Source organism: Rhizobium sp. BR 249 (assembly GCF_047445895.1).
Taxonomy (GTDB): domain Bacteria; phylum Pseudomonadota; class Alphaproteobacteria; order Rhizobiales; family Rhizobiaceae; genus Rhizobium.
Window position 1 is genome coordinate 1 of sequence record NZ_JARWKX010000019.1, and the last position, 112232, is coordinate 112232.

Consider the following 112232-nt stretch of genomic DNA (forward strand, 5'->3'; position numbering starts at 1 on the left):
TGTCGGCCCCCTCCCTCAGCGCGTCAAACCTCATTTGAGGCCCTGAGCGTCCCAGCTGCGGGCGTGGGTCGGATCATTCCGCTGTCGCGGCTGCAGCTCATCGAGACTGCGCGCAAAACATAGGAAGGTCCTGCCTGCGAAGACCCATCATGCGGCGGCCGTGTGCCGACCGCGCAGACAACCCTGCTCCCGGCGCTGGACAGCTTTGAAGACAACATCGCCCAACCAATCGAATCCACCGCGCTACGCCGTCCCCAAAAGCGGCGCCGATGCCTAATGACAAAACAGCCTTGACTAAGGCAATGCGATTAGACAACCGCTGCACACTTTTGCGCGACATGCTCTAATCGCCGTCCAATCATTGCAAACCTCGCAGCGGCCGCCCCGGAAGGAGAGATCAACCGTGGCGGCCGCCGCTTGACGGAGGCATGTCGCCCTCACGTCAGTAATTGCATCCCGATCCGTTGGTCGGCGCAAAGCCGTAGTTGCAGGTGTTGCTCAGGCGCTGTGGCCGCTCGACCGAGCCGGTATAGCCGTCGAAGGCGCGTGGGGGATACCAATAGCCGTTAGAACTCTTGCGATAGCCGGCCCGGGCACTGCTGTAGCCGCGGTATCCGTTGAGAGACGGTATCTTGCTCTGCGCGACTTGTTGCAGCAGGCCTGGCGAGGCCATGACCGGCGGTATCGCCGGGTGGATGGGCGCGGCGCCGACGGAGTCGATCCATGCCAGCGATGCAAATGTAATCAGGCTGGCTCGCAGTAAACTCTGTACTATTTTCTGCCTCATGGCGATTTCCCCGATGGCGCGGTGTTCGCCGAACCTGAACGGTGTCTGTCGCGTATCGCGCCCCGATGTCGATGAGGCCACAGGCTTTTCAGGATGTCGATTGCCCGAAAGGATGAAATCCGCAGTGCGGGCCACGCAAAAACGGATTCACCCGCTGCCGAGCGCGACGCTATAGATGCCATGAAATGCGAAGCCGCCCGACGCGTTCCGGACGCATCGGGCGGCTTTTATTCTCATCCGTCGGACGGATCAGATCAGTTCCATTCGCGGATATCGACGAAGTGGCCGGCGATCGCCGCTGCGGCCGCCATGGCCGGCGAGACGAGGTGGGTGCGGCCCTTGAAGCCCTGACGGCCTTCGAAGTTGCGGTTCGAGGTCGAGGCGCAACGTTCGCCCGGCTTCAGGCGGTCGTCGTTCATGGCGAGACACATGGAGCAGCCCGGCTCGCGCCAGTCGAAACCGGCAGCCTTGAAGATCTTGTCGAGGCCTTCGGCTTCCGCCTGTTCCTTGACGAGGCCGGAGCCCGGAACGATCATGGCGTTGACGGTTGAGGCAACGGTCTTGCCTTCGACGACCTTGGCGACGGCGCGCAGGTCTTCGATGCGGCCGTTGGTGCAGGAACCGATGAAGACACGGTCGACGCTGATATCGGTCATCGGCGTGCCCGGCTTCAGGCCCATATAGTCAAGCGCACGCCACTTGGAGGCACGCTTCGTCTCGTCCTGGATTTCATCCGGGTTCGGAACGGTGCCCTGAACGGAGACGACGTCCTCCGGCGAAGATCCCCAGGAGACGATCGGCGGCAGTTCGGCGGCGTTCAACTTGACGATACGGTCGAAATGAGCGCCCTCGTCCGTTTTCAGCGTGCTCCAGTAGGCGATCGCCTGCTCCAGCGCCTCGCCCTTCGGTGCGCGCGGCTTGCCCTTGATATATTCGAAGGTGATCTCGTCGGGGGCGATCAGGCCGGCGCGGGCGCCGCCTTCGATCGACATGTTGCAGATCGTCATGCGGCCTTCCATCGACAGCGCGCGGATCGCTTCGCCGGCATATTCGATGACATAGCCGGTGCCGCCTGCGGTGCCGATCTCGCCGATGATGGCGAGAACGATGTCCTTGGCGGTGACGCCTGCCGGCAGCTGGCCATCGACCTGCACCAGCATGTTCTTGGCCTTTTTCTGGATCAGCGTCTGGGTGGCGAGAACGTGCTCGACCTCGGACGTGCCGATGCCGTGGGCGAGAGAGCCGAAGGCGCCATGCGTGGAGGTATGGCTGTCGCCGCAGACGATCGTCATGCCCGGCAGGGTGAAGCCCTGTTCCGGCCCGATGATATGGACGATGCCCTGGCGCTTATCGTTTTCCGAATAATATTCGACGTTGAACTCGGCGGCATTCTTGGCGAGCTGCTCGACCTGAATGCGGCTTTCCTCGTTCTTGATGCCGAGATGGCGGTCGGCCGAGGTCGGAACGTTGTGGTCGACGACGGCGAGCGTCTTTTCCGGCGCACGGACCTTGCGGCCGGACATGCGCAGGCCTTCGAAGGCCTGCGGCGAGGTGACTTCGTGGACCAGGTGGCGGTCGATGTAGAGAAGACAGGTTCCGTCTGCCTGTTCGTCGACCAGATGATCGTCCCAGATCTTGTCGTAGAGGGTACGCGGTGCGCTCATGGCGTTAAGTCCGTTTTTTGAAGCTTTGGAAAATCGGAAAAAGCGGATCAGGCTCCGCCGGCCGTCATTCGGTCAACGAAGTCGGCTGTTGAGCGCACCGGACACGCAGGCAAAGAACCGTGCCGGCAGGCGATAATGATCCTGCAGCACGAAAATATGCGCGCCAATGCAACTGAACTTGGATTCCATGGCGCTGGATATAGCGATTTTTGATCGAAACGGCAATTCGAATCGTGAGGCGGATTACCGCCGCGGCATCTGCTTCATCTTCTTCTCGATCCGCCGCAGCGCCAGCGACAGGCCGATCGTCAGGATCAGGTAGATATAGGTGACGATCGAATAGGTCTCGAAGAAGCGGAAGGAGCCGGAGGCATAGACCTTGCCCATCTGCGTGATGTCGGCGACTCCGAGGACGGAGACGAGGGACGAATCCTTCACCATCGAGACGAAGTCGTTGGAAAGCGGCGGGAAGATCACCCGGATCGCCTGCGGGAAGACGACGAGCCGGAAGCGACGGTAGCGTGAGAGACCGAGCGACTTGGCCGCCTCGATCTGGCCGATATCGACCGACTGGAAACCGGCGCGGAAGATTTCCGCAATGAAGGAGGAATAGCCGATCATCAGCGCGAAGATCGCACGCCACATCAGCGACAGGTCGCGCACGAGGATCGGCTCGGCAATACCTGATTTCACCAAGGGGGTGATCATGAAATTATAGGCCGCAACGAGACCAGGTGCGCCGACGAAGGCGATGTAGAAGAGCAGCACCAGGATCGGAATGCCGCGGATGATCTCGATGTAGAAGCGGGCGATCTGGCGCAGCACGATACTGTCCGCCAGGCCAAGCAGCGCGATACCGAGACCAAGCACCGTTGCCAGCACGAAGGCGACGAGTGTCACGAACACGGTAATGCCGGCGCCATTCACGACGGTCCGGAAGACCTGCGCGTAAATGTCGTTGGTGACGATCACGACGGCGAGAATGATGCCGATCAGAACGAGGACGGCCAGCCACCACGGGCGGTCGTCCTTCTCCTGTCGCGGGGATGGTGGTGGCGCCATCTGCGATCGCTCGGGGGATTATTCGCCCATCTTGTAGTCGAGGAACCACTTCTTGTTCAGCGCATCGAAGGTGCCGTCGGCCTTCAGCGCTGCGATGGCGGCATTGACCGGGGCGACGAGATCGGAACCCTTCGGGAAGATGAAGCCGAAGTCCTCGGTGCCGAGCGGCTCTCCGACCACCTTCAAGGCGCCGTTCGAGGAATCGACATAGCCCTTGGCGGCGACGCTGTCGGTGAGGACGAGATCGACGTCGCCTGTTTTCAGCGCCTGCACGGTTGCGCCGAAGGTTTCGAAGAGCTTGATGCGCGGGTTCTGTTCGTTGCCGTCGAGGATTTCATAGACGGCAGTGTAGAAAGGCGAGGTGCCGGGCTGGGCGCCGATCAGGCCGTCCTTGAATTCACCGAAGGACTTGGCGTCGGTGAAGCGCTTCTCGTCTCCGCGCACCAGCATGAACTGCTGCGAGCGCAGATAGGGATCGGAAAAGTCCACCTTCTGCTTGCGGTCTTCCTTGATGGTGATGCCGGTCATGCCGATGTTGTACTGGCCATCGGAAACCGCCTGGATCATCGCGTCCCAGCTGGTGTTCTGATATTCGACCTTGAAATTCAGCCGCTTGGCGATTTCGTTCATCGCATCATATTCCCAGCCGATCGCCTTGCCGGATTTCGGATCGACGAATTGCAGCGGCGGATAGGCGTTCTCGGTGACGACGACGACGCTCTTGCCGCCGAGATCGGGCAGTTCGGCAGCCGATGCGGCGAAGGGCAGAAGAGAAAGGGCGGCGAAACTTGCAAGAACGGTACGGCGAAACAGCATGGAACGGCTCCAGAATTGAACGGGAAAATTGTCACGGAAGATAGGTGTGAGGCAAGGCCGCCGGCTGCACGGACGCGCAAAAAATAGAAAAGGCGATCCGAAGACCGCCTTTCCACGAACAGAATTTTGCGCAGATCTTATTCTGCTGCGGCTTCCGCTGCGGCAGCTGCTTCAGCAGCGGCCTTGGCTTCGGCGGCTTCTGCTGCTGCCTTTTCGGCGGCGAGCGCCTGGGCGGCTGCAACCTTTTCAGCTTCGATGCGTGCCTTTTCCTCGGCGATGGCGGCGCGCTCGGCGTCGTTGAGCTTGCGGGCGCGAACGCCGGTGTCTTCAACGATACGGGCGGACTTGCCGCGGCGATCACGGAGGTAGTAGAGCTTGGCGCGACGGACCTTACCGCGGCGAACGACGTCGACGCTTTCGATCATCGGCGAGTAAACCGGGAATACGCGCTCGACGCCTTCGCCGTAGGAGATCTTGCGGACCGTGAAGTTTTCCTGCAGGCCGCCGCCGGAGCGGGCGATGCAGACGCCTTCATAGGCCTGAACGCGGGTACGGCTACCTTCCGTGACCTTCACGTTGACGCGGACGGTGTCGCCCGGGGAGAATTCGGGGAGGGTGCGCTTGGCTTCGATCTTGGCGGCCTGTTCGGCCTCGAGCTGCTGAATGATGTTCATCGTCTTAACCTTTGGTTCTTCTGAAACAGCCAGAGCGCTCGACACTGATCCTTTGGGTTAGCCTCGGGATTTTGCCCTTTCAGGGCGGGAGCGGATTCGCCATTCTTTGTTTGCTGGCAGACGGGGCTAACCCCATTTCCGCGTGCGCCAATACACCAAAGGCCGGGGCTTGTCATCCCTCGCACGACATTTTTGTGAAAAGGCCGGCGAAATCAGCCGTTTTTCTCGGTTTTCGCGCTATCGAGCAGGTCCGGCCGCCGTTCCCGCGTCAGCCGCACCGCTTCCTGGTGGCGCCATTTCTCGATGGCGCCATGGTTGCCTGATGTCAAGATGGAGGGGATTTCCCGGCCTTCCCACTCCTGCGGCCTGGTATAATGCGGATGTTCCAGCAGCCCGCCTTCGAAGCTTTCGTGCAGGCCGGAAAGATCGTTGCCCATGACGCCGGGCAGGATGCGGATGATCGCATCGAGCAGGGTCAGGGCCGCCGGCTCGCCGCCCGACAGCACGTAGTCGCCGATCGAGACCTCTTCCAGACCGCGCGCCTCGATCACCCGCTGGTCGACCCCCTCGAAGCGGCCGCAGACGATGATGACGCCTTCGCCCGCTGCAAGTTCGCGCACGCGCTCCTGCGTCAGCGGCCGGCCGCGCGGGCTCATCAGCAGGCGCGGCCGCGCGTCATTTTCGCAGGCGCTGTCGATCGCGCGGGCGAGAACGTCTGGTTTCAGCACCATGCCGGCGCCGCCGCCGGCCGGGGTGTCGTCGACCGTGCGGTGCCTGTCGGTGGCGAAGTCGCGGATCTGGACCGCATCCAGCGCCCATTGCCCGCGCTCCATCGCCTTGCCGGCGAGCGAGAAGCCCAGATGTCCCGGAAACATCTCCGGATAGAGTGTCAGTACGCTCGCCCGGAAAACCATGGCGTCACTTCTTCTTTTTCGGCTTGTCCGGCGTGAATTTCGGAACCTCGTCCGGGTCGTCGACCAGTCCCGCCGCCAGCGGATCGATCAGCAGCGTGCCGGCTTCGAGGTCGATCTCCAGCACCGAGGCTTCCGAGAAAGGGATCAGCACCGGGCGCTTGCCCGGACCCTTGAGTTCCAGGAGATCGCCGGCGCCGAAATCGAAGACGCCGGTGACGGTGCCGTAGCTGACGCCCTTGTCGTCCCGCGCCTCGAGCCCTTCGAGATCGGCATAGTAGAACTCGTCGTCCTCCAGTTCCTCGTCGGGCAGGTTGTCGCGCTCGATATAGAGTTCCAATCCGTTCAACGCCTCGGCTGCGTTGCGGTCGTTGACGCCGCGGAAGCGGACGACCACGACATTCTTCATCTCGCGGATTTCGAGGACTTCGAAGCTGCGTCCGTCCATGCTGTGCAGATGGCCGTAGTCGCCGAGTGCTGCCGGATCGGCCGTATAGGCCTTGGCGCGCACTTCGCCGCGCAGGCCCTGCGCGCCGCCGATCGTTGCCATCAGAACGGGGTTTTCAAGCTTTGTCATGGGTTCCTTCATGTGAAGCCGGAAAGACAGGCCTCTCATAAACGAAGTGCGGATAATTGGAAACGAAAACGGGCGGCATGTCGCCATGCCGCCCGTGGGATCAAGGGGATGTCCCGATTATTCCGCGGCGTCGGCAGCAGCGGCGGCGTCAGCGGCCTTCTGAGCCTTTTCGGCGGCGCGTTCCTGGGCGCGCTTGCCCGGCTTTGCCTTGATCGGGTTGTTCTTGGCTTCGCGCTTGGCAACGCCGGCTTCATTGAGGAAGCGCAGAACGCGGTCGGTCGGCTGGGCGCCGTTGTCGAGCCAGTGCTTGATGCGCTCGGCGTTCAGCTGAACGCGCTTCTCGTCGTCCTTGGCGAGCATCGGGTTCCAGGAACCGAGGTTTTCGAGGAAGCGGCCGTCACGCGGGCTGCGCGCATCGGCGAGAACGACGTGGTAATACGGACGCTTCTTGGAGCCACCGCGGGCGAGACGAATTTTCAGTGCCATGTTCTTTACTCCTTAGGCTTTTCTTGACCGCTTCGTAGGGCGGTAGGGTTATCGGGCCGCGGCGCTCTGTTCAGCGTGATCCGCAGCGATCTGCTCATGATGCCGGATGACTTCCTTGATGACGAAGTTCAGGAACTTCTCGGCGAAATCCGGGTCCAGATTGGCGGCTTTCGCCAGCTGGCGAAGGCGTTCGATCTGGTATTCCTCGCGCGCCGGGTCGGCCGGCGGCAGATTGTATTTGGCCTTCAGCACGCCGACCTCTTTGGTGCAGCGGAAGCGTTCGGCCAGCATGTGCACGAGAGCGGCGTCGATATTGTCGATCGACTGACGATAGCTCGCGAGCTGGGCTTTGACGTTTGGATCAATCATGGGGCAAGCGATCCTTTCACTTCTTCTTCGGCAAGCCGGGCAAACCCGGGAAACCACCGCCAAGACCCGGCAGCTTCGCGCCGCCGAGGCCCGGCAAACCACCCGGCAGACCGCCGAGACCGGGCATACCCCCACCCGGCTTTCCAAGCCCCGCCGCTTCCGCCTGCTTCTGCAGGGCTTCGAGCTGGCGAGGATCGATATTCGAGAGATCGGGCATGCCGCCCATGCCGCCGCCAAGCCCCATCTTGCCGGCAAGGCCGCTCATCATCTGCTTCATCATGCCGCCTTTGCCCTTGCCGCCCATCATCTTCATCATGTCCGCCATCTGGCGGTGCATCTTCAGAAGCTTGTTGATGGCGGCGGCATCGGTGCCGGAGCCGGCGGCGATGCGCTTCTTGCGCGAATGCTTGAGCAGGTCGGGATTGGCGCGCTCGGCCTTGGTCATCGACTGGATGATGGCGATCTGGCGGCCGAAAAGCTTGTCGTCGAGGCCGGCTGCGGCCATCTTGTCCTTCATACCGGCCATGCCGGGCATCATGCCCATGATGCCGCCCATGCCGCCCATCTTCTGCATCTGGCGCAGCTGATCGGCGAGGTCGTCGAGATCGAATTTGCCCTTGGCCATCTTGGCGGCCATGGCGGCCGCCTTCTCGGCGTCGATGTTTTCAGCCGCGCGCTCGACGAGCGAAACGATGTCGCCCATGCCGAGAATGCGGTCGGCGATGCGGCGGGGATGGAACTCCTCGAGTTCGCTCATCTTCTCGCCGACGCCGATCAGCTTGATCGGCTTGCCGGTGACGGCGCGCATCGAAAGGGCCGCGCCGCCGCGGCCGTCGCCGTCCATGCGGGTCAGCACGAGGCCGGTGATGCCGACGCGTTCGTCGAAGTTGCGGGCGAGATTGACGGCGTCCTGGCCGGTGAGGCTGTCGGCGACCAGCAGGATTTCATGCGGGTTCGACTTCTTCTTGATGTCGGCCATTTCGACCATCAAGGGCTCGTCGATATGGGTGCGGCCGGCGGTGTCGAGAATGACGACGTCATGGCCGCCGAGCTTGGCCGCCTGCACGGCGCGGGCGGCGATATCGGTCGGCGACTGGCCTGCGATAACAGGCAGTGTGTCGATATTGGCCTGGGCGCCGAGTTGGCGAAGCTGCTCTTGCGCGGCCGGACGGCGCGTGTCGAGCGATGCCATCAGCACCTTTTTCTTGTCGCGCGTCGACAGCCGATTGGCGATCTTGGCCGTCGTCGTCGTCTTGCCCGAGCCCTGCAGGCCGACCATCATGACGACGACGGGGGCCGGCGCATGCAGATCGATGCCCACACCTTCGCCGCCCAGCATCTCGATCAGTTCGTCATGCACGATCTTGACGACCATCTGGCCGGGCTTGATCGACTTCAGGATCTCGGCGCCGACAGCCTTTTCACGCACGCGGTCGGTGAAGGAACGTACGACGTCGAGCGCGACGTCGGCTTCCAGCAACGCGCGGCGAACCTCGCGCAGCGCTGCGGAAACATCGGCTTCCGAAAGCGCGCCACGGCCGGTCAGTCCATTCAGAATGGAGCCAAGACGGTCCTGGAGGTTTTCAAACATCGGCTCTTCCTTGATACGTTTCGGGCGGGTTCGATATGCCCGGAAACGTCGTGCTTTTCCTTGACGAAAACAAGACGCAAAGCCAAAAAGCACCCGAGGGCGCATCGCGCTGTCGGGTGTTGACCTCCGGGATCTCGAAGTCCCGGTCGGCGGCTCGGAGTCATGCGGCTCGTCGCGGATTGGGCGCGATAAACAGGAAAGCGGCGGGAAAGTCAAGGCGAATGCGCCGGGACGACCGCGTCGCGGGCTTTCGTTAGCCCATGTGACATGGATGTGCGCGGCTAAAATCCGGCTGGCAGTTCAAATTCGCCATAGCGGCCAGTTGCAAAATATTCTGCTTATGATTCTACTTTCTACTTAAGTGCATCCTGTAAAAATGATTCGTGAATATCCTTGATGCCGGATGATCCGGCGGAGATATCGAATGATCAATGCTGATATTGAAAGCTGGGCGCTGGCACGGGCCCACCATATTGTCCTCAACGAAGGCCTTAGTCTTGCTAAAGCGGCACAGGATCTGGACCGCAAACGGTCCCGCTCGCTGGTCTACGAGCTGAGAAAGGTCATCACCGCCGCTATCGTCGAGGCGCATGCCGCCTCCTTCGATCCTCAGGGTGCGCGCCCCGAAAGCTAAACACGACGATATGTGTTCAGCGCCCAAGTGTGGAGAGGCGCGAATGCCATCTCACGGGCAGGGTGTGGGCAGGCCCGCATTGCGCCGCAAGAACGGTGATGAGCCTGACGACGGATTTATTCGAAAGCGATTACTTCGGTCCGCTTCCGATCAGGACATTGCGGAGCATGTCTGTCATTGCGCCGGCTAGGTCTTCGGGTGCAGTGACGCGCAGGTTATGCTTGTAAAGACTGTCGGTCTCCCAATTGATCCCGATAGCTGCTAGCAGTATGCGATCATCTGCTTCTATGCGCGCAATAACGGTACGTAGATGATCGATCAAAAAATTGGGTCCGTTTTCATGCAGCGTGGAATCGTCGACGGGAGCGCCGTCCGAGAGGACTATCAGAATTTTGTGCTTCTCCGGCCTCTGATATAAGCGGCTTGCTGCCCACTCGAGCGCTTCACCATCGACATTTTCCTTTAACAAGTCCCTTCGCAGCATGTCCTTGAGGACGTAGCCCAGCGCGGGTGGCCCTCTCTTATCTGCCGACCGATAAACGATGTGGAGCAAGTCGCATAAACGGCCCGGGTATTGAGGACTTCCTCGCCTCTTCCACAATCTACGTGATTGGCCTCCTTTCCAGTCTAATGTTGTAAAGCCCAAAATCTCTACCCGGTAACCGAGACGAGACAGGAAATCGCAAGCAATCTCTACCGTAGCCGCCGCCAATAGTATCGATTGGCCACGCATAGAGCCTGAATGATCTACTAGAATGGAAACGACAGTATCTTGTCGCTCATGTTCCGATGTCGCGTCTCTTATAGATCCCGTTGTTTCCAATGCCTGTAGGTTGGCCGTTGTGCGCCATGAATTGAGCGACGTTTCAAATGTCGTCCAAGCATCATCAAGTGCGGTTGCATCATCAGGGCTCAGCGGGGCCAATACCTCCTTCAGACGTGTTGCATCGACAACGACGTCGAAATCGCGTGTGAAAACCGAGTAAGTATCCGCGGCTTTTGACCCGGCTCTTTTTAGGGCCCGGTTGAATAATGATTTAAACATGATTGAGATCGAATTTCATTGGCGACAAGTTTCAATCGCGAGCCTATCGAATTTTTACCAGGTTTCAATCTTCTCTAAGGTTTTGAAGGAAGCCATTTGGATTCCGGAAGTTGCGTGATGGCATGCCACGAGCCTTCCCCACTGGTAATTCCCTCGCGTTTCCGCCATATACAGCGGAAAGACGGACGGAATGATATCATGAGCGCAACGGTCGAATTCGCGAGGATGAACGGGCTTGGCAACAAGATCCTGGTCGTCGACATGCGTGGGCGGCCGGATAAGGTGACGCCTGCTGCGGCAATCGCGCTCAATTCCGATCCGCAGACCGAGTTCGACCAGATCATGGCGATCCATGATCCGAAGGCCGACGGCACCGACGCTTTCATCGATATTCTGAATTCCGACGGCTCGAAGGCGCAGGCCTGCGGCAACGGCACGCGCTGCGTCGTGCAGGCGCTTACCGCCGAAACCGGAAAGAAGGCCTTCACCTTCCAGACGGTCGCCGGCATCCTCAACGCCGTCGAGCACGAGGACGGGACGATCTCCGTCGATATGGGCCGGCCGGTCTTCGATTGGAACAGAATCCCGCTGGCGGAAGAATTCCACGATACGAGCCGCATCGAACTGCAGATCGGCCCGATCGACAACCCGGTGCTGCATTCGCCCTCGGCAATGTCGATGGGCAATCCGCACGCGATCTTCTGGGTGGACAGGGACGTGATGTCCTATGATCTCGCCCGCTTCGGGCCGTTGCTCGAAAATCATCCGATGTTTCCGGAGCGCGCCAATATCACGCTGGCGCAGGTGACGTCGCCGACATCGGTGACGACGCGCACATGGGAGCGTGGTGCGGGACTGACGCTTGCCTGCGGTTCGGCCGCCTGTTCGGCCGCCGTCAGCGCGGCGCGCACCGGCCGCACCGGCCGCAAGGTCACGATCAACGTGGCAAGCGCCAAGCCGCCGGCGACACTTTCCATCGAATGGCGCGAGCGTGACGATCACGTCATCATGACGGGACCGGCGGAATGGGAATGGTCGGGCCGGGTCGATCCTTCGACCGGCCTGTGGTCGCGCGACGGCACCCGAGAGGTCGAGGCGCAGTGAGCGGCATCGAGGTCATTACCTTCGGCTGCCGCCTCAACACATATGAATCCGAAGTGATGAAGGCGCAGGCCGAGAAGGCCGGGCTCAACAACGCCATCCTGGTCAATACCTGCGCCGTAACCGGCGAGGCCGTGCGCCAGGCCCGCCAGGCGATCCGCCGGGCGCGGCGCGACAATCCGCATGCCCGTATCATCGTCACCGGCTGCGCCGCGCAGACGGAAAAACAAACCTTCGCCGCCATGGCCGAGGTCGATGTGGTGCTCGGCAACGAGGAGAAGCTGACGAGCGCCTCTTATCGCAGCCTGCCGGATTTCGGCGTTTCGGCCGAAGAGAAGCTCCGCGTCAACGATATCATGAGCGTCAAGGCGACGGCGCCGCAGATGGTCAGGCACATCGACGGCCACGTGCGCGCCTTCATTCAGGTGCAGAACGGCTGCGACCATCGCTGCACCTTCTGCATCGTCCCCTATGGCCGCGGCAATTCCCGCTCCGTGCCGATGGGCGCGGTCGTCGATCAGGCGCGCAAACTCGCAGACAGCGGTTATCGCGAGATCGTGCTGACCGGGGTCGACGCCACCAGCTATGGCGCCGATCTGCCCGGCGCGCCGACGCTCGGCCTTCTGGCGAAGACGCTGCTGAAACAGCTCCCTGAAATCCGTCGTCTGCGGCTTTCCTCGATCGACAGCATCGAGGCCGACGCCCATCTGATGGACCTCATTGCCGACGAGGCGCGTTTCATGCCGCATCTGCATCTATCGCTGCAGCATGGCGACGACATGATCCTGAAGCGGATGAAGCGCCGGCATTCGCGCGCCGATGCGCTGCGTTTCATCGAGGAAGCGCGCCGCCTTCGCCCTGAAATGAGCTTCGGCGCCGATGTGATCGCCGGTTTCCCGACGGAAACGGAAGAGATGTTCGCCAATACAGTGCGGCTCGCCGAAGAGGCTGGCATCGCGCATCTGCACGTTTTCCCCTACAGCCCGCGTCCCGGCACGCCCGCCGCCCGCATGCCGCAGCTCGACCGGTCGCTCATCAAGGATCGCGCCGCACGGCTGCGCGCCACTGGACATAGGCTGCATCAATGCCATCTCGATGGCATGATCGGCACCCGGCAGTGGCTGCTTGTCGAAAACAACGGCCTGGCGCATACGGAAAACTTCACGTTGGTGGCAGCCGCCGGACTTCGTCCCGGCGAACTTGTGCCGGCCACGATCACCGGCCACAATGGCAAGCATCTCGACATGCAATTGACGGCCGCAGCGGCCTGACTTTCACGGAATCTCCATGGCGCTCAGTTTCATCAAAAAGGTCTTCACCTTCGGCAAGCCGGCTGAACAGCCCGTGCCTGAAGCCGTCGAAAGGGAGCTCGAGCCGCGCTCGCGCGATGAAGACCTGCCGATTGCGGATGATCCCGTTCTTCCCGAGGAAATGGAGACTGCGGGCGGCCCTGCTGCCGATATCGTGCAGGACGCTGGGGAAGAGCGTGACGATGCCGCGCCCGCGATCCTGCCGGCTTCGGACCAACTGAGCGACATGGGCGTCGTGCCGTTGTCGCTGCTGGAGGCCGAGGCGGAAGCGGAGGAAGATACCCCCCCTATCCTGCCGGGCGTCCCCCCCACAGGTGGGGGGACTGGGCACGCGGATGCCGATCGCCAGGCAATGGATGTGGAGAGTGAGTCCGCTGCTTCGGATGATGCAGCCAATGTGGCGGAAAACATCGCCGCGAGTTTCCCCCCACCTGTGGGGGGGATGCCCGGCAGGGTAGGGGGGGAGGCTGAGGACCGCGAGCTTTCGGTCGAAACACCCCTGCCGTCACCGGAGTCGATGGAAGCGGCGCCAGCTGTTGAGCCCATCCTCCCCAAAGGCTTCGCCACCGGCCCGAAAGTCGCCGAACCCGAACCCGTTCTCCCGCAGCCGAAGCTCAGCTGGTTCCAGCGCCTGCGCAACGGCCTCGCACGCACCTCCTCGCAGCTCACCGGCCAGATCGCAGCCCTTTTCACCAAGCGCAAGCTCGACGACGAGACGCTGCAGGATCTCGAAGACCTGCTGATCCAGGCCGACCTCGGCGTCGAGACGGCGCTGCGTGTCACCGATACGCTGGCTTCCGAGCGCTACGGCAAGGATGTGACCGGCGAGGATGTGAGCCGGATCATGGCGTCCGAAATCGCCAAGGTGCTGAAACCGGTCGCCAAGCCGCTGCAGCTCGACCTTTCGCACAAGCCGCATGTCATCCTCGTCGTCGGCGTCAACGGCACGGGCAAGACGACGACGATCGGTAAGCTCGCGGCCAAGCTCTCCGGCGCCGGGCTGAAGGTGATGCTGGCCGCCGGCGATACGTTCCGCGCGGCGGCGATCGAGCAGCTGAAGATCTGGGCCGAGCGGACCAATTCCGAATTCATCGGCACCAAGCTCGGCGCCGATGCCGCCGGCCTCGCCTACGACGCCTTCGAACAGGCGAAAGCCCGGAAATGCGACGTGCTGATCGTCGATACCGCCGGCCGCCTGCAGAACAAGGCCGAGCTGATGGCCGAGCTGGAGAAGATCGTGCGCGTGCTCGGCAAGCTCGATCCCGATGCGCCGCATACGGTGCTGCAGACGCTCGACGCCACGACGGGGCAGAATGCGCTGAGCCAGGTCGAGATCTTCCGCAACGTCGCCGGCGTCAACGGGCTGATCATGACCAAGCTCGACGGCACGGCGCGCGGCGGCATCCTCGTTGCGATCTCCGCCAAGCACAAGCTGCCGGTCTATTTCATCGGCGTCGGCGAGGGTGTCGACGATCTGGAGCCCTTCGAGGCCGAGGATTTCGCCCATGCCATTGCCGGGCTCGGGCAATGATGCCACAGATATGCCGCCGAAAGCCTGCAAGGGACGGTCGGGAAACAGGTTTTCAGGAATAGCAGGTTCGAAGAACGCATGACCACCGAAAGCGATATCACGCCGTCCGCGGCCGACCGCCATCATCCGATGCTGAAACTGGCGCTGGAACTCGGGCCGCTGCTGATCTTCTTCTTTGCCAATCTGCGCGGTCAGTGGCTGGTGGAAAAATTTCCCGCCCTTTCCGAACTGGGCGGCCCGCTGTTCGTCGCAACCGCGCTCTTCATGGGGGCGACGGTGATTTCGCTCGTGGTTTCGAAGATCGTGCTCGGCCACCTGCCGATCATGCCGTTCGTTTCCGGCATCGTCGTCGTCATCTTCGGCTCGCTGTCGATCTGGCTGCAGAACGAGACCTTCATCAAGATGAAGCCGACCATCGTCAACGCGCTGTTCGGGGTCGCGCTGCTCGGCGGGCTCGCCTTCGGCAAGTCGCTGCTCGGCTATGTCTTCAATGCCGCCTTCCAGCTCGACGCCGAGGGCTGGCGCAAGCTCACCATCCGCTGGGGCATCTTCTTCCTGTTTCTCGCCGTGCTGAACGAGGTCGTCTGGCGCAATTTTTCGGACGATACCTGGGTCGCCTTCAAGGTCTGGGGCACGATGCCGATCACCATCATCTTCACGCTGGCACAGATGCCGCTGGTGCTGAAGCACAGCCTCAACCCCGAAACGGATGGTGAAAAGTGAGTGCTGCAGACGCCGAATATCGGGTAAAGAACCAGACATTCTGGTTCGTCGCCTGCCTCGCGGTCCTGGTCGCCCAGATCGTCGCCGAACATCTGATGGGCCGCGTGCCGATCTGCGCCTGCGGTTATGTCAAGCTGTGGGAGGGCGGGGTCAATACCAGCGGCAATTCGCAGCATCTGTCGGACTGGTACACGCCGTCGCATATCATCCACGGCTTCCTGTTCTACGGGCTCGGCCATCTCGTCCTGCGCCGCAAGCCGCTGGCGGCAAAGCTGCTTCTGGCGCTGTTCATCGAATCCGGCTGGGAACTCTTGGAAAATTCACCTCTCATCATCGACCGCTACCGCACGGCGACGATCGCGCTCGACTATTACGGCGACAGCATCCTGAACTCGGCGATGGACACCGTCTTCATGTGCCTCGGCTTCTTCTTCGCCTGGCGCGCGCCGGTGGCGCTGACGGTGGCGATCGCCATGTTTTTCGAGATTTTCACGGGTTATGTGATCCGCGACAACCTCACGCTCAATGTGGTGATGCTGATCTGGCCGGTCGAGGCGATCAAGGTCTGGCAGGGCGGGGTTTAGACTTACGAAGCCGGCTTCCCCAGTGCCTTTTCCATCGCCGGAAACAGCCCTTCCTTCAGGCTGATATCGTCGAAGGGGCCGACGCGCTTGTAGAGGATGGTGCCGTCAGGGCCGACGAGGTAGCTTTCGGGAATGCCGTAGACACCCCAGTCGATCGCTGCCTTGCCGTTCGGATCGACGCCGATCGCCTGATAGGGGTTGCCGAGTTCGCCGAGGAAGCGCAGCGCGTTCTCGTTCTTGTCCTTGTAATTGATGGCGACGATGTTCAGCCGGCCGTCTTTCGCCAATTCCTTCAGAATGGGGTGCTCGTCGCGGCAGGGGACGCACCAGGAGGCGAAGACGTTGACGAGCGTCAGCTTGCCTTTGACCGCTGCATCGGTCAGCGCCGGCAGGTTCGCGCCGTCGAGCGGCGGCAGGTTCAGCGACGGCGCCTTGGTGCCGATCAGGGCGGAAGGGATTTCGGCGATGTTCTTGCCGTGGAAATCCTGGTCGTAGAGCATCTTCGCGGCCGTCGCGGCAATGCCGCCGAAAACGATCAGCGGCAGAAGCGCCAGCACGTAGCTGCCGCGCCCGCGCGGCTTGGCGGTGGTGGTCTCAGGCTTCTCGTTCATTCGCCGTCCTTTGCGCGCGCCGAGCGGCGGCGGATGCCGGCGGCTTCGAGCGCCGCGAGTTCGCGCCGGCGCGCCCGGCCGTCGGCCCAGGTCCATAGGATGACGGCAACGGTCACCAGGGCTGCGATGCCATAGGATGCGTAGACATAGAAGGCGTGCGTCACGGCCTATTCCTCCCGGCTGGCCATGCGGGCGGCGAGACGGCGCTGGGCGGCGATGCGGCGGCGCCAGATCTCGTTTCTCATCGCCATGATGTGCAGGGTGAAGAAGAGCAGCGTGAAGGCGATCGCCATGACAAAAAGCGGACGCAGGAATTCCGGATCGATCGCCGGGCCGTCGAGGCGCATCACGCTTGCCGGCTGATGCAGCGTGTTCCACCAGTCGACCGAGAACTTGATGATCGGGATGTTGACGAAGCCGACCAGGATCAGCACGGCGGAGACGCGAGCGGCCTTCGACGGATCGTCGATGGCGCGGCTGAGCGCAATCAGTCCAAGATACATCAGGAAGAGAATGAAGACGGAGGTCAGCCTGGCATCCCAGACCCACCAGGTACCCCACATCGGCTTGCCCCAGAGCGAGCCGGTGATGAGGGCAAGCAGGGTGAAGGCGGCGCCGAGCGGGGCTGCGGCCTTGGCGGAGACATCGGCGAGCGGATGGCGCCAGACCAGCGTGCCGATCGCCGAGACGCTCATGATCGTGTAGCACATCATCGAAAGCCAGGCCGCGGGCACGTGGATATACATGATGCGCACGGTCTCGCCCTGCTGATAATCGCCTTCGGTGGCGAAGCTCAGATAAAGGCCGGCCGCAAAACAGAGGGCGGTGATGCCGGCCATCCAGGGAATGATGCGCGCCGCCAGCGCCAGAAACCGCGTCGGGTTGGCGAGATCGCTGAATTTGCTGATGGCAAGGCTCGTTTGGCTCATGAGCGCTTCCTTACCTTGATCCGGCTTTTCCCGCAATCGAATGCCAATCAATCCGCCGTGTTTCGTAGTGCAAGGGCGGCGGCGGCCGGGCCGATGACCGCGAAGAAGAGTGTGAGCGCGATGAGGATCAGGAAGGGCGGCAGGAACGGCGCCGGCTCCTCGACCGCGGCATAGGTGGCGCTGACGCCGAAGATCAGCACGGGGATGGTCAGCGGCAGCACGAGGATCGAGACCAGAAGGCCGCCGCGGGGCAGGGCGACGGCGACGGCAGCGCCGACGGCGCCGATGAAGGTGATGGCAGGCGAGCCGACGAAGAGGGTCAGCATGGTGGCGCCGATCGCCGTCTCGTCCATGTTCATGAACAGGCCGAGCAGCGGCGAGGCGATGACCAGCGGCAGGCTGGTGGCCGTCCAATGGGCGAAGCATTTGACGAGCACGGTCAGGACGAGCGGCGCTTCCTGCATCAGCATCAGGTCGAGCGATCCGTCGTCGCGCTCGGCCTGGAACAGGCGATCGAGGCCGAGAAGGGCGGCCAGCAGCGCGCCGATCCAGACGATGGCCGGGCCGATGCGGGAGAGAAGCTTGAGGTCGGGGCCGACGCCGAAGGGGATGATGGCGACGACTGTCAGGAAGAACAGCACGCCGATCAACGCGCCGCCGCCGGCGCGGATCGAGAGTTTGAGATCGCGGAGGAAGAGGGCGGTCATGCGGGGTGGTTTTCCTTGGCAGGTGCAGAAGACCGCGCGTCGTGAGTGGCTGAAAACCCCTCCCCAACCCCTCCCCACAAGGGGGAGGGGCTCAACCGCGGCTCGCCGCGGCGGCCAAAAGCGAAGGTTTTGCAGGTTGCTGACGTTCTGTTTACCGTGGCGGCTGGATTTGAAAGAGACCGTGCGGCAAAGTAGCCCCTCCCCCTTGTGGGGAGGGGTTGGGGAGGGGTCTTCATTTCATGTCCTCGCAAATACCCGCAAACCATCAACCCCATACTCCGTGATCCACGCCAGCAAAGCCCGTCATCTTCATTTCCTGTACATTCTTCAGCCCCAGCGGCTGGTGCGTCGCGGCCAGTACGATGCCGCCCTTGGCCAGATGCGCCTCGATCAGTCCTGCAAACAGCCGGTCGGCGCTCGAATCCAGCGCCGCTGTGGGTTCGTCGAGAATCCATATCGGCCGGTGGGCGACGAGCAGTTTGGCGAAGGCGAAGCGGCGCTGCTGGCCGGCGGAGAGATAGCCGAAGGGAAGGTGGGTGATGCCTGCGAGGCCGACGGCTTCGGCGGCGTCTTCGAGAGGGAGGCCGGTGGTGCCTGGGCTGCCGAGGAAGGATCGCCAGAAGTCCAGATTCTCTGCAACCGTAAGTTCACTCTTCATCGCATTTCGATGGCCGAGGTAATGGCTGGCCTCGCCGGGATGGCGGCCTTGCGGGCTCTCTTCGTCGCGGAAGATCACAGTGCCTTTTTCCGGCCTGAGGAGACCGGCGACAACGCGCAGCAAAGTGGACTTTCCCGATCCATTTTTGCCGGTCAGGACGAGCGCCTCTCCTGCCGCCAAGCGAAAGGAAACGTTAACGAAAATCAAATCCTCACCGCGCCTTGCAGCCAGATTTTCGGCGGTGAGATGCATGCGTCTGCTCTTTCTTCGTTGCGGCTTGCGGCGGGGTCAAAAAATGTCAGATTTTGATCGTTCTCGGGTATGGCAAGTTTTTAGGAAATTATCTATAAGACCGGCAACCACGCCAGCGGTCGGCGTGAATTTCATCCTTGCGCCGAACTTGGAGCGTCTGCTCCACGTGCGGACAGCGGAAATGGCCGTACCCGCATCCTGATGTGCATTAAGTGCATAGGCGTTCGCACGACTGTGTTGGCTATCAGAACGGGGTCTCTCGTGTCTAAATCTCTTGACAGTTTCAATTGTCGTTCCACGCTTTCCGTTGGTGGAAAGGACTATGTCTATTACAGCCTGCCCAAGGCTGAGGCAAACGGTCTGGCCGGCGTATCGAAGCTTCCCTATTCGATGAAAGTGCTGCTCGAAAATCTGCTGCGCTTCGAAGATGGCCAGTCGGTCACCAAGGAGCACATCGTTGCGGTCGCCGAGTGGCTGAACAACAAGGGTGCTGTCGAAAACGAGATCGCCTATCGCCCGGCGCGCGTGCTGATGCAGGACTTCACCGGCGTTCCCGCCGTCGTCGATCTTGCCGCGATGCGCGACGCGATGGTGTCGCTCGGCGGTGATCCCGAGAAGATCAACCCGCTCGTTCCCGTCGACCTCGTCATCGACCACTCCGTCATCGTCGACGAATTCGGCACGCCGCAGGCCTTCGCCAAGAACGTCGAGCTGGAATATCAGCGCAATGGCGAGCGCTACCGCTTCCTGAAGTGGGGCCAGCAGGCATTCAAGAACTTCCGCGTCGTTCCCCCCGGCACCGGCATCTGTCACCAGGTCAACCTCGAATATCTCGGCCAGACCGTCTGGACCAAGGAAGAGGACGGCGAGACGATCGCTTATCCCGATACCTGCGTCGGCACCGACAGCCACACGACGATGATCAACGGCCTCGGCGTTCTCGGTTGGGGCGTGGGCGGTATCGAAGCGGAAGCGGCCATGCTCGGCCAGCCGGTTTCGATGCTCCTGCCCGAAGTCATCGGCTTCAAGCTGACCGGCAAGCTCAAGGAAGGCGTCACCGCGACCGACCTCGTTCTGACCGTCGTGCAGATGCTGCGCAAGAAGGGCGTCGTTTCCAAGTTCGTCGAATTCTTCGGCCCCGGCATGGACAACATGCCGCTCGCAGACCGCGCGACGATCGGCAACATGGGTCCGGAATACGGCGCGACCTGCGGCTTCTTCCCGGTCGACGGCGAAACCATCAACTACCTCACCATGTCCGGCCGTACGCATGACCGGATCGCACTCGTCGAAGCCTATTCGAAGGCCCAGGGCATGTGGCGCGAAGGCGATGGTTCCGATCTCGTCTTCACCGACACGCTGGAACTCGACCTCGGCGACGTCGTGCCGTCGATGGCCGGCCCCAAGCGTCCGGAAGGCCGCATCGCGCTTGAAAACATCGCTTCCGGCTTCGCCGGCTCGATGGATGCCGATTACAAGAAGCCCGGCCAGCTCGCCAACCGCTATGCGGTCGAAGGCACGGATTTCGATCTCGGCCATGGTGACGTCGCGATTGCCGCCATCACCTCCTGCACCAACACCTCCAACCCGTCGGTGCTGATCGCGGCCGGCCTTCTCGCCCGCAACGCCGTTGCCAAGGGCCTGAAGACCAAGCCGTGGGTCAAGACCTCGCTGGCGCCGGGATCGCAGGTCGTCGGCGAATATCTCGCCAAGTCGGGCCTGCAGGCCGACCTCGACAAACTCGGCTTCAACTTGGTCGGCTTCGGCTGCACCACCTGCATCGGCAATTCCGGTCCGCTGCCGGCGCCGATCTCGAAGACGATCAACGACAAGGGCCTGATCGTATCGGGCGTGCTCTCCGGCAACCGTAACTTCGAAGGCCGTATCTCGCCTGACGTCCAGGCGAATTACCTCGCTTCGCCGCCGCTCGTCGTCGCCTACGCTCTCGCCGGCACGGTGCAGAAGGACCTGACGAAGGAGCCGATCGGCGAAGACCAGAACGGCAACCCCGTCTATCTCAAGGATATCTGGCCGACCTCGCACGAAGTGCAGGAATTCATCCAGAAGTACGTCACCCGCGAGCTCTACGAAAGCAAATATGCCGACGTCTTCAAGGGCGACGTCAACTGGCAGGCCGTTCAGGTCCCGCCGGGCCAGACCTATGCCTGGGACGACAACTCGACCTATGTCCAGAACCCGCCCTACTTCGTCGGCATGGGCAAGAAGGGCACCGGCGTCGCAGACATCAAGGGCGCGCGCGTCCTCGGCCTGTTCGGCGACAAGATCACCACCGACCACATCTCCCCGGCCGGTTCGATCAAGGCGGCATCGCCTGCAGGCGCCTACCTCATCGGCCACGACGTTGCCGTTGCCGACTTCAACCAGTACGGCACGCGCCGCGGCAACCATGAAGTGATGATGCGCGGCACCTTCGCCAATATCCGCATCCGCAACCACATGCTCGGCCCGAACGGCAAGGAAGGTGGCTACACCATCCACTACCCGTCGAAGGAAGAGACCTCGATCTACGACGCCGCCATGCAGTACAAGGCCGAAGGCGTGCCGCTCGTCATCTTCGCCGGTGTCGAATACGGCAACGGCTCGTCGCGCGACTGGGCTGCCAAGGGCACCAACCTGCTCGGCGTCAAGGCTGTGGTCGCGCAGTCCTTCGAGCGTATCCATCGCTCGAACCTGGTCGGCATGGGCGTCATTCCCTTCGTCTTCGAAGAGGGCACGACCTGGCAGAGCCTCGGCCTGAAGGGCGATGAGCTCGTCACCATCGAGGGCCTCGACAAGATCAAGCCGCGCGAGCGGAAGATCGCCAAGATCACCTATGGCGACGGCTCCGTGAAGGAAGTTCCGCTGCTGTCGCGCGTCGATACGCTCGACGAGGTGATCTACCTCAACAATGGCGGCATTCTGCAGACGGTCCTGCGCGATCTCGCTGCCTGATTGTTAAGAGCTTCCCATTGATAATGGCCGCCGGAAAGCAATTTCCGGCGGCTTTTCTTTGCGGCGGCAGTATCTGATCGGGCTCACGATGATTTGTTTTCACCGCCTTCCCGTCGAGCTACGTCTCACCCGTTCGTGACTTTTCGTTTGGACCCGGAAGGATTATTCGTACGTTCATATGTCAGGGCCTCCGGTTCCAACATGCCGTCGGCGCTGAAAAAGAGGTGCAGGTGAATGTCCCCCCGTTTTTTGATTCCGCTGATCGCCGGCTTTGTTCTCGCAGGCTCGTTGCATGCCGAAGACGGCACGCCGAAAGGCGTCGTCGAACTTTTCACCTCGCAGGGCTGCTCCTCCTGTCCTCCCGCTGATGCGGCCTTCCGCAAGCTGGTGAACCAGGGCGACGTCATCGCGCTCGCCTACCACGTCGATTACTGGAATTATCTCGGCTGGGCCGATACGCTGAGCTCCAAGGAAAATACCGAGCGGCAATATGGTTATGCCAGGACGATGGGCCGCAGCAACGTCTATACGCCGCAGGCGGTGGTCAACGGACGCAGCCACCTCGCAGGCTCCGATCTCAACGGCATCAACAGCAAGATCGAGACCGACAGCAGCGAAGGCAATGGGCTGAACATTCCGATCAGCGCGGCGATGCGCGGCGACGAGTTGGAGATCAAGATCGGCGCGGGACAGGGCAAGGCCAATGTCGTGATGGTCTATTTCGATAAGGAAAAGACGATCGACGTCGAAAAGGGCGAGAACAGCGGCAAGAAGATCTCCTATCTGCACAGCGTCACCAATGTCGAAACGGTCGGCATGTGGGACGGCAAGGCGACCAGCCTGACGCTGCCGGCGAGCGTCTTGCAGCGGCCGCAGCTCGAGGGCTGCGCAATTCTGCTGCAGTCGGCGAACGCCGACGGCGATCCGGCTGCGATCCTTGGCGCGACCGTGGTGATGGCTGGAAAAAACATCTGAGACTTCATCCGGTAACGGATGAAGGGCCGGGCGGCCCGGCCGAGCGTATTCGGGGCTGGGGTTAAGGTCGATACGCTCCGCCGGGCCCTTTGGCGCGCTGGCGCCAAACCGGGATGCATAAATCCCCTGCAAATGAGGCGCTGTTTTGACTGAAATGCGGCGCTGGGGAGAAAGCAACCTTCGTCCCCAGCGAAGGTGCGGGGACGCGCGGCACTGCGGTGCGGCGGAATGTGACGGGCGGCGCTCTTGCAATTTATGACGGCTCGGGCAAACTGTCACTCTCCTGTCACAAGCGGAGGCCTCGGGAGACTGATGACAGATCAGCCGGATTTGCGACACGGCGAAAGCCGCTCCGTCGACAATAGTTCCTCAGTCGTCGTCGATCTCAGGGAATACAAACAAAGCAAGGACCCGCTTCCGGTCACTTTTCATCGGCGCGAACTGGACGCGATCCTCTGGATCTATGGCCGCATGGTCGGCGAGGGTGAATGGCGCGATTACGCCATCGATCACCTGAAGGACAGGGCGGTCTTTTCCGTCTTCAAGCGCTCCGGCGAAATGCCGCTCTTCCGTATCGAAAAGAACCCGAAGCTCGCCGCCAAGCAGGGCGCCTATTCCGTCATCAACGTCAACGGGATGATCCTGAAGCGCGGACACGAGCTGAACCAGGTCCTCAAAGTGTTCGACAAGGCCCTGAAGCTCGTTGAGAAATAGGGCGTATCAGCCGACAAACAGCGTGCCGGGGTAGGCTGATAAGTCCGGATCGGTCATCGTGCCATCGCCAAGGGTGCGCTGCATGAACATCGTGTCCAGCCAGCGGCCGTGCTTGTAGCCGGTGCCTCTCATCAGGCCGACTTCGACAAAGCCAGTCTTGAGATGAACGGCGATCGAAGCGGGGCTCGCGCCGCCGATGACGGCCACCATCTGACGAAAACCGAGAGCAGTGCAGCGGCCGATCAGTTCGTCGAGCAGCGCCTTGCCGATGCCCCGCCCGCGAGCTTCAGGCGCCAGATAGATCGAATCCTCCACCATCCAGCGATAGGCGGGACGGGCGCGGAAGGCCGAGGCGTAGGCGTAGCCGAGGAGGTTTTCGCCCGCATCCACTGCGGCGATATAGGGATATTGCTGGCCGACGATCGCCGAAAAACGCTGCATCATCTCGGCCTCGGAGGGTGGAGCAATCTCATAGCTTGCAACGCCGTTCAGGACGGAGTCGCGATAGATCTCCGTAATGGCGGGAATATCGGCTTGCGACGCATCGCGCAGGAGGAAGGACATTTCGGCGGCTGGTCCATCGGGAAGCAAGGCCCTCCTAAAACCATCCTCCGGAAACCGGCGCAACAAAAAAGGCGGCCGAAGCCGCCTTTTTCGATCTCAATGCGCCTGATTATCTGCGGTTGCCCATGAACTGCAACAGGAACATGAAGAGGTTGAGGAAGTCGAGATAGAGCGTCAGCGCGCCCATGATCGCCTTGCGGCCGGCGACGGCGACGTCATCGGCTTCGTAGTAGAGTTCCTTGATCCGCTGCGTATCGTAGGCAGTGAGGCCTGCGAAGATCAGAACGCCGATCACCGAGATCGCGAACTGCATGGCGGATGAGGCCAGGAAGATGTTGACGATCGAGGCGATGATCAGGCCGAAGAGACCCATCATCAGGAACGAGCCCATTGCCGACAGGTCACGCTTCGTCGTGTAGCCGTAAAGCGACAGCGCGCCGAAGGAAGCGGCGGTGACGAAGAAGGTCTGGACGACGCTCTGGCCCGTATAGACCAGGAAGATCGACGAGAGCGACAGACCCACCAGCGCGGCGTAGACCCAGAAGGTCGTCTGGGCGGCGGACACGCTCATCTGGTGAATGCGGAAGCTCAGGAAGAAGACGACCGCCAGCGGCGCAAGAATGACGACCCAGCGCAACGGCGACTGGAACAGAACCGCGCCGAACTGGGTGAGCTGGCCGTCCTGTACGGCGAAGTTGAATCCGAGATATGCGGCCACACCGGTGATCGCCAGACCCAGCGCCATCAGGTTGTAGACCTTGAGCATATATGCGCGCAGGCCTTGATCAATCATCTCGCCGGTCTGAGCGCGGCTTTGATAGTTACGAAGATCAGCCATAGTTTCCTCTTACAAGCTCCGATGGAGATACGGTGTCGGGTTTTCGACCCGGGCGCCGCTGCGGAGCTCCAGCATGCCTGCCGACAATATGAGGCTTTCGCCCATTGCAAACAAGAGGGTTGCCAAGGCGCAGCCGGTTAAATCGCCGTAAGGTGAAGGGCTTTTGTGCGTCGTAGCCTCATCAAAGCTCGCGCAGTACGGGCGCCGCCTTCTGCCCGAGGATGCGCCAGGTGCCGATGAGGCCGATGCCGACGGTGAGCACCAGTGCGGTGACGAGCGTCAGCCCGGCCACATCGGGCAGGAAGGTGGATGGCAGGCGCATGATGCGGGCGACGATGAACCAGGCGGCGACGGCGCCGGCGACCAGCGAGAAGATCGCGGTCGCGAGCCCCAGGATCAGATATTCGTAGCTGAACGCCCGGATCAGCATGGCGCGCGTCGCGCCGAGCGTCTTCAGCACCACGGCGTCGTGGGTGCGCGCCCGGTTTCCGGCGGCAAGCGCGCCGGCAAGGACGAGGATCGAGGCGATCAGCGCGACCGAGGCTGCGGCGCGGATCGCGGTCGCCAGCTGCGCGACCAGCTGATTGACGATGTCGATCGCGTCTTTCACACGGACGCTGGTGATCGTCGGGTAAGTATTGGTAACGGATTTCAGGATCGCCGCATCCTCGGCCGGCGTCGAGGAGGGATCGGTCAGGGTCGCCAGCCAGGCGTGCGGGGCGCCGCGGAAGGTATTGGGCGAGAAGACCATGACGAAATTGATCGACAGCGATTCCCATTGGACACGGCGCAGATTGGCGATCTTCGCCGTGATGTTGCGTCCGAGCACGTTGACGGTGACGGTATCGCCGATCTTGAGGCCGAGTTCGTGCGCCTCTTCGGAGGAGAAGGAGACGAGCGGTTCGCCGCTGTAATCCTTGTCCCACCAGCTGCCTTCGGTGAGGGCGGCATTTTCCGGCAAGGTGTCGGCATAGGTGATGCCGCGGTCGCCATTCAGCACCCAGCGGCCGGCGGCCGGCACGTTCATCTTGGTGACGTCCTGCCCGTTGAAGGCGACGATCCGGCCGCGCAGCATCGGCACTTCCATGAGCTTGCCCTTCGGCGCCTGCGCCTGGACGAGATTTCGGAAAGCGCCGACCTCGGCGCTCTGGATGTCGACGAAGAAGAAGTTCGGCGCGCCCTCGTTCATGCGGCCGGTCAGCTGCCGGCGCAGGTTTCCGTCGATCAGGGTCAGCGTCACCAGCAATGCCAGGCCGAGGCCGAGCGAAAGCACGACAGACGGCGTCAGCGCGCCGGGGCGATGGATGTTACCGATCGCAAGCCTGAGCGCGGGCGAGTTGACGCGGGGGCTGCGGCGCGCAAGCCAGGCGATCAGTGCCGCGACCAGGCGCAAGACGACGAAGGCGAAGACGATGGCGCCGACGAAGACCACGGCGATGAAACGATCATAGGCGGTGAGGATGGCAAGGCCCGCAAGGGCCGCCATGAAGAGGGCGGCCAGCAGGACATAGGGCCAGGACGGCAGATGGCGGGCTTCGAAGCCCTGCTCGCGGAAGAGCGCCGTCGCGGGCACTTCGCGGGCGTGGCCGAGCGGCAGGATGGCGAAGGCGAGCGTCGTCAGGATGCCGAAGAGGCTCGCGAGCAGCAGGGCGCCGGGATAAAGGGTCGGCGCTGTGGAGACCGGCAGGAATTGCGCCAGGAACTGCGCTGCGAAGATCGGCGACAGGGCGCCGATGACGAGGCCGATCGCAATGCCGCCGAAGGCGATGATGGCGATCTGGAAGAGGTAGATCAGAACGACCGTTGCCGCTGGCGCGCCGAGGCATTTGAAGGTGGCGATGGTGGTGCGCTTGGAATCCAGGAAGGCGCGCACGGCATTGGCGACACCGACGCCGCCGACGATCAGCGCGGTCAGGCCGACCAGCGTCAGGAATTGCGAAAAGCGGGTGATGTTTTCGGTGAGCGAGGGTGCCGCGCGGTCGCTGGTACGGATCGCCCAGCCTGCGGAAGGGAATTCCTTGGCGGCGCGCGCCTGGATACCCGACATCGCGGCCCTGTCTTCCAGCCGGATCTTATAGGCATGTTCGACCAGGCTTCCCGTCTGGATCAGCCCCGAGGCCTGGAGCGCCTTGCGGCTGACGAGCAGGCGCGGCGCAAAGCCGAAACCTTCCGACAGCGCGTCCGGCTCGGTTTTCACCGTGCCTGTGATGCTGAGCTTGACGTTGCCGAGCAGCAATTCGTCGCCGACCGAGAGGCCGAGGCGATCGAGAAGCAGGGGGGCCGCCACCGCGCCGTAAGTGCCGCCTTCGCCTGAAAGCAGCGCTGCAAGCGGATAATCCGGCTCGGCCGCGAATTTGCCATAGAGCGGATAGGCGTCGTCGACCGCTTTGACCTCGACCAGTGCCTGGTCGGAACCGTCGGGCTTGCGGGCCATCGAGCGCAGGCCGGTCGAAACCGAGACGGCGCCGAGACCTTCGAGGAAATTCATTTCGGCCGGCGTGGCCTCGCGGTTGTTCAGCTCGAAGCGGACGTCGCCGGCAAGCAGCTCCTGGCCCTGCGAGGCGATCGTGTCGGTGATCGATTGCGAAACCGAATTGACGGCGGCGATGGCGCCGGTGCCGAGCGCGATGCAGGCAAGGAAGATGTAGAAGCCGCGAATGCCGCCGCGCAGCTCGCGGAGCGCCAGGCGAAGAGCGAGCGAAACGCGTGGCGTGACGATCCTCATGCGAATGCCGCCTCGCTGTGGCGGGCGGCGCTGTCGCCTTCGATCCTGCCGGAGCGAACGCGGATCTGGCGCGAGCAGCGGTTTGCAAGCGAGACGTCATGGGTGACGAGAAGCAGGGTCATGCCGCGTTCGGCCTGCTTGGCAAACAGCAGGTCGGCGATCTGGCGGCCGGTCTCGGTATCGAGATTGCCTGTGGGTTCGTCGGCGATCAGCAGGGCGGGCGAGGGGGCAAGCGCCCTGGCGATCGCCACGCGTTGCTGTTCGCCGCCGGAAAGCTGGCCGGGATAGTGGTTCAGCCGCTCGCCGAGGCCGACCGAATTCAGCTCGCGATGGGCGATGTCGAAGGCATTCGCAACATTGGCGAGCTCCAGCGGCACGGCGACGTTTTCCAGCGCCGTCATGTTGGCGATCAGGTGGAAGGACTGGAAGACGATACCGATGTTGCGGCCGCGGAAATCGGCGACCTGGTCCTCGCTCAGGCTGTGGAGCGGCGTGTCGTTGATGTTGATCTCGCCGCTGTCGAGCTTCTCCAGCCCGGCCAGCACCATCAGCAGAGTGGACTTGCCGGAACCGGAAGGGCCGACGATGCCGACGGATTCGCCGGCGGCGATATCGAGATCGATGCCCTTCAGCACATGGACGGAAGCGGCGGCGCTGCCGAGGGTCAGATCGGCGCTCTTCAACTCGATGATGGTTTTTGCCAAGGGAAATCGCCCTATATAAGTCCGTAATCCAATGGCCGCATAACGGCCCCTCGCCAATCTAGGGAAAGCAGGATGAGATTTAAAGTTGCCGCCCTTCAATTCACCGTCATTGCCGTCTCGCTGATCTTTGCCGCCGCAGCAAATGCACGGACGATCAATCTCGTCGGATTTGGCGACAGCCTGATGGCGGGGTATCAGCTGCCGCCCGGTGACGGCTTTCCCGAAAAGCTGCAGGCGGCCCTGAAGGCGAAGGGGCTCGACGTCGCGATCGCCAATGCCGGTGTCTCCGGCGATACGACGACAGGAGGGCTTGCCCGGATCGACTGGTCGGTTCCCGACGGCACCGATGGCGTCATTCTGGAGCTCGGCGCCAATGATGCGTTGCGCGGCATCCCGCCTCAGGAGAGCGAAAAGAATCTCGACCAGATGATTGCCCGGCTAAAGGAACGAGGAATTGCCGTGCTGCTCGTCGGCATGATGGCACCGCCGAACATGGGGGCGGACTATGCCGCGCGCTTCAATCCGATCTACCGGGAACTTTCGGAAAAACACGGGGTTCCGCTCTATGCCTTCTTCCTCGACGGTGTGGCGCTGGATGCGGGGCTGAAGCTCGAGGACGGAATGCATCCGAATGCCAAGGGCGTGGACGTCATGGTCGGCAAGATGGAAGCCGATGTCACAAATTTCATCGGGACGATTTCTACTGTGAAGAAATAGGGGCTTGCGCGGTTGTTGATTGCGTGATTCCGTGTGAGTACCTGCAAAAGATTCGGGGAGTGCTCGTTATGCCGAGACTGTTTACCGCCCTCGAAATTCCGCGCAATGCGGCGATGAGCCTTTCATTGCTGCGCGGTGGCCTCCCCGGAGCACGATGGATCGATGTGGAGAATTACCACATCACGTTGCGCTTCATCGGTGATGTCGACGGCCGTACGGCCGATGAAATCGTAGAACGCCTCGACCGGATCGACCGGCCGGAATTCCAGTTCCGGCTCGAAGGTATCGGTTCCTTCGGCTCGAAGAAACCGCATTCGGTCTGGGCCGGCGTTTCGCAATCGCCTGAGATGTATGCTCTGCAGGCTGAGATCGAGCGCATCTGCCAGCGCATCGGCCTGCCGCCGGATCCGCGCAAATTCACGCCGCATGTGACGCTGGCAAGGCTCAAGTCCTCGCGGCTCGACGATGTCGTGCAGTATCTGGCCGGACGCGGCAACTTCCACACCGCGACCTTCACGGCGCCGCGCTTCGTGCTGCTTTCATCGCGCGAATCGGTCGGCGGCGGCCCTTACCTCACCGAGGAAGTGTTCCCGCTGCACGAGGCGCGCTCGACGCCGAGCGTTTCGAGCAGGCTGCTGCAGCCGGTCAAGAGCCTGGTATAAACCAGCTCGAAACCGCCCGGGCCGCCATAATAGGGATCGGGGATATCTTCTCCGGTTCCAAGCGCGGCGTCGCCGAAAAGACGGATGTCGGTTCCCGGCGGTGCGATCTTTTCAAGTGCCGCCACGTTGTCGCGGTCCATGGCGAGGATCAGATCGAAATCCATGAAATCCTTGGGTTGGATGCGCCGGGCGTGCTGTCCCGATATGTCTATGCCATGGCTTTTCGCGGTGGCGATCGAGCGCTGGTCGGGCTGATCGCCTTCGTGCCAGCCGCCGGTGCCGGCAGAATCGATCGTAAAATGATCGGTCAGGCCCGCTTGCGTGACGAGATGGCCAAAAATTCCTTCCGCCAGAGCATGATGCCGAAAATTGTGAGCGGTTTTCGGACGACATCATGCTCTAACTCTTTAATTAAGAACAGGATTCAGATTTAAGGCCGATCCGGCCTTAAATCATCCTGTTCTGGCGGCGAACGGCATATATTGCCCATGCAAACGAAGAGGATACTGATGCGTTTCATCGGTAGACCTGCAGACGGATAGGAGGACCATGGCATGAAATGGGAAAAACTGGAGCGTGCGGCAGTCGAGGCTGAACTGAGCAAGCTTGAGGGCTGGACGCTCAACGACACGGCCTCCGCGATATCGAAGACATTCAAGTTTTCAAATTTCATCGAGGCTTTCGGCTTCATGACGGAAGCAGCGATTACGGCTGAAAAGCTCAACCACCATCCCGAATGGTTCAATGTCTATTCCAAGGTGGAGGTGACGCTGAACACGCATGATGCCGGCGGACTGACGGAGCTGGATTTCAAACTCGCCAGGGCGATGGAGAAGGCGGCGGCGAGACGACTTGTTTGAAAGCGGACGCGCCATCACCATATGTTCGCATGGACGAAAGGATGTGAGGGATGGACGACGTCAAATTCGGGGAAATCCTGCTGCCGGGCGACGAGGATACGCAGAGCCGCCGGGAAAAGACCGTGCGGCAGAAATTCTGGCCGACCTTCCGGCGGGCGGTGCGGCAGATTCCGTTTTCGCGTGATGTCGTCGCCGGTTTCTACTGCGCGCTCGATCCGCAGACGCCGACCAAGGTGCGCGGCGTGCTGCTCGCGGCACTTGCCTATTTCGTCATGCCGGTCGACATGATCCCCGACATTTTCGCCGTCATCGGTTTTTCCGACGATATCGCGGTGCTCTCGGCTGCCTTCGCCATGGTGCGCGGCCATATCCGGCCAGGCCATTACGAAGCGGCCGACCGGGTCCTCGCCGACGGGCCGGAAGAGGCGATGAAAACGATTTAACTCTCCTGCTCCAGCACCTTGCGGAGCTTGCCGAAGGCAAGCCGGATGCGCGATTTGACCGTGCCGAGCGGCAGTCCGGTCGCCTCGGCGATTTCCGAATGCGATTGGCCGAGGAAGAAGGCGGCGCGCAGCATGTCGCGCTGTTCTTCCGGCAGTTCTTCGATGGCGGCGCGTATCTTGGCGTCGCGGTCGTCGTTGGCGATCATTTCATCCGCGCCGATCTCGGCGGGCGGCCGCAGGGCCGGATCGGTCTCGTCGAAGACGCGGGTGCTGGTGCGGCGCTGCAGGTCGATCCGGCGGTTGCGGGCAATACGGAAAAGCCAGGTCGACAGCGAAGATCGCGTGGCATCGTAGAGACCGGCCTTGTGCCAAAGCACGATCATGATTTCCTGGACCAGCTCCTCGGCCTCGCCTGCCGTCATCTTCCGGCGCATCAGCCAGGATTTCAGGCGGGGCGCGAAATAATCGAACAGGATGGAAAAGGCCTGCTGGTCGCGGTCGTCCGCAACGGCCTTTGCGAGGGCAGCGAAACGCTGTCTTTCCCCGGCATCCATGTCCTCTCACGATCCCCCTGCGGCGAAATTTTGCCCCGAATTTCCAAGTCTTAATGAGGTACAACGGAATTGAGAAAGGTCAAACTCTTGCCTGAATCTTTGTGTCTTAAATTCAGCCGAACGCACGGCCGATGCCATCACGTCATGGTGTCACGACCAAGACCGTCAAAGGGACGAAAATTGATACTCGGGTTGAAATGACACAGGCAGATACAAATCGCAGCTATTGTTGACCATTTGGTAACCTGAATTAAGTCAAAATAAAGCAGATCGTGATTATGCGGCGCCCGCTATGATCGCTTCGGGCCTTGAATCGCAAGAACCGGCAGGAATCCATGTTTGTAAAAAGTATCGTATCCGCCCTCGCACTCACCTTGACCATGGCCGGAGTGGCGGCAGCGCAGCAGGCCGCGCCGAACCGCATCCAGCAGTTCCAGGCCTGGGGCGCCTATTCCTACAAGTCGGGCAGCAGCACCGTCTGCTACGTGCTGTCCGTTCCGACGGCAAAGCAGCCCGCAAGCGTCGATCACGGCGACAATTTCTTCATTGTCTCCCAGCGTCCGGGCCAGAACATTTCCTACGAGCCGCAGGCGATGATGGGCTATACGGTGAAGGAAAATTCGAAGATCAACGTCGTCATCGACAACAAGACCTTCGTGATGTTCACCAAGGACAAGGCCGGCTGGGTCGAAAACGCCGCACAGGAGCCGGCCCTTGTCGCCGCGATGAAGAGCGGTCACTCGATGACGGTGAATGCCGTCTCGCGCAAGGGCACCGGCACCTCCTACAGCTATTCGCTTTCGGGTATCTCGGCTGCGCTGAAGCAGATCGAAACCTGCAAGTAAGCGGGTTTTCGTCGATAGAATTCAAAAGGCCGGCCTTGCGCCGGCCTTCGTTATTTCCATCTATAGTGACGCGCGGGCAAAATGATGCTAAAGGCCGCGCAAACAGCGGACAGATCGCGATATCAGTCGCCGTCCGCCATCAATTTCTGCCAATGTGCCGTCATGCGCCCGCAAGTCTTCCGGATCAGACCCTGAAGTCCGCGGCTTGCGGAACGGTTACGTGTTCGAATTCGGGATGAAAGACTATGTCGGTCATGGATGCGATCGTCGTCAACAAGCCGCAGGCCGCGCGCCCCTCTTCCGGCGTCGAGAAGCCGTCGCTGATCGGGCTCTCCCGCGAGGAGATGGCGGCCGCGCTCCGGGAAAAAGGTGTGGCCGAGAAGCAGATCAAGATGCGCGTCTCGCAGCTCTGGAACTGGATCTATGTGCGCGGGGTTTCCGACTTCGACCATATGACGAATGTCGCCAAGGACATGCGCGAAATGCTGAAGCAGCATTTCACCATCGAGCGTCCTGAAATCGTCGAGGAGCAGGTCTCCAACGACGGAACGCGCAAATGGCTGCTGCGCTTTCCCGCGCGCGGCGCAGGCCGCCCCGTCGAGATCGAGGCCGTCTACATTCCGGAAGAGGGCCGCGGCACGCTCTGTATTTCCAGCCAGGTCGGCTGCACGCTCACCTGTTCATTCTGTCACACCGGGACACAGCGCCTGGTGCGCAACCTGACGGCGGAGGAAATTCTGTCGCAGCTGTTGCTTGCCCGCGACCGGCTCGGCGACTTCCCGGATCGCGAAGCGCCGCAGGGTACGATCATGCCTGCCGAGGGCCGCAAGGTCAGCAACATCGTGATGATGGGCATGGGCGAGCCGCTTTATAACTTCGATGCCGTCAAGCAGGCATTGTTGATCGCCACCGATGGCGATGGGCTGTCGCTCTCCAAGCGCCGCGTGACGCTTTCCACCTCGGGCGTCGTGCCGGAGATCTTCCGCACCGGCGAAGAGATCGGCGTCATGCTGGCGATCTCGCTGCATGCGGTGCGGGATGACCTGCGTGACATTCTGGTGCCGATCAACAAGAAGTACCCGCTGAAAGAGCTGATCGAGGCCTGCAAGGCCTATCCCGGCCTTTCCAACGCACGGCGCATCACCTTCGAATATGTGATGCTGAAGGACGTCAACGACAGCCTTGAGGACGCCAAGGGGCTGATCAAGCTCCTGAAGGGCGTGCCGGCCAAGATCAACCTCATTCCGTTCAACCCCTGGCCTGGCACCAATTATCAGTGTTCCGACTGGGAGCAGATCGAGAAATTCGCCGATTTCATCAATTCGGCCGGCTACGCTTCGCCGATCCGCACGCCGCGCGGCCGCGACATTCTGGCCGCCTGCGGCCAGCTGAAATCGGAATCCGAACGCATGCGCAAGACCGAGCGCCTGGCCTTCGAGGCGATGATGATCGCCAATCACGGCGCTGACGACTGATCAGCAAGTTTGATCCTCGCTACAATTCTCCTGCATTGATTTAAGCATGCGCTTTTCCTAATAGTGCCGCCAAAATCAATCAGGAGGATACAAATGCGCCCGATTCTGCTCGCTCTTGCCGCCACTTTGGCGCTTTCCCTGCCCGCAAAGGCCGATGACGTTACCGTTGCCGTGACGGCGATCGTCGAGCACCCGGCGCTGGACGCAGCCCGCAAGGGCGTTCTCGACGTGCTGACGGCTGCCGGCTACAAGGAAGGCGAGAACCTGAAATTCCTGTTCGAATCGGCGCAGGGCAATCCGGCGACGGCAGCCCAGATCGCTCGCCAGTTCGCCGGCGACGAGCCCAATGTCATCGTGCCGATCTCGACGCCATCCGCCCAGGCCGTCGTCTCCGCGACGCGCGACATTCCCGTCGTCTTCACCGCCGTCTCCGATCCGCTCGGCGCCCAGCTCGTCAAGAACATGGACAAGCCGGGCGGCAACGTCACCGGCCTTTCCGACATGTCTCCCGTTGCCGAACACCTGGCGCTGATCAAGGAAATCCTGCCGAAGGTTAAAACGATCGGTTATCTCTACAATTCGGGCGAGGCGAATTCGGTTTCGCTGCTCGCCGTCTTGAAGGCCGAAGCCGAAAAGGCCGGCCTGACGGTTGTGGAATCGGCCACCACTAAGTCTGCCGAAGTTCAGGGTGCCGCGCGTGCCCTCGTCGGCCGCGCCGACGCAATCTACGTTCCGACCGACAACACGATCATCTCCGCGCTGGAAGGCGCCGTCGCGGTTGCCGAAGAGAGCAAGCTGCCGCTCTTCACTGCCGATACGGATTCGGTTTCGCGCGGTTCGATCGCCGCCCTCGGCTTCAACTATTACGATGTCGGCAAGCAGACGGGCGAAATCGTCGTTCGCGTGCTGAAGGGTGAGAACCCGGGCGATATCGCCGTCAAGACCGCAGCCGGCAGCGATCTCGTCGTCAACAAGGCTGCTGCGGCCAAGATGGGCGTCACCCTGCCTGAAAGCGTGCTTTCGCGCGCCAACAAGGTCATCGAATAAGCGTTCATCGTTGCATCGACCATTCACATTCAGCCGCTCCCGTTTGCGCGGGGGCGGCTGAAGTATTAAAAGGCTGCGGTTTCGCGACGGGCGGAACGGAAACAAAAAGGGGCTGAAAGCCTTGAGCCAAATCGCATTCTGGGGGGCCGTCGAGCTCGGCCTGGTCTATTCCTTCGTCGCACTCGGCGTCTATCTCGCCTTCCGCGTCCTCGATTTTCCCGACCTGACGGTGGACGGTTCCTTTCCGCTCGGTGCAGCGGTAACGGCAGTGCTGATCATCGCCGGCGTCAACGCCTGGCTTGCGGCGTTGATCGCGATGGCGGCAGGAGCAGCGGCCGGCATGGTGACGGCGCTGCTCAACGTGCGCTTCAAGATCCTCAATCTGCTCGCCTCGATCCTGACGATGATCGCGCTGTTTTCCGTCAATTTGAGAGTAATGGGCAAACCCAACGTCGCGCTCATCAACGCCGATACGATGATCAGCCCGTTCTTCGGCCATGGCCTGCGTGATTTCTACGTGCGGCCGCTCTTCGTCGGCGTTCTCGTCGTCGTCGCGCTCATCCTGGTCTGGCGCTTCCTGGAAAGCGATGCCGGGCTTGCCATGCGCGCGACCGGCGCCAATGCGCGGATGGCCCGCGCCCAAGGCGTCGATACCAGCCGGCAGATCTATCTCGGCATGGCGATCTCCAATGCGCTTGTCGCCTTCGGCGGCGCATTGTTTGCCCAGACGAACGGCTTTGCCGACGTCACCTCCGGCGTCGGCACGATCGTCGTCGGCCTCGCCGCCGTCATCATCGGCGAGACGCTGCTCGGGCGCCGGGGCCTGTTGATCGCGCTGATCGGCTGCGTGCTCGGTTCGATCCTCTATCGTATCGCGATCCAGCTGGCGCTTTCGAGCGACGTCATCGGCCTGCAGGCCTCCGACCTCAATTTCGTCACGGCGGTACTCGTGACCGTCGCACTCATCCTTCCCCGTCTTCGCCGAGGTGCCGTATCGTGATCAGCGTTAGGGATATCAAGGTCGTTTTCGGACGCGGCACGCCGCTGCAGAAGCAGGCGCTGAACGGCGTCAGCCTGACCATCGAGCAAGGCTCCTTCGTCACCGTCATCGGCTCCAACGGCGCCGGCAAATCGACGCTGCTCGGCGTGCTCGCCGGCGACGTCCTGCCGAGCGAAGGCCAGGTGCTGATCGGCAAGAGCGACGTGACGCGCAAATCGACGGCGGCGCGCGCCGGGCTGGTGGCCCGCGTTTTCCAGGATCCGCTGACGGGAAGCTGCGGCGCGTTGTCGATCGAGGAAAACCTCGCTCTGGCGGCACGGCGCGGCGAAAAGCGCGGACTTCTGCCGGCGCTCGGCGGCAACAGGCGCGACTATTTCAAGGAGCGGATCGCCGAGTTGAACCTCGGGCTGGAAAACCGGCTGAAGGACCGCATGGATCTGCTCTCGGGCGGGCAGCGGCAGGCGGTTTCGCTCGTCATGGCGACACTTGCCGGTTCGGAAGTGCTATTGCTCGACGAACATACGGCCGCACTCGATCCCGGGATGGCCGAGTTCGTGATGAACCTGACGCAGAAGATCGTTGCCGAGCGCAAGCTGACGACGATGATGGTGACGCATTCCATGCGCCAGGCGCTGGATTACGGCCACCGCACGATCATGCTGCATGGCGGCGAGATCGTTCTCGACGTGGCGGGCGACAACCGAAAGAACCTGCAGGTCGAAGACCTCATCGCCATGTTCCGCAAGATGCGCGGCCAGACGCTCGATGACGATGCTTTGCTGATTGGCTAAGCCAACAGCGTGCTGATCGGCTGAGCCAACAGCGTGCTGATCGGATAAACCGACAGCGTGCGGATCGCTGCGCGACCGCGCGCTGATTGGCTGAGCTCAGCGTGCCTGGGTGAGCAGGATCTTGGCCGCGAAGAGTGAGAAGACGCCGGCGAAGGTGTAGTCCATGCCGCGCAGCACCTTCCTGTTGTTCTGCAGCCACGAGGCCAGCCAGTCGGCGGCAAGGACCACGGCGGCATTGACCGGCATGGCGAACAGGATGAAGCACAGCCCAAGGAAAAGCAGTTTCTGCGTGACGGCGGGATCGCCGGCGCTGACGAATTGCGGCAGGAAGGTCATGAAGAAGATGATGACCTTCGGGTTCAGGAGGTTGACCCAGAAGCCGGACGAGATGTTTGCGAGCGCGGTCCCCTTCTGCGCCTCGACCTTGGCGACCGTGAGCTTCGAGCCGAAGCGGATCGCCTGCACCGCCAGCCAGAACAGATAGGCAGCACCGCCGGTCTTCAGGATCAGGAAGGCGGTCGGCGAAGCGGTGATCAGCGCCGAAATGCCGAAGGCGACCAGCATGGTGTGCACGACGATGCCGAGACTGGTGCCGATGACGACGAAGAATGCTGCCTTCTTGCCCTGGGCCAGCGCGCGGCTGATCGACAGCGTCATGTCAGGGCCTGGAGTCGCCGCAAGCAGGAGCGTTGCGGCGGCAAAGGCCAGAAGTGTCGGCAGGTCGGGCAGGAAATCCATGGCGCGCTCTGAAAGCCGGAAAGACCCCATGATCTCTTATCCGGCTTTCAAAAAATTACCAATCAAACCTGCTGATGGCGCCGATCACTTCTGTTCCAGAAAGGCCTTGAACTTGTCGGCATAGTCCTTGTGCCAGCGCGACAGTGGCGGGCGGTTCTCGATGATATCGCCGGCCGCCCAGGCCATGCGGCGTTCGTCGAGCGGGCGGGCCACGTCGTTGTCGGGGCAGAGAATATAGAAATCGCCGCGTGCGAGGCTTTCGATCATGAAATCGACCGTCTGCTCCGGCGTCCAGGCGCCGGCCGGCTTTTCCGCGCGGTCGCCCTGGGTGAGGCCGGTGAAGACGAAGCCGGGGATCAGGAGATGCGCGGAGATCTTCGCGCCTTCGGTGTTGCGAAGCTCGTGCTCCAATGCCTCGGTGAAGACCTTCACGCCTGATTTGGAGATATTGTAGGCGGGATTGCCGGGCGGCGTGGTGATGCCCTGCTTGGAGCCGGTGTTGATGATGAGGCCGGGCTCGCCATGCGACAGCATCTTCGGGCCGAAGGTGCGCGTGCCGTTTATGACGCCCATCAGGTTGACGGCGAAGATATGGTCCCAGTTCGCCTGCGGGCTGAAGATCGAGGTTTCCGGGCCGATGCCGGCATTGTTCATCAGCACGTGCACGCGGCCGAAACGCTGGAGCACCGCGCGTTCGAGCGCTTCCAGCGAGTCGCGGCTTGCGACGTCGGTCTCGACCGCCATCACATTTTCCTCGCCTGAAATGGCCTTGAGTTCGTCGGCGGCGTTCGCCAGCCGGTCGCCGCCGAGATCGGCGATGACGACGCTCATGCCGCGCTCGGCGAAATATTTCGCCGCGGCAAAGCCGATGCCGGAAGCGCCGCCGGTGACGACTGCAACATTGGATTTCTTGAAAATGTCTTGAATATTCGTCACGGGGAGCCCCTCCTCGATCATTGTTCGGACGTTGGCGAATATGGGCTCCGCTTTCGGACTGTCAAACGGTATCGGCGCCGTCAGCCGCAGCACTTGCCCTTGCGTCACGCGCCAATCTCGCTAAAAGTGCCGCGACACCGGGTTTTCGCCGGCCTTTATGTAACGGACCTCATCACCATGGCATCATACAAAGACGTGAAGAAAGTCGTGCTCGCCTATTCCGGCGGCCTCGACACCTCGATCATCCTGAAGTGGCTGCAGACGGAGCTCGGCGCCGAAGTCGTCACCTTCACCGCCGATCTCGGCCAGGGCGAAGAGCTGGAGCCGGCGCGCAAGAAGGCCGAGATGCTCGGCATCAAGGAGATCTACATCGAGGACGTGCGCGAGGAATTCGTGCGCGATTTCGTCTTCCCGATGTTCCGCGCCAATGCCGTCTACGAGGGCGTCTATCTCTTGGGCACCTCGATCGCCCGTCCGCTGATTTCCAAGCATCTGATCGATATCGCCCGCAAGACCGGCGCGGATGCGATCGCCCATGGTGCGACCGGCAAGGGCAACGACCAGGTCCGTTTCGAGCTTTCCGCCTATGCTTTGAACCCCGATATCAAGATCATCGCGCCGTGGCGTGATTGGTCCTTCAAGAGCCGCACCGATCTGCTCGCTTTTGCCGAGCAGCATCAGATCCCGGTCGCCAAGGACAAGAAGGGCGAGGCTCCCTTCTCCGTCGACGCCAACCTGCTGCACTCCTCTTCCGAGGGCAAGGTTCTCGAAGATCCGGCGCAGGAAGCTCCTGAATATGTGCATATGCGCACGATCTCGCCGGAAGCGGCCCCCGACAAGGCGACCACCATCAAGGTCGGCTTCCGCAAGGGCGATGCCGTATCGATCAACGGTGTCGAGATGTCCCCGGCCACGCTGCTCGCCACGCTCAACAATTACGGCCGCGACAACGGCATCGGCCGCCTCGACCTCGTCGAAAACCGCTTCGTCGGCATGAAGTCGCGCGGCGTCTATGAAACGCCGGGCGGCACGATCCTGCTTTCGGCGCACCGCGCCATTGAATCGATCACCCTCGACCGCGGGGCGGCCCATCTCAAGGACGAGATCATGCCGCGCTACGCCGAGCTGATCTATTACGGCTTCTGGTTCTCGCCGGAGCGCGAGATGCTGCAGGCGCTGATCGACAAGAGCCAGGAGCATGTCGAAGGCGAAGTGACGCTGAAGCTCTACAAGGGCAACGTCATGGTCATCGGCCGCGAGAGCGCCAAGTCGCTCTATTCCGACAAGCTCGTTACCTTCGAGGACGACCAGGGCGCCTACGACCAGAAGGATGCGGCCGGCTTCATCAAGCTCAACGCGCTGCGCCTGCGCACGCTCGGCAAGCGGAACCTCGCGAAGTAATCCTGCTTCGCCCTTGAACGAATATGAGCCCGCCGGCATTTGTGCCGTGCGGGCTTTTTCGTGGGCTGAGGTGCCATGGCAGCAGTGCTGCTGCCCAGTCTGCTTGGCGCCGAGGAGCGAGTGCAGCTTACGACAAGGCGAAGATTCTCACTTCTCTTCCGATGCCTTGAAGCTCGGCCATCCGGGAGGCCGATGAGATGCCGCCGTTATGCAGGATCTCCGAAACCCGGGCGTCCCCGACGATCGCTTCCGTCGTCATGATCACATTGGGATCGGCAAGGCCTTGGACTCGGGAGGCGATGTTGACGGTCTGGCCGAAATAGTCCTGCCGATCGTTCAGGTTGACCGCGAGGCATGGCCCCTCATGGATGCCGATCTTCAGGAGAAGATCGTCGCTGCCGTGTTCGGCGTTCAGCCGGAGCATTGCTTCCCGCATCCGCAAGGCGGCCGCCACCGCGCGGTCCGGCCTCGGAAAGGTCGCCATCACGGCGTCGCCTATGGTCTTGACGACCGCTCCGGCCTCCGTGGCGACGATTTCATGAAGAACGCGGAAATGCGCCCGCACCAGATCGAAGGCGGCGAGATCTCCGACGCGCTCGTAAAGAGCGGTCGAGCCCCTCAAGTCGGTGAAGAGGAAAGTCAGGCTGGTGATCTTGAGGCGCTGGTCGACGTCGAGAGTATCGGTCCGATAAATATCCCGGAAACTCTGGTTCGTCAGCAGGCGCTTGGCCGTCAGAAAAGGCCGTCTGCGGCCGAGCAGTTCGTGCAGATCATCTCCTGCTATGCAGACGTTCGGCACGACTCGGCGATCGGTGTGGTTCTCGAGGGTGAGCCGCAGCAAGCCGGGACGCAGCGTCAGCGTCTCGTTCAGCGCATGCCCCCGGCTGATGACCATCGAGAGGTTTTGACGTTCGTCGGTCGGTTCGCCCTTCACGTCGATGAACTGTGCCGAGTGCGTGACCGCATCGAAGATGATGACGAATTGCGCCGGCAGTTGCAGTGAGACGAAAGCCTTCTCGCCCGGCGCCAGCTCGATGATCTCCAGCATGATGCGTGCGAATTTCGCTTCCAGGTTCTCCGGCAGGTCGATCCCGGAGCTGAAGAAGATTTGGCGGTAATATTCGAGCGGAGGCAGCAGATCGGGCTCGTGGGCGGCAATCCTGCGCACGCGTGGACTGACCGTGAACGTTACCTCGACCATTTCGTCGAGGGTCGGTTCATATCCGGCCGCGCAGAGCGCGCAATGGTAGGTGTCCTGGACGACCCCTTTGAGGGTTGCGCCGCTGTCCAGGACGCCGCCGCATCCTGGACAAAGGACATTCCAGGTCATCTCGAACGCGCCCATGCGCGCTGCATGGAGAAGTGCTGCGATCGTTTTCTCTTCGTCGAGATTGTGCTTCTCGGCGAAGGCGAGCGCATTGATGCGATTGAGATCGCGATCCAAACCACGCAAGACCACGTTTTCGATGCAATCGACCGTCTTCGGGTCGGCTGCCTGTCGCAATGTGGTAAAAAGCACGTCCACTTCGCTCATCAGACAAGTCTCTGTGCGCATAACCTATGGCTGATCATGCCGATACCGGCATCATAACATGGGAATTTTCCAATAGAAATCTGTAGCGCGGATGCCGCTCGCTTCCCGTCCGGCGTGGCGTCGCGGGCCGGAGGCCGTCCCCGCATGTCTGCTTCCACGTCTCATGCAGTGCAACTACTCTTGACGGACGTTCGTGATCGCTTAGTCTGCCACAATCATCCTCCGGAGCATTTCCATGACGCAGTCCCTGCTCTTCGGCGCCTTCCTGGCGGCGCTCTTCTACGTGCTCATCCCCGGACCCGCTTTCCTGCAACTGCTCGGCATCGGCGCCGGGCAGGGGCGCAAGGCCGGCGCCTTCTTCATGATGGGGCATCTGGTCGGGGATATCATCTGGTCGTCGCTGGCGCTGATCGCGATCGTCGGGGCGAAGACGATCGGAACCTTCGTCTTCGATCTGCTCGGCCTTGCCTGCGGCTTCTATCTTGCCTGGATCGGCTGGAGCGCCGTCAATGCCAAGCCGAAAGCGGACGGGCAGGCGCTCGTGATGGTCGAACGGCCGTTTCGCCGCGGCCTGATTTTCGGAGTCACCAATCCGAAGGGTTATCCGGTCGCTCTCGCCACATTCACCGCGCTGGTCGCAGGCTCGGCCGGCGCGCTCGATTTCGAGGCGCTGCCGGTGCTTCTCGGCGTGTCGTTCGTGGGTTTCGTGACCGCCGACATCATCCTGATCGGCATCATCGGCGCGGGTGCGGTACGCCGCTTCTACCGTGCGCATGAGCGGCTGATCGTGCGCACCTCAGGCGTGCTCTTCATGGGTTTTGCCGTTCAGGCGCTCTGGCACGCGACGCCCGGCCTGCTCGGCTGGCGCAGGGCCTGACCTGGAATCGAGAGCATGATACCGCTTACATTTTTCGGTATCGTGCTCTGATCAGCTATCCAAAAAGTTGACGATCGATTTCAGCGTCTGAACTTCGCCCGCATCGCCGATCGACATGGCGATCTGGAGCTGGTCCTTATAATAATCGAGAAAATTGAAGCTCGTGCCGTCGGTGACGCTGGAGAGATCGATGAGATTGCCGAGCGGATCGATCGCATGCATCGGCAGCGGTTCGGAAATCGCGGCATAGGTATTCTGGTCGATCAGGCCGCTGTCGAAGCTTTGGCGCGCGTAATTGCGCAATTCTCCAGGGCTGACCGCGGTAAAATCGAGCCCGTCATCAAGGTCGTCTTCGATCTGGAACGAGGCCGGGGCCGGAGCTCTGGTCTCGATTTCAATATCAGAGGTCTTCGAACTTTTTGCGTTATTAGGATTGTTTTTAAATAGCAAACTCTGAGAAGACCGCACAGAAAAAATTTCCATGGCGCATGTCCCCTTACAAGAAGAACACCGGGAAACTAGCGCTTGCGTCCGATTCGCGTCAATCGTTAACAAATGGTTAATTTTCGTGAGTCAAATTTTGTCCACCAGATTTTTGTGATGTCAACCGGATTTGGCGCGCGCCCGCCAGATTTGGCGTGCGAGACAAAAGGCCATTGCCGGCGACATACCAATTCTGCGGTTGCTCTCCTATATTGACCATCCATTCGCATGCCAAAAAGGATTCTCCGATGCCCTCTCCCCATGATTTCAATCCGGCGCTGGTCAAATGGGACGGCCTTCACGGCCTGCCGCGTTTCGATGCGTTGAACGACGGCGATTTTGCCGCCGCTTTCGAGGCGGCGCTTGCCGAGCATGAAAGGGAGATCGACGAGATCGCCGGAAATGCCGATGCGCCGACATTCGAGAATACGGTCGTGGCGCTGGAGATTGCGGGAGATGCGCTGTCGCGCGTCTCGGCGCTGTTCTGGAACAGGGCGGGCGCCCATACCAATGACGTCATCCAGGCGCTGGAGCGGGAGATCTCGCCGAAGATGTCGCGCCACTATTCGAAGATCGGCATGAATGCCGCGCTTTTTGCCCGCATCGATACGCTCTGGGAAAACCGCAAGAGCCTTGGCCTGACGCTCGAACAGACGCGCGTGCTGGAACGCCATTGGAAAGGTTTCGTCAAGTCGGGCGCCAAGCTTGAAAAGGCCGAACAGGAAAAGCTTGCAGCGATCAATGAAAAGCTCGCCGGCCTCGGCACGCAATTCGGCCAGAACGTGCTGGCCGACGAGACGGCCTGGGCGCTGACGCTTTCCGAGGGCGCGGAGCTCGACGGACTGCCGGAATTCCTGCGCGACGCAATGGCTGCGGCGGCACGCGAGCGCGGCGAGGAGGGTAAATATGCCGTGACGCTGTCCCGCTCGATCATCGAGCCGTTCCTGACCTTCTCGGAACGCCGTGATCTGCGCGAGCAGGCTTTCAAGGCATGGGTGGCGCGCGGCGCAAATGGCGGGACGACGGACAATCGCGCCGTCATCAAGGAAACGCTGGCCTTACGGCATGAGGTGGCGAGGCTGCTCGGCCATGGCAATTTCGCCGAGCTGAAGCTCGACAACACGATGGCCAAGACGGCCGATGCGGTGAACGGCCTATTGAAGGCCGTCTGGGCGCGGGCGGTGAAACGCGCCGGCGAGGAAGAGATCGACATTGCGGCGCTGATCGCCGAGGAGGGCCGGAACCATGAGGTGATGCCCTGGGACTGGCGCCACTACGCCGAAAAGATCCGGGCGCGGAAGTTCGATTTCTCCGAGGCCGAACTCAAGCCCTATCTGCAGCTCGAAAAAATCATCGATGCCTGCTTCGACGTGGCGGGCCGGCTGTTCGGCATCCGTGCCGTGGAGAAGAAGGGCGTGCCGGCCTATCATCCTGATGTCAGGGTTTTCGAAATCAGGGATCGCGACGACAGGCTGGTCGCGCTCTTCCTCGGCGATTATTTCGCCCGCAGTTCGAAGCGCTCAGGCGCCTGGATGAGCTCGCTGCAATCGCAGCACCGGCTGGAGCTCAAGAACGGCCGCCACGGCGAGTTGCCGATCATCTATAATGTCTGCAACTTCGCGAAGCCCGCCGAAGGCAAGCCGGCGCTGCTGTCGCTCGACGATGCCCGCACGCTGTTCCACGAATTCGGCCATGCGCTGCACGGCATGCTTTCCAATGTCACTTACCCCTCCGTTTCAGGCACCGGCGTCTCGCGCGATTTCGTCGAACTGCCCTCGCAGCTCTACGAGCACTGGCTGACGGTTCCCGCCATCCTCAAGCAATATGCCGTGCATTTCGAAACCGGGGAGCCGATGCCGCAGGTCCTGCTCGACAAGGTGCTGGCGGCGCGCACCTTCAATGCCGGCTTCAATACGGTCGAGTTCACCTCCTCGGCGTTGGTCGACATGGCGTTTCACACGCGGGAGACCGTCGAGGACCCGATGGCGGTGCAGGCCGAGGTGCTGGCCGAGATCGGCATGCCGAAATCGATCGTCATGCGGCACGCGACGCCGCATTTCCAGCACATCTTCTCCGGCGGCTATTCGGCCGGCTATTACTCCTACATGTGGTCCGAGGTGCTCGATGCCGACGCCTTTGCCGCCTTCGAGGAGACGGGAGACGCCTTCAACGGCGAAATGGCGCGCAAACTCAGGGAAAACATCTACTCCACCGGCGGGTCGGTCGATCCCGAAGATGCCTACAAGGCCTTCCGCGGCAAGCTGCCGAGCCCGGATGCGATGCTCGTCAAGAAGGGGCTTGCGACCTTCGAGGAATTGACAGGCAGCGACGCTTAAGACAGTTTGATGACATGGAGCAAAGCGGCATGGTGGCAACCATGCCGCAGCTTTCGTGTGCCACCCCCTTTCGCAATCGCAAAAAAACCGGTAAGAGCGCGCCAAACGTAAATGGCGCGTCCACTTGGCGTAGCGCCCCAGCCTCAGAGATTATGACAAATGGCACTTCGCAACATCGCGATCATCGCGCACGTTGACCATGGCAAAACGACCCTCGTTGACGAGCTTCTGAAACAGTCCGGCTCGTTCCGCGAGAACCAGCGCGTTGCAGAACGCGTGATGGACTCGAACGACCTTGAAAAGGAACGCGGCATCACCATTCTCGCCAAGGCGACCTCGGTGGAATGGAAAGGTGTCCGTATCAACATCGTCGACACCCCCGGCCACGCCGACTTCGGCGGTGAGGTCGAGCGCATTCTCTCGATGGTGGACGGCGCGATCGTTCTGGTCGATTCCTCCGAAGGACCGATGCCGCAGACCAAGTTCGTCGTCTCCAAGGCGCTGAAGGTCGGCCTTCGCCCGATCGTCGCGATCAACAAGATCGACCGTCCCGATGGCCGTCATGAAGAAGTCATCAACGAAGTCTTCGACCTCTTTGCAAATCTCGACGCGACCGACGAACAGCTCGACTTCCCGATCATGTACGGTTCGGGCCGCGACGGCTGGATGAACGTCAATCCGGAAGGCCCGAAGGATGAGGGTCTTGCTCCGCTTCTCGACCTGGTGCTCAAGCACGTTCCGGAGCCGACTGTCGAAGAAGGCCCGTTCCGCATGATCGGCACCATCCTCGAAGCCAACCCCTTCCTCGGCCGTATCATCACCGGCCGTATCGCCTCGGGCTCGATCAAGCCGAACCAGGCCGTCAAGGTTCTCGGCCAGGATGGCAAGCTGATCGAAACTGGCCGAATCTCCAAGATCCTCGCCTTCCGCGGTATCGAGCGCACGGCGATCGACGAAGCGCACGCGGGCGACATCGTCGCGATCGCCGGTCTTTCCAAGGGCACTGTCGCAGACACATTCTGCGATCCGTCCGTCTCGGAAGCCATGAAGGCGCAGCCGATCGATCCGCCGACGGTGACCATGTCCTTCATCGTCAACGACAGCCCGCTGGCCGGCACCGAAGGCGACAAGGTGACCTCACGCGTCATCCGCGATCGTCTGTTCAAGGAAGCCGAAGGCAACGTCGCCCTGAAGATCGAAGAAGCCGAAGGCAAGGATTCGTTCTACGTGTCCGGCCGCGGCGAACTTCAGCTCGCCGTTCTCATCGAGACCATGCGTCGTGAAGGTTTCGAGCTTGCCGTGTCGCGCCCGCGCGTCGTGATGCACAAGGATGAAAGCGGTCAGCTGCTGGAGCCGATCGAAGAAGTCGTCATCGACGTCGACGAAGAACATTCCGGTGTCGTCGTGCAGAAGATGTCCGAGCGCAAGGCCGAAATGGTCGAGCTGCGTCCGTCGGGCGGCAACCGTCTTCGCCTGCGTTTCTACGCACCGACGCGCGGCCTGATCGGCTACCAGTCGGAACTGCTGACGGATACGCGTGGCACGGCGATCATGAACCGCCTGTTCCACGACTACCAGCCCTACAAGGGTGTGATCGGTGGCCGGGTCAACGGCGTGCTCCTCGCCAACGCTGCCGGCGAAGCCGTCGCCTATGCGATGTTCAATTTGGAGGATCGCGGCCCGATGATCATCGAGCCGGGCGAAAAGGTCTATGCCGGTATGATCATCGGCATCCACTCGCGCGACAACGATCTTGAAGTGAACGTCCTGAAGGGCAAGCAGCTCACCAACATCCGCGCTGCGGGCAAGGACGAAGCGGTGAAGCTGACGCCGCCGATCCGCATGACGCTTGATCGTGCGCTTTCCTGGATCCAGGACGACGAGCTGATGGAAGTGACGCCGAAGAATATTCGTCTGCGCAAGATGTATCTCGACGCCAACGACCGCAAGCGTTTCGAAAAGTCGAAGGCTGCTCTCTGAGAGCGTTCTAAAGCGCGTCGCGATCTTTCAGATTCGCTCTTCGCGCTTTAGGTCTTTGTTGTTACGCATGTCGTTAACGCAAAACCGCCGCACACTTTTGCGCGACATGCTCTAATATCTCTTTTGAACCCCGGCCTTCGCGCCGGGGTTTTTTGTTGTGCGCGGCGTCGATTCCGGCTTGTGACAATCGTTAAAAAAGCGTTAAAATTTGACCATCGTCCACATGTTAAGTCTGTGGGCAATCGGCCGGAATGCGCTGTCGCATATGGTTAATTGCTCCTGGCAGGACCAGAGTAAGCGTTATGAAGACGTTGTCGATCGATGTCCGGCGGGCCGAGCCGTATGATGCCCGAGCCATTTCGGAAACCCACAGGCTCGCCTGGCAGCATACCTATGCAGGGATCATTCCGCATCGTGCGCTGACGCAGATGATCGAGCGGCGCGGTGAAAACTGGTGGCGCAAGGCAACACGCGGCCCCGCGACGCTGCTGGTTCTCGATGTTGCCGGAACGGTTGCCGGCTACGCCACGCTTGGGCTCAACCGCGCCCGCGCCCTGCCCCAGGAAGGCGAAATCTACGAGCTTTATCTTCGCCCCGAATATCAGGGCATCGGCCTCGGCAGGATGTTGTTCGGGGAGGCGAGGCGGCTCCTGAAGTCGCTCGGCTGCAACGGGCTGGTCGTCTGGTGCCTCGAGGACAACGAGAATGCCAGCCGGTTTTACCGCAGCCATGGCGGCATGGATTTCTGCGAAGGCATGGAAAATTTCGACCACAAGCAGTTGAAGAAAATCGGCTTCATCTGGAACTGAACCGCCTCGGAGGCGGTTCGCTCATCTCCTGCTAGAATTTTGATGTGGTTGCGTGTCGGCGCCATCACGCATTGGTGATCTCCAATGTTGCGTTGCCGCATGAAACCGATTAACTGGCTGCGAGCAATTCAACCTCGCAGGAGTTTCGTATGCGCATCGACGCCGTTGCAATCGGTAAGAATCCCCCTGAAGACGTCAACGTAATCGTCGAGGTTCCCGTCGGCGGCCATCCGATCAAGTATGAAATGGACAAGGAAGCCGGCACGCTCGTCGTCGACCGTTTCCTCTATACGCCTATGACCTATCCGGGCAATTACGGTTTCGTGCCGCACACGCTGTCCGAAGACGGCGACCCGATCGACGTGCTGATCGCCAGCACCCGTCCGCTCGTCCCGGGCTGCGTCATCAACGTGCGCCCGATCGGCGTCCTGAAGATGGAAGACAATTCCGGCAAGGACGAGAAGATCATCGCCGTGCCGTCGCCGAAGCTGACGCTGCGCTACGAGAAGGTGAAGGATTACACCGATCTTCCGGAGATCACGCTGAAGCAGATCGAGCACTTCTTCGAGCACTACAAGGATCTGGAGCCCGGCAAGTGGGTGAAGATCTACGGTTGGGGCGACTCCAAGGAAGCCGGCCAGCTCATCATCGAAGCCGTCGAGCGCGCCAAGAACACGAAGGGCTGATCGCTCAGCCGAAAAGTGCTTCTAGCTTTTTTGCCAAATCCTCCGGGTCGCCCTCGATCCGGAGGATTTTTTTGCGCGCCGTCTCGCCGGAGACGAGGCTGATGGAAGATTTGGGAATGCGCAGGAACCCGGCGATCAGAAGGATGAGGGCCTTGTTGGCCTTGCCCTTTTCCGGCACTGAGGTGACGCGCGCCTTCAGATGGGTTTCGCCCTCGCCATCCGCCTCGATGCCGTCAATCGCATCACGCCCGCCATTCGGCGTCAGCCGGACGGCGAGGCGCAGATGGTCGTCATGGAGGCTCCAGGGGCGGCTCAAGCGACCAGCGGGTATAGCGTAGTCCAAAGCAGGGTGCGCAGGAAGAAGATGATCAGCAGCAGGATGATCGGCGAAATATCGATGCCGCCAAGGTTCGGCAGGAAGCGGCGGATCGGCCTCAGCGCCGGTTCGGTGACATTATAGAGGAACGTGCCGACCGAATTGACGAACTGATTGCTGGAATTGATGACGTTGAAGGCGTAGAGCCAGGAAAAAATGGCGCTGGCAATCAGGATCCAGGTGTAAATATTCAAAGCCAAATCAATGGTTTGAAACAGTGCAAACATCATCGTCTCCAATTCGTTGTTGACAGAGATGTAGACATTGGCGACTAAACGGGCAAGTGCCGTGTGGAAACGCATGGTGAATCATGTTTAACGGGCGGCTTTGCAGCTATTCCGGCGCCCGTTTCCTCGGAAAACATCCATGTCGTTTTCGCCCACCGGAGACCGTTTTGCCGCGTTCCGGCATTCGTCCTACACCCGCTTCTTCTTCGCGCGTTTTCTGCTCTCCTTTTCGCAGCAGATCGTCAGCGTCGCCGTCGGCTGGCAGATGTACGACCAGACGGGCAAGGCGATCTATCTCGGGCTGATCGGGCTGGTACAGTTCCTGCCGTCGCTGCTGCTCATCCTCGTCACCGGTTCGGTGGCCGACCGGCACAATCGCCGGGCGATCGCAGCACTTTGCTCGCTGGTGAGCGCGCTCTGCACGCTGGCGCTATTGGTCATGACGGCGACCGAAACCTTCGCGCCGTGGCCGGTCTTCGGGGTGCTTCTGATCTTCGGCATCGAACGCGCCTTCATGTCGCCGGCGGTGCAGTCTCTCGCGCCCAACCTCGTGCCGGAACACGCGCTTTCCAATGCGATCGCCTGGAATTCCTCGTCCTGGCAGCTCGCCGCGATCACCGGGCCGGTGATCGGCGGCCTGCTCTACGGCATCAGCGCGACGACGGCCTATACGGTGGCGGTGGTCTTTTCCATCCTGGGTGCCGCTCTTCTCTACATGATCCCGAAGCCGGAACAGAAGACGACGGGCGAGGCCAAAAGCTGGGCGATGATCCTCGGCGGCTTCAGCTTCATCCGCGCCGAAAAAGTGGTGCTCGGGGCGATCTCGCTCGATCTCTTTGCCGTTCTGCTCGGCGGCGCCACCGCACTGATGCCGATCTTCGCCCGCGATATCCTGACGCTCGGGCCCTGGGGCCTCGGATTGCTGCGCGCCGCGCCCGGGCTTGGTGCCATCGTGATGGCGATCTTCCTGGCCGCCTATCCGCTGAAGCATCGCGCCGGTCTCTACATGTTCATCGGCGTCGCCTTGTTCGGTGTCGGAACCATCATCTTCGGCGTCTCGACCAATACCGAAGTCTCGATCGCCGCGCTCGCCCTGATGGGGGCAGCCGACATGATATCGGTCTATGTGCGGGAGAGCCTGATCGCGCTCTGGACGCCGGATCACCTGCGCGGCCGGGTCAATGCGGTCAACATGGTCTTCGTCGGCGCGTCGAACGAGCTCGGCGAATTCAGGGCAGGGACGATGGCGTCGATCTTCGGCGCGGTGCCGGCAGTCGTCATCGGCGGGGTCGGAACGCTCGTGGTCGCGGCGCTCTGGGCTTCGAGCTTCCCGAAATTACGCCGGATCGATACGCTCGACGCGCCCAGTCGATCAGCATAGCGGCGTGGCCTCGGGCCACCGCGGTTTATGCGGAGAGAGTGATCGGGGAGGCGGCTTTCGCCGCCTTGCCTTCGAAGACGATATCGAGAAATTCGGTCAGCCAGGCTTTCAGCGGCGCATCGAACAGCATGCGGCCTTCCAGATGCTCGCGGCCCTGCTGGGCGTTCGGCAGGATGAAACGATGCGCGCCATGGACGACCCAGCGATGCATCATCACCCGGGTGAGTTCGGCATGGAACTGCAGGCCCCAGGCGTTGCTGTCGTAGCGGAAGGCCTGGTTCGGATAGGCATCGCCTTCAGCGAGCAGATCGGCGCCGTGCGGCAGCTCGAAGCCTTCGCGGTGGAAATGATAGACCATCTTCGGCCAGTGCATCAGCAGCCGGCCTCTCTCCGTCGGCCGCAGCGGATACCAGCCGATCTCCGTCGAACCGTCGGCATTCGATTGCACCTTGCCGCCGAGATGATGGACCAGCATCTGCGCACCCAAGCAAATGCCGAGATAGGGGCGCTTTTCCTTGAGCGGAACCTTGATCCACTCGATCTCCTTCTTGACGAAGTCATCGGGATCATTGGCGCTCATCGGCCCGCCGAAGACGACGACGCCGGCATGATCTTCGAGCGTCGCCGGAAGCTGTTCGCCGAGAACCGGGCGCCGGATATCGAGGCGGTAGCCTTTTTCGACGAGCAACTGGCCGACGCGCCCCGGGCTCGACCGCTCCTGATGCAGGACGATGAGGATGGGGCGCCGGTCGCGGTTCGGATCTTGCTCAATCGCTGTCATCTTGCAGAACCTGAACATCGGTCACCCTGGCGGCGGCTTCCTGCCGCTTCTGGATGCGCTCGCGCGAGGAGACGCCGAGCAGGTCGGCGATCCGCCAGATCACATGGTCTTCCATCTCGCTGCGTTCGCCATCGGCATAGACGATGTCCCAGAGGACGCCGATCAGTTCCAGCCGCTGCTCCGTGTTGAGGTGGCGCTTCAGGTCGGAGGTGAAGCGATAATAGTCGACCGCGGTGCTTTCGGCTTCGAGGCCGGCGGCCATCAGGGCGTCGAGCTGTTTGCCGTCGAGCGCATATTGCTCCTTCAGGAGCTTGCGCAGCCGTTTCTTCTCGCTGGTCTTGATCTGGCCGTCGGCTTCCATGACCTGCATGCAAAGTGCCGCCACCGCAATGCGCGGATCATCCGGGGCAAAGCCCTTCTTGGAGTGATCGGACGTCAGATTGTGGAAGAATGCCTGGAAGCGTTCGAACATGCGGTTGTCGTTCCATTTCAGAAGAGGCGGAACCGTGTCCTGGGTTCCGGTTCCGCCCGGGGATCGCGAACGCCGGGATCATCAGGCAATCCGCCGAAGAAAGGCTTGGTGTCGCTCGGCGCCGGTGTTCTATCGCCGGCGGCCTGTTCTGGTTTTTGCTTTGCAGGCGCCGGCTTGGGTGCCGGCCGCACGGCCTCGGCAATGGTTGCCGCGCGTTCGAGCTCGATGATGCGATGGTCGTTGACCGGGCTTTCCGGCTTGACGTCGCGCAGCGGCGGCAGCGTCTTCAGCGCGGTTTCGATCGAGGCAGGCGCCGAACCGTCTTCGAGCGCACCCTCGATCTGGCCGAAGGGGGCTTTCCATTCGAAGGCGTCGATGCGGCCGGTCACCGGCGATACCGGCAGCCATTTGTCGGAGACGAAACCATCCGCCACCCAGGCCGGATCGCGCGGCGCCTTGAGCGCCTGGGCGAGCCAATGACGCACACGGCCCTGGTCGCCGGTTTCGGCTTCCTCGATGTCGGCGAGCAGCAGGAAGGCGGCTTCGCGCGGCTCGATGCGCGCCGCGGCTTCCGCCTTGCCGCGCGCCTTGGCGAATTCCTGCGCGTCGAGGGCCGCCTGGGCGACGACGAGAAGGGATTCGACATTGTTCGGGCGCATTCCTTCCAGCCGCTCGGCACGCTTCAGCCGGTCGAGCGTGGAATCGCCGCTCCGCGCCCTGACATAGGTGCGGCCGATCTCGGGATGCGGTCCCGCTTTCCAGGCTTGTTCGAGGATCGAGGCGGCCTTGCGCAGGCCGTTTTCGCGGAAGAGCGCCTTTGCGGCGATGAGGGCGGCCGGAATGAAATCGGCGGCGAGCTTCAGCGCCTGCAGGGCATCGTCGCGAGCCCCAGCCGGGTCGCCTTCCAGCTTCTCGCCGGCGCGCGCCGTCAGCAGGACGGCGTGCAGGCGGTTGGCCTCGGCCTTTTCGACGACCCGGGCGGCCTTCTGCTGTTCGAGCAGGCGGATCGCATCGTCCCAGCGGCCGGCCTGGCTGCGGTATTCGAGCGTCGCCTGCGCGGCCCAGGGCAGATAGGGCGCATTGTCGGCGGCCTTCTCGGCATATTGGCGGGCAGCCTCGTTGGCTCCGAGGCGGCGGGCTTCGAGATAAAGGCCGCGCAGGCCGAGTTCGCGCGTCTCGGGGTCGTTGGCCATGGCCTCGAACTTGGCGCGCGCCTCGTCATGGCGGCCTTCGATCAGGGCTGCCTGGGCATCGAGCAGGTTGATCAGCGGCTCCTGGTCGGCGCGGATCAGGCCGCGCGAACGGGCGGCCATCTTGCGGGCGAGGAGCGCATTGCCGGCGCCGGCGGCAATCAGGCCGGTCGACAGCGCCTGGTAGCCGCGATCGCGCTTGCGGGCGCGGAAATAGCGGGTCACCGAATGCGGCGAAGTCCAGATCAGACGGACGAACCACCAGACGATCATCACGGCGGCGATGAGCGCGATGATCGCGCTCACGGCGACGATCAGCTTCGTCTGGTAGATCTGGCCTTCCCATATCAGCGAAATGTCGCCGGGACGATCGGCGAACCAGGAGAAGCCATAAGCGAGAAGCAGCACGAAGAAGGCGAAGGCGACAAGTCTGATCATGGTCTCACCCCTCCTTGCCAGTGCCGGTGACCGCCTTCGACAGCGCCCCGCCGACCAGTTCCTCGACGCGGATGCGCGCTTCCAGCGACTGCTTGAAGGCGGCGGATGCCTGCTTGCCGGTAGCGGGCAGATTGTTCCATTCGGAGGACGCGCCGGGCAGATCGCCGTTCTTCACCTTGTCCTCCATGCGGGCGGCGATGGCTTCGACGCTCTCGCCTTCGATATTGCCGACGGGACGGACCGTCACCAGTGATTTCGCGCTGGCCATCAGCCGGTCCGACCAGCTCTGGTTCGGATCCGGCTGGTTGACGGCTTCGACGATCGCGGTCGCAACGTCGGGAACCTGACGCATCAGCTCGGCGCGCGAGGGAATGCCGGTCTCGGCAAAGCCGCGCAGGTCGGCGACGGCAGGATCGTCGGGCGCCACACCGGCGAAGGTGTCGAGCTCCGCAAGGAAGGGGCCGCCGCGATCGATCGCCGCCTTGAGGGCGGCTGCCGCGATCGCCTTGGCGACGGCGACATCCTCACGCGGCTCGTTGAGCTTCTTTTCGGCCTCGGCGAGGCGCTTGGCAATGTCGGCGTCGCTGCTCGTCTGCTGGTCGGAGGATTGGGCCAGCATGGAGCGCAGTTGATCGACCTGGCCGCTCAGCTCTGCAATCTTCTGGTTGAGTGCATCGACATTTGCCGAATCGGCCGGCGCGCCGGCTGCGGGAGCGCTTTTAGCCGCTTCCAGCGCGGCGATGCGCTTTTCCAGTGCGTCGTCGCCGCCGGTCGCCGGGTTGGCGGCAAGATTGGCAACGGTTTGTTTCAGCCCGTCAATCTCGCCGGAAAGGTCGGCAATCTCGGGCGAGGACATTTGTTGCGAGGAGGAGCCGGGGAGATAACCGGCATATTGAATGGCGCCTGCGCCGAGCAGGGCGACGAGGCCGCCGAAGATGCCGGCGGCGATAAGGCCTGAGGTAGCGGCGCTTTTTGGCGCGGTCTGTTCGGGGGGAGGCGTAAAGGCAGGCTCGGACGCTGCCGGCTCTTCTTGCCGGGCCTCGGTTACGGGCTCGTCTTCATATTCGGCGGGCGGCGCAGCATCCGTTTCAGACGGCGTGCCGACATCGGCGGTGGTGCTGTCGGTCTCGCCGGCTTCGTTTTCCACCGGCTTTTCGGTATCGGCTGCAGAGGCGAAATCCTGTGAATCCAAGTCGATCGTGACCGGTTCGTCGGCGCTCTTGGAATGGCGTGGCGGGTTTCCCGATACCATGAGATCCTCTTTATCCTGCATTGCAACGAAACTAGACAGTGATGCCAATTAAGGGAAGAGGTTAGATCAAATTTGGGCGGCTAAAGCATTCAAAGCAGCGACAAAAGACTTTTCTCATCCGGCATCGGCGCAATCGCCACGCTTTTTTTCAGGGGCTCCGGAACGGCTTGCGCTACCGCCTCACTGAGGCAGAGAAGGCGGATTTCGCCCCGTTCCGATAGGGCCGACCGGAGTTCGACGACGTGAAAGAAATCGTCGGCTGTCTGGCGGGAATAGAAGAGTATGGCGCCGGGGCCAGGCCCTGAGAAAATCGCTTCTATCTCGGCGGGATGGGGAGCGACCGGCTGCATGAGGTAACATTCGGTGACGGAAAAGCGGATGCCATGTTCACGCAATCCTGCTTCGAAGGTTTCGGCGCGCGGTATGCCCGCAAGATAGAGCAAACCGTCCGCTCCCTGCGCCGCGACGAGCTCGGCGAGATCGCGGCCGTTGCCCGAGGATGAGGAAACGGATTGAAAGCCGAGGCTCTTCGCCTCTTTGGCCGTCGTCTCCCCGACCGCGAAAAGCGGGCGGGCAAGATGCGGGCGAAGTGCCTCGCCGAGGGCGGAAACGACCCGGATGGCTTCGGCGCTGGTCACTGCGATCGCGCCGCTGGTGGCTGCAAGCGCCTGTGCGGCGACGGCGCTGTCGTGCAGCGGCTGGCGCAGCGGCAGCAGTACGGGCTCGTGGCCCATATCGCGCAAACGTTGTGCGGTTCTCGCCGCCGAATGCGCGGGGCGGGTGACGAGCACGCGCATGGCCGCTCTAGTGCCAGTCGTCGAAAAAGGCGCTGCCGGCTCTTGCGCGCACGTCCTGGCCGGCGCGGGTGCCGAGGGCTGCCGCATCACGGCGGTGGCCGTCGATCGTCACCGCATGCTGGCTGCGGCCGTCGGGCGTGATGATGAGGCCGGAGAAGCGGATAAGGTCGCCTTCGCAGACGGCGTAACCACCGATCGGCGTGCGGCAGGAGCCGTCGAGAGCGGCGAGGAAGGCGCGTTCGCACGAAACTGTGTCGAAGGTCGTGATATCGTTTATCGGCGCCAGCAGATCGTCGATCCGAGTGTCGCCGATGCGGCTTTCGATGCAGATCGCCCCTTGCGCCGGCGCCGGCGGGAAGGTGTCGGGGTCGAGGATATCTGTAATTACGTCGACCTTGCCGAGGCGTTTCAGGCCGGCCAGCGCCAGCAGCGTCGCGTCCACCTGGCCCTCTTCGAGCTTGCGCAGGCGCGTTTCCACGAGGCCGCGGAAGGTGATGACGTTGATATCCGGCCGCATGCGGCGGATCAGCGCCTGGCGGCGGAGCGAGGAGGAGCCGACGGTGGCGCCATGCGGCAGGTCGATCAGTTTGGGCGCGGTGCGGCCGACGACGGCGTCGCGGATATCCTCGCGCGGTAGGTAGGCGGAGAGATGAAGTCCATCCGGCAGGTGCGTCGGCATGTCCTTGGTGGAGTGCACGGCAAGATCCAGCTCGCCTGATGCAAGCTTCTGTTCGAGCTCCTCGGTAAAGAGGCCCTTGCCGCCGATCTCGGCGAGCGACCGGTCGGTGATGCGGTCGCCCTTCGTCGTCAGCACCACGATTTCGAACATCTCTTCAGGCAGGTTATGCGCCGCCATCAGCCTGTCGCGGGCCTCATGCGCCTGGGCAAGCGCCAGCGGGCTGCCTCGCGTGCCGATCCGGAAAGGTTTTGTTTGCATCCGCTCTAATCCGTTGTTACCGGAGTTCTCGTAAACGGGTTTCCGCCCTATCGCAATCAACGAACAGGCCCAATGGTTCCCTTTCTGCGCATCCTTGGCATCGAAACGAGCTGTGACGAGACCGCCGCGGCCGTCGTCGAGCGCGATGCGGAGGGGCATTCCAAGATACTCTCCGACGTGGTGCTTTCCCAGCTCGACGAGCATAGCGCCTATGGCGGCGTGGTGCCGGAGATCGCCGCGCGCGCCCATGTCGAAGCGCTGGACGAATTGATCGAGGAGGCGTTGAAGCGCGCCAATGTGTCGCTCAACGATGTCGACGCCATCGCCGCCACTTCGGGGCCGGGGCTGATCGGCGGGCTGCTCGTGGGGTTGATGACCGGCAAGGCGATCGCCAGGGCCGCCGGCAAGCCGCTCTATGCGGTCAACCATCTCGAAGGTCATGCGCTGACGGCGCGGCTGACGGACGGACTTTCCTTTCCCTATCTGATGCTGCTCGTCTCGGGCGGCCATACCCAGCTGATCCTGGTGCGCGGCGTCGGGCAATATGAACGCTGGGGCACGACGATCGACGATGCGCTCGGCGAGGCCTTCGACAAGACGGCAAAGCTGCTCGGCCTGCCCTATCCCGGTGGCCCGGCGGTAGAGCGGATGGCGCGGGACGGCAATCCCGACCGTTTCAATTTTCCGCGCCCGCTCGTCGGCGAGGCGCGGCTTGATTTTTCCTTCTCCGGCCTGAAGACGGCCGTGCGGCAGGCTGCACAGGAGATCGCGCCGCTCAGCGATCAGGACGTCTCGGATATCTGCGCCTCGCTCCAGAAGGCGATTTCGCGCACGCTGAAGGACCGCATCGGCCGCGGCCTGCAGCGATTCAAGACGGAATTTCCTGCCGCCGGCGAAAAGCCGGCGCTCGTCGTTGCCGGCGGTGTCGCCGCCAATCTCGAATTGCGCGGCACGCTGCAGGCGCTCTGCGACAAGAACGGCTTCCGCTTCATTGCGCCGCCGCTCAGCCTCTGCACCGACAATGCCGTGATGATCGCCTGGGCGGGACTGGAGCGCATGGCGACGGGCGTTCAGCCCGATGCGCTCGACGTGCAGCCGCGTTCGCGCTGGCCGCTCGATTCCAAGGCGGAGACGTTGATCGGGTTCGGAAAAAGAGGGGCCAAGGCATGAGCGAAAAGATCGCCGTCGTCGGATCGGGGGCTTTCGGAACGGCGCTCGCCGCCGTCATCGCCCTTGCCGGGCGAAGTGCTGTGACACTGGTCGGGCGCGATCCGGCGCTGATTGCGGATCTGAAGAACGAACGGCTGCATGACGCGGTGCTGCCCGGCATCCCGCTGCCGGAGTCGCTTGAATTTTCCGCCGAGGCGGATGCGATCAGCGGCGCCTCGATCGTGCTCTTTGCGATGCCGTCGCAGGCGCAAGCCGATGCGGCGCGACAATACGGCCCTTATCTTGCGAAGGATGCGATCGTCGTTACCTGCGCCAAGGGCATCGAGCGGGCAACGGGCAATCTCTTGACCGACATGCTGGAACGGGAACTGCCGGACCATCCCATCGCCGTGCTCTCCGGTCCGGGTTTTGCCGCCGATATCGCCAAGGGGCTGCCGACGGCAATGGCGATTGCGGCGGCGGATACGGAGACGGCGGAGCGGCTTGCGCAGGCGATATCAGGCCGGACCTTCCGGCTTTATGCCTCCGACGACCGCATCGGCGTCCAGCTTGGCGGCGCGCTCAAGAATGTGCTGGCGATCGCCTGCGGCATCGTCGAAGGCGGAGGCATCGGCGACTCCGCGCGTGCGGCGCTGATTGCGCGCGGACTTGCGGAGATGTCACGTTTCGTCGTCGCCAAGGGCGGGAAGGCGGATACGGTGCGCGGGCTTTCCGGTCTCGGCGATCTGGTGCTGACGGGAACGAGCCATCAGTCGCGCAACCTGCGTTTCGGCATTGCGCTCGGGCGCGGCGAAAAAGCCGATGCTCTGCAGGGCTCGCTGGTGGAAGGCGCGCTCGCCGCCTCCGTTGCCTCGCGGCTTGCGGCGGAGCTTGCGATCAGCATGCCGATCACCGACGCCGTTTCCGCCATCATCGACGGCAGTCTCGATATATCGGATGCCATCGAGCAGCTGATGACGCGTCCAATCACCACCGAATAGGAGAACAGACTTGCTTTTCGCCCTTCTCTGCAAAGACAAGCCGGGACATCTGAACGTGCGCATGGAGACGCGGCCGACGCATCTCGATTATCTCAACAAGCTCAATGCCGAGGGCAAGCTCGCCATCGCCGGTCCCTTCCTCGACGACGAGGGCAAGGCTTGCGGCAGCCTCGTCATCGTCAAGGCGGAGACCGCGCAAGAGGCAAAGGCGCTCGCCGATGCCGACCCCTATGCCCAGGCCGGGCTGTTCGAAAGCGTCGAGATCAAGGCCTACAACTGGGTCTTCAACAAGCCGGAGGCGTAAGCATGGCGCACTGGCTCTATAAATCCGAACCCGCCTCCTGGTCCTGGGAGCAGCAGAAGGCTGCCGGCGAAAAGGGCACGGAATGGACCGGCGTGCGCAACTATCTCGCGCGCAACAACATGCGCGCGATGCAGATCGGCGACAAGGGTTTCTTCTACCACTCCAATGACGGGCTGGAGATCGTCGGCATCGTCGAAGTCTGTGCATTGTCGCATCCGGACTCCACCGCCAAGGGCGACCCGAAGTGGGATTGCGTCGATATCCGCGCCGTCATGGACATGCCGAAGCCGGTGACGCTGAAGGACGTCAAAGCGAGCGAGACGCTTGCCAAGATGTCTCTCGTCACTTCGATGCGGCTTTCGGTGCAGCCTGTGACGGAGGAAGAATATCTCGAAGTTTGCCGCATGGGCGGGCTGGACAATCCGCCGCGTTGAAAACCGATCCCGAAGCCTTCATCCGCGCCAATACCAGCCTGACGGCGCCGCCGCATGTGCCGGAGATTTCGCTCCATCTGGCGAGCGAAGCGCATGAACTCTGGCTGAAGACGGAAGAAGAGCTGGAAGCGATCGGCCTGCCGCCGCCCTTCTGGGCTTTCGCCTGGGCGGGCGGGCAGGGACTGGCGCGCTACATCCTCGATCATCCGGAAACGGTGCGCGGCCAGCGCGTCTTGGATTTTGCCAGCGGTTCCGGCCTTGTCGGTATCGCGGCCGTCTTGGCCGGCGCCCGCGAGGTCACGGCGGTCGATATCGACCCCTGGGCGGAGACGGCGATCCGGCTGAATGCCGGGATCAACAGGGTTTCGCTGGAATTTACCGGCGCGGATCTGGTCGGACAGGCCGTCGATGCGGATATCGTGCTTGCGGGCGATGTCTTTTATGACCGTGCTTTCGCCGACGCGCTCATTCCCTGGTTCACGCGGCTGGCCGCGGAGGGCAAACTGGTTCTGGTCGGGGACCCGGGGCGAAGCTACCTGCCTCGGGAGCGGCTGGAATTCTGCGCGGCCTATCAAGTGCCGGTGACGCGGGCGCTGGAAGACAGCGAGGTCAAGAAGACGACGGTCTGGCGCTTTGGTTCCTAAGGTCTGATGACGCAGACATTGGCCTCGTAGGCGCAAGGATCGTCCTGGACGGCGACGTCGATGACCTTCGCCTTAGGTGCCATCGGCTCGGGCCGTGGCGCCGGATAGAAGCCATAGCCATTGCCGCCGACATAGGTTCCGCCTTCGACCTGATAGACGTAGGAGGAGCCGGAATAGGTGCCGCCCTGGTCCCAAACCGGCGCCTGGGGCGCGAGGATGACGAGATTGCCGCGGGCAACGCGGTTTGTTGCCCCCGACGAAAACCGCGTCAGCATCGGCATCCTGTTCCTGCCGGCCCGGCGGCCGTAGGTGTGGTCGAAACGGATGCCGCGATCGCGCCAGCTCACACGTTCGCCGAGAAGCAGCCCGCGGTGGAGCGCGTGGCGATGGCCGGCAAAGCGATCATCATGACGGCGTTCTCCCGCTGCGGCGGGAAGCGCGGCAAGTGCTGCAAGTGCAAGCAAGGCGACTGCGGTCAGACTGCGAGACATAGCGCCGGCTCCGGAATTCCAATCGTTAACAAATCGTTAACGCCAGATTGCGCCAAAAACGGCAGCTTGTCCATTCGCCGGGAAAGAGCGGCATAAATATTGAGTACAAAAGGCTAGTTTGGATGAGCCGCAAACTTCGCGGTAACCCGAATCGATTAAATTAAATGCAGACAGCGATTGTGCTTGTCGTCTGGCTTTTCGGTGAGTAAACGTCGCAATTGATGCAACGCACACAGAGAATTTTGTCATTCGTGTGGTTGACTGAGCATGCTCCGAAATCCGGGAGCGCAGAGAAGCCGCCGCGAGGTTCTGATGGCGAACGTGACAAATAACCGGCCCCTGTCGCCGCATTTGCAAATTTATAAACCTATTCCCACCATGGTCATGTCCATCGTTCACCGCATTACCGGCGGTGCGCTCTATGTCGGCACGTTGCTCGTCGCCTGGTGGCTGATCGCGGCTGCAAGCGGCCAGGGCTCCTACGATTGGGCCAACTGGGTGCTCGGCAGCCTGATCGGCAAGCTCGTGCTGCTCGGTTATACCTGGGCCTTGCTGCACCACATGCTCGGCGGCTTCCGCCATCTCATGTGGGACCTCGGCTATGGTTTCGAGAAGGAATTTTCGACCAAGCTTGCCATCGCCAACGTCATCGGGTCGCTCTGTCTGACCGTTCTGGTCTGGGTGATCGGCTTCCTCATTCGCTTCTGAAGGTCCTCTCATGGATATGCGCACCCCCCTCGGCAAGGTTCGCGGGCTCGGCTCCGCCAAGGACGGCACGGACCATTTCTGGCGCCAGCGGCTGACGGCCGTCGCCAACATCCCGCTCATCCTCTTCTTCGTCATCTTCATGATCGCCTATGCGGGCGCGCCCTATGCGGATGTGGTTCGCGCGCTGTCGAACCCGTTCGTCGCCGTCGTCATGGGGCTGATGGTGATCTCAGGCGTCATTCATATGAAGCTCGGAATGCAGGTCATCATCGAGGATTACGTGCACGGCGAGTTCGGCAAGGTCGCTCTGCTGATGCTGAACACGTTCTTCGCGATCCTGATCGCCGGCCTCTGTCTCTTCGCCATTCTGAAAATCGCATTCGTAGGATAAGCTCGTCATGGCACCGACCTCACCCGCCCAGAATGGCAAGGCCTACAAATATGTCGATCACTCCTATGACGTGATCGTCGTCGGCGCCGGCGGCGCGGGCCTGCGCGCCACGCTCGGCATGGCCGAGCAGGGTTTCCGCACGGCCTGCATCACCAAGGTATTCCCGACCCGCTCACACACCGTCGCGGCCCAGGGCGGCATCGCCGCCTCGCTGCGCAACATGACGCCGGACAGCTGGCAATGGCACCTCTACGACACTGTCAAGGGTTCCGACTGGCTCGGCGACGTCGACGCCATGCAGTATCTCACCATGGAAGCGCCGAAGGCGGTCTATGAGCTCGAGCATTACGGCGTGCCGTTCTCGCGCAACGAGGAAGGCAAGATCTACCAGCGCCCGTTCGGCGGCCACATGCAGAACTACGGCGAAGGCCCGCCGGTGCAGCGCACTTGCGCCGTCGCCGACCGTACCGGCCACGCCATCCTGCACACGCTCTACGGCCAGTCGCTGCGCCACAACGCCGAATTCTTCATCGAATATTTCGCGCTCGACCTGATCATGTCGGAAGACGGCAGCCGCTGCACCGGCGTCGTCGCCTGGTGCCTGGATGACGGCACGATCCACCGCTTCGCCGCCAAGATGGTGGTGCTGGCGACCGGCGGCTACGGCCGCGCTTATTTCTCGGCGACGTCTGCCCATACCTGCACCGGCGACGGCGGCGGCATGGTGGCGCGCGCCGGCCTGCCGCTGCAGGATATGGAATTCGTACAGTTCCACCCGACCGGCATCTACGGTTCGGGCTGTCTGATCACCGAAGGCGCGCGCGGCGAAGGCGGCTACCTCGTCAATTCCGAAGGCGAGCGCTTCATGGAGCGTTACGCGCCGTCTGCCAAGGACCTTGCCTCGCGTGACGTCGTCTCGCGCTGCATGACGCTCGAGATCCGTGAAGGCCGCGGCGTCGGCAAGAACAAGGATCATATCTTCCTGCACCTCGACCATCTCGATCCGGCCGTTCTGCATGAACGCCTGCCGGGGATTTCCGAGAGCGCCAAGATCTTCGCCGGCGTCGATGTCACGCGCGAACCGATCCCGGTCCTGCCGACCGTTCACTACAATATGGGCGGCATTCCGACCAATTACTGGGGCGAAGTGCTGAACGCCGACAGCGCCAATCCGGAACGGATCATCCCCGGCCTGATGGCCGTGGGTGAAGCGGGCTGCGCCTCGGTGCACGGCGCCAACCGTCTCGGCTCCAACTCGCTGATCGACCTCGTGGTCTTCGGCCGCGCCGCTGCGATCCGCGCCGGCGAGGTCATCGACCGCGCAGCGCCGGTCCCGCACCTCAACGTTGCGGCCTGCGACAAGATCATGGACCGCTTCGACGGCCTGCGCCACGCCAGCGGCGGCACGCCGACGGCCGACCTGCGCGAAAAGATGCAGCGCGCCATGCAGGAAGACGCGGCCGTCTTCCGTACGCAGGAATCGCTGGAATCCGGTTGCCGGCGTATTTCGGCGATCTGGGGTGAAATGAAGGACATCAAGGTCACTGACCGTTCGATGGTCTGGAACTCCGATCTCGTGGAAACGCTCGAGCTGCAAAACCTGATGGCAAACGCCATCACGACGATCTACGGCGCCGAGGCCCGCAAGGAGAGCCGCGGTTCGCATGCCCGCGAGGATTATACCGAGGGCGCATTCGCCGGCCGCGACGACGTCAACTGGCGCAAGCACACGCTTGCCTGGGTGAACGAGGCGGGCGACGTCAAGCTCGACTATCGCCCTGTTCACACCGAGCTCATCGCCGAAGGCATCGATCCGCACAAGATCGAGCCGAAAGCTCGCGTGTACTGATTTCAAGAGGAACCGGATATGGTTGAACTCGCTCTCCCCAAGAATTCTCAGATGCGCGAAGGCAAGGTCTGGCCGAAGCCGGCGGGTGCGACGAACACCCGCGAGTTCCGCGTCTACCGCTGGAGCCCGGACGACGGGCAGAACCCGTCGATCGACACTTTCTACATCGATGTCGACAATTGCGGCCCGATGGTGCTCGACGGTCTGCTCTACATCAAGAATAAGATCGACCCGACGCTGACCTTGCGCCGTTCCTGTCGTGAGGGCATTTGCGGTTCCTGCGCGATGAACATCGACGGCACGAACACGCTCGCCTGCACCAAGGGGATGGACGATATCAAGGGCTCGGTGAAGATCTATCCGCTGCCGCATCTGCCCGTCGTCAAGGATCTGGTTCCCGATCTCACCAATTTCTACGCCCAGCACCGCTCGATCGAGCCCTGGCTGAAGACGGTATCGCCGGCGCCGGCCAAGGAATGGAAGCAGAGCCATGAGGATCGTCAGAAGCTCGACGGCCTCTATGAATGCATCCTCTGCGCCTGCTGCTCGACCTCCTGTCCGAGCTACTGGTGGAACGGCGACCGCTATCTCGGCCCGGCCGTCCTGCTGCAGGCCTATCGCTGGCTGATCGATTCCAGAGACGAAGCGACCGGCGAGCGTCTCGACAATCTCGAAGATCCGTTCCGTCTCTACCGCTGCCACACGATCATGAACTGCGCGCAGACCTGCCCCAAGGGCCTCAACCCTGCCAAGGCGATCGCCGAAATCAAGAAGATGATGGTCGAGCGCCGGGTTTGATCCGGGTGCACGGCGAGGGCGGAATAGACGGCTTCGATCCGGAAGCCGTCAGAGAGATCAGGTCGCGGCTCGCCTCGGTCCGCGGGCCGGCATTCGCATCGAGCGGCTGCAATCCTTCCTGCGAAGTCGGTCACATACTATTCCAAGATGATACGAGACTTTGACTGGGATCCCGACGGAGATGAACGCGCCCAACACCTTGCTGACAAATTCTATGTGCAGGAAGTTTTGCAGCGAGACAGTTGAACTGTATCGTTTTTCGGTTAGTTGTTGTCACGGGCAATTTATGCTGCCCGACTTGATTAACCAAAGCGAATTACGATAATCGGACTTGTCTCACGCCCGTTTCTTCGCGGCGATAGCCGAATTCAGGAGTATGATGATGCAGTTGCGATATGCGATGACAGGTCTGGTGGTGGCTCTCGCGCTAGCCGGTTGTCAGCGTACGGCATATGATTACAGCTCCAACTCGAACGCCGGGCCGGCGCCGTTGACGGCGCAGCCCGTTCCCTCCGTGCAGGGTGGGCAGCTTCCGCCGCCGACCGGCAGCTCGCAGTTTCCGGCCGCGCCGACGGCGACGTCGCCGATGCCGGGTGCGCAGCCCGGTGCAATGGCCGCGAATGCGCTCGATGTCACCAAGGAATCGATGGTCGGAAGCTGGCGAGTCAACGGCAGCTGCGACATGTTTCTCACCCTCACCAATCTCGGCAGCGGTTCGCGCGGCGGCACGCGCGGCTGTGTCGGCGAGTTGACGGCGATGGGCTCCTGGGAGGTTGCCGGCAAGCAGGTGCTGCTCAAGGACCGCTCGGGCAACCAGATCGGCAGCGTCTACAAGACGGCCGACAACCGCTTCGAGGGACAGACCAGCACGGGCCAGCAGATCAGCCTCAGCCGGTAAGCGAACCGGCGGGTAAGCAAACCGGCGGTAAATGATCCGGCGGGTTTCCGCCGATGACTGACAGGCGGATATGCCCTCATGCAGCCAATGCCAGATTATGCGCTCAGCGTTTGCGAACAGCTTAAATCGCTGACGCTCGCAGGCGCGTTGCAGGTCGATTCCGCCCAGATGGATGTGGCGAAAAGCCTGGACCGGGTGCTTGCCGGGCTGAAGCAGCAAAGGCCGGCGGCAAAATCGAGCGCGCTCGGCTGGCTGTTCGCATCGAAGAAGAAAGCCGCCGGCGGCATCAAGGGGCTCTATATCCACGGCAGCGTCGGACGCGGCAAGACCATGCTGATGGACATGTTCTTCGCGATGGCGCCGTGCAGGAAGAAGCGGCGGGCGCATTTCCACGAATTCATGGCGGACGTGCACAACCGCATCGCGGCGCACCGGCTGAAGCTCAAGAACGGCGAAACGAAGCAGGCGGACCCGATGCCGCCGGTCGCCGCAGCCCTTTACGAGGAAGCGGAACTGCTCTGCTTCGACGAGTTCACGGTCACCGACATTGCCGACGCGATGATCCTGTCGCGATTGTTCTCCGAACTCTTTGCGCGGGGATGCGTGCTGGTCGCGACCTCGAACGTCGAACCCGACAATCTCTACAGGGACGGTCTCAATCGCGGGCTCTTCCTGCCCTTCGTCGCTCTGCTCAAGCAGCATGTCGATGTCGTCACCCTGGATTCGCCGACCGATTACCGGATGGAGAAGCTGAACAGCCAGCCCGTCTATCTCGTGCCGATCAACGAGCATAACGACATGGCGATGGAGGCGTCCTGGACGCAGGCGCTGCACGGGCGCAAGGCGCAGCCGCTCGACATTCCGATGAAGGGGCGCTCCATCCATGTGCCGCTCGCCGCCGACCGCATGGCGCGCTTCTCCTTCACAGACCTTTGCGACAAGCCGCTCGGAGCAGTCGATTTTCTCGCCATCGCCGAACGCTTCGATACGGTCTTCCTCGATCACGTTCCCTTGCTCGGCCCGGAGAAGCGGAACCAAATCAAGCGCTTCATCATTCTGGTCGATACGTTCTACGATCATGCCGTGCGGCTTTACATATCGGCGGCGGCGATGCCGGAGGAACTGCTCCTCAATCGCCGGGGCACCGAAGGCTTCGAATTCGATCGTACGGCATCGCGTCTGTTCGAGATGCGGAGCGCGGAATATCTTGCGCTGCACCATGAGAAACGGGCCGCAGAGTAACAATCCAGTAACAAAATATCTTACGTTTACGTAAGAATTTTTGTATCTAAACGATTGAAAATGCTGCATCAAAATTAATGGATTGCCATTTTTTGGCTTTGGGTCTATGCGATTGCGTCATTGAGCGGCCTCGCAGCGTCGTTCGACGAATTTGATCGCAAAGGAAACAGCGAAATGGCGCGTAACAAGATCGCACTCATTGGTTCTGGCATGATTGGTGGCACGCTGGCGCATCTCGCCGGCCTGAAGGAGCTGGGCGACATCGTCCTCTTCGACATCGCCGACGGTATTCCCCAGGGCAAGGGCCTCGACATCGCACAGTCCTCTCCGGTCGAAGGCTTCGACGCCAACCTGACCGGCGCCAGCGACTATTCCGCAATCGAAGGCGCCGATGTCTGCATCGTCACCGCCGGCGTTCCGCGCAAGCCGGGCATGAGCCGCGACGATCTCCTCGGCATCAACCTCAAGGTCATGGAGCAGGTCGGCGCCGGCATCAAGAAGTATGCCCCCAACGCCTTCGTCATCTGCATCACCAACCCGCTCGACGCCATGGTCTGGGCGCTGCAGAAGTTTTCGGGCCTTCCCGCGAACAAGGTCGTCGGCATGGCCGGCGTTCTCGACTCCTCGCGCTTCCGTCTCTTCCTCGCCAAGGAGTTCAACGTCTCCGTTCAGGACGTGACGGCCTTCGTTCTCGGCGGCCACGGCGACACGATGGTGCCGCTCGCCCGCTACTCGACGGTCGGCGGCATTCCGCTCACCGATCTCGTCACCATGGGCTGGGTCACCAAGGAGCGCCTCGAAGAAATCATCCAGCGCACCCGTGACGGCGGCGCCGAAATCGTCGGCCTGCTGAAGACCGGCTCTGCCTATTATGCGCCGGCTGCCTCGGCGATCGAAATGGCCGAATCCTACCTCAAGGACAAGAAGCGCGTCCTGCCCTGCGCGGCCCACCTGACCGGCCAGTACGGCGTCAAGGACATGTATGTCGGCGTTCCCACCGTCATCGGCGCCGGCGGCGTCGAGCGCGTCATCGAGATCGACCTCAACAAGACTGAGAAGGAAGCCTTCGACAAGTCCGTCGGCGCCGTCGCCGGTCTTTGCGAAGCCTGCATCAACATCGCGCCTGCCCTGAAGTAATTGGCGCTCAAGTAATCGAAACAGGGATAGACCCCATGAACATTCATGAATATCAGGCCAAGGCTCTGCTGAAGGGCTATGGCGCGCCGGTTGCCGAAGGTGTGGCAATTCTCAAGGTTGAAGAAGCCGAGGCTGCCGCCAAGTCGCTTCCGGGCCCGCTTTACGTGGTCAAGAGCCAGATCCATGCGGGCGGCCGCGGCAAGGGTAAGTTCAAGGAACTGTCGCCGGAAGCCAAGGGCGGCGTGCGTCTCGCCAAGTCGATCGAAGATGTCGTTGCCAACGTCAAGGAAATGCTTGGCAACACGCTGGTGACCGCGCAGACCGGCGAAGCCGGCAAGCAGGTCAACCGCCTCTACATCGAGGACGGCGCCGACATTGCCCGCGAACTCTATTGCTCACTCCTGGTCGACCGTTCGGTCGGCAAGGTCGCCTTCGTCGTATCGACCGAAGGCGGCATGGACATCGAAGCCGTCGCCCACGATACGCCCGAGAAGATCCAGACGATCGCCATCGATCCCGAAACCGGCGTGACGGCGGCCGACGTCGCCAAGATTTCCGCCGCTCTCGAGCTCGAAGGTGCTGCCGCAGAAGACGCCAAGTCGCTCTTCCCGCTGCTCTACAAGGCCTTCAACGAGAAGGACATGTCGCTTCTCGAAATCAACCCGTTGATCGTCATGAAGAATGGCCATCTGCGCGTTCTCGACGCCAAGATGTCCTTCGACGGCAATGCTCTGTTCCGTCACGACGACGTCAGGGCGCTGCGCGACGAGACCGAAGAAGACGCCAAGGAAATCGAGGCCTCGAAGTGGGACCTCGCTTATGTCGCGCTCGACGGCAATATCGGCTGCATGGTCAACGGCGCGGGCCTTGCCATGGCGACGATGGACATCATCAAGCTCTATGGCAAGGAGCCGGCCAACTTCTGCGACGTCGGCGGCGGCGCCGGCAAGGAAAAGGTTGCGGCAGCCTTCAAGATCATCACCGCAGACCCCAAGGTCGAAGGCATCCTCGTCAACATCTTCGGCGGCATCATGAAGTGCGACGTCATCGCCGAGGGCGTCATTGCCGCGGTCAAGGAAGTCGGTCTCAAGGTTCCGCTTGTCGTGCGCCTTGAAGGCACCAATGTCGAGCTCGGCAAGAAGATCCTGAACGAGTCGGGTCTCGCGATCACGGCGGCCGACGACTTGGACGATGCGGCCAAGAAGATCGTCGCGGCGATCAACGGCTAATTTGAAGGATCGGAAAGAATGTCTATTCTCGTCAATAAAGACACCAAGGTCCTCGTTCAGGGTCTGACCGGCAAGACCGGCACGTTCCACACCGAACAGGCGCTTGCCTACTACGGCACCCAGATGGTCGGCGGTATCCACCCGAAGAAGGGTGGTGAAACCTGGACCGGCGCAAAGGGCGAAAGCCTGCCGATCTTCGCAACCGTCGCCGAAGGCAAGGAAAAGACCGGCGCCGACGCGACCGTCATCTACGTTCCGCCGGCAGGCGCTGCCGATGCGATCATCGAAGCGATCGACGCCGAGATCCCGTTCATCACCTGCATCACCGAAGGCATTCCGGTCATGGACATGGTGCGCGTCAAGGCTCGCCTCGACCGCTCCAAGTCGCGCCTGCTCGGACCGAACTGCCCGGGCATCCTGACGCCGGAAGAATGCAAGATCGGCATCATGCCGGGCTCGATCTTCCGCAAGGGTTCGGTCGGCATCGTTTCCCGTTCGGGCACGCTGACCTACGAAGCCGTCTTCCAGACCTCCAATGAAGGTCTCGGCCAGACGACGGCCGTCGGCATCGGCGGCGACCCGGTCAAGGGCACCGAGTTCATCGACGTGCTCGAGATGTTCCTGGCCGACGAAGCCACGACCTCGATCATCATGATCGGCGAAATCGGCGGCTCGGCTGAAGAAGACGCGGCCCAGTTCCTCAAGGACGAAGCCAAGAAGGGCCGCAAGAAGCCGATGGCCGGCTTCATCGCCGGCCGTACGGCGCCGAAGGGCCGCACCATGGGCCATGCCGGCGCCGTGGTATCGGGCGGCAAGGGCGACGCCGAATCGAAGATCGCGGCAATGGAATCGGCAGGCATCAAGGTGTCTCCGTCTCCGGCCCGCCTGGGCAAGACGCTGGTTGAAGTCCTCAAGGGCTGAAGCCACCTATAGACCGGGCGGAGGAACGGCATCTGCGCCTTCCGCCCGGCTCGCACACGAGACCAGCAGATGCGCCGCGGACAGGCGGCAATCGGAATGCGGCAGCCGGCGATCGATCCGGCAAATTCATCAAAGTCAGGAGGCGGACGGAAGCGTTCGCATATCACCATGGCACGGCAAGAAGCCAACGAGCAGTTTCAGATCACCTCGTTTCTGGATGGCGCCAACGCGGCCTATATCGAGCAGCTCTATGCGCGCTACGAAGAGGACCCGGCGTCGGTGGACGATCAGTGGCGTACCTTCTTCAAGGCGCTGGAAGACGATCCTGCCGATGTGAAGAAGGCGGCCAAGGGTGCCTCCTGGCGCAAGAAGAACTGGCCGCTGGCAGCCGGCGGCGATCTGGTGTCGGCGCTCGACGGCGACTGGGGCATCGTCGAGAAGGTGATCGAGACCAAGGTGAAGGCGAAGGCCGCAGCCGAGGGCAAGCCCGCCGACAGCACCGACGTGCTGCAGGCGACGCGCGATTCCGTCCGCGCCATCATGATGATCCGCGCCTACCGCATGCGCGGCCACCTGCATGCCAAGCTCGATCCGCTCGGCATCGCAGCCGCCGTCGACGACTATCGTGAACTGTCGCCGGAAAATTACGGCTTCACATCAGCCGATTACGACCGCAGGATCTTCATCGACAACGTGCTCGGCCTGGAATACGCGACCATCCGCGAGATGATCGAAATCCTCGAACGCACCTACTGCTCGACACTCGGCGTCGAATTCATGCATATCTCCAACCCGGAAGAGAAGGCCTGGATCCAGGAGCGCATCGAAGGTCCTGACAAGGGCGTGGCCTTCTCCCCCGAAGGCAAGAAGGCGATCCTCGCCAAGCTCGTCGAAGCCGAAGGCTACGAGCAGTTCCTCGACGTCAAGTTCAAGGGCACCAAGCGCTTCGGCCTCGACGGCGGTGAATCGCTGATCCCGGCGCTCGAACAGATCCTGAAGCGCGGCGGCCATCTCGGCCTCAAGGAAGCCGTGTTCGGCATGGCCCACCGCGGCCGTCTGAACGTGCTCTCCCAGGTCATGGGCAAGCCGCACCGCGCCATCTTCCACGAATTCAAGGGCGGCTCCTACGCGCCTGACGAAGTCGAAGGTTCCGGCGACGTCAAGTACCATCTCGGCGCCTCCTCCGACCGCGAATTCGACGGCAACAAGGTGCACGTCTCGCTGACGGCGAACCCTTCGCATCTCGAAATCGTCGATCCCGTCGTCATGGGCAAGGCCCGCGCCAAGCAGGACATGAGCGCCTCCGTCTGGGACGGCGACATCATTCCGCTTTCCGAACGCGCCAAGGTCCTGCCGCTCCTGATCCACGGCGACGCGGCTTTTGCCGGCCAGGGCGTCATCGCCGAAATTCTCGGCCTGTCCGGTCTGCGCGGTCACCGCGTTGCCGGCACGATGCACGTCATCATCAACAACCAGATCGGCTTCACCACGAACCCGGCCTTCTCGCGCTCGTCGCCCTATCCGTCCGACGTCGCCAAGATGATCGAAGCACCGATCCTGCACGTCAACGGCGACGATCCGGAAGCGGTGGTCTACGCGGCCAAGATCGCCACCGAATTCCGCATGAAGTTCCACAAGCCTGTGGTGCTCGACATGTTCTGCTACCGCCGCTACGGCCATAATGAAGGCGACGAGCCATCCTTCACGCAGCCGAAGATGTACAAGGTGATCCGCGGCCACAAGACCGTGCTGCAGCTCTATGCGGCACGCCTCGTCGCCGAAGGCCTGCTCACCGACGGCGAAGTGGAGAAGATGAAGGCTGATTGGCGCGCGCATCTCGAACAGGAGTTCGATGCCGGCCAGCACTACAAGCCGAATAAGGCCGACTGGCTGGACGGCGAGTGGTCCGGTCTGCGCACGGCCGACAATCAGGACGAGCAGCGCCGCGGCAAGACCGCCGTGCCGATGAAGACCTTGAAGGAGATCGGCCGCAAGCTCTCCGAGATCCCGGCAGGTTTCAACGCGCATCGCACGATCCAGCGCTTCATGGAAAACCGCGCCAACATGATCGGCACCGGCGAAGGCCTCGACTGGGCGATGGCCGAAGCTCTCGCCTTCGGTTCGCTCGTCGTCGAGGGCCACAAGATCCGCCTGTCCGGCCAGGATTGCGAACGCGGCACCTTCTCGCAGCGCCATTCGGTTCTCTACGATCAGGAGACCGAAGAACGCTATATTCCGCTCGCCAATCTCGCGTCGACGCAGGCCCGTTACGAAGTCATCAATTCGATGCTTTCGGAAGAAGCCGTTCTCGGTTTCGAATACGGCTACTCGCTGGCTCGCCCGAATGCGCTGACGCTTTGGGAAGCGCAGTTCGGCGATTTCGCCAACGGCGCGCAGGTCGTCTTCGACCAGTTCATCTCGTCGGGCGAACGCAAGTGGCTGCGCATGTCGGGCCTCGTCTGCCTGCTGCCGCACGGTTATGAAGGCCAGGGTCCGGAGCACTCTTCGGCTCGCCTGGAACGCTTCCTGCAGCTCTGCGCGGAAGACAACATGCAGGTCGCCAACGTCACGACGCCGGCGAACTACTTCCACATCCTGCGCCGTCAGCTGAAGCGCGACTTCCGCAAGCCGCTGATCCTGATGACGCCGAAGTCGCTGCTGCGCCACAAGCGGGCGGTCTCGACGCTTGCGGAACTCGCCGGCGAATCCGCCTTCCATCGCCTGCTCTGGGACGATGCCGAGGTGATCAAGGACGGCCCGATCAAGCTGCAGAAGGACAACAAGATCCGCCGCGTCGTCATGTGCTCCGGCAAGGTCTATTACGATCTTCTCGAAGAGCGGGAAAAGCGCGGTATCGACGATATCTACCTGCTGCGCGTCGAACAGCTCTATCCGTTCCCGGCAAAGGCACTCATCAACGAGTTGTCGCGCTTCCGTGGTGCCGAGATGGTCTGGTGCCAGGAAGAGCCGAAGAACATGGGCGCATGGTCGTTCATCGACCCGTTCCTCGAATGGGTGCTTGCCCATATCGATGCGAAATACCAGCGTGTCCGCTATACCGGCCGTCCGGCCGCCGCCTCGCCGGCGACGGGCCTGATGTCCAAGCATCTGTCGCAGCTCTCGGCATTCCTCGAGGATGCACTGGGCGGCTAATACAAGGGGGGCGCAATGGCTTATTTCTTTCTGAGACTGCTGCCGCCGCGCCCCACTTTCCCGCATGACGGGACCGGGGAGGAAATGGCGGCGATGAAAAGCCATGCCGAATACTGGCGTCGAAATGCCCTTGCGGGAACGGCCGTCACGGTCGGCCCCGTCTTCGAAGGGGAAGGCGCTTGGGGCATGGCGGTCGTCGAGGTCGAGGATCAGGCGGCCGCACGGGCTCTCGCCGATGCCGATCCGATCATCGCTTCCGGTTTCGGTTTCCGTTTCGATATTCTGCCGATGCCCTCGATCATTTTGCGGCCACCCGCCGTCTGAAACGCATAAACGAAAACACACGAAATCAGGATTTGAACAATGGCCACAGAAATCCGCGTTCCAACTCTCGGTGAATCCGTCAGCGAGGCAACCGTCGGCACCTGGTTCAAGAAGGTCGGCGACGCCATCAAGGCCGACGAGCCGATTCTGGAGCTTGAAACCGACAAGGTGACCATCGAAGTTCCCGCGCCCGTCTCCGGCACGCTTTCGGAAATCGTTGCCGCCGCCGGCGAGACCGTCGGCCTCGGCGCACTGCTCGGCCAGATCGCCGAAGGTGCCGGCGCTGCCGCCGCCGCGCCGGCTGCTGCCGCACCGGCCGCCGCCCCTGCTGCACCGGCGCCTGCCGCCCCGGCCGCCGCTGCCGCAGCGTCGTCGAGCGCTTCCGTTTCCACCATGCCGGCAGCGCCGGCGGCCGCCAAGATGCTCGCTGAAAACAACCTTTCCGCCGATCAGGTCGACGGCAGCGGCAAGCGCGGCCAGGTGCTGAAGGGCGACGTCATCGCTGCCGTCGCCAGGGGCATTTCCGCTCCGGCGGCCGTACCCGCAGCAGCGCCGGTTGCAGCGCGCGGCCCGTCGACGGTCGAGGATGCCTCGCGCGAAGAGCGCGTAAAGATGACGCGCCTGCGCCAGACGATCGCCAAGCGCCTCAAGGACGCGCAGAACACTGCCGCCATGCTGACCACCTACAACGAGGTGGACATGAAGGCGGTCATGGACCTGCGCAACAAGTACAAGGACATTTTCGAGAAGAAGCACGGCGTCAAGCTCGGCTTCATGGGCTTCTTCACCAAGGCCGTCACGCACGCCCTGAAGGAACTGCCGGCCGTCAACGCCGAAATCGACGGCACCGACATCATCTACAAGAACTACTGCCATGTCGGCATGGCCGTCGGTACGGACAAGGGCCTCGTCGTTCCGGTCATCCGTGATGCCGATCAGATGTCGATCGCCGAGATCGAGAAGGAGCTCGGCCGTCTTGCCAAGGCTGCCCGCGATGGCTCGCTCGCCATGGCCGACATGCAGGGCGGCACTTTCACCATCACCAATGGCGGCGTCTACGGCTCGCTGATGTCCTCGCCGATCCTCAACGCACCGCAGTCGGGCATTCTCGGCATGCACAAGATCCAGGAGCGGCCGGTCGCGATCGGCGGCCAGGTGGTCATCCGTCCGATGATGTATCTGGCGCTTTCCTACGATCACCGCATCGTCGACGGCAAGGAAGCGGTCACTTTCCTCGTGCGCGTCAAGGAGAGCCTCGAAGATCCGGAACGTCTGGTTCTCGATCTCTAAGGGAGCGCTTTCGATGCGGAACCGGATCTTGCGAGCGGCGCGCCTTCTTCTTTGCGCTGCCGCCGCGCATGCCCCGGTCTCCGCATCGGCTGCCGGCTGGGATGCCGGCAAGGCGAGCAGCAATTTCGAGCTGGTGGCGTTGGGCGATGCCGAACTCTCCGCGCGCTCGATCAACGTGATCCACATGGGCAATGTCGAGCTGACCTCCGGCCGTATCGTCGCGGCCGATCCGCTCGCTCAGCCGGATCGTCCGGCGCTCGCAAGGACGGTCGCGCCGGGGGAATATCCGGTTACGCTCTACCAGGCTTCCGGGCGCATCGCGGCAGCCGGCATGCGCTTTGCCGAGGGCAAGCCGGATCACTGGGAGCTTGCCGTCCTGCCCGGACAGGACCCGATGACGCTGAAGGACGGCGAGATTTTCGGCTATCCCGTCGATGCCGGCGTCGGCTGCTACATGGATGCCGACACGCTTGCTCTGATCGGCGAGCGCGAAGCGCAGGTCCAGGCACAGAAGCCGGATGCCGACTTCAATTATTACGACAACGTGCTGGCTTCGGACCTCGATGCCAACAAGGGCCGCTATGCGCTGCACCGGCCGGTCGCCGGCAAGAAGGGCAATGTCGCCGTCTTCTGGAGCGGCTGGGGCGACGGTTTCTACCCGGTTTTCTGGGGACTCGACAAGGATGGCCGCCCGCTGGTGCTGCTGACGGATTTCGGCGTGATCGAGAATGCCGACGGGCGGAGAGAGCCGAAGGGACAATGAGCGGAAAGATTGGCATCATGGCGGGAGGAAAAGGCATGGCTGCAATCGCGGCCGCTGCGTTTTTCGCCGTGCCTGCCGCCGCATCCGGCGCCGAATGCAAGCAGGAACGGGCCGTCTACATCGACCGCGACGGCGCCTATGAATTGCGCTTCACGCCGCTGAATTCCGCGTCGGCCACCGCGAGCAACCAGTTCAAGGTCAGCGCGCTGAAGACGTCCGTCGTGATGGAAGGTTATGTCGTGCCGTCGGAAGATCCGGTGCGCGCGATCGGCATCCTGATGTTCAACTGCCCCGAGGGCGATGTGACGGGCGCGGATCTCAACGCCTGCACGGTCTGGCAGGGCGCCGTCTACGGCATGGATGCCAAGGGCGAAATGGACAATCTCCAGCCCGAGGGTGCTGTGGCGGCCGAAAAGCTCGTGCTGCCCGGCCTTGGCCCGGCCATCCGTGAATCCAGTGCCTGGGGTGAGGGCAAGGCTTCCGTGGCGCCCTGGGACGTGCTTGTTTTCAAGGAATGCGCGACATGAGCGGTGCACCTGTCGTTCTCGTGACCGGCGGCAGCCGGGGCATCGGCGCTGCCGTCTCGCGCCTTGCCGCACGCCAGGGGTGGCGTGTCGCGGTGAACTATGCCTCAAACCGCGCGGCTGCCGACGCCGTCGTTGCGTCGATCACCGAGGCCGGCGGCGAGGCGATGGCAATCGAGGGCGATGTCGGCAATGCGGCCGATATCGTCTCGATGTTTGCGGCCGTCGACCGCCATTTTGGTCGGCTCGACGGGCTCGTCAACAATGCCGGCATCGTCGATTATCCGCAGCGGGTCGACGAGATGGCGGCGGAGCGGATCGAGCGCATGCTGCGTATCAACGTGACCGGCTCCATACTCTGCGCGGCAGAGGCGGTGCGTCGCATGTCGAGCCGTCATAACGGCCGGGGCGGCGCGATCGTCAACATCTCGTCGATGGCTGCGGTTCTCGGTTCTCCGGCGCAGTATGTCGATTATGCCGCCTCGAAGGCCGCCATTGATACGTTCACCGTCGGGCTCGCGCGCGAGGTCGCCGCCGAGGGCGTCCGCGTGAATGCGGTCAGGCCGGGCATCATCGAAACCGATATCCATGCTTCTGGCGGGCTGCCGGACCGGCCGCGCGAAATGGCGCCGTCGATCCCGATGCAGCGCACCGGCACGCCCGAAGAGGTGGCGGATGCGATCCTCTACCTTCTCTCTGCTTCGGCTTCCTATATAACCGGCGCGATCCTCAATGTGAGCGGCGGCCGCTAGAAGGGCAGGGCAAAAACGATATGCAGTATATTCTCGAATTCCTTGGCCTGATGGCCGTTTTCTCGATCTTCATCGTCGTGCCGGGCGCCGATTTCGCCGTTATCCTGCGCCAGAGCATCGTGCACGGGCGTCGCGCCGCCATCATGACCGGGCTCGGCATGGGCTTTTCCCTGCTCTTCCATATCAGCTACACCATTCTCGGCCTCGGCCTCATCGTGTCGAAATCGCTGATGTTGTTTGCGATGATCAAATGGGCGGGTGTCGCCTATCTCGTCTATCTCGGCATCAAGTCGTTCCGCGAGCCTGGTTTCCAGGTGAGCGAGATCGAGGTAACGGCCGAAGACCGCAAGCCGGTCTCGATGCTGAAATGCCTCGGCATGGGCTTCATCACCAATGCGCTGAACCCGAAGCCGGTGCTGTTCTTCCTGTCGCTGTTTTCGACGCTGGTGCATCACGACACGCCTGTTCTGATCCAGTTCTCCTACGGCATCGGTATGGCGACGGCGCTGGTCGCGTGGTTTGCCGGCGTCTCCTATTTCTTCACGGTCAAGGCGATCCGTGACCGCTTCATCGCCAGCGGCAAATGGTTCAACCGCATTACCGGAGCAGCACTCGTCGGCTTCGGCTTCCGCCTCGCGCTTACGCGCGCGGCCGACTAAACGATAATCCAAAGGGAAAAAGCAATGTCCTACGATGTCATCATTATCGGAACCGGCCCTGGCGGCTACGTCTGCGCCGTCAAGGCAGCCCAGCTCGGCCTCAAGGTCGCCGTCGTCGAAAAGCGCGCGACCTATGGCGGCACCTGCCTGAACGTCGGCTGCATCCCGTCCAAGGCGCTGCTGCATGCTTCCGAAATGTTCCATCAGGCCGGCCATGGATTGGGCACGCTCGGCATCGACGTGCCGGCGCCGACGCTCAACCTCGCCAATATGATGGCGCATAAGGATGCGACGGTGAAGTCGAACGTCGACGGCGTCGCCTTCCTCTTCAAGAAGAACAAGATCGATACCTTCCAGGGCACCGGCAAGATCGTCTCGGCCGGCAAGGTTTCCGTCACCGCCGAGGACGGCAAGGTGCAGGAGATCGAGGGCAAGAACATCGTCATCGCCACCGGCTCCGATGTCGCCGGCATTCCCGGCGTACAGGTCGAGATCGATGAAAAGACCATCATTTCCTCCACCGGCGGCATCGCGCTGGAGAAGGTGCCGGAAACGCTGATCGTCGTCGGCGGCGGCGTGATCGGCCTCGAACTCGGCTCGGTCTGGTCGCGCCTCGGCGCCAAGGTCACCGTCGTCGAATATCTCGACACCATCCTCGGCGGCATGGACGGCGAAGTTTCCAAGCAGTTCCAGCGCATGCTGGCCAAGCAGGGTATCGATTTCAATCTCGGCGCCAAAGTCACCGGCGTCGAAAAGGGCGGCAAGGGCGCCAAGGTCACTTTCGAACCGGTCAAGGGCGGCGACGCCGTGACGCTCGAAGCCGACGTCGTGCTGATCGCCACCGGCCGCAAGCCTTATACGGCGGGTCTCGGCCTCGAAGAGGCAGGTGTGGCGCTCGACAATCGCGGCCGCGTCGAGATTGACGGTCACTTCAAGACCAATGTCGCCGGCATCTATGCGATCGGCGACGTGGTGAAGGGGCCGATGCTGGCGCACAAGGCGGAAGACGAGGGCGTGGCGCTGGCCGAAATCCTCGCCGGCCAGCACGGTCACGTCAATTACGAGGTCATCCCGAGCGTCGTCTATACCCAGCCGGAAGTCGCCTCGGTCGGCAAGACCGAGGAAGAGCTGAAGGCGGCAGGCGTCGCCTATAAGGTCGGCAAGTTCCCGTTCACGGCAAACGGCCGCGCCCGCGCGATGCTGGCGACCGACGGTTTCGTCAAGATCCTCGCCGACAAGGAAACCGACCGCGTTCTCGGCGGCCATATCGTCGGCTTCGGCGCCGGCGAAATGATCCACGAGATCGCCGTCCTGATGGAGTTCGGCGGTTCGTCGGAAGATCTTGGCCGGTCCTGCCATGCGCATCCGACGATGTCCGAAGCCGTGAAGGAAGCCGCGCTCGCGACCTTCTTCAAGCCGATCCATATGTAAGCTTACATCTTCGTAATGAAGCGCGCAGCCGCTTGCCGGAAGGCAAGCGGCTGTTTTAGTTGTTGCCTATCGCAAAAATTGGGGCATCCGGTAGGGATCAGGAAATGCAGCAGTCATCCATCATGAGCTACAGTCTCAGCCAGCGTTTCCTTCACTGGGCGGTGGCGCTGCTGATCTTCTTCAACCTGCTCTTTCCCGACGGAATGAACATCTGGCACCGGCTCGTTCGCAGAGGCCAGGTGCCGACGCCCGAGCAGATCGCGTCGGCCAATATCCATGCCTATGTCGGCATCGCCATTCTGCTGCTCGCCGTCCTCCGACTTTGTCTGCGCTTCATCAAGGGTGTGCCGCCCGAGGTTTCTCGGGAGCCGGCGATCTTCCGTCTCGCGGCGAAGCTTGCCCATTCAGGGCTCTATATCCTGATCTTCGCGATGCCGCTTTCTGGCATTGCCGCCTACTACTTCGGCATCGATCCTGCCGGTTTCCTCCACGCGGACGTCCTGAAGATCGTTCTCTGGGCGCTGATCGCGGCGCATGTCGCCGGCGCGCTCGTCCATCAGTTCTATTGGAAAAGCAATGTGCTGCGCCGCATGACGCTCGGCTGACTGTCTCCCGATTCAGTTGACCGCGGTGACGGTAAAGCCCTGCTTGCGCAGCAGTTCGACGACGCCTTGTTCGCCGGGCAGGTGCAGGGCGCCGACGGCCATGAAGACGTTGCCGCCGTCGAGAATGGGGGCCGCACGTTCGGCCATCACCTTGTTGCGGTCGAGGATGACGCGCTGTTCGAAGGCGGCATAGTCGCTGGTGTCGCCCTCGTCTTCCGGCGTCACGGTCTTCAGCATCGGCATCGTCATGCCGATATCGCCGGAAAGATAGAGATCGGTCATCGTTTCGACGACGTCGTTCATCTTGTCGCCGAGTTCCAGCGTCTCGATCAGCGACTTCATATGAAATTCGACCGGCAGGTCAGCCATGGCCTGGATCTGCTCGGCAAGGGTTTCCAGCCCCTTGACCGTCTTGCCTTCGGCAGCGGCGTCGGCCGCGATCTTCTGGTCAAGGAATTTCACGCCTTTCGCCTTGCGGGCGATTTCGCAGGCCGGCAGGGCGACGGCGCTTGAGATCATCCACGGCCGCATGCGGGAGACGGCGCCGAGCGGGATGCCGCGCTGCTTGAGGCCGGCTTCCAGGCGCTGGTAATCCTCCGGCGAGAGCAGCTTGTCGATCGTCGTGCCGTCGGTGAACATCGTCAGCTCAGGCCTTGCGAGCAGGGCGGCGGTTGCTTTGCGTTCATCGAGAATCTCGTCGGATTCGATGATGATCGTATCGGCTGCGTCGTGAGCGGCCTGGGCGCGCGGCGGCAGGGCAAGCACGCGCGGGTCGGTGACATGCATGCTGCCGAGCAGCCAGGAAGGCCGGATACCCGGCTTCTCGATCTTCCAGAAGATGCCCTTGCCGTTTGGCGTCGCATCGGCTTCCTTCAGCGCCTCGGCATAGCGGGCCGGGTCGTTCTGCCGCAGCTCGGCCATCAGGTTCCGGCCGGTGCAGGCCTCGTCGGCGGCGGTCGCCGGCCGTGCAGTCAAAAGAGCGGCAAACAGGGCTGCGAGAAGCAGCATGTGAAAGGCTGCGATCAACCAGAGCAACAGGTTGCCCGGCGCTACGAGATGAAACGTCCGGCGGCCGATTGATGTCGTCACGATGGTATTCCCTACATGCCTTATGCGTTTCATGCTCTACGCCCGGCTTGCGCATATTCCTTTAAGAGAATGCGTTAACGAAAACTTATGCCCATATGCATGTCGTTGTCCCAAAACCGCTGCACACTTTTGCGCGACATGCTCTAGGCCCGCGGATGGGCGCTATCATACACCTCCAGCAGCCGCGACGCATCGACGCCGGTATAGACCTGCGTCGTGGAAAGGCTGGCATGGCCGAGCAGTTCCTGGATGGTGCGCAGATCGCCGCCGCCGGCGAGCAGGTGGGTGGCGAAGGAGTGACGAAGCGCATGGGGCGTCGCCGTCTCCGGCAGGCCGAAGGCGCTGCGCAGCTTCTGCATGGCCCGCTGGATGATCGCCGGCTGCAGCCTGCCGCCGCGGGCGCCGCGAAACAGCGGTTCGCCGCTTTCGAGATGGTACGGGCAGAGCGTGCGATATTTCTCGATGGCGTCGAAAACCACTGAGAGCAGCGGCACAAGCCGCGTCTTGTTGCCTTTGCCGGTGATGCGCAGCGCCGTTGCGCCCTTTTGCAGGTCGGCGGGGGTGAGATCCAGCGCTTCGGAGATGCGCAGGCCGCAGCCGTAGAGCAGCGTCATGACAGCCGCATCGCGTGCTGCGATCCAAGGTTTGTCATGGAGCTGGGCTTCGTCGCTGACAACGGTGATCGCCTGCGTGTCGGAGAGTGGCTTGGGCAGCGATTTCGGCTGTTTCGGCGAGCGGATCGCGCCGGCGCCGGCAGCATTGACCAGCCCTTTCTTTTCGAGATGGCGCAGCAGCGAGCGGAGGCCGGCGAGATTGCGGCCGAGCGAACGGGCGCCGGAGCCCTGCTTGCGCCGGGCCGCGAGGAATGCGCGGAAATCGGCAGGACGCAATTCCCTAATATCGGCGAGTGTGGCCGGCCCGGCGAGATGGCCGGTCAGGAAGGTCAGGAACTGGCGGGTGTCGCGCTCATAGGCATCGAGCGTATGCTCGGAAAGGCGGCGCTCGCGGGCGAGGTTTTCGAGCCACGCGGCCCGCTCGGCCATCAGGCGCGGATCGGCGATGATCAAGAGTTCGTTCACGTCTCTGGCCTTGAATTTGCCTTCAAGTCCGCCAATTTGAAGCAGGAACGGTTATGGAATTGCTAATGCCGGCCAAACCTTTGTCATCCCCAGATCATATTCTACTGCGATAGCTTTATGCCCCATAGACAGGATCTTTCATGGCACGGCGCGATTCCATGACGGCTTTCGGACAGCTCGCGGAAGCGATCGCTCTCGTCTCGCATGGAAGACCTGGTCACATCGTCGATACGCTGATTGCCGAACGCGGCCAGAGGATCGTGAAACATCCGCTCTGGCCTGCGATGCGGCCGTTCCTCTACATGCTGCTGCGCTACGGCAAGGCGATCGAATTCGCCAATGCGGTTGCCAAGATGCCGGGTTTCCAGTCGTTCGAATATCTGAGCGACGTGCTGAAGCTCGATATCGGCGTCGCCAATGGCGAACGCATTCCCAGTAGCGGCGGCTTCATCCTCGTCAGCAATCACCCCACAGGCATTGCCGACGGCGTCGCTGTCTTCGATCTCCTGAAAGCGCGCCGGCCGGATATGATGTTTTTCGCCAACCGCGACGCGATCCGGGTCAATCCGCGCTTTGCCGAGATGATCATCCCTGTGGAATGGCGGGAGGAGCACAAGAGCAAGCTCAAGGCGCGCGAGACGCTGCAGCTGACGAACCATGCGGTGAGGGAAGGCAAGGCGACGGTGCTCTTTCCCTCGGGCCGCATCGCCTACTGGGCGAACGGCCGGCTGAACGAACGCCCCTGGAAGACCTCAGCCGTCGGGCTGGCGCGCAAATACAATCTGCCGATCCTTCCCGTCCATATGACGGCGCGCAATTCCGGCCTGTTCTATTGGCTGGCGAAATGGTCGACGGAACTTCGCGACATGACGGTTTTTCACGAACTGCTGAACAAACGCGGCGACCGCTTCGATTTCGTGATCGGCAATCTCATTCCGGCCGAACATCTGGATGGCGACCTCAACGAGGTGACGAAGGCGCTGGAGAGGCATACGGTGCACGATCTCTCGGCAGATGGTGACGCGACCTTCATACCGGTCGGCCTGCCGGCTGCAGCAGTGGAAGGCCGGGAGATGCCGGTTCCTGCCGTCTAAACAAGCCGGCGCATGTGGCAGACCCGCCGCCTGTTATCATGAAATCGTCACTCTTGCCGGGTGTCATGCCCCGATCTCCTTGAGGCGGAGGGTCTGGCGCGCCAGCAGCCGCTCGACATCGGCGATATCGAGCGCCGAGAGCTTGGCGCCCGGCTTGCGCAGGGCGGCCGACTTGATGACGCCGCGCTTGGCAAGCACATATTTGCGGCAGGCGAGGCCGATGCCCTGCTGCTGTTCATAGCGGGCGAGCGGCAGATAGGCGTCGAAGATCTCATGAGCGCGATCGGGGTTGCCGGCGCCATAGGCTTCGACGACGCCGACCATCATCTCGGGATAGCAGAAGCCGGTCATGGCTCCATCGGCGCCGCGTCCCATTTCTTCGGGCAGGAAAAGCCCGCCATTGCCGCAGAGGATCGAGATGCGCCGCATGGCGCCGCTGCCGCTGGCGGCGCGAAGCGCTGATATCTTCGCAAGGCCCGGCCAATCCTCATGCTTGAGCATAACGCAATTGGGCACGTCCCTGACGATGCGCTCGATGACACCAGGCGCGATCGTCACATTCGTCGTGAGCGGATAGTCCTGCAGCACGAAGGGCGTGTCATCAAGCGCTTCGCCGACCGACTGGTAAAAGGAGAAGGCCTGATCGTCGGTCCTGACGGTCCAGGGTGGCGCGACCATGACGCCTGCGGCGCCCGCGCCCATGACGGCTTCGGCAAGCTCGCGCATCGGCGCAAGCCCTGGAGCCGACACGCCGACGACGACGGGAAGGCGCCCGTCAAGGCGCTTCAGCACACGCTCGACCACCAGACGCGATTCCTCGGCCGTCAGTTTCGGTGCTTCGCCGAGCTGGCCGAGGACCGTCAGGCCGGTGACGCCGGTGCTCTCGTAGAAATCGACCATGCTGTCGATGCTGGCAAGATCCAGCGCGCCGTCGTCGGTGAAGGGTGTTACGGCGATTACATAGACACCCTTGGCATCTTCGGTCAGTCGGGCCATTCGTTCCTCTCCGATTCAGCGGTCGAATAAATCGTCCCGGCAATCTATGCGCTCCATCGCGTGCCCAGCAACCCTTATCCACGTCCGTCGCCTGGCGCGCATGTCCGTCTTTGCGGTTCCAATTCCAATGATTTGCGGGCATGGTCTCGCGCGATGAGCACAGATTCGTCCGATCTCTTTGGCGCGCTTTTCGAGGCACCGCCCGCGAACCGCACGGTTCCGGTGCTGGTGCCGATGCCGGCGCCGAAACCCTATTCCTATTCCGTGCCGGAGGGCATGGCGGTCGAGTCCGGCTCGGTCGTGCAGGTGCCGCTCGGGCCGCGGCAGGTGATCGGCGTCGTCTGGGACGGCGGCGAGGATGGCGTCGATCCGAAGAAGCTCAGGCCGATCAGCCACGTCTTCGACTGCCCGCCGCTTGCCAAGGAGATGCGGGATTTCATCGACTGGGTGGCGACCTATACGCTTTCGCCTCCCGGCCTCGTCGCCCGCATGGCGCTGAGGGCGCCGAACGCCTTCGAACCGGAGCCGATGGTGGAGGGGCTGAAGCTCGTCGGCGGCGAACCGGAGCGGATGACGCCGGCGCGCGCCCGGGTGCTCGATGCCGCCTCGGACGGCTTATCCTGGACGCGCAGCGGCCTGGCGCATGCCGCCGGTGTTTCGACGAGCGTCGTCGACGGGTTGATCACGCTGGGCATCTTCGAGACGGTGTTCCTGCCGCCGCCCCCGGTCGTGGCGCTGCCGGATCCCGAATTTGCCGCCGCCCGCCTCGAAGGGCCGCAGAGGCAAGCGGCTTCGGAGATCGTCGACGATGTCCGCAAGGGCGAATTTTCGGTATCGCTGATCGACGGAGTGACCGGTTCCGGCAAGACCGAGGTCTATTTCGAAGCAGTCGCCGAGACGTTGAAGCGCGGCAAGCAGGTGCTGATCCTGCTACCGGAAATCGCGCTGACGGCCAGCTTTCTGGAGCGCTTCCAGGATCGCTTCGGCGCAAAGCCGGCCGAATGGCATTCCGATCTGGCGCCGCGCATGCGCGAGAAAGTCTGGCGCCAGGCGGTGACCGGCGAAGTGCGCGTCGTGGCCGGCGCGCGCTCGGCGCTCTTCCTGCCCTTCGAGGATCTCGGCCTCATCATCGTCGACGAGGAGCACGACCCCGCCTACAAGCAGGAGGACCGCGTCTTCTACAATGCCCGCGACATGGCCGTCGTGCGCGGCCGCATCGGCGATTTTCCCGTCATCCTCGTGTCGGCGACGCCATCGGTCGAAAGCCAGGTCAACGGGCAGAGCGGCCGCTACAGCACGGTCCATCTGCCGACACGATTCGGCGATGCCGCGCTGCCCGACCTGCATCTCATCGATATGCGCAGGCACGCGCCGGAGCGCGGCGGCTTCCTGTCGCCGGTCTTGATCCGGGCGATCGGCAAGACGGTGGAGAAACGCGAACAGGCGCTGCTCTTTCTCAACCGGCGGGGCTATGCGCCGCTGACGCTCTGCCGGGTTTGCGGCCACCGGTTCCAATGCCCGCAATGTTCGAGCTGGCTGGTGGAGCACCGCTTCCGCAAGCAGTTGCAATGCCATCAATGCGGCCATGCCGAGCGCACCCCGGAAGCCTGCCCGGAATGCGGCACGCTCGACCATCTGGTCGCCTGCGGGCCGGGTGTCGAGCGGATCGCCGAAGAGGTGGAACGGCATTTTCCCGAGGCCCGCACCATCGTTCTCTCCTCCGATATCATGGGCGGAGTGAAGCGGCTGCGGCTGGAGCTGGAAGCGATCGCCAAGGGCGAGGCGGATATCGTCATCGGCACACAGCTCGTCGCCAAGGGGCACAATTTTCCGCTGATGACGCTGGTCGGCATCGTCGATGCCGATCTCGGCCTTGCCAATGGTGATCCCCGCGCAGCCGAGCGCACCTTCCAGCTGCTGTCGCAGGTGACCGGCCGCGCCGGGCGCACCGGCCTCAAGAGCCATGGGCTGCTGCAGACCTACCAGCCGCAGCATCCCGTCATGCAGGCGATCGTGTCAGGGGATTCCGGCGCCTTCTACGACCGTGAGATCACCGAGCGCGAACGCGCCGCGCTGCCGCCCTTCGGCAGGCTCGCCTCGATCATCGTTTCGGCCGAAACCCGCCACGACGCCGAAAACCATGCGCGCGGCATGCGAAACGCCGCTCCGCAGGTCTCCGGCATCTCCGTGCTCGGCCCGGCGGAGGCGCCGCTCGCGCTGGTGCGCGGCCGTCACCGCTTCCGCCTTCTGGTGCATGGGCGGCGGAACTCGGACATGCAGGGTTTCCTGCGGGCGATGCTCTCGCAAGCGCCGAAGGAGCGCGGATCGGTGCAGGTGCAGCTCGATATCGATCCGCAGAGCTTCCTCTAGCTACCAGCCTGCTTTGGAGTGCCAGCCGGTCACTTTTCTGACGTTGTCGCCATTTCCTCCTTTTTCGGCTCGTGCCATAAAACCGCGATTCGCGAGTGATTTGGGGCTGATGCATGGAACTCTATTTTCCGACCGAGCTTGGCGAGCAGCTGGCGTTCTGCTCCGCGGCTTTCACGGCGCTGGCGGGTTTCGTCATGATGTTTGCGCCGGGCCACGCCCTACGTCTTCTCGGCCTGCAGGCGCGGGAGGGACGGCCGGAAGGTTTCGGCGAAGCGCGCTCGATGGGCGGTTTCTATCTCGGCTTCGGGGCCTCGGCGATCATGCTCGCCCAGAGCTGGATCTACATGGCGCTCGGCGCTTCCTTTGTGATGGCCGCCTTTGCCCGTATCATCTCGATCCTGTCCGATAAGGGGAGTAATATCGTCAACTATTTACTCCTGGTTGTACAGGTCGCCTTGGCCGCATTGCCGCTGCTTTATGTTTTCGGCTTCTTCCAGACGTGAATTTCGTGGCCTGCGGGCGGTTTCCCGGGCCTGCTTCAAAGTCATTCCGCAATTTTGCGGACAGAAATTCATGTGAAAGGCGTATTCGGGCATTACGCGTGTTGCGAGTCCGAACATCCTATGTTAGACGGACCCCGAATTTCGGAAGAAGCAAGAGGCTTCTCTTGTGATTTCTGGGGGAAATCAAAACGAATTCAAGATCATAGGTTCGGCGTCCGCCGAGAGCCGGATTTTGGGTTGAAATCAGGGAAATTTGTGCCAGTGGCAGACACGTCCCAGCTTACTTCTGGTGTTGCAGAGCGCTATGCCTCGTCGCTTTTCGAGCTCGCGCTCGAAGAGGGCGCCGTCGCTATCGTAACTGCAGATCTTGACCGTTTCCAGGCGATGCTGGATGAGAGCGATGATTTGAAGCGCTTTATCCTGAGCCCGGTTTTCTCCGCCGAGGACCAGCTGAAGGCAATCGTCGCCATCAGCGAGAAGGCCGGCATCTCGGGCTTCTTCGCCAATTTCCTGAAGGTCGTGGCGCGTAACCGCCGCCTGTTCGCCCTGCCGGGCATGATCAAGGCCTTCCGCATCATCGCCGCTAATCATCGCGGCGAAATTTCCGCCGAGGTCACCTCGGCCCATGCTCTCTCCGCAGAGCAGGAAAATGAATTGAAGGCGGCGCTGAAGGGCGTCACCGGCAAAGACGTGGCGATTGCCGTCACGGTTGATCCGTCAATTCTTGGTGGTCTGATCGTCAAGGTCGGGTCCCGTCAGATTGATACGTCTCTTCGTACCAAACTCTCTACCCTTAAGCTTGCATTGAAAGAGGTCGGCTGATGGATATCCGCGCCGCGGAAATTTCCGCAATTCTCAAAGACCAGATCAAAAATTTCGGCAAAGAGGCAGAAGTCTCGGAAGTCGGCCAGGTTCTCTCCGTCGGTGACGGTATCGCTCGCGTTTACGGTCTGGACAATGTCCAGGCCGGTGAAATGGTCGAGTTCCCCGGCGGCATCCGCGGCATGGCCCTGAACCTTGAATCTGACAATGTCGGTGTCGTTATTTTCGGCTCCGACCGCGACATCAAGGAAGGCGACACCGTCAAGCGCACGGGCGCCATCGTCGACGTTCCGATCGGTCCTGAACTGCTCGGCCGCGTCGTCGACGCGCTCGGCAACCCGATCGACGGCAAGGGCCCGATCAACGCGACCCGCCGTGCGCGCGTCGACGTCAAGGCTCCGGGCATCATTCCGCGCAAGTCGGTTCACGAGCCGATGTCGACCGGCCTCAAGGCCATCGACGCCCTCATTCCGGTCGGCCGCGGCCAGCGCGAACTCGTCATCGGCGACCGCCAGACCGGCAAGACCGCGATCCTGCTCGACACGTTCCTGAACCAGAAGCCGATCCACGACAACGGCCCTGACAACGACAAGCTCTACTGCGTCTACGTCGCCGTCGGCCAGAAGCGCTCCACCGTTGCCCAGTTCGTCAAGGTTCTCGAAGAGCGCGGCGCCCTGAAGTACTCGATCATCGTTGCCGCGACGGCTTCCGACCCGGCTCCGATGCAGTTCCTCGCTCCGTTCGCAGGCTGCGCAATGGGCGAATACTTCCGCGACAACGCCCAGCACGCCCTGATCGGCTATGACGACCTGTCCAAGCAGGCTGTCGCTTACCGCCAGATGTCGCTGCTGCTGCGCCGCCCGCCGGGCCGCGAAGCCTATCCGGGCGACGTTTTCTACCTGCATTCGCGTCTCCTCGAGCGCGCAGCAAAGATGAACGACGACAAGGGCGCCGGTTCGCTGACCGCTCTGCCTGTCATCGAAACGCAGGGCAACGACGTTTCGGCCTTCATTCCGACCAATGTGATCTCGATCACCGACGGCCAGATCTTCCTCGAAACCGACCTGTTCTACCAGGGCATCCGTCCGGCCGTTAACGTCGGTCTGTCGGTTTCCCGCGTCGGTTCTTCGGCTCAGATCAAGGCGATGAAGCAGGTTGCCGGCTCGATCAAGGGCGAACTCGCCCAGTATCGCGAAATGGCCGCCTTCGCCCAGTTCGGTTCGGACCTCGACGCTGCGACCCAGCGCCTGCTGAACCGCGGTGCACGCCTGACCGAACTCCTGAAGCAGCCGCAGTTCTCGCCGCTGAAGACGGAAGAGCAGGTCGCCGTGATCTTCGCAGGCGTCAACGGCTACCTCGATAAGCTGCCGGTCGCTCAGGTCGGCAAGTTCGAGCAGGGTCTGCTCTCGTACCTGCGTTCGGAAGGCTCGGCCATCCTCGACGCGATCCGCACGGAAAAGGCAATCAGCGACGATACCCGGGGCAAGCTCACCGCTGCTCTCGATAGCTTCGCCAAGTCTTTCCAGTAATCGGGCCTAGTTAGGACGGATAACGGATGCCTTCACTTAAGGATCTGAAAAACCGGATCGCCTCCGTCAAGGCGACGCAGAAGATCACCAAGGCGATGAAAATGGTCGCCGCGGCGAAGCTTCGGCGTGCGCAGGAGGCGGCCGAGGCCGCCCGGCCCTATTCGCAGCGCATGGGTGCGGTTCTGGCGAACATCGCCAAGGCCGTCACCGATGCGGATGGTGCGCCGGCGCTGATGACAGGCACCGGCAAGGACCAGGTTCACCTGCTGGTGGTCTGCACGGCTGAACGCGGTCTTTGCGGCGGCTTCAACTCGCAGATTGCGCGCTTTGCGCGTGACCATGTCCGCAAGCTGCTGGCCGAGGGCAAGACGGTGAAGATTTTCACCGTCGGCAAGAAGGGTTACGACATTCTGCGCCGTGAATACGCGTCGCTGATCATCGAGCGCAAGGAACTGCGCGAAGTCAAGAAGATCGGTTTCGAGAATGCCGACCAGATCGGCAAGCGCATCATCGACATGTTCGCTGCCGGCGAGTTCGACGTCTGCACGCTGTTCTACTCCGAGTTCAAGTCGGTGATCAGCCAGGTTCCGACCGCACAGCAGCTCATTCCGGCCAAGGCTCCGGAAGCCGTCGCCGAGGATGCAGAACATGCGGGCGCCGTCTATGAATACGAGCCGGATCCGGCGTCGATCCTCGACGACCTGATCCCGCGCAATATCTCCGTCCAGATCTTCCGCGCTCTCCTGGAGAACGTCGCGGGCGAGATGGGTGCCAAGATGAGCGCGATGGACAATGCGACGCGCAATGCCGGTGAGATGATCAACAAGCTGACGCTGAACTACAACCGTCAGCGTCAGGCTCAGATCACCAAGGAACTGATTGAAATCATTTCGGGCGCGGAAGCGCTCTGAGTTAGGAAAAGAGGGTAAGAAAATGGCTGAGGCAGCTACCCGCTCTGTCGGCAAAGTCACCCAGGTTATCGGCGCCGTCGTCGACGTTGCTTTCGAAGGCGAACTGCCGGCGATTTTGAACGCACTTGAAACCGACAACAACGGCAACCGTCTGGTTCTCGAAGTCGCTCAGCATCTGGGCGAAAACGAAGTTCGCACCATCGCGATGGACTCGAGCGAAGGTCTCGTTCGTGGCCAGCAGGTCATCGATACCGGCGCTCCGATTTCGGTTCCGGTCGGCGATGAAACGCTCGGCCGCATCATGAACGTCATCGGCGAGCCGGTCGACGAAGCAGGCCCGCTGAACACCGCTCACAAGCGCGCCATCCACCAGGACGCTCCGGCTTACGTCGAGCAGTCCACGGAAGCGCAGATCCTCGTCACCGGCATCAAGGTCGTCGACCTTCTCGCTCCTTACGCAAAGGGCGGCAAGATCGGCCTGTTCGGCGGCGCCGGCGTCGGCAAGACCGTTCTCATCATGGAACTGATCAACAACGTCGCCAAGGCGCACGGTGGTTACTCGGTTTTCGCAGGCGTGGGTGAACGTACCCGCGAAGGCAACGACCTTTACCACGAAATGATCGAATCGGGCGTCAACAAGCACGGCGGCGGCGAAGGCTCCAAGGCTGCGCTCGTTTACGGCCAGATGAACGAACCGCCGGGCGCCCGCGCTCGCGTCGCTCTGACCGGCCTGACCGTCGCAGAACATTTCCGCGACCAGGGCCAGGACGTTCTGTTCTTCGTCGACAACATCTTCCGCTTCACGCAGGCTGGTTCGGAAGTGTCGGCTCTGCTCGGCCGTATTCCTTCGGCCGTGGGCTATCAGCCGACGCTCGCAACCGACATGGGCCAGATGCAGGAACGCATCACCACGACGACGACGGGCTCGATCACCTCGGTCCAGGCCATTTACGTTCCGGCCGACGACTTGACCGACCCGGCACCGGCAACCTCGTTCGCCCACTTGGACGCAACGACGGTTCTGTCGCGTTCGATCGCTGAAAAGGGCATCTATCCGGCCGTCGATCCGCTCGACTCGACCTCGCGCATGCTCGACCCGCTCGTTGTCGGCGAAGAGCACTACGAAATCGCCCGTAAGGTTCAGTCGACGCTGCAGCGCTACAAGGCCCTGCAGGACATCATCGCCATCCTGGGCATGGACGAACTGTCCGAAGAGGACAAGCTGTCGGTTGCCCGCGCCCGCAAGATCGAGCGCTTCCTGTCGCAGCCGTTCTTCGTCGCCGAAGTCTTCACCGGCTCGCCGGGCAAGCTCGTTGCTCTCGAAGACACGATCAAGGGCTTCAAGGGCCTCGTCAACGGCGAATACGACAATCTGCCGGAAGCTGCCTTCTACATGGTCGGCTCGATCGATGAAGCCATCGAAAAGGCCAAGAAGCTCGCTGCTGCTTGATGAACGATGCTCAGGACGAGATATTCTGCTGCGACTCCCTCAAAGGGGTCGTAGCGGAACTTCCGGAGCCCGCCGCGCCGACCGTCTACCGTGCCGATAACGGCGTGATCATGATGGTCGTGGGGTTGGTTCAGACCGAGGAAGGCCTCGGATATCTCGATCAGGCGATACTGCACTGCCCGTTCTGCGGGACCAAATTGCAAGATGCAAAAGCCATAGCCGAGAAGGTAAGTCACTGATGGCTGACAATTTCAACTTTGAGCTCGTTTCGCCGGAGCGTCTGCTGCTGTCGGAGATGGTGACTGAGGTCGTCATTCCCGCGACCGAAGGCGAGATGACCGTGATGGCGCACCATGCGCCGACGATGACGACCGTCAAGCCGGGTGTCGTGAGCGTGCGTTCGGCTTCCGGAAAGAAGCAGGACTATGTCGTGTTCGGCGGCTTCGCCGATATTCTGCCGACCGGCTGCACGCTGCTTGCGGAATCTGCCGTACCGGTGGAAGAGCTCAACAAGGACGAACTGACCCGCCGTATCGAAGCGGCGAAGAAGGAACTCGAGGATGCCGAGCATCACGAGCACAAGTCGAAGCTCGAGCACTTCATCATGGAACTGACACACCTGCGCGGCATCGTCCAGCAAGACTGAACGCCACTCGACGGCATCGATGAAAAGCGGCCTCTACGGCCGCTTTTTTGTTTCTGCTTTCTTCCATCGGATATGGGAGCGGCGGCGTCGAACGGCTTGAAACGAATGGCGGCGGGTAATGGCCGCTTTGGCTTGGCGCTACTATGGGGCTCTTAGAAGCCGGTGCCGCCGCGCAGCTCGATGACGAGTGTCTTGAACAGGATCTTCAAGTCGAGCAGCAGGCTGAAATTTTTGACATAATAGATGTCGCAGGCGATGCGGGCGCGGGCCTGCAGCGGCCGTGCCGTCGGGCCGCGCCAGCCGCGCGTCTGCGCAAGGCCAGTGATGCCAGGGCGCATGATGTGGCGGTGGTGGTAGTCCGGAACGAGCTCCTCGTAGAGCCTGCCGGCCGCCCGCATGTTGATGGCATGGCAGCGCGGGCCGACCAGGGACATGTCGCCCCTGAGGACGTTCAAAAGCTGCGGCAGTTCGTCGATATTGGTCTTGCGGAGCACGGCGCCGATGCCGGTCAGCCGGCTGTCGCCTTTTACGGTCTGTTGGATGCCGCTCGGGTCGCAGGCTTCCTTGCGCATCGAGCGGAACTTGAGGACCGTGATCTTCCGGCCTTTCAAACCCCAGCGAAGCTGGCGGAAGAACACGGGGCCACCATCGTCGAGTTTGATGAAAAGTGCGATCACCAGAAAAAGCGGCGCCAGCACGATCAGAGCGCCGGCCGAGACGATGATGTCGATAAATCGTTTCACCATCAATCGCTGCCCTATCTTTCTTTCCGAAACAGGAAAGCTGTCCGGCTGGCGAATGTTGGAATTCGCTACAACCAGTGCCTTGATTCTGTCCTGACGCAATGACGCATCGAAGCGCGCGTTCCTCTTCGAAGTAAAAGCATTCATTACATAAGGTCCACAAGTTTATGCCTGACACTGAACCGCAGCGAGACAAATACATCCTCAGCTATCGTTTGTCATGGGTATAAATAAGAAATTAGTAAGCATGAAGACGCCAAAAATGGGAGTATTTTCCGTTAACCTTAATGCCTCTAGTTGAGGTGGCGGGGGATTTATACTTTAAAAGGAGTAGCTCGATTGGGTTGCCGGCTCGACATCCGGTTGCCGAAGTGGATCGCGGGCCTCTCCAGCAGATAGTAGCTGAGGGTCGCGATCAGGAAGACGAGCGCTGCGGCCAGCCCGCAAGACTGAAGCCAGCCGGTCATGACATTTTCCGTGGAAGCGCCGAACGAGCCGGGGTCGAGCTTCTGGACCAATATCAGGATGACCTCCTGCCAGATATAGATGCCGAAGGAGATCTTTGCCGTGTAACGGACGGGAGGGTTGTCGAGCAGTCTGCCCAGGTGCCGCGAATGGCTCAGCGAAACGAGAGCTGTCGCGACCGCCAGGGGAAAGACCGGGAAGCCATAGGGGATGTCGAGCCAGCCGTAAGCTTCGGGAGTGCCGCCCGGCGAGATGACGAGGCGGTAGGCGGCGATGACGAGGGCGAGGAGTGCCGCGGCATCGAACCAGACGGAGCGCTTTTCTAGGAGCATGACCTCGATGCCTGCGGCAAGGGCGCCGAGGGCGAAGAGAGCGAAGAAGCCGATCGGATTATATTTGGGCATCCATTCCTTCGCTCCGCCCTGCAGCCCGTATTGCCAGCCGCGCCCGATGTCGTCGAGCGCAAAGAAGGTCAGGATCAGCGCATGGGCCAGGAGCACGCCGCCGATGACGCAAAGCCAGGCGGCGCGGGCGAGCAACGGACGCTGTCTCAGGACGGGCAAACGAAACAGCAGGAAGAAACAGGCGGGCAGGAGCACATAGCTGGTGACCTCGAAAGGAATCGACCAGAGCGGCCCATCGGTTTCGACGGGAAAGAGCGTGCGCCAATGCCACTGGCTCATGAACAGCATGCCGGAGACGTAGCGGAGCGCAAGCTCCGGCGTCAGCGGCAGGGCAAGCAAGGTCAGGCTGAGGGCAAAGCCGACGGTGGCTGCGACCCAGAAGCCCGGAGCGATGCGCGCCGCCCTCCGGATCGAGTACGACCGCAGACTCGGCATGTCGCCGTCCGCGTCGAGCGCGCGCCAGAAGGGACGGGCAAGAAGAAAACCACTCAGCACGAAGAAGATGGCAACGCCGAAATTGCCGAAGCGGGCGATATGTGCGGCTGGGGCAAATTCGTCCGGAATCCTGCGCATATCCAGCCGAAGCACGAGATGGTGGACGAGCACCAGCAGACAGGCCGCCGCACGCAAGAAGTCTGCCCCGGCCAATCTCTCCTCTTGTCGCATTCCGTCCCTCGCCTTGTCCGAAGACTTTGCCGCGGAAAGCCGCGGCGGACAAGGCTGGAACATCCTGTTCCACGTCAAATAGTGGGAGCAGGGTATGGATCGAAAACCGTTCACGCTTTTCGTCATCATGCTCGAACGCATCGGCCCGAAAATCAGAAACGATCTTCGGGCCGATGCAAGATTGTCGTGCGAACTCAGTCGAGAAGTTCGTTGGTGTAATAGGCGGAAAAGTCCGGCTTTTCCTTGAGTGCGGCGCCGTTCGCATCGACCAGGATGCCGTTATCGAGCAGGAAGCTGCCGATGGCATCGGCCTTTGCCGGATCGAGCGTGCCGATCACGCCAGCCTCGGACTTCAGGAAATGTCCCTCGATCAGCGCCTTCTGAGAAGCCTTGACCAGTTCCGTATTCATCAGTGCGCCGTTGCTGCCGGAGATCAGCAGGTCGCAGGCTTCATCGGGATGGTCGACGGAGTAGGCGTAACCCTGGCGCGTCGCCTGGATGAAGGCGCGGGCGTGTTCGCGACTGGCCGAGAGATAGGCGTCGCTGGAGACGATGACCGTCGTCTGCTCGTCGGGAATGCCATAATCGGAGTAGTGGAAGCGGCCGATCTTGCGGTTTTCCAGCTCGGCGGCGATGCCTTCCCAGGTGTAGATCTCGAGCGTGAAATCGATCGAGCCGTTGTCCAGCGCTTCATAGGCGGAGGTGCCGAGGGTGACGGTCTTGACGTCGCCCTTGCCGCCGTCGTTGCGGATCATCGCGGAGACCAGCGCGCTTTCCCAGGCGCCGCCAAAGCCGCCATAGGTCTTGCCGTCGAGATCTTTAGGGCTCTTGATGTCGTCGCGTCCGCCCTTGAAGATCAGGCGTGCGGTTTCCGTCTGGACGACGCCGTAAACCATCTTCACGTCACCGCCGCCGGCGCGCTGCGTGAGGGCCTCGATCTCGCTGCTGATGCCGAAATCGGCGACGCCGTTGGATACGAGCGTTCCGGCGCTGGTGTCCGTGAAGGGAAGAATTTCGACATCGAGGCCGGCGGCGGCATAGTAGCCTTTCGCTTGGGCCACGTAGATGCCGATATGGTTGGTATTGGGCGTCCAGTCGAGCGCGATGCGAACCTTTGCGGGTGCCGACTGGGCGAAGGCGGTGCGGCCGGCGAGGCTTGCGGCGAGAGCGGCGAAGATCGTCTGTCGACGGGTGAGAAGCAGCATGGTGACCTCCTCAGGTTTAACTCTTTAAATTAGGAAAGGATTCAGATTTTAGGCCGACGGCCTAAAATCATCCTGTTCCAGCGGATGAAGCAGGGTTTGCAGGATTTCAGTCTCGATCGCCTGGGCCGACGGCGAGCCGAGATCGGCGATGCTTCTCGGGCGGGGCAGGGGAACGCGGAATTCGCGGATGACACGCGCCGGCCGGGCGGAGAGCACGTAGATGCGGTCGGAAAGAAACACCGCCTCGCGGACATCGTGGGTGATCAGCAGCGCCGTCCAGCGATGTTCGGTCCACATGCCCTGCAGCCACTCCTGGATCTGCGTGCGCGTCAGCGCGTCGAGCGCGCCGAAAGGTTCGTCGAGCAGAAGCATGTCCTGGGTCTGAACGACGGTGCGCAGCAGCGCGGCACGCTGGCGCATGCCGCCCGATAGCGCTGAGGGATAGTGATGTTCGAAGCCGGCAAGGCCGAACCGCTCGAAGAGGGGGGCGACAGCCGCGCGGGCGGCCCGACGGCTCATGCCCTTTACCTCGAGCCCAAGTGCAGCATTGTCGATGATCCGGCGCCAGGGCATCAGCGCATCGCGTTGCGGCATGAAGGCGAAGGAATGCGGCGTCTCTTCCAGCGCTGCACCGTTGAAAAGCATGCTGCCGGAATCGGGGCGCAGCGCCTGTGTCAGCAGTCGCAGCACCGTCGATTTTCCGGAGCCGGACGGGCCGACGATCGAAACGAACTCGCCGCTTGCGACATCAAGCGAGATATCGCCCAGAACCTTCATGCCGTCGAAGGATTTCGAGATGTTGCGCAGTTCAAGCATGTGACCGGTCATCGGCGCCGCTCCTGGGATGGCTGCCAGGGCATGACGAAACGCTGGATCATCAGCGTCAGCCCGAAGAGGCAGAGTGTCAGCACGGCGCTGACGATGACGGCGGCGAGCACGAGATCGGGGCGGAAATTGTTCTTGGCGTTGAGGATATAGATGCCGAGGCCGCTCGCGGCGCCGGCATATTCGGCAAAGATCGCGCCGACGACGGCATATGTGATCGAGATTCTCAGGCCGGCGAAGAAATAGGGCAGCGAAGAGGGAAGCCGCGCCAGGCGGAAAATGCGCCAGCGGCTCGCCTTCATCGAGTTCAAGAGTTCAGCGATGTCGCGGTCGGTCGATTCATAGCCCTGTAAGAGCGCGACGAGCAGCGGGAAGAAGGTCACGAGCGCCACCAGCAATATCTTCGGCAACAGGCCGAAACCGAACCAGAGCACGACGAGGGGGGCGATCGCCACCAGCGGCAGGGTCTGGCTGGCAATGAAGATCGGCAGCAATGCGCGGCGCATGAAGGGCACGAAATCCATGAGGATCGAGGAGACGAATGCGAAGGCCAGCGACAGCGCGAAACCGCCGAGCGTCGCGCCGAGCGTCGGCCAGGTGTTTGCCATCAGCGCCTGACGGTTCAGCCAGCCCTGGATGACGATGCGCGAGGGCGCCGGCAGGATGGAGGGCTTGATGCCGGAGAGATCGACATAAATTTCCCAGGCGGCCAGAAAGGCGCAGCCGGCGAGCAAGGCGGGCATGCCCCGATAGAGGGTGGCGCGGAGCGCGGAGAAACGTGAATCCGATGGTTGCGGCGATGTCATCAACGTTCGATTTCGGCCGTGACGAAGAGATCGCACATGGCGGCAAAGAGGATATCGGGCGGGCTGAGAGTGATGCCGGTGAAACTGCCGGGCATCGGATAGAGTGACACTTGCGCGCCTGAGAACATTGGACCTCGCTCCGCTGGCATTACCCAGATCAGCTTTGAAGGGTCCGGAAGCTCGTGCCTCACATCTCAGCCCCGGCAATACGGAGCTCCCCTGTAATCGGCGCGGAAAATATCACCGGGGTTTTCTTCCCGCAACCGCAAATTTGCAGACCCGTCCGCGCGGTCGGGATGGGCCTGCTATGAAGCAAAAACACCCGGACGGGGCTCCGTCCGGGTGTTCCTCGAGGTTCCGTACCTGCCGGGAACGGAACCGGAGTTCTCTGCCTCGGGCGGCGCGATCGGACTTTACGATTGCAGGAGTACGACTTATAAAACCTCAACTAATATTGAGGTCAAGAGGCGATGGACAGGATTCCCGCAACCCCGCTCGGCAGGCTCCTGACAGTCGGCGAAGTGGCGGAGCGCAGTGGTCTTGCCGTCTCGGCGCTGCATTTTTACGAGACCAAAGGGCTGATCTCGAGCATCCGTACCCGCGGCAATCAGCGGCGTTACGGGCGCGACGTGCTTCGCCGGCTCGGGATCATCAAGGTGGCGCAGCGAGTCGGCATACCGCTCTCGGAGATCCAGGCGGCGTTCGAATCCCTGCCGCAGGGGCGCACGCCGACGACCGCCGACTGGCAGAAGCTGTCGGCGCTCTGGAAGGATGATCTCGACGCGCGAATCAGGCAGCTCAGCCTGCTGCGCGACCACCTGAGCGGCTGCATCGGCTGCGGCTGCCTGTCGGTGGAGAGCTGTCCGCTGCGCAATCCCGGCGACCGGCTCGGCAAGGAGGGATCGGGCGCGCTGCTGCTGCAGGCCGGGCGCTGATCTCTGGGGGACCAATCTCCGGGGAAAGATCGATGCACGCCTTTCTTTTGCGTGACATACCCATATGTTAAGGCGAATGACACACCCGGCGGCCCTGTCCGCAAGGAGGACGGCTTCGTGTTCCACCCCAGGCTTTTTGAAAATCGCAATGTCGTCGTGACCGGGGCCGGTCGCGGCATCGGTCTTGAAGTCGCCCGGCAATTTCTGGACTGCGGAGCGAGGGTGATCGTCCATACCGGACGCAAGCCGGGACGAGATCTGCCGGATTCCCTGCTGACGGCGGAATCCGAAAGGCGGGCGCTGCTGCTGCATGCGGATTTTTCCGCTTCGAACGGGGCGGCAGGATTTGCTGAAGATGTGCTCGCCTTCTTCGACGAGGTGCATGTCCTCGTCAACAATGCCGGCACCATGCTCGGCCGTTTTCCGGCCGGCACGCTCACCGATGCGGATTATGAGGCGGTCGTGCGACTGAACCAGACATCGGTGGTGGCGCTGACGCGGGCGTTGCTGCCGGCGTTGAAGGCGGCTCAGGGGGCTGCCATCGTCAACACGGTTTCGATTTCGGCGCTGACCGGCGGCAGCCCCGGTTCCTCGATCTATTCGGCGTCGAAAGCTTTCGTGGCGACCTATTCCAAGGCGCTGGCGCGCGAGCTCGCGCCGGACGGAATCCGCGTCAACTGCGTCTCGCCGGGAACGATCGAAACCGATTTCCACGAGCGTTACTCCTCCCGCGAGAAGCTGGAGCAGACCAGAAAATCCATCCCTCTGCAGCGGCTCGGAACGGCGGAGGATTGCGCGCCGGCCTATCTGTTCCTGGCGGCTCCGTCGCTGTCGGGATACATCACCGGTCAAGTAATCGAAATCAACGGCGGTCAGCTTATCTGCTGATTTGTTTGGACCTTTTTTGGCATTTCATGACTTTTGGCCAATTCGTTTCTGCGAATATGCTATTGTACTGATCTACCTCATCGCTTCCCTTCCGAGATTTCGAATGCCGTTGCCTAAACCGGAGCCGGGGATGACCGGCCAGGAGTTGCATAAACTCGCTGGAAAAGCCCATGAAGCGAGCGATCTTCTAAAAGCGCTGGCGCACCAGACCCGCCTTCTGATCCTCTGCATATTGGCGAATGAGGAGCGGACGGTGGGCCAAATCGAAACCATCCTCGGCATTCAGCAGGCGATGGTTTCGCAGCAGCTCGCGCGTTTGAGGCTCGAAGGGCTGGTCAATACGCGCCGCGAGGGCAGGATGGTCTATTACAGCATCGGCAATGTCAGCGTGCTTGCCTTCCTCGAAACGCTGTTCGAACTTTTCCCGGCTGCAGAAAACAGTTAGTTCCCGCCCTTGCGGAGTGCGGCTGCTATGTCGAAGATAAGGGGATGATCGACAAGCTGGAATTCTTTATCGCCCTTGCCAATGAAAAGCATTTCGGCCGCGCAGCCGAGGAGTGCGGAATTTCGCAGCCGACGCTTTCGGCTGCCATCCGGCAGCTCGAAGACCAGCTCGGCGTCATGCTGGTACAGCGCGGCTCCAGGTTTCAGGGGCTGACGCCGGAGGGGCAGCGCGTGCTCGAATGGGCCCGGCGCATCGTCGGCGATACCCGCACCATGCGCGAGGAGATGCGCGCCGCACGCCGCGGTCTTTCCGGCCACATCCGCCTTGCCGCCATTCCGACAGCGCTCGCCATGCTCTCGCGCATCACCACGCCCTTTCAGGAGCGGCATCCCGGCGTCACCTTCTCGATCGTCTCGCGCAATTCGCTGCAGGTGCTGAGCATGCTCGAAAATCTCGAAATCGATGCGGGCATCACCTATCTCGAAAACGAGCCTCTCGGCCGCGTCACGTCAGTTCCTCTCTATGCCGAGCGCTACAATCTGATCACGGCCGCGGGCAGCCCGCTCTCCGATCGCGACAGCGTCACCTGGCGGGAGGTCGGCGATCTTCGGCTTTGTCTATTGACCGCGGACATGCAAAACCGCCGCATCATCAACCGGCACTTGATCGAAGCCGGCGCCACAGTGCATCCGACACTCGAATCCAACTCGATGATCGTGCTGTTCTCGCATGTCCGGACCGGGCGCTGGGCGAGCATCATGCCGCGCAATGTCGCGAAATCCTTCGGTTTTCCCATTGAAATCCGAATGATTCCGATCGTCGAGCCGGAGGCCCATCATCTGGTCGGCCTCGTCGCGCCTTATCGCGAGCCCTTCACGCCGCTCGTCTCGGCGCTGCTGCACGAAGCGAGAGTGCTCGTGCAGGAGGAAGAGCTTCAATAGAAAAATCCTATCAATCCACGCGATAGCTTTATTGATCGCCGGCTGCTTCCCTGAGATGCTGCCCAACGAATGGCGTTCGGCTGGGGAGGCCGCCATTTTGCAACGAGCAAGCCGTGGGAGGGCTGCCTTATGACCATTCATATCGCCGAAGGCGATATTGCAGCGCGTACCCGTTCCATCGTCGCCGATCTTCGCTTCCTCGAAGGGCCGCTTCTTCCCATTCTGCACGAGGTTCAGGAAGAATTCGGCTATGTGCCGCAGGAAGCCCTGCCTGTCATCGCGGAGGAATTGAACCTCTCGCGCGCCGAAGTGCATGGCGTGATGACCTTTTATCATGATTATCGCGATCATCCCGCCGGCCGGCATCTGCTGAAACTCTGTCGCGCCGAGGCCTGTCAGTCGATGGGCGGCGATGCGGTGGCCGAGCGTGTGAAGAAACTGCTCGGCATCGATTTTCACCAGACGACCCTCGATGGCAGCGTGACGCTGGAGCCGGTCTACTGTCTCGGGCTCTGCGCCTGCGCGCCGGCGGCAATGCTCGACGGCGAGGTTCACGGCCGGGTCGATGATCAGATGGCGGCGGAACTCGTCGCGGAGGCACGCCGATGACGATCAAGATTTATGTTCCGCGCGACGCCGCTGCGCTGGCGCTCGGGGCCGAAAAGGTGGCAAAGGCGATTGCCCAGGAGATCGCCGCCCGCGGCCTCGATGCAGAAATCGTGCGCAACGGCTCGCGCGGAATGTTCTGGCTGGAGCCGTTGGTCGAGGTCGAACTTGCCGGCAAGCGCATCGGCTACGGGCCGGTGAAAGCTACGGACGTGCCCGCCCTGTTCGACGCTGGAATGATGAGCGATGGCAACCACCCGCTCTGTCTCGGGGAGGTTGAAGACCTCCCGTTCCTGAAGGAACAGACCCGCCTGACCTTTGCCCGCTGCGGCATCACCGATCCGCTTTCGCTTGCCGATTACGAGGCGCATGGCGGCCTTGCCGGCCTTCGCCGCGCCGTTTCGATGACGTCGGCCGACGTCGTCAAGGAAGTCACCGATTCCGGCCTGCGCGGACGCGGCGGCGCCGGTTTCCCCACAGGCATCAAGTGGAAGACCGTTCTCGATGCCGTCGGCGACCGCAAATATATCGTCTGCAACGCCGACGAAGGCGACAGCGGCACCTTTGCCGACCGGATGATCATGGAAGGCGATCCCTTCGTGCTGATCGAAGGCATGGCGATCGCTGGACTTGCGACTGGGGCGACGAAGGGTTTCGTCTATACGCGTTCGGAATATCCGCATGCGATCGCAGCGATGACGGCGGCGATCGGCATCGCCCGGCAGGCCGGTATTCTCGGGCTATCGGTGCTCGGTTCCGGCCGTGCTTTTGATATGGAGGTTCGCACCGGTGCGGGCGCCTATGTCTGCGGCGAAGAGACGGCGCTGCTGAACAGCCTCGAAGGCAAGCGCGGCGTTGTGCGCGCCAAGCCGCCGCTGCCGGCACATAAGGGATTGTTCGACTGTCCGACTGTTATCAATAACGTGATTTCGCTGGCGTCGGTGCCCGTCATCATGGAAAAGGGCGCCGCCTTCTACCGCGATTTCGGCATGGGCCGTTCGCGCGGCACGATCCCGCTGCAGATCGCCGGAAATGTCCGATATGGCGGGCTCTATGAGATCGCCTTCGGTCTGTCGCTCGGCGATATCGTCGACCGGATCGGCGGCGGTACGGCGACTGGCCGGCCGGTCAAGGCCGTGCAGGTCGGCGGCCCGCTCGGCGCCTATTTCCCGCGGGCTCTGTTCGATACGCCGTTCGATTACGAGGCTTTCGCCGCCAAGGACGGACTGATCGGCCATGCCGGCATCGTCGTCTTCGACGACACGGCCGACATGCTGAAGCAGGCGCGTTTCGCCATGGAATTCTGCGCGGTCGAAAGCTGCGGCAAGTGCACGCCCTGCCGCATCGGCTCGACCCGCGGCGTCGAGACGGCCGACAAGATCGCGCATGGCATCGAGCCGGAGAAGAACCGGGCGCTGCTGGCCGATCTCTGCAACACGATGAAGTTCGGTTCGCTCTGTGCGCTTGGCGGTTTCACGCCCTATCCCGTCATGAGCGCGATGACGCATTTCCCGGAGGATTTTTCGCCGGCGCCGATCGTGGAGGCTGCTGAGTGATGATCTTCCAAGCCGCAGCCGTATGCCCCAACCTGCTCAATTCCATTTCCGTACAGGAGGCCGACCATGTCTCTCATCCATGAAATCGACTACGGCACTCCCGCTTCGAAATCGGAAACCATGGTGACGCTCACTATCGATGGGCAGCGGATCAGCGTGCCTGAGGGTACGTCCATCATGCGCGCCTCGATGGAGGCCGGCATCAAGGTGCCGAAACTCTGTGCCACCGATATGGTCGATGCCTTCGGCTCCTGCCGTCTCTGTCTCGTCGAGATCGAAGGCCGCAACGGCACGCCTTCCTCCTGCACGACGCCGGTGGCGGCAAATATGGTGGTGCACACGCAGACGGGGCGGCTCAAGGATATCCGCCGCGGCGTGATGGAGCTCTATATCTCCGACCATCCGCTCGACTGTCTCACCTGTGCGGCCAACGGCGATTGCGAATTGCAGGACATGGCGGGCGCAGTCGGCCTGCGCGACATGCGCTACGGCTATGAGGGCGACAATCACGTCAAGGCCCGCAACAACGGCGACATCAATCTGAAATGGATGCCGAAGGACGAGTCCAATCCCTATTTCACCTATGATCCCTCCAAGTGCATCGTCTGTTCGCGCTGCGTGCGCGCCTGCGAGGAAGTGCAGGGCACTTTCGCGCTGACGATCGAGGGGCGTGGTTTCGGTTCCCGCGTTTCGCCCGGCATGCACGAGCATTTCATCGATTCCGAGTGCGTTTCCTGCGGCGCCTGCGTCCAGGCTTGCCCGACGGCGACGCTGACGGAAAAGTCGGTCATCCAGATCGGCCAGCCAGAGCATTCGGCGGTGACCACCTGCGCCTATTGCGGCGTCGGCTGCTCCTTCAAGGCGGAAATGCGCGGCGAGGAACTGGTGCGCATGGTGCCGTGGAAAGACGGCGAGGCCAATCGCGGGCATTCCTGCGTCAAGGGCCGCTTCGCCTACGGCTATTCCACCCACAAGGACCGCATTCTCAACCCGATGATCCGCGAAAAGGTCAGCGATCCCTGGCGTGAAGTCAGTTGGGACGAGGCTTTCGCGCATGTCGCGTCGGAGTTTCGCCGCATCCAGTATCAATATGGCCGCGAAGCGATCGGCGGCATCACCTCTTCACGCTGCACCAATGAGGAAACCTATCTGGTGCAGAAGCTGATCCGCGCCGGTTTCGGCAACAACAATGTCGATACCTGCGCCCGCGTCTGCCATTCGCCGACCGGTTATGGCCTCGGCCAGACATTCGGGACGTCGGCGGGAACGCAGAATTTCGACAGCGTCGAGCATTCGGATGTCGTCATCGTGATCGGCGCCAATCCGACGGACGGGCATCCGGTGTTCGGCTCGCGGTTGAAGAAGCGGCTGCGCCAGGGCGCCAAGCTCATCGTCATCGATCCGCGCCGCACCGATATCGTCCGGTCGCCGCATGTCGAGGCTTCCTATCACCTGCCGCTGAAGCCCGGCACCAATGTCGCGGTCATGACGGCGCTGGCGCATGTGATCGTCACCGAAGGGCTTTATGACGAGAGGTTCATCCGCGAGCGCTGCGACTGGTCGGAGTTCGAGGACTGGGCCGCCTTCGTCGCCGAACCGCGGCACAGCCCGGAGCAGACCGAGATATTCACCGGCGTGCCGGCCGCCGATCTGCGCGGTGCGGCAAGGCTCTATGCCAAGGGCGGCAACGGCGCGATCTATTATGGTCTCGGCGTCACCGAACACAGCCAGGGCTCGACCACCGTCATTGCGATCGCCAACCTCGCCATGGTGACCGGCAATATCGGCCGCCCCGGCGTCGGCGTGAACCCGCTGCGCGGCCAGAACAACGTGCAGGGCTCCTGCGACATGGGCTCCTTCCCGCACGAGTTGCCGGGCTACCGGCACATTTCCGACGATGCGACGCGTGATATCTTCGAGAAGCTCTGGGGCGTAAAACTCAACAACGAGCCGGGCCTGCGCATCCCGAACATGCTGGATGCGGCGGTCGACGGCTCCTTCAAGGGCATTTACATCCAGGGCGAGGACATTCTCCAGTCCGATCCCGATACGAAACATGTCGCGGCGGGGCTCGCGGCCATGGAATGCGTCGTCGTGCAGGATCTCTTCCTCAACGAGACCGCCAACTACGCCCATGTCTTCCTGCCGGGCTCGACCTTCCTCGAAAAGGACGGCACCTTCACCAATGCCGAGCGTCGCATCAACCGTGTGCGCAAGGTGATGTCGCCGCGCAACGGTTATGGCGACTGGGAAGTGACGCAGAAGCTTGCCCAGGCGATGGGGCTCGGCTGGAATTACAGCCATCCGTCCGAGATCATGGACGAGATTGCCGCGACCACACCGAGTTTCGCGCTTGTTTCCTACGATTATCTCGACAAGATCGGCTCCGTGCAGTGGCCCTGCAACGAAAAGACCCCGCTCGGCTCGCCGATCATGCATGTGGATGGTTTCGTGCGCGGCAAGGGCAAATTCATCCGCACCGAATATGTGGCGACCGACGAACGCACCGGCCCTCGCTTTCCGCTGCTGCTCACCACCGGGCGAATCCTCAGCCAGTACAATGTCGGGGCGCAGACGCGCCGGACCGAGAATGTCGCCTGGCATGCGGAGGACCGGCTGGAAATTCACGCGCATGACGCCGAACAGCGCGGCATTCGTGACGGCGACTGGGTGAAGCTCGTCAGCCGTTCCGGCGACACGACGCTGAGGGCTTTGATCACCGATCGCGTCGCGCCGGGTGTCGTCTACACGACCTTCCATCACCCGACGACGCAGGCGAACGTCATCACCACCGACTTCTCCGACTGGGCGACGAACTGCCCGGAATATAAGGTGACGGCGGTGCAGGTCTCGCCCTCCAACGGGCCGAGCGAGTGGCAGCTCGAATATGACGAGCAGGCACGGCAATCGCGCCGCATCGCCGGCAAGCTCGAAGCAGCGGAGTGACGATGGGGGTGCGGGCTGGCGTTGACGGCAAGATCCTCCCTTCTCCCCAGCGCGGAGAAGAGGAGGCATGCTTCATGACCTTCGCAACCACCGCCCCCGCCCCCGAAACCGCCCGCCGCAACGGCATCATGCACAGCGGTTCGCGCATCGTGCCGGAGGAAGTGCCGATCGCCTTTTCCTATGGCGGCAGTACGCATGCGGTGATGATGGCGACGCCTGCTGATCTTGAGGATTTTGCGGTCGGGTTCAGCCTGACCGAAGGAATCATCACCGAACGGACGGAGATATCGGGGATTGAAGTCGTTGCGGGCGAACAGGGCATCGACGTGCAGGTGAGCCTTGCCGACGACGTCGCCGACCGGCTGCGGGCGCGCCGCCGCAGCATGGCAGGGCCGGTCGGCTGCGGGCTCTGCGGCGTCGAATCGATCGAGCAGGCGGTGCGGGCGGTGCCTGACGTCTCGGCATCGGCGCTGTCGCTGTCGCATGCGGATATCGTGCGTGCCGTTTCGCTTCTGAACGAAGCGCAGCCGCTGCATCGGGAGACGCGGGCCGTGCACGGAGCCGGCTTCTATCTTCCCGGCGGAGGCTTGGTCGCTGTGCGCGAAGATGTCGGCCGGCACAATGCGCTGGACAAACTCTGCGGCGCCGTCATCCGCTCCGGCGAAAGGGGCGGGAATGGCGCCGTCGTCGTCACCAGCCGGCTTTCCGTCGAGATGGTGCAGAAGGCGGCGATCCTCGGCAGCCCGGTGCTCATCGCCATTTCAGCGCCGACCGCCCTTGCCATCCGCACGGCCGAAGAGGCCGGCATGACGCTCGTCGCGCTGGTGCGCGGCGAGGATTTCGAGATTTTCACCCACCCGCACCGCATCTCGCCCGGAAGCATCGCCGATGTCGCATGATACCAAGACCAAGCTCGTTTACATGGCAAATCAGATTGCAACCTTCTTCAAGAGCCAGCCGGCGGACGAGGCCGTGCAGGGGGTTGCCACTCACATCAATAAATTTTGGGAGCCGCGCATGCGGCGGCAATTGTTTGAAATTCTCGAGAATGAGGAAAACGGCCTGGATGCGCTCGTGCTTCAGGCCGCTCCCATGATCCGCAAGCCGGAGGCGGAAGCAAACCAGATCCGGTAATCCAAAGTGGCGTATGCCGGAGGGGAGGCAGCAGCACGCTGCCTACGCATGCGCCACTGCATACATCATGAAATATAATCGATTTAAAATAAGTGGAAGTTCGAGTGTTACAGCGTCCTTTGCGCGCCTGAAAAACGGGCGACGCACCAATCACAGCCAGGTCTGAAACAAGGAGGAGTTGTTCATGACTGCAGCGCAAACACGTACAGACGGAGCGTTGGCGGGCTCAGGCCTGCTTGATCGCGAAAGGATCGTCGCAAGACCCGGGTTCAACAGGTGGCTGGTGCCGCCGGCCGCGCTTGCCATCCATCTCTGCATCGGCATGGCCTATGGTTTCAGCGTGTTCTGGCTGCCGCTTTCCAAGTCGCTTGGGATCACGGCTTCAACGGCCTGCCCTGATCTGACGCTCGCCTCGGCGCTCTTTACCACGACCTGCGACTGGCGCGTCGCCGATCTTGGCTGGATCTATACGCTGTTCTTCGTTCTGCTCGGCTCGTCCGCCGCCATCTGGGGCGGCTGGCTGGAGCGGGCCGGCCCGCGCAAGGCGGGCGTCGTTTCCGCCTGCTGCTGGTGCGGCGGCATCGTGCTTGCCGCCGTCGGCGTCATCACTCATCAGCTCTGGCTGATGTGGCTTGGCGCCGGCGTCATCGGCGGCATCGGTCTTGGTCTCGGCTACATCTCGCCGGTCTCGACGCTGATCAAATGGTTTCCCGACCGGCGCGGCATGGCGACCGGCATGGCGATCATGGGCTTCGGCGGCGGCGCGATGATCGGCGCTCCGCTTGCCAACCTGCTGATGAATGCCTTCAAGACCGATACGTCGGTCGGCGTCTGGCAGACCTTCATCGTCATGGCGGCGATCTATTTCGTCTTCATGATGGGCGGCGCCTTCGGCTACCGCATTCCGCCGGCCGGCTGGCGTCCTGACGGTTGGACCCCACCCGCCGCCAAGAGCACGATGATCACGACCAGGCACGTTCACCTGCGCGACGCTCACAAGACCAAGCAGTTCTGGCTCATCTGGGCCGTGCTCTGCCTCAACGTCTCGGCCGGCATCGGCGTCATCGGCATGGCCTCGCCGATGCTGCAGGAAATTTTCGCCGGTTCGCTGATCGGCCTGCCTGATGTCGGCTTCGCTCAGCTCGATGCCGGGCAGAAGGCATCGATCGCCACGATCGCTGCCGGTTTTGCCGGCCTGCTGTCGCTCTTCAATATCGGCGGGCGGTTCTTCTGGGCGTCGCTTTCCGACAAGATCGGCCGCAAGAACACCTATTACAGCTTCTTCATCATAGGCATTGCGCTTTATGCCCTGGCACCGACCTTCGCGGGAATGGGCAACAAGGCGCTGTTCGTTCTCGCCTTTGGCGTCATCCTGTCGATGTATGGCGGCGGCTTCGCGACCATTCCGGCCTATCTCGCCGATATCTTCGGCACGCAGTTCGTCGGTGCCATTCACGGCCGGCTGCTGACCGCCTGGGCAACGGCCGGCATCGTCGGTCCTGTCGTCGTAAACTATATCCGCGAGGCGCAGATCGCCGCCGGCGTCGCGCCCGGACCGGCCCTCTATACCGGCACCATGTATATCCTCGCCGGCATGCTGGCGCTCGGGCTCGTCGCCAATGCGCTGATCAGGCCGCTGCCGGAGAAGTGGTTCATGGGGGATGACGAGGTCGCGGCGCTGCAGGCGAAGTCGGCGGCCGTCAATGCCGGGCCGACCGGCTCCTTCGGCATCGGCACCGGCGGGCTTGACGCCAAGGCGATGCTCGCCTGGGCCGTCGTCGGCATTCCGCTGCTCTGGGGTGTCTGGGTAACACTGAAGGCGACCTTCGCCCTCTTCGGGTAAGCGATCAAAGCGCGCCGCCCGGTCTCGGGACGGCGCGCTCTATTGCAGCTTGACCGGATAGCGATGGGAAATCAGAACTCTTCCCAGCTCTGGGTATTTGCTGCGGCAGCGCCGTGGGCTTTGGCGACACGTGCAACGAGGTGCAGCGCCGGTGATCCCGTTTGCCTTGCCTCGGGCCTTCTGGCGGCCTGGACCTGGCCCGGCAGCCGGAATTTCGCCAGCAGGACGCGCAGGGTTTCGGCTTCCCTGGCAAGACTGTGGCTGGCGGCCGTGCTCTCCTCGACCATTGCCGCATTCTGCTGCGTTGCCTGGTCCATCGTGTTGACCGCCTGGTTTATTTCCTTGAGGCCGACTGCCTGTTCCTTCGATGCCCTGACGATCGCCTCGACATTGCCGTCGATATCGCCGACCTGCGCGACGATCTCTTCGAGCGCCTGACCGGTCTGGCCGACGAGGCCGACGCCGTTTCTGACGAGTTCGCTCGAGGTGTTGATCAGCGCCTTGATTTCCTTGGCGGCCTTGGCGGAGCGTTGGGCAAGCTCGCGAACCTCTTGGGCCACGACCGCGAAGCCCTTTCCGGCTTCGCCGGCGCGTGCCGCCTCGACGCCGGCGTTCAGCGCCAGGAGATTGGTCTGGAAGGCGATGTCGTCGATCACGCCGATGATGTTGTTGATCTCGCGCGAGGACTGTTCGATCTGGCCCATGGCCGCGACGGCGTTGCGGACCACGACGCCGGATTGTTCCGCGCCCTGTTTCGTCTTGGCGACGAGGCGGCCGGCTTCATCGGCGCGACGGCTGGAATCGTTGACGGTGGTGGTGATCTCTTCCAGCGCGGCGGCCGTCTCCTCGATCGATGCGGCTTGCTGTTCCGTCCGCTTCGAGAAGGTGTCGGCCGATGCGCCGATCTCGCGGGAACCTGCGGCGATCGCACTGGCGTTCTCGCCGATTGTCTTCATGGTTTGGGCAAGGTCGCCGATCGCCGTGTTGAAATCGTGCCGCAACTGTTCCATCGACGGAACGAAGGCCGTGTCGACCGTCCGTGTCAGATTGCCCTCGGAGAGGTCGCGCAGCGCGGTGCCGAGCAGGGAAATGGCACTCATGCGCTCGGTGACGTCGGTCGCGAATTTGACGACCTTATAGACTTTGCCATCGGCATCGAGGATCGGGTTATAGGCTGCCTGTATCCAGATTTGCCGGCCGCCCTTGCCGAATCGGACGAACTCATTGGCAATGAATTCTCCTCGCGCCAGCCGTTTCCAGAAATTGGCATAGTCCTCGGTCCTGGCGTAGGCAGGATCGCAGAATATGCTGTGGTGCTTGCCGGTAATCTCGGTCAGCGAATACCCCATGGCGGCGCAGAAACTCTCGTTGGCTGTCAGGATCTCGCCCGCTGGGGTGAATTCGATCACCGCCTGCGAGCGCGAGATCGCCTCCAGTTTACCGGCATCCTCGACCGCCTGCCTTTTCGCCGCCGTGATATCGGCCGCGAATTTAACGACCTTGAATGGTTTGCCGCCCTTGAAAACCGGATTATAGGATGCCTGGATCCATATCTCCCTGTTGCCCTTGGCAAAGCGCTTGTAGGCGCCGGCATCATATTCGCCGCGTCCGAGCCGTGCCCAGAATTCGCGGTAGTCCTGGGTTGCTGTATAGGCCGTCTCGCAGAACATGCTGTGATGCTTGCCGAGGATTTCGTTCAGGCTATAGCCAAGCGAACGGCAGAAATTCTCGTTGGCCGTCAGGATATTTCCCTTGAGATCGAATTCGATGATCGCCTGCGATCTGGAGATGGCATCAAGAATGTATTTCGAATCGGAGGTCAGACCAAACATTCCTGTCCCTTTGAGATGCACAGCTTTTGCTGTTCCGGCTGCAGAAGCGAAGGGCGGGCGAGGTATGCCGGTGCCGGGAAGAACCGATGGCCGATTATCCTCCCTCTACACCGGAGACTTATCATCCGGATGCTTCACAACTATGCTGAGGGCGCGTGGTTAATATTACGTATAAAAGCGATTGCTAATCTTATGCTATTGATAAAATCTTGGTGGAACTGCTTACCTTACCTAAACAAAAACCGCCCTTAACGGGCGGTTTTCCACCATACAGATTAACTTGGCTGGCTTAAGCCGCCAGTTCGTCCGTCTCGTTCTCCTTGAACATCTTGGCGAGGTTCAGGAAGCAGATCATGCCATTTTCCGAAGCGATGATGCCTTCGCAATAGGCGCGGTCGAATGAAGCGGTTACCTCAGGCACCGGCTGGACCTGGCTGGAGGAGATGGTGAGAATGTCCGAGACGCGGTCGACGAGCATGCCGATGACCATGTTGTGAACTTCGGCGACGACGATGGCGCTGCGTTCGTTGGCGACCGTGCTCTTCATTCCGAGCTTATAGGCGAGATCGATGATCGGGATGACCGAGCCACGCAGGTTCATCACGCCGATCACATCGGCCGGAGCATGCGGGATCGGCGTCGACGGCGCCCAGCCGCGGATTTCGCGGATGGTCGTGGTCTTGACGCAGAATTCCTGATCATGCAGGCGGAAGGCAATGATCTCGAGCGTGTCGCCGCTGAAGCTAGTGGAATTGATCGTGGCCATTAGAATTCTTCCCAACTGTCGTAAGCCGCGATGGCTTTGCACTCGCAAAGCATCGTGACGGTTAGCGACGACATTAATGGAAGAGTGTTGCCCAAATCTAAATCGGAAACGGGTTTGCGACGGTTTTCAGCCCCGGTTTACCTTAACTTATCGTCTTTTCGATCTCAGAGACCGCCCAATCGACCTGCTCCCTTGTTATGACGAGCGGCGGAGCGAGACGAATCGTATGGTCGTGGGTATCCTTGGCGAGAAGGCCGCGCTCCTTGAGGGCATGGCAATATTGCCGCGCGCCGCCGGCTTCGGGCTCCAGTTCGATCGCCATCATCAGGCCACGGCCGCGAACGTCTCTGACGATGTTCGAGCGGATCGACCTCAAGCCTTCGAGGAAATACTCGCCCATAACAGCGGCGTTCTCGATCATGCCCTCTTCCACCAGAACCTTGAGGGCGGTGCGCGCCACTGCGCAGGCCAGCGGATTGCCGCCGAAGGTTGAGCCGTGCTGGCCTGGTTTCAGCACGCCCAGAACCTCGGAATTGGAAAGCACGGCCGATACGGGATAGAAGCCGCCGGAAAGCGCCTTGCCGATCAGCGTCACGTCGGCCTCGATGCCTTCGTGCTCTTCCGCCAGCAGCTTGCCGGTGCGGCCGAGGCCGGTCTGGATCTCGTCGAGGATGAGAGTGACGTTATTGTCAGTGCAGAGTTCGCGGATGCGGGTGAAATAACCGGCCGGCGGGATGATGACGCCGGCTTCGCCCTGGATCGGCTCGATCAGGGCGGCGACCGTATTGCCGTTGATCGCGGCCTCGAATGCCTCAGCATCGCCGAAGGGAACGGTGCGGAAGCCCGGCGTATAGGGGCCGAAGCCGGTGCGGGCGTCGGGATCGGTGGAGAAGCTGACGATGCTCAGCGTGCGGCCATGGAAATTGTCGGCGCAGACGATGATCTCCGCCTTGCCTTCCGGCACGCCCTTGACCTCGTATCCCCATTTGCGCACCGCCTTGATGGCGGTTTCCACGGCTTCGGCGCCGGAATTCATCGGCAGGATCTTGTGCGAGCCGGTCAGCGCCGCAAGCTCTTCATAGAGATGAGCGAGCTGGTCGTTGCGGAAGGCGCGGGAGGTGAGCGTCAATCTGCCTGCCTGCTCGACCATGGCGGCGAGGATCTTCGGATGGCAATGGCCCTGGTTGACGGCGGAATAGGCCGAGAGACAATCGAGATAACGATTGCCGTCGGTATCCCAGACATAAACGCCTTCGCCGCGCGTCAGCACCACGTCGAGCGGCTTGTAATTGTGGGCGCCGAGCCGCTGTTCCGTGGCGATCAGTTTTTCCGAAGTGTTCATGGCGGTTTTCCCTCCTTATGCGGCGCGTGTCGGACGATCGAAGATGCGGCGGCCGAAGAGGCTTGCCGTCAGCTCCACCAGGATGCGGGCGCTTTTGCCGCGATCGTCCAGAAACGGATTGAGCTCGACGAGGTCGAGCGACGAGACGAGGCCGCTGTCCGACAGCATTTCCATGACGA

At 62.0% G+C, this 112232-nt stretch carries 113 protein-coding genes, 2 pseudogenes and 1 riboswitch (1 of these 116 running past the window's edge); of the genes and pseudogenes, 67 read left to right on the top strand and 48 right to left on the bottom strand.

Annotated features, from left to right (window positions below):
* Positions 1–442 precede the first annotated feature (442 nt).
* From QD408_RS18015 to ffh, 10 genes are all read right to left on the bottom strand, one after another.
* Complete coding sequence (locus QD408_RS18015) at positions 443–787, bottom strand: cell surface protein (RefSeq protein WP_414140236.1); 345 nt, start codon at positions 785–787, stop codon at positions 443–445.
* A gap of 254 nt (positions 788–1041) precedes the next feature.
* Positions 1042–2451: a 3-isopropylmalate dehydratase large subunit gene (gene leuC / locus QD408_RS18020; RefSeq protein WP_414140237.1), complete on the bottom strand. Its 1410-nt coding sequence runs from the start codon at positions 2449–2451 to the stop codon at positions 1042–1044.
* 243 nt (positions 2452–2694) lie between these two features.
* Positions 2695–3513, bottom strand: coding sequence for an amino acid ABC transporter permease (locus QD408_RS18025; protein ID WP_088682203.1), 819 nt, complete (start codon positions 3511–3513; stop codon positions 2695–2697).
* A gap of 18 nt (positions 3514–3531) precedes the next feature.
* Positions 3532–4329 carry a basic amino acid ABC transporter substrate-binding protein gene (locus tag QD408_RS18030; RefSeq protein ID WP_414140238.1) on the bottom strand — a complete coding sequence of 266 codons (798 nt, stop codon included), beginning with the start codon at positions 4327–4329 and terminating at the stop codon, positions 3532–3534.
* 137 nt (positions 4330–4466) lie between these two features.
* Entirely contained in the window at positions 4467–5003 is a 537-nt protein-coding gene (gene rplS, locus QD408_RS18035) for a 50S ribosomal protein L19 (protein WP_088682201.1), read from the bottom strand.
* Between the two features lie 212 nt (positions 5004–5215).
* Positions 5216–5917: a tRNA (guanosine(37)-N1)-methyltransferase TrmD gene (trmD, locus tag QD408_RS18040; RefSeq protein ID WP_088682200.1), complete on the bottom strand. Its 702-nt coding sequence runs from the start codon at positions 5915–5917 to the stop codon at positions 5216–5218.
* 4 nt (positions 5918–5921) lie between these two features.
* Positions 5922–6491, bottom strand: coding sequence for a ribosome maturation factor RimM (gene rimM, locus QD408_RS18045; protein ID WP_414140239.1), 570 nt, complete (start codon positions 6489–6491; stop codon positions 5922–5924).
* A 117-nt stretch (positions 6492–6608) separates the two neighbouring features.
* Positions 6609–6977 carry a 30S ribosomal protein S16 gene (gene rpsP / locus QD408_RS18050; RefSeq protein WP_011427150.1) on the bottom strand — a complete coding sequence of 123 codons (369 nt, stop codon included), beginning with the start codon at positions 6975–6977 and terminating at the stop codon, positions 6609–6611.
* 48 nt (positions 6978–7025) lie between these two features.
* Positions 7026–7346 (bottom strand): chorismate mutase, encoded by a 321-nt coding sequence (locus QD408_RS18055; RefSeq protein ID WP_003543666.1) that lies wholly within the window; start codon positions 7344–7346, stop codon positions 7026–7028.
* A 16-nt stretch (positions 7347–7362) separates the two neighbouring features.
* Positions 7363–8937 carry a signal recognition particle protein gene (gene ffh, locus QD408_RS18060; protein ID WP_088682199.1) on the bottom strand — a complete coding sequence of 525 codons (1575 nt, stop codon included), beginning with the start codon at positions 8935–8937 and terminating at the stop codon, positions 7363–7365.
* Positions 8938–9340: 403 nt separating this feature from the next.
* Between ffh and QD408_RS18065 the strand changes: the two genes are divergently transcribed.
* Positions 9341–9571: a hypothetical protein gene (locus QD408_RS18065; protein ID WP_414140240.1), complete on the top strand. Its 231-nt coding sequence runs from the start codon at positions 9341–9343 to the stop codon at positions 9569–9571.
* A 130-nt stretch (positions 9572–9701) separates the two neighbouring features.
* Here the strand turns inward: QD408_RS18065 and QD408_RS18070 are convergent, their stop codons facing one another.
* Complete coding sequence (locus QD408_RS18070) at positions 9702–10616, bottom strand: cobaltochelatase CobT-related protein (protein WP_414140241.1); 915 nt, start codon at positions 10614–10616, stop codon at positions 9702–9704.
* A 198-nt stretch (positions 10617–10814) separates the two neighbouring features.
* On the opposite strand from QD408_RS18070, the gene dapF reads away from it, so the two are divergent.
* The 5 genes from dapF (at position 10815) to QD408_RS18095 (ending at position 15865) form a co-directional block, all read left to right on the top strand.
* Positions 10815–11720 carry a diaminopimelate epimerase gene (dapF, locus tag QD408_RS18075; RefSeq protein ID WP_414140242.1) on the top strand — a complete coding sequence of 302 codons (906 nt, stop codon included), beginning with the start codon at positions 10815–10817 and terminating at the stop codon, positions 11718–11720.
* Positions 11717–12988 carry a tRNA (N(6)-L-threonylcarbamoyladenosine(37)-C(2))-methylthiotransferase MtaB gene (gene mtaB / locus QD408_RS18080; protein ID WP_414140243.1) on the top strand — a complete coding sequence of 424 codons (1272 nt, stop codon included), beginning with the start codon at positions 11717–11719 and terminating at the stop codon, positions 12986–12988. Before dapF ends, mtaB begins: the two co-directional genes overlap by 4 nt.
* A gap of 16 nt (positions 12989–13004) precedes the next feature.
* A complete protein-coding gene (gene ftsY, locus QD408_RS18085) occupies positions 13005–14558 on the top strand; it encodes a signal recognition particle-docking protein FtsY (RefSeq protein ID WP_414140244.1) in 1554 nt (517 codons plus the stop codon).
* A 78-nt stretch (positions 14559–14636) separates the two neighbouring features.
* Entirely contained in the window at positions 14637–15281 is a 645-nt protein-coding gene (locus QD408_RS18090; RefSeq protein ID WP_088682193.1) for a septation protein A, read from the top strand.
* On the top strand, positions 15278–15865 hold the full coding sequence (locus QD408_RS18095) for a DUF2585 domain-containing protein (RefSeq protein ID WP_414140245.1): 588 nt from the start codon (positions 15278–15280) through the stop codon (positions 15863–15865). The genes QD408_RS18090 and QD408_RS18095 overlap by 4 nt, the downstream gene beginning before the upstream one ends.
* 2 nt (positions 15866–15867) lie before the next feature.
* On the opposite strand, the gene QD408_RS18100 is transcribed toward QD408_RS18095, so the two are convergent.
* The 5 genes from QD408_RS18100 to ccmA all read right to left on the bottom strand — a co-directional run bounded on the left by QD408_RS18100 (position 15868) and on the right by ccmA (position 19022).
* Complete coding sequence (locus QD408_RS18100; RefSeq protein WP_414140246.1) at positions 15868–16476, bottom strand: DsbE family thiol:disulfide interchange protein; 609 nt, start codon at positions 16474–16476, stop codon at positions 15868–15870.
* Entirely contained in the window at positions 16473–16640 is a 168-nt protein-coding gene (gene ccmD, locus QD408_RS18105; RefSeq protein WP_088682190.1) for a heme exporter protein CcmD, read from the bottom strand. The genes QD408_RS18100 and ccmD overlap by 4 nt, the downstream gene beginning before the upstream one ends.
* 3 nt (positions 16641–16643) lie before the next feature.
* Entirely contained in the window at positions 16644–17405 is a 762-nt protein-coding gene (locus QD408_RS18110) for a heme ABC transporter permease (RefSeq protein WP_414140247.1), read from the bottom strand.
* A gap of 47 nt (positions 17406–17452) precedes the next feature.
* Positions 17453–18112 carry a heme exporter protein CcmB gene (gene ccmB / locus QD408_RS18115; RefSeq protein WP_414140248.1) on the bottom strand — a complete coding sequence of 220 codons (660 nt, stop codon included), beginning with the start codon at positions 18110–18112 and terminating at the stop codon, positions 17453–17455.
* Positions 18113–18377: 265 nt separating this feature from the next.
* On the bottom strand, positions 18378–19022 hold the full coding sequence (gene ccmA / locus QD408_RS18120) for a heme ABC exporter ATP-binding protein CcmA (RefSeq protein WP_414140249.1): 645 nt from the start codon (positions 19020–19022) through the stop codon (positions 18378–18380).
* Positions 19023–19283: 261 nt separating this feature from the next.
* Between ccmA and acnA the strand changes: the two genes are divergently transcribed.
* The 3 genes from acnA (at position 19284) to QD408_RS18135 (ending at position 23663) form a co-directional block, all read left to right on the top strand.
* Positions 19284–21974, top strand: coding sequence for an aconitate hydratase AcnA (gene acnA / locus QD408_RS18125; RefSeq protein WP_088682185.1), 2691 nt, complete (start codon positions 19284–19286; stop codon positions 21972–21974).
* Between the two features lie 234 nt (positions 21975–22208).
* Complete coding sequence (locus QD408_RS18130) at positions 22209–22949, top strand: DUF1223 domain-containing protein (RefSeq protein WP_414140250.1); 741 nt, start codon at positions 22209–22211, stop codon at positions 22947–22949.
* Between the two features lie 312 nt (positions 22950–23261).
* The gene (locus QD408_RS18135; RefSeq protein ID WP_088682183.1) at positions 23262–23663 is read left to right on the top strand and encodes a DUF2794 domain-containing protein; all 402 of its coding nucleotides are present in this window, start codon (positions 23262–23264) and stop codon (positions 23661–23663) included.
* Between the two features lie 6 nt (positions 23664–23669).
* On the opposite strand, the gene QD408_RS18140 is transcribed toward QD408_RS18135, so the two are convergent.
* The 4 genes from QD408_RS18140 to QD408_RS18155 all read right to left on the bottom strand — a co-directional run bounded on the left by QD408_RS18140 (position 23670) and on the right by QD408_RS18155 (position 28494).
* Positions 23670–24227: an N-acetyltransferase family protein gene (locus tag QD408_RS18140; protein WP_414140251.1), complete on the bottom strand. Its 558-nt coding sequence runs from the start codon at positions 24225–24227 to the stop codon at positions 23670–23672.
* A gap of 109 nt (positions 24228–24336) precedes the next feature.
* Complete coding sequence (locus QD408_RS18145; RefSeq protein ID WP_088682181.1) at positions 24337–25065, bottom strand: Bax inhibitor-1/YccA family protein; 729 nt, start codon at positions 25063–25065, stop codon at positions 24337–24339.
* 181 nt (positions 25066–25246) lie between these two features.
* On the bottom strand, positions 25247–27790 hold the full coding sequence (locus QD408_RS18150) for an ABC transporter permease (protein WP_414140252.1): 2544 nt from the start codon (positions 27788–27790) through the stop codon (positions 25247–25249).
* A complete protein-coding gene (locus QD408_RS18155) occupies positions 27787–28494 on the bottom strand; it encodes an ABC transporter ATP-binding protein (protein ID WP_088682179.1) in 708 nt (235 codons plus the stop codon). Before QD408_RS18155 ends, QD408_RS18150 begins: the two co-directional genes overlap by 4 nt.
* Positions 28495–28566: 72 nt before the next feature.
* On the opposite strand from QD408_RS18155, the gene QD408_RS18160 reads away from it, so the two are divergent.
* Together QD408_RS18160 and thpR are read left to right on the top strand one after the other, a co-directional pair.
* Positions 28567–29211 (top strand): arylesterase, encoded by a 645-nt coding sequence (locus QD408_RS18160; protein WP_088682178.1) that lies wholly within the window; start codon positions 28567–28569, stop codon positions 29209–29211.
* 68 nt (positions 29212–29279) lie between these two features.
* On the top strand, positions 29280–29873 hold the full coding sequence (thpR, locus tag QD408_RS18165; protein WP_088682177.1) for an RNA 2',3'-cyclic phosphodiesterase: 594 nt from the start codon (positions 29280–29282) through the stop codon (positions 29871–29873).
* On the opposite strand, the gene QD408_RS18170 is transcribed toward thpR, so the two are convergent.
* Positions 29780–30226 (bottom strand): low molecular weight protein-tyrosine-phosphatase, encoded by a 447-nt coding sequence (locus QD408_RS18170; RefSeq protein ID WP_414140298.1) that lies wholly within the window; start codon positions 30224–30226, stop codon positions 29780–29782. The genes thpR and QD408_RS18170 overlap by 94 nt on opposite strands.
* 201 nt (positions 30227–30427) lie before the next feature.
* Here QD408_RS18170 and QD408_RS18175 point away from each other — a divergent pair, with 201 nt between their 5' ends.
* Both QD408_RS18175 and QD408_RS18180 read left to right on the top strand, forming a co-directional pair.
* The gene (locus QD408_RS18175) at positions 30428–30733 is read left to right on the top strand and encodes a 4a-hydroxytetrahydrobiopterin dehydratase (RefSeq protein WP_088682175.1); all 306 of its coding nucleotides are present in this window, start codon (positions 30428–30430) and stop codon (positions 30731–30733) included.
* A gap of 50 nt (positions 30734–30783) precedes the next feature.
* Positions 30784–31176, top strand: a complete 393-nt coding sequence (locus QD408_RS18180) for a YkvA family protein (protein WP_414140253.1) — start codon at positions 30784–30786, stop codon at positions 31174–31176.
* On the opposite strand, the gene QD408_RS18185 is transcribed toward QD408_RS18180, so the two are convergent.
* Positions 31173–31730, bottom strand: a complete 558-nt coding sequence (locus tag QD408_RS18185) for a sigma-70 family RNA polymerase sigma factor (protein WP_414140254.1) — start codon at positions 31728–31730, stop codon at positions 31173–31175. The genes QD408_RS18180 and QD408_RS18185 overlap by 4 nt on opposite strands.
* A gap of 335 nt (positions 31731–32065) precedes the next feature.
* Here QD408_RS18185 and QD408_RS18190 point away from each other — a divergent pair, with 335 nt between their 5' ends.
* The 5 genes from QD408_RS18190 (at position 32066) to QD408_RS18210 (ending at position 36888) form a co-directional block, all read left to right on the top strand.
* Complete coding sequence (locus QD408_RS18190; protein ID WP_088682172.1) at positions 32066–32575, top strand: invasion associated locus B family protein; 510 nt, start codon at positions 32066–32068, stop codon at positions 32573–32575.
* Between the two features lie 245 nt (positions 32576–32820).
* Positions 32821–34050, top strand: coding sequence for a 23S rRNA (adenine(2503)-C(2))-methyltransferase RlmN (rlmN, locus tag QD408_RS18195; protein WP_414140255.1), 1230 nt, complete (start codon positions 32821–32823; stop codon positions 34048–34050).
* Between the two features lie 93 nt (positions 34051–34143).
* Complete coding sequence (locus tag QD408_RS18200) at positions 34144–35097, top strand: ABC transporter substrate-binding protein (protein ID WP_414140256.1); 954 nt, start codon at positions 34144–34146, stop codon at positions 35095–35097.
* Between the two features lie 121 nt (positions 35098–35218).
* Positions 35219–36097, top strand: a complete 879-nt coding sequence (locus QD408_RS18205) for an ABC transporter permease (RefSeq protein ID WP_414140257.1) — start codon at positions 35219–35221, stop codon at positions 36095–36097.
* Positions 36094–36888, top strand: a complete 795-nt coding sequence (locus QD408_RS18210; RefSeq protein ID WP_088682168.1) for an ABC transporter ATP-binding protein — start codon at positions 36094–36096, stop codon at positions 36886–36888. The genes QD408_RS18205 and QD408_RS18210 overlap by 4 nt, the downstream gene beginning before the upstream one ends.
* Before the next feature lie 96 nt (positions 36889–36984).
* Here the strand turns inward: QD408_RS18210 and QD408_RS18215 are convergent, their stop codons facing one another.
* The gene (locus QD408_RS18215; protein ID WP_414140299.1) at positions 36985–37626 is read right to left on the bottom strand and encodes a LysE family translocator; all 642 of its coding nucleotides are present in this window, start codon (positions 37624–37626) and stop codon (positions 36985–36987) included.
* Positions 37627–37710: 84 nt separating this feature from the next.
* A complete protein-coding gene (locus QD408_RS18220) occupies positions 37711–38562 on the bottom strand; it encodes an SDR family NAD(P)-dependent oxidoreductase (RefSeq protein ID WP_088682213.1) in 852 nt (283 codons plus the stop codon).
* 177 nt (positions 38563–38739) lie between these two features.
* On the opposite strand from QD408_RS18220, the gene QD408_RS18225 reads away from it, so the two are divergent.
* A complete protein-coding gene (locus QD408_RS18225; RefSeq protein ID WP_088682212.1) occupies positions 38740–39963 on the top strand; it encodes an argininosuccinate synthase in 1224 nt (407 codons plus the stop codon).
* A 127-nt stretch (positions 39964–40090) separates the two neighbouring features.
* Here QD408_RS18225 and QD408_RS18230 read toward each other — a convergent pair whose 3' ends face one another.
* Entirely contained in the window at positions 40091–41497 is a 1407-nt protein-coding gene (locus QD408_RS18230; RefSeq protein WP_088682166.1) for an adenylate/guanylate cyclase domain-containing protein, read from the bottom strand.
* 235 nt (positions 41498–41732) lie between these two features.
* Between QD408_RS18230 and QD408_RS18235 the strand changes: the two genes are divergently transcribed.
* Positions 41733–42374 (top strand): LysE family translocator, encoded by a 642-nt coding sequence (locus QD408_RS18235; protein WP_088682165.1) that lies wholly within the window; start codon positions 41733–41735, stop codon positions 42372–42374.
* Between the two features lie 51 nt (positions 42375–42425).
* On the opposite strand, the gene QD408_RS18240 is transcribed toward QD408_RS18235, so the two are convergent.
* A complete protein-coding gene (locus QD408_RS18240) occupies positions 42426–42857 on the bottom strand; it encodes a hypothetical protein (protein ID WP_088682164.1) in 432 nt (143 codons plus the stop codon).
* A 248-nt stretch (positions 42858–43105) separates the two neighbouring features.
* Here QD408_RS18240 and QD408_RS18245 point away from each other — a divergent pair, with 248 nt between their 5' ends.
* The 4 genes from QD408_RS18245 to ppa all read left to right on the top strand — a co-directional run bounded on the left by QD408_RS18245 (position 43106) and on the right by ppa (position 48668).
* Positions 43106–45193, top strand: a complete 2088-nt coding sequence (locus tag QD408_RS18245; protein WP_414140258.1) for a M3 family metallopeptidase — start codon at positions 43106–43108, stop codon at positions 45191–45193.
* Positions 45194–45352: 159 nt separating this feature from the next.
* Entirely contained in the window at positions 45353–47173 is a 1821-nt protein-coding gene (gene typA / locus QD408_RS18250) for a translational GTPase TypA (RefSeq protein ID WP_088682163.1), read from the top strand.
* A gap of 302 nt (positions 47174–47475) precedes the next feature.
* The gene (locus tag QD408_RS18255) at positions 47476–47982 is read left to right on the top strand and encodes an N-acetyltransferase family protein (RefSeq protein ID WP_414140259.1); all 507 of its coding nucleotides are present in this window, start codon (positions 47476–47478) and stop codon (positions 47980–47982) included.
* 149 nt (positions 47983–48131) lie between these two features.
* Positions 48132–48668, top strand: a complete 537-nt coding sequence (gene ppa, locus QD408_RS18260) for an inorganic diphosphatase (RefSeq protein ID WP_088682162.1) — start codon at positions 48132–48134, stop codon at positions 48666–48668.
* A 4-nt stretch (positions 48669–48672) separates the two neighbouring features.
* Here ppa and QD408_RS18265 read toward each other — a convergent pair whose 3' ends face one another.
* Both QD408_RS18265 and QD408_RS18270 read right to left on the bottom strand, forming a co-directional pair.
* Complete coding sequence (locus QD408_RS18265; RefSeq protein WP_414140260.1) at positions 48673–48984, bottom strand: DUF167 domain-containing protein; 312 nt, start codon at positions 48982–48984, stop codon at positions 48673–48675.
* Positions 48981–49271, bottom strand: coding sequence for a YggT family protein (locus tag QD408_RS18270; RefSeq protein ID WP_088682210.1), 291 nt, complete (start codon positions 49269–49271; stop codon positions 48981–48983). Before QD408_RS18270 ends, QD408_RS18265 begins: the two co-directional genes overlap by 4 nt.
* A 139-nt stretch (positions 49272–49410) precedes the next feature.
* Here QD408_RS18270 and QD408_RS18275 point away from each other — a divergent pair, with 139 nt between their 5' ends.
* Positions 49411–50652, top strand: coding sequence for an MFS transporter (locus QD408_RS18275; protein WP_414140261.1), 1242 nt, complete (start codon positions 49411–49413; stop codon positions 50650–50652).
* A 25-nt stretch (positions 50653–50677) separates the two neighbouring features.
* Here QD408_RS18275 and QD408_RS18280 read toward each other — a convergent pair whose 3' ends face one another.
* From QD408_RS18280 to hemC, 6 genes are all read right to left on the bottom strand, one after another.
* Positions 50678–51433, bottom strand: coding sequence for a glutamine amidotransferase (locus tag QD408_RS18280; RefSeq protein ID WP_414140262.1), 756 nt, complete (start codon positions 51431–51433; stop codon positions 50678–50680).
* Positions 51420–51905, bottom strand: coding sequence for a TerB family tellurite resistance protein (locus tag QD408_RS18285; RefSeq protein WP_088682158.1), 486 nt, complete (start codon positions 51903–51905; stop codon positions 51420–51422). The genes QD408_RS18280 and QD408_RS18285 overlap by 14 nt, the downstream gene beginning before the upstream one ends.
* A 17-nt stretch (positions 51906–51922) precedes the next feature.
* Positions 51923–53533: a heme biosynthesis protein HemY gene (locus QD408_RS18290; RefSeq protein WP_414140263.1), complete on the bottom strand. Its 1611-nt coding sequence runs from the start codon at positions 53531–53533 to the stop codon at positions 51923–51925.
* A 4-nt stretch (positions 53534–53537) separates the two neighbouring features.
* On the bottom strand, positions 53538–54806 hold the full coding sequence (locus QD408_RS18295; protein WP_414140264.1) for a hypothetical protein: 1269 nt from the start codon (positions 54804–54806) through the stop codon (positions 53538–53540).
* A 68-nt stretch (positions 54807–54874) separates the two neighbouring features.
* Positions 54875–55582, bottom strand: coding sequence for a uroporphyrinogen-III synthase (locus QD408_RS18300; protein WP_414140265.1), 708 nt, complete (start codon positions 55580–55582; stop codon positions 54875–54877).
* 7 nt (positions 55583–55589) lie between these two features.
* Entirely contained in the window at positions 55590–56519 is a 930-nt protein-coding gene (hemC, locus tag QD408_RS18305; protein ID WP_088682154.1) for a hydroxymethylbilane synthase, read from the bottom strand.
* A gap of 72 nt (positions 56520–56591) precedes the next feature.
* Here hemC and tsaD point away from each other — a divergent pair, with 72 nt between their 5' ends.
* From tsaD to QD408_RS18330, 5 genes are read left to right on the top strand one after another with little or no spacing between them, the layout of a single operon-like run.
* Positions 56592–57689, top strand: a complete 1098-nt coding sequence (gene tsaD / locus QD408_RS18310; protein ID WP_414140266.1) for a tRNA (adenosine(37)-N6)-threonylcarbamoyltransferase complex transferase subunit TsaD — start codon at positions 56592–56594, stop codon at positions 57687–57689.
* Entirely contained in the window at positions 57686–58669 is a 984-nt protein-coding gene (locus QD408_RS18315; RefSeq protein ID WP_414140267.1) for an NAD(P)H-dependent glycerol-3-phosphate dehydrogenase, read from the top strand. The genes tsaD and QD408_RS18315 overlap by 4 nt, the downstream gene beginning before the upstream one ends.
* Before the next feature lie 10 nt (positions 58670–58679).
* Positions 58680–58973, top strand: coding sequence for a YciI-like protein (locus QD408_RS18320; RefSeq protein WP_088682151.1), 294 nt, complete (start codon positions 58680–58682; stop codon positions 58971–58973).
* A 2-nt stretch (positions 58974–58975) separates the two neighbouring features.
* Positions 58976–59407, top strand: coding sequence for an EVE domain-containing protein (locus tag QD408_RS18325; protein ID WP_414140268.1), 432 nt, complete (start codon positions 58976–58978; stop codon positions 59405–59407).
* Entirely contained in the window at positions 59404–60051 is a 648-nt protein-coding gene (locus tag QD408_RS18330; RefSeq protein ID WP_414140269.1) for a class I SAM-dependent methyltransferase, read from the top strand. The genes QD408_RS18325 and QD408_RS18330 overlap by 4 nt, the downstream gene beginning before the upstream one ends.
* On the opposite strand, the gene QD408_RS18335 is transcribed toward QD408_RS18330, so the two are convergent.
* Positions 60048–60542 carry a hypothetical protein gene (locus tag QD408_RS18335; RefSeq protein ID WP_414140270.1) on the bottom strand — a complete coding sequence of 165 codons (495 nt, stop codon included), beginning with the start codon at positions 60540–60542 and terminating at the stop codon, positions 60048–60050. The two genes, QD408_RS18330 and QD408_RS18335, sit on opposite strands and share 4 nt — an antisense overlap.
* A gap of 312 nt (positions 60543–60854) precedes the next feature.
* On the opposite strand from QD408_RS18335, the gene sdhC reads away from it, so the two are divergent.
* From sdhC to QD408_RS18425, 18 genes are all read left to right on the top strand, one after another.
* Entirely contained in the window at positions 60855–61250 is a 396-nt protein-coding gene (gene sdhC, locus QD408_RS18340) for a succinate dehydrogenase, cytochrome b556 subunit (protein WP_088682147.1), read from the top strand.
* A 10-nt stretch (positions 61251–61260) separates the two neighbouring features.
* On the top strand, positions 61261–61641 hold the full coding sequence (gene sdhD / locus QD408_RS18345; RefSeq protein WP_088682146.1) for a succinate dehydrogenase, hydrophobic membrane anchor protein: 381 nt from the start codon (positions 61261–61263) through the stop codon (positions 61639–61641).
* 7 nt (positions 61642–61648) lie between these two features.
* Positions 61649–63490, top strand: coding sequence for a succinate dehydrogenase flavoprotein subunit (sdhA, locus tag QD408_RS18350; RefSeq protein ID WP_088682145.1), 1842 nt, complete (start codon positions 61649–61651; stop codon positions 63488–63490).
* Between the two features lie 18 nt (positions 63491–63508).
* On the top strand, positions 63509–64288 hold the full coding sequence (locus QD408_RS18355) for a succinate dehydrogenase iron-sulfur subunit (protein ID WP_414140271.1): 780 nt from the start codon (positions 63509–63511) through the stop codon (positions 64286–64288).
* Positions 64289–64670: 382 nt separating this feature from the next.
* Positions 64671–65186: a protease inhibitor Inh/omp19 family protein gene (locus QD408_RS18360; protein WP_088682142.1), complete on the top strand. Its 516-nt coding sequence runs from the start codon at positions 64671–64673 to the stop codon at positions 65184–65186.
* Positions 65187–65264: 78 nt separating this feature from the next.
* Positions 65265–66428: a cell division protein ZapE gene (gene zapE, locus QD408_RS18365; RefSeq protein ID WP_414140272.1), complete on the top strand. Its 1164-nt coding sequence runs from the start codon at positions 65265–65267 to the stop codon at positions 66426–66428.
* A gap of 174 nt (positions 66429–66602) precedes the next feature.
* Entirely contained in the window at positions 66603–67565 is a 963-nt protein-coding gene (mdh, locus tag QD408_RS18370; RefSeq protein WP_010034465.1) for a malate dehydrogenase, read from the top strand.
* 35 nt (positions 67566–67600) lie between these two features.
* On the top strand, positions 67601–68794 hold the full coding sequence (gene sucC, locus QD408_RS18375; protein ID WP_414140273.1) for an ADP-forming succinate--CoA ligase subunit beta: 1194 nt from the start codon (positions 67601–67603) through the stop codon (positions 68792–68794).
* An 18-nt stretch (positions 68795–68812) separates the two neighbouring features.
* Positions 68813–69715, top strand: a complete 903-nt coding sequence (gene sucD / locus QD408_RS18380; protein WP_008528022.1) for a succinate--CoA ligase subunit alpha — start codon at positions 68813–68815, stop codon at positions 69713–69715.
* A gap of 168 nt (positions 69716–69883) precedes the next feature.
* Complete coding sequence (locus QD408_RS18385; protein ID WP_414140274.1) at positions 69884–72868, top strand: 2-oxoglutarate dehydrogenase E1 component; 2985 nt, start codon at positions 69884–69886, stop codon at positions 72866–72868.
* A gap of 15 nt (positions 72869–72883) precedes the next feature.
* Complete coding sequence (locus QD408_RS18390) at positions 72884–73192, top strand: YciI family protein (RefSeq protein ID WP_414140275.1); 309 nt, start codon at positions 72884–72886, stop codon at positions 73190–73192.
* Between the two features lie 39 nt (positions 73193–73231).
* A complete protein-coding gene (gene odhB, locus QD408_RS18395) occupies positions 73232–74482 on the top strand; it encodes a 2-oxoglutarate dehydrogenase complex dihydrolipoyllysine-residue succinyltransferase (protein WP_088682138.1) in 1251 nt (416 codons plus the stop codon).
* 13 nt (positions 74483–74495) lie between these two features.
* Entirely contained in the window at positions 74496–75245 is a 750-nt protein-coding gene (locus QD408_RS18400) for a DUF4241 domain-containing protein (protein WP_414140276.1), read from the top strand.
* Positions 75242–75772 (top strand): hypothetical protein, encoded by a 531-nt coding sequence (locus QD408_RS18405; protein ID WP_414140277.1) that lies wholly within the window; start codon positions 75242–75244, stop codon positions 75770–75772. The genes QD408_RS18400 and QD408_RS18405 overlap by 4 nt, the downstream gene beginning before the upstream one ends.
* Positions 75769–76521: an SDR family oxidoreductase gene (locus QD408_RS18410; RefSeq protein ID WP_414140278.1), complete on the top strand. Its 753-nt coding sequence runs from the start codon at positions 75769–75771 to the stop codon at positions 76519–76521. The genes QD408_RS18405 and QD408_RS18410 overlap by 4 nt, the downstream gene beginning before the upstream one ends.
* A gap of 20 nt (positions 76522–76541) precedes the next feature.
* On the top strand, positions 76542–77180 hold the full coding sequence (locus QD408_RS18415) for a LysE family translocator (RefSeq protein ID WP_414140279.1): 639 nt from the start codon (positions 76542–76544) through the stop codon (positions 77178–77180).
* A gap of 24 nt (positions 77181–77204) precedes the next feature.
* A complete protein-coding gene (lpdA, locus tag QD408_RS18420) occupies positions 77205–78611 on the top strand; it encodes a dihydrolipoyl dehydrogenase (RefSeq protein ID WP_414140280.1) in 1407 nt (468 codons plus the stop codon).
* A 104-nt stretch (positions 78612–78715) separates the two neighbouring features.
* Positions 78716–79216: a cytochrome b gene (locus tag QD408_RS18425; protein ID WP_088682132.1), complete on the top strand. Its 501-nt coding sequence runs from the start codon at positions 78716–78718 to the stop codon at positions 79214–79216.
* A 12-nt stretch (positions 79217–79228) separates the two neighbouring features.
* On the opposite strand, the gene QD408_RS18430 is transcribed toward QD408_RS18425, so the two are convergent.
* Both QD408_RS18430 and QD408_RS18435 read right to left on the bottom strand, forming a co-directional pair.
* Positions 79229–80305 carry a TraB/GumN family protein gene (locus tag QD408_RS18430; protein ID WP_414140281.1) on the bottom strand — a complete coding sequence of 359 codons (1077 nt, stop codon included), beginning with the start codon at positions 80303–80305 and terminating at the stop codon, positions 79229–79231.
* Between the two features lie 143 nt (positions 80306–80448).
* Complete coding sequence (locus tag QD408_RS18435) at positions 80449–81384, bottom strand: tyrosine recombinase XerC (RefSeq protein WP_414140282.1); 936 nt, start codon at positions 81382–81384, stop codon at positions 80449–80451.
* Between the two features lie 140 nt (positions 81385–81524).
* Between QD408_RS18435 and QD408_RS18440 the strand changes: the two genes are divergently transcribed.
* Positions 81525–82478 (top strand): GNAT family N-acetyltransferase, encoded by a 954-nt coding sequence (locus QD408_RS18440; protein ID WP_414140283.1) that lies wholly within the window; start codon positions 81525–81527, stop codon positions 82476–82478.
* A gap of 63 nt (positions 82479–82541) precedes the next feature.
* On the opposite strand, the gene QD408_RS18445 is transcribed toward QD408_RS18440, so the two are convergent.
* Positions 82542–83474, bottom strand: a complete 933-nt coding sequence (locus QD408_RS18445) for a dihydrodipicolinate synthase family protein (protein WP_414140284.1) — start codon at positions 83472–83474, stop codon at positions 82542–82544.
* Between the two features lie 153 nt (positions 83475–83627).
* Between QD408_RS18445 and QD408_RS18450 the strand changes: the two genes are divergently transcribed.
* The 8 genes from QD408_RS18450 to QD408_RS18485 all read left to right on the top strand — a co-directional run bounded on the left by QD408_RS18450 (position 83628) and on the right by QD408_RS18485 (position 91705).
* Positions 83628–85844, top strand: coding sequence for a primosomal protein N' (locus tag QD408_RS18450; protein ID WP_414140285.1), 2217 nt, complete (start codon positions 83628–83630; stop codon positions 85842–85844).
* A gap of 113 nt (positions 85845–85957) precedes the next feature.
* The gene (locus tag QD408_RS18455; protein WP_088682126.1) at positions 85958–86347 is read left to right on the top strand and encodes a DUF4345 domain-containing protein; all 390 of its coding nucleotides are present in this window, start codon (positions 85958–85960) and stop codon (positions 86345–86347) included.
* Positions 86348–86602: 255 nt separating this feature from the next.
* Positions 86603–87169 (top strand): F0F1 ATP synthase subunit delta, encoded by a 567-nt coding sequence (locus tag QD408_RS18460; RefSeq protein ID WP_414140300.1) that lies wholly within the window; start codon positions 86603–86605, stop codon positions 87167–87169.
* Positions 87169–88698, top strand: coding sequence for a F0F1 ATP synthase subunit alpha (atpA, locus tag QD408_RS18465; RefSeq protein ID WP_088682124.1), 1530 nt, complete (start codon positions 87169–87171; stop codon positions 88696–88698). The genes QD408_RS18460 and atpA overlap by 1 nt, the downstream gene beginning before the upstream one ends.
* 26 nt (positions 88699–88724) lie before the next feature.
* Positions 88725–89609, top strand: a complete 885-nt coding sequence (locus QD408_RS18470; protein ID WP_414140286.1) for a F0F1 ATP synthase subunit gamma — start codon at positions 88725–88727, stop codon at positions 89607–89609.
* 22 nt (positions 89610–89631) lie between these two features.
* Positions 89632–91059, top strand: coding sequence for a F0F1 ATP synthase subunit beta (gene atpD / locus QD408_RS18475; RefSeq protein WP_088682122.1), 1428 nt, complete (start codon positions 89632–89634; stop codon positions 91057–91059).
* Complete coding sequence (locus QD408_RS18480; protein ID WP_088682121.1) at positions 91059–91298, top strand: hypothetical protein; 240 nt, start codon at positions 91059–91061, stop codon at positions 91296–91298. The genes atpD and QD408_RS18480 overlap by 1 nt, the downstream gene beginning before the upstream one ends.
* Entirely contained in the window at positions 91298–91705 is a 408-nt protein-coding gene (locus QD408_RS18485) for a F0F1 ATP synthase subunit epsilon (protein WP_088682120.1), read from the top strand. The genes QD408_RS18480 and QD408_RS18485 overlap by 1 nt, the downstream gene beginning before the upstream one ends.
* 152 nt (positions 91706–91857) lie before the next feature.
* Here QD408_RS18485 and QD408_RS18490 read toward each other — a convergent pair whose 3' ends face one another.
* The 6 genes and pseudogenes from QD408_RS18490 to QD408_RS18515 form a co-directional block, all read right to left on the bottom strand.
* Positions 91858–92595, bottom strand: a complete 738-nt coding sequence (locus QD408_RS18490; RefSeq protein WP_088682119.1) for a sugar transferase — start codon at positions 92593–92595, stop codon at positions 91858–91860.
* 167 nt (positions 92596–92762) lie between these two features.
* Complete coding sequence (locus tag QD408_RS18495; RefSeq protein ID WP_088682208.1) at positions 92763–93983, bottom strand: acyltransferase family protein; 1221 nt, start codon at positions 93981–93983, stop codon at positions 92763–92765.
* Between the two features lie 194 nt (positions 93984–94177).
* Positions 94178–95188, bottom strand: coding sequence for an ABC transporter substrate-binding protein (locus tag QD408_RS18500; protein WP_088682118.1), 1011 nt, complete (start codon positions 95186–95188; stop codon positions 94178–94180).
* A 16-nt stretch (positions 95189–95204) separates the two neighbouring features.
* Positions 95205–96016 (bottom strand): annotated as a pseudogene (locus tag QD408_RS18505) (ABC transporter ATP-binding protein).
* Positions 96013–96819: an ABC transporter permease gene (locus tag QD408_RS18510; protein ID WP_088682117.1), complete on the bottom strand. Its 807-nt coding sequence runs from the start codon at positions 96817–96819 to the stop codon at positions 96013–96015. Before QD408_RS18510 ends, QD408_RS18505 begins: the two are co-directional and overlap by 4 nt.
* A gap of 14 nt (positions 96820–96833) precedes the next feature.
* Positions 96834–96947: pseudogene (locus QD408_RS18515) on the bottom strand (HMP/thiamine-binding protein); the annotation flags it as partial.
* Positions 96937–97050, bottom strand: a riboswitch (TPP riboswitch). Its footprint overlaps the pseudogene before it by 11 nt.
* Before the next feature lie 239 nt (positions 97051–97289).
* Here QD408_RS18515 and soxR point away from each other — a divergent pair.
* The 10 genes from soxR to QD408_RS18565 all read left to right on the top strand — a co-directional run bounded on the left by soxR (position 97290) and on the right by QD408_RS18565 (position 108113).
* On the top strand, positions 97290–97754 hold the full coding sequence (soxR, locus tag QD408_RS18520; protein ID WP_414140287.1) for a redox-sensitive transcriptional activator SoxR: 465 nt from the start codon (positions 97290–97292) through the stop codon (positions 97752–97754).
* A gap of 117 nt (positions 97755–97871) precedes the next feature.
* Entirely contained in the window at positions 97872–98642 is a 771-nt protein-coding gene (locus QD408_RS18525; RefSeq protein ID WP_088682115.1) for an SDR family NAD(P)-dependent oxidoreductase, read from the top strand.
* Positions 98643–98745: 103 nt separating this feature from the next.
* Entirely contained in the window at positions 98746–99087 is a 342-nt protein-coding gene (locus tag QD408_RS18530) for an ArsR/SmtB family transcription factor (protein ID WP_088682114.1), read from the top strand.
* Between the two features lie 44 nt (positions 99088–99131).
* A complete protein-coding gene (locus tag QD408_RS18535) occupies positions 99132–100028 on the top strand; it encodes a LysR family transcriptional regulator (protein ID WP_414140288.1) in 897 nt (298 codons plus the stop codon).
* 129 nt (positions 100029–100157) lie between these two features.
* On the top strand, positions 100158–100637 hold the full coding sequence (locus tag QD408_RS18540) for a formate dehydrogenase subunit gamma (RefSeq protein WP_414140289.1): 480 nt from the start codon (positions 100158–100160) through the stop codon (positions 100635–100637).
* Positions 100634–102190: a formate dehydrogenase beta subunit gene (locus tag QD408_RS18545; protein ID WP_414140290.1), complete on the top strand. Its 1557-nt coding sequence runs from the start codon at positions 100634–100636 to the stop codon at positions 102188–102190. Before QD408_RS18540 ends, QD408_RS18545 begins: the two co-directional genes overlap by 4 nt.
* A 66-nt stretch (positions 102191–102256) precedes the next feature.
* Entirely contained in the window at positions 102257–105136 is a 2880-nt protein-coding gene (gene fdhF / locus QD408_RS18550) for a formate dehydrogenase subunit alpha (protein WP_414140291.1), read from the top strand.
* A gap of 74 nt (positions 105137–105210) precedes the next feature.
* Positions 105211–106035 carry a formate dehydrogenase accessory sulfurtransferase FdhD gene (gene fdhD, locus QD408_RS18555; protein ID WP_414140292.1) on the top strand — a complete coding sequence of 275 codons (825 nt, stop codon included), beginning with the start codon at positions 105211–105213 and terminating at the stop codon, positions 106033–106035.
* Positions 106025–106270 (top strand): formate dehydrogenase subunit delta, encoded by a 246-nt coding sequence (locus tag QD408_RS18560; protein ID WP_414140293.1) that lies wholly within the window; start codon positions 106025–106027, stop codon positions 106268–106270. Before fdhD ends, QD408_RS18560 begins: the two co-directional genes overlap by 11 nt.
* Positions 106271–106454: 184 nt before the next feature.
* On the top strand, positions 106455–108113 hold the full coding sequence (locus QD408_RS18565) for an OFA family MFS transporter (protein WP_088682107.1): 1659 nt from the start codon (positions 106455–106457) through the stop codon (positions 108111–108113).
* A 71-nt stretch (positions 108114–108184) separates the two neighbouring features.
* Here QD408_RS18565 and QD408_RS18570 read toward each other — a convergent pair whose 3' ends face one another.
* The 4 genes from QD408_RS18570 to rocF form a co-directional block, all read right to left on the bottom strand.
* Positions 108185–109945 (bottom strand): methyl-accepting chemotaxis protein, encoded by a 1761-nt coding sequence (locus tag QD408_RS18570; RefSeq protein ID WP_414140294.1) that lies wholly within the window; start codon positions 109943–109945, stop codon positions 108185–108187.
* 289 nt (positions 109946–110234) lie between these two features.
* A complete protein-coding gene (locus QD408_RS18575) occupies positions 110235–110711 on the bottom strand; it encodes a chemotaxis protein CheW (protein WP_088682105.1) in 477 nt (158 codons plus the stop codon).
* Positions 110712–110853: 142 nt separating this feature from the next.
* Positions 110854–112053 (bottom strand): ornithine--oxo-acid transaminase, encoded by a 1200-nt coding sequence (gene rocD, locus QD408_RS18580; protein ID WP_088682104.1) that lies wholly within the window; start codon positions 112051–112053, stop codon positions 110854–110856.
* Positions 112054–112068: 15 nt separating this feature from the next.
* Positions 112069–112232 carry the 3' end of an arginase gene (gene rocF / locus QD408_RS18585; RefSeq protein ID WP_414140295.1) on the bottom strand. The gene runs 772 nt beyond the window's last position, so 164 of the gene's 936 nt are visible here — the last part of the coding sequence; its start codon lies beyond the right edge, outside the window; it ends in the stop codon at positions 112069–112071.

What these genes read in the sequence shown, in the direction of transcription:
- QD408_RS18015 (WP_414140236.1), bottom strand. Translation starts at nt 787, where the DNA reads ATGAGGCAGAAAATAGTACAGAGTTTACTGCGAGCCAGCCTGATTACA.
- leuC (WP_414140237.1), bottom strand. Translation starts at nt 2,451, where the DNA reads ATGAGCGCACCGCGTACCCTCTACGACAAGATCTGGGACGATCATCTG.
- QD408_RS18025 (WP_088682203.1), bottom strand. Translation starts at nt 3,513, where the DNA reads ATGGCGCCACCACCATCCCCGCGACAGGAGAAGGACGACCGCCCGTGG.
- QD408_RS18030 (WP_414140238.1), bottom strand. Translation starts at nt 4,329, where the DNA reads ATGCTGTTTCGCCGTACCGTTCTTGCAAGTTTCGCCGCCCTTTCTCTT.
- rplS (WP_088682201.1), bottom strand. Translation starts at nt 5,003, where the DNA reads ATGAACATCATTCAGCAGCTCGAGGCCGAACAGGCCGCCAAGATCGAA.
- trmD (WP_088682200.1), bottom strand. Translation starts at nt 5,917, where the DNA reads ATGGTTTTCCGGGCGAGCGTACTGACACTCTATCCGGAGATGTTTCCG.
- rimM (WP_414140239.1), bottom strand. Translation starts at nt 6,491, where the DNA reads ATGACAAAGCTTGAAAACCCCGTTCTGATGGCAACGATCGGCGGCGCG.
- rpsP (WP_011427150.1), bottom strand. Translation starts at nt 6,977, where the DNA reads ATGGCACTGAAAATTCGTCTCGCCCGCGGTGGCTCCAAGAAGCGTCCG.
- QD408_RS18055 (WP_003543666.1), bottom strand. Translation starts at nt 7,346, where the DNA reads ATGATTGATCCAAACGTCAAAGCCCAGCTCGCGAGCTATCGTCAGTCG.
- ffh (WP_088682199.1), bottom strand. Translation starts at nt 8,937, where the DNA reads ATGTTTGAAAACCTCCAGGACCGTCTTGGCTCCATTCTGAATGGACTG.
- QD408_RS18065 (WP_414140240.1), top strand. Translation starts at nt 9,341, where the DNA reads ATGATCCGGCGGAGATATCGAATGATCAATGCTGATATTGAAAGCTGG.
- QD408_RS18070 (WP_414140241.1), bottom strand. Translation starts at nt 10,616, where the DNA reads ATGTTTAAATCATTATTCAACCGGGCCCTAAAAAGAGCCGGGTCAAAA.
- dapF (WP_414140242.1), top strand. Translation starts at nt 10,815, where the DNA reads ATGAGCGCAACGGTCGAATTCGCGAGGATGAACGGGCTTGGCAACAAG.
- ftsY (WP_414140244.1), top strand. Translation starts at nt 13,005, where the DNA reads ATGGCGCTCAGTTTCATCAAAAAGGTCTTCACCTTCGGCAAGCCGGCT.
- QD408_RS18090 (WP_088682193.1), top strand. Translation starts at nt 14,637, where the DNA reads ATGACCACCGAAAGCGATATCACGCCGTCCGCGGCCGACCGCCATCAT.
- QD408_RS18100 (WP_414140246.1), bottom strand. Translation starts at nt 16,476, where the DNA reads ATGAACGAGAAGCCTGAGACCACCACCGCCAAGCCGCGCGGGCGCGGC.
- QD408_RS18110 (WP_414140247.1), bottom strand. Translation starts at nt 17,405, where the DNA reads ATGAGCCAAACGAGCCTTGCCATCAGCAAATTCAGCGATCTCGCCAAC.
- ccmB (WP_414140248.1), bottom strand. Translation starts at nt 18,112, where the DNA reads ATGACCGCCCTCTTCCTCCGCGATCTCAAACTCTCGATCCGCGCCGGC.
- ccmA (WP_414140249.1), bottom strand. Translation starts at nt 19,022, where the DNA reads ATGCATCTCACCGCCGAAAATCTGGCTGCAAGGCGCGGTGAGGATTTG.
- QD408_RS18130 (WP_414140250.1), top strand. Translation starts at nt 22,209, where the DNA reads ATGTCCCCCCGTTTTTTGATTCCGCTGATCGCCGGCTTTGTTCTCGCA.
- QD408_RS18135 (WP_088682183.1), top strand. Translation starts at nt 23,262, where the DNA reads ATGACAGATCAGCCGGATTTGCGACACGGCGAAAGCCGCTCCGTCGAC.
- QD408_RS18140 (WP_414140251.1), bottom strand. Translation starts at nt 24,227, where the DNA reads ATGTCCTTCCTCCTGCGCGATGCGTCGCAAGCCGATATTCCCGCCATT.
- QD408_RS18145 (WP_088682181.1), bottom strand. Translation starts at nt 25,065, where the DNA reads ATGGCTGATCTTCGTAACTATCAAAGCCGCGCTCAGACCGGCGAGATG.
- QD408_RS18150 (WP_414140252.1), bottom strand. Translation starts at nt 27,790, where the DNA reads ATGAGGATCGTCACGCCACGCGTTTCGCTCGCTCTTCGCCTGGCGCTC.
- QD408_RS18160 (WP_088682178.1), top strand. Translation starts at nt 28,567, where the DNA reads ATGAGATTTAAAGTTGCCGCCCTTCAATTCACCGTCATTGCCGTCTCG.
- thpR (WP_088682177.1), top strand. Translation starts at nt 29,280, where the DNA reads ATGCCGAGACTGTTTACCGCCCTCGAAATTCCGCGCAATGCGGCGATG.
- QD408_RS18175 (WP_088682175.1), top strand. Translation starts at nt 30,428, where the DNA reads ATGAAATGGGAAAAACTGGAGCGTGCGGCAGTCGAGGCTGAACTGAGC.
- QD408_RS18180 (WP_414140253.1), top strand. Translation starts at nt 30,784, where the DNA reads ATGGACGACGTCAAATTCGGGGAAATCCTGCTGCCGGGCGACGAGGAT.
- QD408_RS18185 (WP_414140254.1), bottom strand. Translation starts at nt 31,730, where the DNA reads ATGGATGCCGGGGAAAGACAGCGTTTCGCTGCCCTCGCAAAGGCCGTT.
- QD408_RS18190 (WP_088682172.1), top strand. Translation starts at nt 32,066, where the DNA reads ATGTTTGTAAAAAGTATCGTATCCGCCCTCGCACTCACCTTGACCATG.
- rlmN (WP_414140255.1), top strand. Translation starts at nt 32,821, where the DNA reads ATGTCGGTCATGGATGCGATCGTCGTCAACAAGCCGCAGGCCGCGCGC.
- QD408_RS18200 (WP_414140256.1), top strand. Translation starts at nt 34,144, where the DNA reads ATGCGCCCGATTCTGCTCGCTCTTGCCGCCACTTTGGCGCTTTCCCTG.
- QD408_RS18215 (WP_414140299.1), bottom strand. Translation starts at nt 37,626, where the DNA reads ATGGATTTCCTGCCCGACCTGCCGACACTTCTGGCCTTTGCCGCCGCA.
- QD408_RS18225 (WP_088682212.1), top strand. Translation starts at nt 38,740, where the DNA reads ATGGCATCATACAAAGACGTGAAGAAAGTCGTGCTCGCCTATTCCGGC.
- QD408_RS18230 (WP_088682166.1), bottom strand. Translation starts at nt 41,497, where the DNA reads ATGAGCGAAGTGGACGTGCTTTTTACCACATTGCGACAGGCAGCCGAC.
- QD408_RS18235 (WP_088682165.1), top strand. Translation starts at nt 41,733, where the DNA reads ATGACGCAGTCCCTGCTCTTCGGCGCCTTCCTGGCGGCGCTCTTCTAC.
- QD408_RS18240 (WP_088682164.1), bottom strand. Translation starts at nt 42,857, where the DNA reads ATGGAAATTTTTTCTGTGCGGTCTTCTCAGAGTTTGCTATTTAAAAAC.
- QD408_RS18245 (WP_414140258.1), top strand. Translation starts at nt 43,106, where the DNA reads ATGCCCTCTCCCCATGATTTCAATCCGGCGCTGGTCAAATGGGACGGC.
- typA (WP_088682163.1), top strand. Translation starts at nt 45,353, where the DNA reads ATGGCACTTCGCAACATCGCGATCATCGCGCACGTTGACCATGGCAAA.
- QD408_RS18255 (WP_414140259.1), top strand. Translation starts at nt 47,476, where the DNA reads ATGAAGACGTTGTCGATCGATGTCCGGCGGGCCGAGCCGTATGATGCC.
- ppa (WP_088682162.1), top strand. Translation starts at nt 48,132, where the DNA reads ATGCGCATCGACGCCGTTGCAATCGGTAAGAATCCCCCTGAAGACGTC.
- QD408_RS18270 (WP_088682210.1), bottom strand. Translation starts at nt 49,271, where the DNA reads ATGTTTGCACTGTTTCAAACCATTGATTTGGCTTTGAATATTTACACC.
- QD408_RS18275 (WP_414140261.1), top strand. Translation starts at nt 49,411, where the DNA reads ATGTCGTTTTCGCCCACCGGAGACCGTTTTGCCGCGTTCCGGCATTCG.
- QD408_RS18280 (WP_414140262.1), bottom strand. Translation starts at nt 51,433, where the DNA reads ATGACAGCGATTGAGCAAGATCCGAACCGCGACCGGCGCCCCATCCTC.
- QD408_RS18285 (WP_088682158.1), bottom strand. Translation starts at nt 51,905, where the DNA reads ATGTTCGAACGCTTCCAGGCATTCTTCCACAATCTGACGTCCGATCAC.
- QD408_RS18290 (WP_414140263.1), bottom strand. Translation starts at nt 53,533, where the DNA reads ATGATCAGACTTGTCGCCTTCGCCTTCTTCGTGCTGCTTCTCGCTTAT.
- QD408_RS18295 (WP_414140264.1), bottom strand. Translation starts at nt 54,806, where the DNA reads ATGCAGGATAAAGAGGATCTCATGGTATCGGGAAACCCGCCACGCCAT.
- QD408_RS18300 (WP_414140265.1), bottom strand. Translation starts at nt 55,582, where the DNA reads ATGCGCGTGCTCGTCACCCGCCCCGCGCATTCGGCGGCGAGAACCGCA.
- hemC (WP_088682154.1), bottom strand. Translation starts at nt 56,519, where the DNA reads ATGCAAACAAAACCTTTCCGGATCGGCACGCGAGGCAGCCCGCTGGCG.
- tsaD (WP_414140266.1), top strand. Translation starts at nt 56,592, where the DNA reads ATGGTTCCCTTTCTGCGCATCCTTGGCATCGAAACGAGCTGTGACGAG.
- QD408_RS18315 (WP_414140267.1), top strand. Translation starts at nt 57,686, where the DNA reads ATGAGCGAAAAGATCGCCGTCGTCGGATCGGGGGCTTTCGGAACGGCG.
- QD408_RS18325 (WP_414140268.1), top strand. Translation starts at nt 58,976, where the DNA reads ATGGCGCACTGGCTCTATAAATCCGAACCCGCCTCCTGGTCCTGGGAG.
- QD408_RS18335 (WP_414140270.1), bottom strand. Translation starts at nt 60,542, where the DNA reads ATGTCTCGCAGTCTGACCGCAGTCGCCTTGCTTGCACTTGCAGCACTT.
- sdhC (WP_088682147.1), top strand. Translation starts at nt 60,855, where the DNA reads ATGGCGAACGTGACAAATAACCGGCCCCTGTCGCCGCATTTGCAAATT.
- sdhD (WP_088682146.1), top strand. Translation starts at nt 61,261, where the DNA reads ATGGATATGCGCACCCCCCTCGGCAAGGTTCGCGGGCTCGGCTCCGCC.
- sdhA (WP_088682145.1), top strand. Translation starts at nt 61,649, where the DNA reads ATGGCACCGACCTCACCCGCCCAGAATGGCAAGGCCTACAAATATGTC.
- QD408_RS18355 (WP_414140271.1), top strand. Translation starts at nt 63,509, where the DNA reads ATGGTTGAACTCGCTCTCCCCAAGAATTCTCAGATGCGCGAAGGCAAG.
- QD408_RS18360 (WP_088682142.1), top strand. Translation starts at nt 64,671, where the DNA reads ATGCAGTTGCGATATGCGATGACAGGTCTGGTGGTGGCTCTCGCGCTA.
- zapE (WP_414140272.1), top strand. Translation starts at nt 65,265, where the DNA reads ATGCAGCCAATGCCAGATTATGCGCTCAGCGTTTGCGAACAGCTTAAA.
- mdh (WP_010034465.1), top strand. Translation starts at nt 66,603, where the DNA reads ATGGCGCGTAACAAGATCGCACTCATTGGTTCTGGCATGATTGGTGGC.
- sucC (WP_414140273.1), top strand. Translation starts at nt 67,601, where the DNA reads ATGAACATTCATGAATATCAGGCCAAGGCTCTGCTGAAGGGCTATGGC.
- sucD (WP_008528022.1), top strand. Translation starts at nt 68,813, where the DNA reads ATGTCTATTCTCGTCAATAAAGACACCAAGGTCCTCGTTCAGGGTCTG.
- QD408_RS18385 (WP_414140274.1), top strand. Translation starts at nt 69,884, where the DNA reads ATGGCACGGCAAGAAGCCAACGAGCAGTTTCAGATCACCTCGTTTCTG.
- QD408_RS18390 (WP_414140275.1), top strand. Translation starts at nt 72,884, where the DNA reads ATGGCTTATTTCTTTCTGAGACTGCTGCCGCCGCGCCCCACTTTCCCG.
- odhB (WP_088682138.1), top strand. Translation starts at nt 73,232, where the DNA reads ATGGCCACAGAAATCCGCGTTCCAACTCTCGGTGAATCCGTCAGCGAG.
- QD408_RS18400 (WP_414140276.1), top strand. Translation starts at nt 74,496, where the DNA reads ATGCGGAACCGGATCTTGCGAGCGGCGCGCCTTCTTCTTTGCGCTGCC.
- QD408_RS18405 (WP_414140277.1), top strand. Translation starts at nt 75,242, where the DNA reads ATGAGCGGAAAGATTGGCATCATGGCGGGAGGAAAAGGCATGGCTGCA.
- QD408_RS18410 (WP_414140278.1), top strand. Translation starts at nt 75,769, where the DNA reads ATGAGCGGTGCACCTGTCGTTCTCGTGACCGGCGGCAGCCGGGGCATC.
- QD408_RS18415 (WP_414140279.1), top strand. Translation starts at nt 76,542, where the DNA reads ATGCAGTATATTCTCGAATTCCTTGGCCTGATGGCCGTTTTCTCGATC.
- lpdA (WP_414140280.1), top strand. Translation starts at nt 77,205, where the DNA reads ATGTCCTACGATGTCATCATTATCGGAACCGGCCCTGGCGGCTACGTC.
- QD408_RS18425 (WP_088682132.1), top strand. Translation starts at nt 78,716, where the DNA reads ATGCAGCAGTCATCCATCATGAGCTACAGTCTCAGCCAGCGTTTCCTT.
- QD408_RS18440 (WP_414140283.1), top strand. Translation starts at nt 81,525, where the DNA reads ATGGCACGGCGCGATTCCATGACGGCTTTCGGACAGCTCGCGGAAGCG.
- QD408_RS18445 (WP_414140284.1), bottom strand. Translation starts at nt 83,474, where the DNA reads ATGGCCCGACTGACCGAAGATGCCAAGGGTGTCTATGTAATCGCCGTA.
- QD408_RS18450 (WP_414140285.1), top strand. Translation starts at nt 83,628, where the DNA reads ATGAGCACAGATTCGTCCGATCTCTTTGGCGCGCTTTTCGAGGCACCG.
- QD408_RS18455 (WP_088682126.1), top strand. Translation starts at nt 85,958, where the DNA reads ATGGAACTCTATTTTCCGACCGAGCTTGGCGAGCAGCTGGCGTTCTGC.
- atpA (WP_088682124.1), top strand. Translation starts at nt 87,169, where the DNA reads ATGGATATCCGCGCCGCGGAAATTTCCGCAATTCTCAAAGACCAGATC.
- QD408_RS18470 (WP_414140286.1), top strand. Translation starts at nt 88,725, where the DNA reads ATGCCTTCACTTAAGGATCTGAAAAACCGGATCGCCTCCGTCAAGGCG.
- atpD (WP_088682122.1), top strand. Translation starts at nt 89,632, where the DNA reads ATGGCTGAGGCAGCTACCCGCTCTGTCGGCAAAGTCACCCAGGTTATC.
- QD408_RS18480 (WP_088682121.1), top strand. Translation starts at nt 91,059, where the DNA reads ATGAACGATGCTCAGGACGAGATATTCTGCTGCGACTCCCTCAAAGGG.
- QD408_RS18485 (WP_088682120.1), top strand. Translation starts at nt 91,298, where the DNA reads ATGGCTGACAATTTCAACTTTGAGCTCGTTTCGCCGGAGCGTCTGCTG.
- QD408_RS18490 (WP_088682119.1), bottom strand. Translation starts at nt 92,595, where the DNA reads ATGAATGCTTTTACTTCGAAGAGGAACGCGCGCTTCGATGCGTCATTG.
- QD408_RS18495 (WP_088682208.1), bottom strand. Translation starts at nt 93,983, where the DNA reads ATGCGACAAGAGGAGAGATTGGCCGGGGCAGACTTCTTGCGTGCGGCG.
- QD408_RS18500 (WP_088682118.1), bottom strand. Translation starts at nt 95,188, where the DNA reads ATGCTGCTTCTCACCCGTCGACAGACGATCTTCGCCGCTCTCGCCGCA.
- QD408_RS18510 (WP_088682117.1), bottom strand. Translation starts at nt 96,819, where the DNA reads ATGACATCGCCGCAACCATCGGATTCACGTTTCTCCGCGCTCCGCGCC.
- soxR (WP_414140287.1), top strand. Translation starts at nt 97,290, where the DNA reads ATGGACAGGATTCCCGCAACCCCGCTCGGCAGGCTCCTGACAGTCGGC.
- QD408_RS18530 (WP_088682114.1), top strand. Translation starts at nt 98,746, where the DNA reads ATGCCGTTGCCTAAACCGGAGCCGGGGATGACCGGCCAGGAGTTGCAT.
- QD408_RS18535 (WP_414140288.1), top strand. Translation starts at nt 99,132, where the DNA reads ATGATCGACAAGCTGGAATTCTTTATCGCCCTTGCCAATGAAAAGCAT.
- QD408_RS18540 (WP_414140289.1), top strand. Translation starts at nt 100,158, where the DNA reads ATGACCATTCATATCGCCGAAGGCGATATTGCAGCGCGTACCCGTTCC.
- QD408_RS18545 (WP_414140290.1), top strand. Translation starts at nt 100,634, where the DNA reads ATGACGATCAAGATTTATGTTCCGCGCGACGCCGCTGCGCTGGCGCTC.
- fdhF (WP_414140291.1), top strand. Translation starts at nt 102,257, where the DNA reads ATGTCTCTCATCCATGAAATCGACTACGGCACTCCCGCTTCGAAATCG.
- fdhD (WP_414140292.1), top strand. Translation starts at nt 105,211, where the DNA reads ATGACCTTCGCAACCACCGCCCCCGCCCCCGAAACCGCCCGCCGCAAC.
- QD408_RS18560 (WP_414140293.1), top strand. Translation starts at nt 106,025, where the DNA reads ATGTCGCATGATACCAAGACCAAGCTCGTTTACATGGCAAATCAGATT.
- QD408_RS18565 (WP_088682107.1), top strand. Translation starts at nt 106,455, where the DNA reads ATGACTGCAGCGCAAACACGTACAGACGGAGCGTTGGCGGGCTCAGGC.
- QD408_RS18570 (WP_414140294.1), bottom strand. Translation starts at nt 109,945, where the DNA reads ATGTTTGGTCTGACCTCCGATTCGAAATACATTCTTGATGCCATCTCC.
- QD408_RS18575 (WP_088682105.1), bottom strand. Translation starts at nt 110,711, where the DNA reads ATGGCCACGATCAATTCCACTAGCTTCAGCGGCGACACGCTCGAGATC.
- rocD (WP_088682104.1), bottom strand. Translation starts at nt 112,053, where the DNA reads ATGAACACTTCGGAAAAACTGATCGCCACGGAACAGCGGCTCGGCGCC.